Origin of the sequence: Coprococcus sp. LG101-27, assembly GCF_027695515.1 — a bacterium.
In the GTDB taxonomy this organism is placed as follows: domain Bacteria; phylum Bacillota; class Clostridia; order Lachnospirales; family Lachnospiraceae; genus Allocoprococcus; species Allocoprococcus comes.
Genome location: NZ_JAQEUJ010000003.1, coordinates 2,494 through 117,836, shown reverse-complemented (window position 1 = coordinate 117,836; position 115,343 = coordinate 2,494). Strand labels below are relative to the sequence as shown.

Sequence of the window (115,343 nt, the reverse complement as noted above, 5' to 3'; positions counted from 1 at the left end):
ACTACAACATCATCAGGTAAGTCTTTGCAACAGTCAATGATTTCAAAGTAGTTCGCACCAAAATCATTGTACTTGTCCCACCCAGTTTCTTTGATACGGTTCATGTACGGTACTGCAAGAATGTACTGGAAGTCATCAACCACCAACAGCTTCTTACCTGCTGTACACTGTTCTTTCATGTACTTCACAATTTTTCTTGCATCTGTTTCATTGTTCAGCATTTCAAAGTGATTCTTGAACGGTAACGGTTTACCTACTGGATTGATAACCGCTGTTGTTGCCGGGTCACAATTTCTAAGGCTTGTACTTTTACCTGTACCGGATTCACCCATAATTAAAACTTTCTGTGCCATGTTTATTTATCTCCTTTCTTGAATAAGCCCATTAACTTAGTGAAAAGATTGCTTTTCTCTTTCATTGCTTTCTGCTGTGATACTTTCAAAATCTGTCTGTTCTGAAAATGTTCAGCGGTTGCAACATTGTTTCTGTAACTTCTGTGACTTCTCTGTTTGTGTTTCTTTGCACTACTCATTGATTTCATCCTCACTTTCTTTGATAACAACCTGTAATCTTGTATTATTATGCAGTGGTGTAACCTCTACTGTATAACCATTTGCCAACAGGATTCCTACTAAATCCTGATATGCTGCTGTGATTCTTGTACCTTCGATTTCAATACAACCGCATAATCTTGACATTTCATTGAAAAAGTCATCATTTGCAGCATCAACAACACTATGCATATCATTCAGCATATATTTCAGTTCATCACGCTCGTCTTTCAAATGTCTATTTTCTTCTTTCAGCTTTGCAACTTCTGCTTCAAGAACTTCATAACTGTTTTTATTCTTCTTCATTATTTTCACCTTCCTCTTTTACTTCATCGGTTGTTTCTTCCGACTTCACCTGATCATTGAATCTGTCAAGTTTTCCTACCTCAAGAAACTGTGCTGACCAAAAATCTGCAAAATGAATGATCACCTGCAATGGTTCTTCATGACCTTTCAGATCATACGCAAGACTACCATAAGCACCATCATGATAGAAAATAGCGTGTTCTTCTTCCTCTGTCAGATCAATATAACGTGCTGCCAGTTCAACCGATCTTAAAGGGTGGTCAATATGGCACAAATCAGAACTGATCTTGTACGGTTTACTTTCTGATCTCTTATACTTCTGTTCAGGGTTTTTCTTTGTTGGTCTGCCATCCTGTACCATGTTTGCAACATAATATGGGCTTCCATAACGTCCGCACTTGCCAAGATCGTGTAAAGCTGATGCAATAATCACGCTGCTGTGAATCTTGTTATATGCTTCACTTCCAAGCAGTGTAAGACCAATCTTTTCAGCGTACTGCATGACGTTCACTGTATGCTCTAACAGTCCACCATCTTTACAGCAATGGTTTCCACCGGATGCCGGGGCATCATAAAAACCAAGTTCTTCGATGAAGTCAAGTAAATCTTCTATACCCTCACGACCTGTTGCCATCAGACAACCTTTGAAATACTCAATCTGTTTTTCTCTTGTCATTGTTAAATCTCCTTTTCTTCTAACTTTATTTTCCACCGCTTCTGTTCTTCAATATTGGAAAGATACCAAGCGTTAGATTTTGTTTTGTGTTCATTGAATGCTCTGAACTCTTCAAAGTCCTTTGGAAATAGTAAAATACCATATCCACCGGATTCTCTTATTTTCCTTAAGTGATAAAGCTGTATCAGTGACGGTTCACCGTTGTCTGCCTTGACTTCAATACCAAGAAAACAACCGTCTGAACTTACCAGTAAATCAGGAATACCGCTTTTTGTGTAAGCTGCACCACCCCAGTATTTGAGCCACCAACAACCATATTCCTCAAGGTATTTTTTAACCCTGTTTTCAAAATTCTTTTCTGCTGCTATAAAAAATCAACTCCATTGTCTTTATTTGCATATCCGATCAGTGACAGTACCAAAAGATTGAATGCCATAATTGCATATGGTTGCCATGATATGATGTAATCAATGTATACAATCCAGTACATAAGACTTAACATGTTAAAAAAGATAATTGTCTTAATAACAAAATTCTTAAAATGTTTTTTGATGTACTTCCATACCCGGCACATCATACAATTATGTGAACAATTCATCAGTTAGTTCCTTTCCTTCCTGCAATGCTGCAAGATTCCTTTCTTCAAAACTTCCCTTTACCAGTAGGTAATAGTAGTAACATGGTCTGTTCTGACCGATTCTGTGTATACGCTTCTTTGACTGTTCCCAAAGATCACAAGACCCTTTTCCAAGTGGCAACGTAAAGTACACAATCTTATTTGCTTTCTGATAGTTACCACCCATTGCCCCTGCTTGGTACTGAACAAATGTGACACTGTTATCTACACATTCATATGCATACATTGAACGTCCTGAACCATTTACAAAACTGACTTCCCTGTTGAGTGATTCGCATATTTTTCTAAGTCTTGTCAGTTCTTCATTGAAGTTATAAAATACAATCAACCGATCTTCTGTTGATTCCAGTAAGTCCCTGAATGCTTCCAGTTTTTCCTTATGCCATTGACCGCACAGCTGTCTGCAATATAATGTTTTGGTCAGGCTATTATCACCAATCAACTCAACCCTTGGTGTCACATCTTCACCTTCAGAATCTGAATCATCTTTGAATCTGACTAAGTTCCTTGTATCAAGTTCCAAGTAATTGTGTTTAATGAAAAACTTATATTCATTTGTGATCTTCAAGAAAATTTTCTGTTCAGTCTGTTCAGGCAGTTCAATCACTTCTTCTGTTTTCATGAATACTGCACCAAACTGTGTAAGTCTTTTCTTCAAATGCTCAACGTGCTTATATCCTGTGATTACTTCTTTCTTGTACCCATCACCGTTTTCAATCCATTCCGTCTGAACATAGGAAGCATAAAAGGCTTTCTTGTTAATGTCCCAACCTAACAACTTAAGCTGTGACCACAACCGTTCATACTTTCCTGCTGTTGGTGTACCTGACAGTAAGATCACGCTTTCCGGTTGTAACTTCAATATGAATTTTGACCGTTTAGCGTTTTCGTTGCATATAAGGCTTGATTCATCAAGTAACAATGTAAAGTCTGTTATATGGGCTATATACTTGCGTCTGAATACCAAATCATAGTTGATTACACCGACAATCTGAATGTTCTGATTATACAGGTCTTTGGTTTCAACCAGTGTACGGAAGTTCACACCTTCACTTTTCTTGGTCAAGTCCATAACCCTGTATTCAGGGTAATACGTTTTCATGTGATCAACCCAATCATCAATTTTTGATTTTTGGCATACAATCAAATTTACAGTATTGTTCAGCAAATACATTTTTTCAGCACCTACAAAAGTCTTACCAAGTCCCATATCTAAGTAATAAGCACACCTGTTTTTATCATCAGTCAGGTTCAGCACTTCTTCCTGATGGGGCATGAATTGAAGATCATTCATTATTCATCAGCGTCCTTTGGTGCTTCACCTGAAAGGTCAATCTGTAATCTTGCGACCTCAACTGCTGCTCTGTAAACTAATGCATACTTAGAATCACCATGTGTCTGTGTGACCTTTTCAAGAAATTTATCAATCTTACCAATGAAGCAACCACACTTGACAGTAATTTCATTGTCTTTATCTCTAAAGAATGTTGTGAAATCGTCCCGGCTACCAATAGCACCGATCACTAACACATGACTTGCAGAAAAGACCTCGGCATTGCCCCAAACCTCGGCATTGCCCCAAACCTTGGCATCACCGCAAACCTCGGCATTGCCCCAAACCTTGGCATCACCGCAAACCTCGGCATTGCCCCAAACCTTGGCATCACCGCAAACCCAAGCCTTTCCTTCATGGGAAAGATTTTCTTCTTTCTCAATCCAACCGCCAAGATCACCAATTTTGACAAGACCAAATTCTGCTACCGCTCTGATTCTGTGAAGTGTAGCTGTTCTAAAAAATAAACTTATTGTCTTGGTTTCTCCTGTAAATTCAAATTTTTTCATGTTATTAAACCTCACTTTCTAAAAATGCAACTGCTCTATCGTAGTTACGTTCAATCATTTTAAGTTCTTCTTTTCCACGTTTTTCTAAATCACATACCGCCTGATAAATTTCATCATCCCTGAAAGCGGTAACCTCATTTGTGATAAGATTTGTGATCACACTTGGTTCAAGTGCATCAAGTTCCCATGATTCATCACCGTATTCATCAATGTATTTCCCACATCGTGAATCAGAAAGTTTTGCCGGGTTCGGTGGTGGGTTGTATGTTTCAATCTGATTCATGGTCAGTGCTACACGCTTTACATACACATCTGCACCGAACATCTGCAAGCGTTCCTGAATATCCCTTGTCATATCAATACCGCTTGGGTCGTGATCTCCAAGATGTATAATGTAACGATTATCCCTGTAACTCTGATCTATAAATCGTTGTGCTGCTGACCACATTTCTGACTGTGATGTATAACCTCTACATGAAAAATAAGGTGTATCAAGTGGTATACAAGCCTGACCGACAATATCAACAAGTGCATCTTTTTCAACCCACACTTCAACATAGTTTGGTTGACCATCCCACTTATTCAGCAGATAACTGTATCTTGCTGATGCAATAACATCTTCCGGTTTGCCCCAATGACTGTTTCCTCTTAAGTTTCTCGTTCTATCAACAATGCTGTACCAGTCAATCAAACCTGCCAGTCTACCATCGTTGATAAGATTGCCTATATTTTTATAACTTCTTTCATTGTTCGGTATATAACCACGTGCAACCAACTGATAGTAAGTCTGTCTAAGTGTCAACTCATATCCCTGATTTTTATATTCATTGATTACCTGATTTACCAAGTTAATCAATTCAAGGCTTTTACCTCTGAAATTGATTTCTTTATACTGAATTTTCGGCATTACACTTTGACCCCCTCTATCTCTGCAAAACGTTTTGCGTTGATGAAGTACACCCACCGGTTATCAGATGTATGAATACCGTAACCCCAAGGAAAAACCCCTTGCTGTAAACCCTTGCGAACTGTGTTGTGATTCATCTGTAACAGCTTTGCAGCCTTTTCCACATCTAACCGGGGAATTACCCCATTTCTTAATTCAGCAGTTGGAAGTACAACCACCTGTTCATCAGATTTTGAAAAGTAATCTGATTCAAGTCCAAGTGCTACTGCAATAGCACTTTGAACATCTTCTGATGGTATCTGTTTACCTGAAAGGTACTGACTGACAGAACCTTTACTTTTTCCAGTCATACCGCACACCTGACGTTGATTCAGGTGTAATTCTTGCATAGCCTGTTTTAACTTTTCACTGAATGTCATCTTGTTTCACTCCTTTGTTGGTAGATAATTTATCTACTTTTTAGGCAAAAAAAATCTTGTTTGCTTCTTCATTCGTCAACTTCAAAAGTTCTTTCAACACTTTAATTTCAGACGCTTTGAACTCTGTTTCATTGTTGACTTTCTTCATCAATCCATAATAAGTCAAACCGCATTTTTCAGCTAAGAACTGTAACTTATAACCGGATTCATCAATTTTCTGTCTTAACAGTGTTGTGTTTGTCATTACTTCTCACCACCTTCTGTTGTTGGGAATGGGCTTTTATTGTATTGTCTGTGTATTCTAATCATGATTCTGTCACCCGGTAATTCTTTGCGGTCAACAATGCTGTATTCCTGTTTCTTTGCTTCAATATCAGCAATGTAACGATCAAGTTCAGATGCAGAATCAAATTCAAGCATCAGATCAATACAACCTGCAATTACTTTCTTCATTTGCACAACCTTCCTTTCCGATTAGCAGCCCTTTTATAAATGTTGCCTGTTATGTGGTGGTTTTATTTTTCAGGGAATCACACACCAAGAAACCCTTATCAGATTTCACACTAAAACCTGTAAACTTGCTGTCCTACTATAGAATTTTTATAGCGTGTTTTTCTATGAACCGCTGAACAGTTTCACATTAAAACTGAACAAAACCTGTCAACCACTACATAACAGACAACACTTATAAAAGAACTGCTATCTTATTTGACTTTGCTGATAACCTGCCATCATCAGACACAAGGCAGTCACCCCTTGCATGACGGTCATTGCTGACCGTTTCGGCTTATATTTCTGAAATTGTATCTTCTACTTCCTCTAAATTTGAATACGCTTCATCAATACTATCAATGTATTCCTGCATCTGATCACCACGCTCACCGTATTGGAAACTTTCAGGAAGATTATCAAAGGCTTCCTGTTCTTCGTCTTTGACTTCTTCTAAAATATCCTTTGCCTGACTGATCAACTCTAACGCTTCCGACAATCTTTTTCTTCTTACCTTATTCATACTTAAACCGTCCTTTCTACCTTAAACAGCCAATCAGTTTCATCTTCCGTACATACACCAAAATATTCATCTGTTCTACTGAAATGATATTCTATATTGTAAAACTGACGCATTACTGTCTGAAATACTTCAAACTGTGCCTGACACCAATCAGCAGCTTTTCTTGTTTCTCTATATTTCTGACCAACGGTATCAATGTTAAATTTTCTAAGTTCTGTCAACCAGTGATCCCAAGCGGTCACACATTCCTGTAAATTTCCGCCAAGTTCTGATTTTAAGAATTTTTCTTTATTTAATTTCATAGTCCAAGCCTTCCTTTCATCCCTTTGGTTTTACCTGCTGCAACAGGTTCTTATATTCGTTCCCGGTCATCATAGATGGGGTGAGTAACCGGGAACGGATTCAAAAACAAAGTACTGTGTCCTCTCGCTTGTTGATTCTTCCGTTTAACTGCTTCTTGGTTAAGGAGTAAAGTCACTATCGGCTAGTGCTAAACTGTTTTCTTCAATTAGTACAGCTCACTTTGCTTTCTTGTCCTACAGTTCCTACTTTCTTCAACTGATTTGCCGGGTCATGTTTATTCTTCGCACACTCTGTCTGATACATTTGTCAGCATAACTACCATGTTACTTGTGTGTAGCCCTATCGCTTCACCCGGTCTTTCCTGCTTGCTTTGTTTTTGAAGTAGATGTTTTATCTACTGACATCATAATACATGATGGTAGATAGAATGTCAACAGTTATTTTGAAAAAACTTGAAAAAAGTTGATATTTAATCTATTTCATGGTATTCTTTACTTATAAACAAGGAAAGGAAGGTAATCTTAATGAGTATAGGTCAACGTATAAAAAGTAGACGTGAAGAATTGGGAATGTCACAGGAAGATCTTGCACACCGGATTGGTTATAAAAGTAAATCATCTATAAATAAGATTGAACTTGACATACAACAATTAAGACAATCTAAGATCAAACAGATTGCAGATGCACTTGAAACTACGACAGATTATATTATGGGTTGGTCTGAAAAGAAAAACGATGAACCAAAAGAAAAGCATGATATTACTGATCTTATTAAAAATCAATATGGTTCAGATGTGTATGAACTTGTTCAGTTATATTCAAAACTGAATGAAGCAGGTAAAAACAAAATCATGGAAGAACTTCGTGATACTGCTGCATTACCAAAATACACCGAACCTGTAAAAAGGGATGCTCAAAAAATGGCATAATATACCAAATTTGGGAAAATCAGGAAAATATTATAATTGTAGACTTTAGAAAGGATGGTTGATTATGGGATTTTTAAGAAGTACAAAAGGCTCTATCATTAGTGACTATTTCCAGTTACAGGAAGATATTGCAGGTTTTTCAAAAGGTTATATGTATGACGTTGCGTTGTATGATGATCATTTAGAAATTACCTCAATGCAGAAACGCAAGCTATTACTTAATTATGATCAGATTACAGATGTGTTCTATGGTGGAAAGACTGAACTTATTCAAAAACCAAAGTCTGTGATCGGTAGGGCTGTAGTTGGTGGTGTAATATTTGGCGGTGTTGGTGCAATAGTTGGTGCTGCATCCGGTACAGGTACAAAAACCGGAAAGAAAACACACCTGTATTTTATCATCAGTTACACCAGTTCAGACGGTGAAGATAAATATATACAGTTTGAAGATACTAGAATATACAAAGGTCTTAAGCTATCCAAAAGGCTAAAAGAACTTGCACATATAGAATCAGCACCAACAAGTGACATTCAACTTTAACGGTTACGGTTGGTTACGGTTACACTTAAAATCTATATCTTATATATTTTACTTTTTATACTTTATTTTTTTTATTCATATAAGCGTTATATAAAGAACTTGTGATGAACCGTAGACAAGTGTAACCACCTTGTAAATCAAGGTAATATAACTGTAACCTCAACCGTAACTAAAGCGTAACCAAGTGTAACCAGTAAAAAAAACGACCCCAACCGTTGCAGCGGTCAGGGTCAGCAAAACCAAACCAAAGGAATGAAATGATTTGGACTATGCAAAAACCATTATAGCATTCATTCCTTATGGTTTCAATGAAAGGAAGTGCTATTTATGCAAGGTGGAGTAAGAAAAAGAGGTACAACATGGTCATATTATTTTGACCTTGGAAAAATTGACGGTAAAAGGAAGAAAAAAGAAAAGGGTGGATTCAGAACCAAGAAGGAAGCTGAACAGGCATTGACTGCTGCTATGAATGAATACAATAATGCCGGAACTGTATTTGAACCGACAGAAATAACGGTTGCTGATTACCTGAATCAGTGGTTTGATCTGTACTGTAAGACCAATCTGAAATATAACACCCAAGTAGGGTATTTAAGAATCATTCAAGGGCATCTAATTCCAAAATTTGGTATGTATAGATTAAAGGCAATCACTCCGGCAGTATTACAGGAATATGCTGTTGAACTTAAAATGAACGGTAATTCAAAAAGTCATTTAGTTGGTATTTTGTCTGTATTCAGTGCTGCACTGAATTATGCAGTTGAACCAATGCACTATTTACAGTCTAACCCCATGCAATATGTGAAATTTCCAAAGGTTGAAAGAAAACCACGTGAACGAATTGTACTGACGTTAGATGAATGGTGTAAGATTCGTGACAGATTTCAAAACACACGGTACTATATACCTTTAATGATCGGATTTTATACAGGCTTACGAATATCAGAAACCTTTGGTCTTACTTGGGATGATATTGATTTTGATAAAAGAAAAATATCTGTAAATAAGCAGATTGTAAAACGTAACTTTGGGGCAGATGTAAGAAAGGTTGTTGAAAAGAAAGGTAAGAAAGAACAGCGTTCATCTTGGTACTTCACTACACCAAAAACATTTACTTCTGTTCGTGAAGTCCCTTTTGGTGAAACATTATATCAGGCATTGAAAAAGGAAAAAGCTGAACAACTCAAGAATGAAATGAAGTATGGTGAATATTACACGATTCATGTTAAAAAGATTGAAACTGATGAAAAAGGTAATGACATGATCAGGGTTGTACCTATTCAAAAATGTGTTGAAAGTCCACTACAGCGTATCAGGTTGGTGTGTGTTGATGAAAACGGTCAGTATACTTCCACTGATTCATTTAAGTATTGCAGTAGGGTTATACACCATGAAATGCATCTTGCCTTTGATTATCACAGCTTAAGGCATACACACGCAACACTGTTGATTGAATCCGGTGCTGATGTTAAGAATGTTCAGACACGATTAGGACACACCAATATAGAAACTACATTGCAGACCTACGTGCATGATACTGAAAAGATGGCTGAACGTTCTGTTGATCTCTTTGAAAAAATCACCCAAGCAAAAACATCATAAATAGAAATAGTGGGAGTGAATCCGCTGATTGTTCAGCGTGTTCACTCCCTTTTCTTTGTTCAGTGATGATTTTAAAAATTACGGTGGCAAATGGGTGGCAAATAGACTGAACTCCACTCATAAAAGCCTGTAAAACCGCTTATTTACGTGATAATAAACAGACTGTTTCAACATGCACACTCATCGGAAACATATCAGTCGCCTTCACCTTCCTGATCTCATACCCATTCTCCCGCAGATACTTCACATCCCGAGCCAAAGTCGCTGAATCGCAACTCACATATACGATCCTCTCCGGCTCCATCTGAACCATCGTATCCAGTACGCTTCTCTCACATCCTTTTCTCGGTGGATCGACTACGATCACATCCGCTCTCGCATGCTCTCCCGGATGCTCTTTTGCATAATCCGCATAATACTCCGGCAGCACTTCTTCTGCCTTTCCTATAAAAAACTCCGCGTTTGTAATCTCATTGATCTTAGCATTATGCTTTGCATCTTCAATTGCCTGCGGCACGATTTCCACGCCGTAAACTTTCTGTGCTTTCTGCGCAAGGAAAAGGGAAATCGTTCCGATACCACAATACACATCCCAAACCGTCTCTTTTCCAGTAAGCCCGGCATATTCCAGTGCGGTTCCGTAAAGTACCTCTGTCTGTACCGGATTCACCTGATAGAAAGACAGCGGTGAAATCTGGTATTTGACATTACCGATATAATCGGTGATATACGTCTGTCCCCAGAGCGGACAAACCTTTGATCCCATGATCACATTCGTCTTTTCTTTATTGATATTATAAGTAATACTTGTCATTCCAGGAATCTTTGTCAGCTTTTCCAACAATTTTTCACTGCAGGGAAGCTTATCCCCGTTAATGATCAGACAAACCATGATCTCTTTTGTTGTAAATCCATACCGGACCAGGACATGGCGCACCAGCCCTTTGTGCCGTTCCTCATCATATGCAGAAATCTTCTCTTCCCGCATGTAGTCCAGAATCTGATCCAGGATCACTTTATTCTCCGGTACTCCAAGTACGCAGTCCCTGTTCGGAACCGGGATGATCTGATGGGTTCTTCCGGCATAGAATCCGGCAATCAGATTTCCTTCTTTATCCACTCCGATCGGGAACTGTGCTTTATTCCGGTAACGGAACGGTTCCTCCATTCCTGCGATCGGCTCCATGATCTGATCCAGCAATTCTTCTTCCACACTGCCAAGACGGATCAGGTTATTTCTTACTTTTGTATTTTTAAACTCCAGCTGTTTCCGGTAATCCATCTCCTGAATCTGGCATCCGCCACAGCGTCTTGCCTCCGGACAGCGTGCAGATACACGAAATGCGGATTCTTTTACAATCCGCATTAATCTCGCATATCCGTAGTTCTTTTTTGCTTTCATTACTTTTACTTCAACGGTATCTCCGATGACTGCATCCTTGATAAACAGAGTATATCCATCAACCTTTCCGATTCCTTCACCACCGATTCCGATATCTGTAACTTCTACCGTCACTACGTCATTTTTCTTCATTTTTATACTCATCTTTCTTTCAGAACTTCTCTTAGATACTGGTCTTTCTTAAGTTAGATTCAAACAGACGGTTATAACCTAACCAGTCCTTTGTATCTTTTGCCTTAAAAATCTCTGTCAGTGTCTGCATCTTTGCATCAGCATTATCTGCACAATTAAGTGCCATTGCCTCAGCAAGCGCCGGTTTCTTCGGCGACCCGTATTCGAGTTCTCCGTGATGCGCTACGATACAGTGCTTTAATTCGCTGGCAAGCTTCTTTGGGAAATCCGGGATCTCACGAATTGCATCATCCAGCATTTCCACACCGATCACAATATGACCGAGCAGCTGCCCATCATCGGTATAATCATTATCCGGGAACAGGGAAAGTTCCTGTGTCTTTCCGATATCATGACACATTGCCGCTGTATACAGAAGATCCTTATTCAGGATCGGATATGCCCCTGCCATATATTCACAGAATTTCACTACGCTTAATGTGTGCTCCAAAAGTCCTCCGGCAAATCCGTGATGTACACTCTTTGCTGCAGAATGTGCCTTGAAGCTCTTGATAAACTGTTCATCATTTACAAAATAATACCGGATCACCTGCTGCAGATACGGGTTCTTCACCTGCTTTCCATAACGCATCAGTTCTTCATACATTCCATCCACACTTTTCTCGCTGGTCGGCATATAATCCGCCGGATCGTATTCTCCCTCGTCTGCTACACGGAGCTGCTTGATGTTCATCTGAAGATTGCCGTTATAGCTGATGATCTCCCCGTAAACTTCAATAAAATCTTTTTCGCTGTAATCTGCAATTCCATTTGAATTCGGATCCCAGATCTTTCCATCTAAAGTTCCTGTCTTGTCCTGAAGGATCAGGTTGTCATATGGTTTTCCGTTCCTTGTCTCCGCACTTCTTTTTCCTTTGCAAAGATACGTATTTCTGATTGTCTCGCCTTCGTGTAATGTCTCAATATATCTCATGTCATTCCTCTTCCTGCTCTATATTTTAAATTTATGGTTGCTTTTTATCTGCAAATCTATTCTTTACTTCCAACTGTCACATCAAATGTTACATCGACATAACCATCTGCGCCACGCCTCTGCCCTTTGATCCTGATCTGTGTACCGGTTCCGGCTTCTGCGATCTGTTTATGGAATCCTGCTATACCGGTGATATCTGTCTTGTTAATCTCTGTGATCACATCACCATTCTGGATCCCCGCCTGCATCGCAGGCGAATCAGCCTCTACTTCCCTGACATAAATGCCTTTCGGGATTCCCTGTTCGCCGGCAAGCTTCTCCGTCACTACAACTCCGTGAACGCCAATATACGGAACTCCCTGTCCATTTGCCAGAAGTTCGATCTCTTCCTTGATATCCGAAATCGCATAGGCACTTACAAGATTTCCGTCTCTCTGCAGTTCTGACTGGTCACAGATTCCAATCACTTCACCCGCCGTGTTAAACAGAATTCCGCTCCCTTTTTCACTTCCTGCAATATCTGTATCAAGCAGCCGGTACTGCCCGTCCGCCACTGTCCGGTAATTTCTGGTGGAACTGATGATCCCATATCCGACACCACCTGCATATCCAAACTGCTCACCAAGAACGATCACGCCGTCCCCACGGTTCACTGCATTAGAATTACCAAGCATCGCCGTCTGGATCTGGTTCCTCGTACTATCCGACAGATCTGATCTCTTAATCGCAATGATCGCAAGTCCAAGATTCCGGTCCTGCTTTTTCAAAGTTGCGTTATATGTAGTATTATCTGAAAATGTGGCTTTCAGTGCTTCTGCATCTTTTACAATTCTTGCCGGTGCCGCAATCAAAAGATCTGCTCCATTATCCCAGAAAATAACTCCCGATACAGCCTGCTCCCCTGCATTCTCCCAGCCTTCATCCCGGTGCACGGCATAGATCTCAACCACACTTTTTCCTGCTGACAATGCCACCTGGTATAATGCATGGTTCATCTCCTGATAATCTTCGACAGTTAGATCCGGATACTGAATCTCTTCTTCCTGTGCTTCCTGATCCTTGGTATCCGTCTCATTCTCAACCGGAGTTTCCTCCTGATCCAGCGGAATCGTTACCTTCTCTCCGCCCAGATGTGTCATCGCCCATGGGCGAAGGGCATAAAACGCAAGACCTGCTGCAAGTCCAAAAATCAGTCCTCTTCCTGCAAGCCTGCACAGATTTCCCATGATTCCTTTTTTACTTCGCTGTTCATCTTTTACTGTTTCCTGCAAAAACGAATATTTTTCTTCCTCACTGTCGTGCGGTTCTTCGTTATGCTTATTCTCCCGATTATCAGACATTGTGCTTCTCCTTAGACCTCCGGAGTGCTTTCAGCCACACCTGGTTTTAGTATACATGATTCCCCGCAAATGTTCAACGAAATTTCACCTTTCCACTTTCATTTAGACGGTAAATAAGTTAGAATAGAACCAGACAAAATATGAGGTATAAATGTATTATGAATCAAAAATCTTTAACAAAATTGGAATTTCCAAAAATTATAGAGATGCTGACCGATCACGCTTCTTCCCCTGGCGGAGCTTCATTCTGCCGACGGATCAAGCCGATGACCGACCTTAACAAAATCATCACTGCACAGGAACAGACTGCCGCAGCATTTACCCGCATTGTAAAGAAGGGAATTCCTTCTTTCAGCGGCTGCTATGCTGTCTCCGACTCTCTTAAGCGCCTGGAGATCGGAAGTGCCTTAAGCGCACCGGAACTCCTCCGGATCGGCAAGCTTCTTCAGACAACCGCCCGGATCAAATCCTACGGCCGTCATGAAAATGCAGACGATCAGGCAGATTGTCTGGATGTATATTTTGAACAGCTTGCGCCGCTTACACCACTTTCTGCCGAAATTGACCGCTGTATTCTTGGTGAAGATGAGATCAGCGATGATGCCAGCAGCAAATTAAAGCAGATCCGCCGCAGTATTAACGGCATGAATGACAAGATCCATTCTACCATGACCGGACTTTTGAACGGTTCCATGCGCACCTATCTCCAGGATGCCATTATTACCATGCGTGGCGATCGTTACTGTCTCCCGGTAAAAGCCGAGTACCGCAGCCAGGTAAATGGTCTGATCCATGACCAGTCAGCAACCGGCTCCACACTTTTCATTGAGCCGATGGCCGTTGTCAAACTGAACAATGATCTGAAAGAATTATATGCCCAGGAGCAGGAAGAAATCCAGGTGATCCTTGCCCGCCTCAGTGTGGATGCAGCTGAATATATTGAAGAAATCCGTCTGAACTACAAAGCACTTGTAGAACTGGATTTTATTTTTGCAAAAGGCGCACTGGCACTGGATATGAACGCCAGCCGCCCAGTCTTTAACACCGAAGGCCGGATCCGGATCCGTGAGGGAAGACACCCTCTTCTGGACCGTAAAAAAGTTGTTCCGATTAGTCTGACACTTGGAGATACCTTTGATCTTCTCGTCATAACCGGTCCGAATACAGGTGGTAAGACCGTTTCCCTCAAGACTGTGGGGCTTTTTACCCTCATGGGCCAGGCAGGTCTGCACATTCCTGCACTTGACCGTTCAGAACTTGCTGTATTTAACCAGGTTTATGCTGATATTGGTGACGAACAGAGTATTGAACAGTCTTTAAGTACCTTCTCTTCTCACATGACAAATGTGGTTTCTTTCCTAAATCATGTGGATGAGAATTCATTAGTCCTTTTCGATGAACTTGGTGCGGGAACCGATCCGACTGAGGGTGCTGCACTCGCTATCGCCATTCTGTCACATCTGCATAACCGTGGAATCCGCACTATGGCAACGACACACTACAGCGAACTGAAGGTATTTGCTCTTTCTACTCCGGGAGTAGAAAATGCCTGCTGTGAATTTGACGTGGAGACATTGAGCCCGACTTACCATCTTCTGATCGGTATTCCTGGAAAAAGTAATGCTTTCGCGATTTCCGAAAAACTCGGCCTTCCGGATTATATCATCCAGGATGCCAAAACGCATCTGACCGAGGAGGATGAATCTTTTGAAGATCTCCTTACTGATCTGGAACAGAGCCGCAAGACCATCGAAAAAGAGCGGGAAGAGGTTGCTTCTTACCGCCGCGAGATGGAGCGTCTCAAGTCCGAACTCAAGAACCAACAGGAAAAGCTGGATACACAGCGCGACCGGATCATTCGTGAGGCAAATGCCAGAGCAACCGACATTGTTCAGGAAGCCAAAGATTTTGCTGATGAGACAATGAAGAACTTCCGCAAATTCGGCAAAGCCAGTATTTCCGCTTCCGAGATGGAAAAAGAAAGAGAACGGATTCGCAAGCAGCTTTCCAAAACTGAAAATAAAAACCGTCTGGAAAAGAAAAAACCTTCCAAAGCTTACAAGGCAAGCGATTTCCATCTGGGCGATTCTGTAAAAGTACTGAGCATGAATCTGACCGGAACGGTAAATTCACTACCGGATGCCAAAGGCAACCTGTTTGTCCAGATGGGTATTCTCCGGTCACAGGTCAATATTTCCGATCTCGAACTGATCGAAGAACCGCTTACGGTTACTGCAAAGCAGATGCGCAAAACCAGCAGTGGCAAGATGAAGATGGGCAAATCCATGCATGTCAGTCCGGAGATCAATCTTCTTGGCAAGACAGTCGATGAAGCAGTTGCCGAACTTGACAAATATCTGGATGATGCCTATATCGCACACTTAAGTCCGGTACGAATTGTACACGGGAAAGGAACCGGCGCACTCAGGAACGGGATCCATCAGTATCTGCGCCGCCAGAAACATATCAAATCCTTCCGGCTGGGAGCTTTCGGGGAGGGCGATGCCGGTGTAACTATCGTAGAATTCAAATAATCATTGGGGGAACTATCATGGTGACTAAACAGAAAATCTTAATTGTAGATGACGACGAGAATATTGCAGAACTGATTTCTCTCTACCTTACAAAGGAATGCTTCGATACGATGATCGTACACGACGGGGAAGAAGCTCTTACCGCATTTGAATCCTATCAGCCAAACCTGATGCTGCTCGACCTGATGCTTCCGGGCATCGATGGCTATCAGGTCTGTCGCGAGATCCGCAGTAAGCACAATACCCCAATCATTATGCTTTCCGCAAAAGGAGAAGTATTTGACAAGGTGCTCGGTCTGGAGCTTGGTGCTGATGATTACGTCTTAAAACCATTCGATTCCAAGGAGCTTGTCGCAAGAGTAAAAGCGGTACTCAGACGCTATCAGCCTGCCAAACCAGAAACTCCTGCCGCCAGCCGCGGAAAGGTTGTTGACTATCCGGGAATCGAGATCAATCTTACCAATTACGCAGTAACCGTTGATGGTAAGAATGTAGATATGCCACCAAAAGAACTGGAACTTTTGTATTTCCTCGCCTCTTCACCAAACCAGGTATTCACACGCGAGCAGCTCCTTGACCAGATCTGGGGCTATGAGTATGTCGGCGACACCCGTACCGTTGATGTTCATATTAAGCGTCTGCGCGAGAAAATCAAGGATCATCCTTCCTGGGGACTTAGTACCGTCTGGGGAATCGGTTACAAATTTGAGGTGAAGTAATGAAAAGTACCCTTTACCTTAAATTTATCCTCTTATATATTATTCTCGGATTTTTAAGTATTTTTACAGTGGCATCCCTGTCATCCACATTGACAACCCACTATCTGGAAAGCAGCATTTCCGGCAATATGTATCAGTCGGCGAATCTGCTTGCATCCAATTATCTGCCGGACTATTTTTCCAAAACCATTACTCTGGCAGATGTTTATACACAGCTCAATGGTATGAGCGATTACCTGAATTCAGATATCTGGTTTGTTGATAATGAGGGATCTTTGCTTGCATCTGCCAAATCCGGCGATGTATCGTATGCCCCTTCCCGGATTGAAAATTTTGATCCTGCCGAATCCGGCGGCTCCACTTATCTGACCGGTGATTATCACGGGTACTTCAACTCAGAAATGATCACCGTGATTGCTCCGGTCACAGAGAATTTTTCAACCCACGGATATCTGCTTGTACATAAGCCTTACTCGCAGATCACAGACGCACATTCTGTTCTGATGCGTAACACGTATATCGTGATTCTGATCATTTATGTGCTCTCATTCATTATTTTGCTGGGTGTACATTTTCTGATCTACCGCCCGCTCGTCAAGATTACGAATGCAGCAAAGCAGTATGCTTCCGGCAATCTGGATGTTGTCATCCCGGTTAATACGCAGGATGAGATAGGATATCTTTCCGCATCTCTCAACTACATGTCTTCCCAACTGAAAGATATGGAGGATTACCAGAAGAAATTTGTGGCAAATGTATCCCATGATTTCCGTTCTCCTCTGACTTCCATCAAAGGCTATGTTGAAGCCATGGCGGATGGCACGATCCCACCTGAAATGCAGGGCAAATACTTAAATATCATCTTATTTGAAACAGAACGTCTTACTGACCTTACACGCGATCTGCTGACATTGAATGAATTTGATACGAAGGATCTTCTTCTTGATAAAACAGATTTTGATATTCACGAAGTGATCCGTAACACAGCAGCTTCTTTCGAAGGTACCTGCACTGCCAAAAAAATTTCTATCGAACTTCTTCTGGCAACTCGTACCCTGTATGTACATGCTGACCGGCACAAAATCCAACAGGTTCTATACAATCTGCTGGACAACGCGATCAAATTCAGCAATCCGGAGTCTACGATCACGATTGAAACCACACCGCGCGGTGACAAAGTATATACTTCCGTCAAAGATTATGGAATTGGCATTCCGAAATCAAGTATCAACAAAATATGGGAACGTTTTTACAAAAGCGATCTCTCCCGCGGAAAAGACAAAAAAGGAACCGGACTTGGGCTTTCGATCGTAAAAGAAATTATTCAGGCACACAATGAAAATATCAATGTGATCAGTACCGAGGGAGTTGGAACAGAATTTATCTTCTCCCTTCCACTGACGAAAAAATAACAAAAAGAAACGGTTGTAGCCGGCATAAATAATATGTCACTCACAACCGTTTTTATATAAAAATGTCTGAAACCCATTTTCCACAGATTTCAGACATTTCTTCTTACTAATAAAGCATCTTCTTAATCGAATCTTTATTCATATTATCTTTTGTAACCCAGGTATATCCGGTACTTACCGTTGCTTCATTTCCCTGACCAAGCACTGCTCTTGCGCAGGCAACAACCGTTGCATAGCCAATTCCGTATGGGTTCTGAACGATCAGTCCATCAATCTTCCCATCTTCCAGAAGCTTCATCTGATCCTCCCCGCCGTCAAAGCTCACTACCTTGATTCGGTCTTCCCCTGTTGTTTTGTCCATAGAGTCCAGAACATTCACCACAAGGTCTGCTACTGTTTCATTGGTTGCAAAAATTCCTTTTACATCCGGATACTTTTCAAGAAGATACTTGATTGCATCCTGCTGTGCCGTCTGGGTATCCCGGCTATCTGCGTTCTCTTCCTCTGCCTTTTGCACATTATCAGCAGTCTCCTGGGAATTCTTTTCAGATGAATCTGCATTGATCTCTTTCGAGATCGCATCCAGATCATCCAGATGCCAGATCTCTGCAACCGTTACATTCGGATCATTCTTTTCCACTTCCTGTACAAATCCCTGCTCTCTTTCTTCAGAAGAAGTAGACTTGGAGTCATGTGCGATTACAAGGATCTGACCACTCTCACCGATACTGTTGCACAGCTTACTTGCTGCTGTTGCAGCGGCAGTTGTATTATCTGTATCAATCATGGATACAATATTCTGATAATCGGTCCCGGAATCAAATGCTACGATCGGGATCCCATTCTCTGCAGCAAGATCAAACTGAACCTCACATGCCCCTGAATCAACTGCTGCGATCCCGACCGCAACCGGATACCGTGCAAGCTCCTCATCCAGAATATTTACCTGATCATCTACATCATTCTCTGTCTCCGGCGCAGAATAAACAAGCTTTACTTTATCATTCCCTTTATATCCCAGGTTTGTATTAATATCCGCTACCGCCTGCTTTGCACCTTCCTGAACAGCTTTCCAGTATGCGGAAGAACTTCCTCTTCCTATAATAGAAATCGAGCTTCCTTTCTCCAGATTCAGTCCCTGCACATTGCCATATGCAGATGGCTGTAAAACATCCAGGTTACTCTGATGCTCATTCTCTTCCCTTGTCTCATGGCTGAATGTCTGCTCTTTTCCTGTACCTGCATCATTCTTGCTTCCAGTTCCACATCCACCAGTCAAAAGTGCCACACAAAGTACAGCCGAAAGTATACTCCACCGTTTTTTCATAAATCCACTCCACTTTCTCTATCTTAAAATCAGTTTCATTATTGGTTATAAAATGGTACAGTACCCACTATACACCAAATCGCCCGGGAAAGGTAGAAAAATTTCTTAAGATTTCATAAATTCTTTTTGTTTTCATTTGTAAGTTTTATATTACTAACCTTTTGGTTTTATATTTCTAACCAAAGAAATGCCCATTTCGCGCTATTAGTTTGACATTTCTAACTCAATTGTATCTATTTTTAAGCATAAATTCCTCTTGTATATTTTCAAGTTCTGTATTAGAATAAAGTTATGCGAAAGGCATATTGATTTTAACTTTTTCATAATAATAAGGAGGATACATATCATGGCACACGTAATTTCAGACGAATGTGTAAGCTGCGGAGCTTGCGAAAGCGAATGTCCAGTAGGAGCAATCTCTATGGGTGCAGATCATATGCAGATCGATGCTTCTGCATGTGTTGACTGTGGCGCTTGCGAATCAGCATGTCCTACAGGAGCAATCAGCGCTGAGTAATCAGAACACGTAGATTGAATAAGACAGTAAGAAAGAGACGGTTTTCATCTGAAGATCGTCTCTTTTTATGTACACGTCTGAACCAAATACAGATCCAGTAAGCATCATCCTATCTGACATTCTTCCCTCTGCAACATTTGTCGAACGATTTTTCTTTCCATCTCTTCTTCTTATGCTACAATAGACTTGTACTCAATCTATATCACATACTTATTTTAATAAGGGGGTTATCGTATGGGCGACGTTCATTACATGATCTCAGAAGCTGCCAAACACGTTGGCGTAGAATCACATGTTCTTCGCTACTGGGAGGAAGAGCTTGATCTTCCGATCGGACGCACTGAGATGGGACATCGGCACTATACGGAAGAAGATATACAGCTTTTTAGCTGTATCAAAGAACTCAAAGAACAGGGACTACTCCTGAAGGAGATCAAACAGCTCCTTCCGGACATGCTTCGCACAAAAGCACTTCTGAAGGCCAGAAAATCGGATGCACCAAAGGCTGCCGCTTCGATAAACGAAGTTGCTGACCCCCAGGATCCGGCTCTTTCTGTTTATACAGCAGACAACCTTTCTCTTTCTGTTTATCAGCCTCTGCTCGAAGAGTCTCTCCGAAAAATTCTTTTGGAAAACAACCAGATCCTGGAGGGGTCTCTCGGCAAATCCGTATCTGAAAAAGTAACAAAGGAAATGGATTTTCTTTTACAGGCAAAAGAACGCCTGGAAGAAGACCGTTACCGGAAGCTTGATCATTTACTTCGTCAGCAGCAGGCGCTCCGGAAAGAAGCTTCAAAATCTGGCGCCGGACATTACCTGCGGAAATTATTTGGCGAAACCACATAAAAGTCAAAAGACAGCGAACAGTTTTGATTCTGTTCCCTGTCTTTTTCATTTCATAATTTCTCATTCCCCATCCACAACTTTTCGTTCTGAATTGGCAAATTTCGTGTACTGCGGAAGCCATGTAAGCGTTACGGTTCCAATCGGACCGTTTCTCTGTTTGGCAATAATGATCTCTGCCTCATTGACATGCTCCGTATCCTTATTATAATAATCATCTCGATAAATGAACATAACCACGTCGGCATCCTGCTCGATTGCTCCGGACTCACGCAGATCAGAAAGCATCGGTCTGTGATCTGGTCTCTGCTCAACCGCACGGCTCAGCTGTGACAGTGCAATGACCGGCACACTTAATTCTCGGGCAAGCGCTTTTAAGGAACGGGAAATATCGGAAATTTCCTGTTGACGGGACTCATTACGTCCACCAACACTTCCGCTCATCAACTGCAGGTAGTCGATGATGATCAGCTCAAGATTATGTTCCATTTTATATTTTCTGCATTTGGAACGCATTTCCGAAATCGAAATACCCGGTGTATCATCAATGATCAGGTTCGATCTTCCAATTGTTCCGGCACCTTCGATCAGCTTTTCCCAGTCAGAATCCTTCAGATTACCGTTTCTTAAAAGCTGTGCATCTACATAGGATTCCAGCGAGAACAGACGGTTTACCAGCTGTTCCTTTGACATTTCCAGACTGAATATGGCAACTGTACGGTTCTGTTTAAACGCCACATGCTGTGCAATGTTCAGTACAAACGCCGTCTTACCCATAGAAGGACGGGCTGCAACCAGGATCAGATCGGAGGGCTGCAGACCGGATGTCTTGTAATCCAGGTCAATAAATCCTGTCGGAATTCCTGTAACAGTTCCCTTACTCTTAGATGCTTTCTCAATTTTCTCAAGGGCATTTAACACTACCTGCTTGATCGGCACGTATTCACCATTTCCTCCGCGGTTCTGCACCAGCTCAAAAACCTGCTTCTCTGTCCTTTCAAGGATCGCCTCCAGCGGCTCCTGTCCCTGATAACATTCATCCGCAATCGCTTCATTCATCTTGATCAGACGTCTCAACGTTGCTTTTTCAGAAACGATCTCAGCATAATACTTTACATTTGCCGAGGTTGGAACTGCTGTTACCAGATCCCGTACAAATTCAAGACTACTGATCTCTTCCGGAACAGCTTTTTCACGCAGACGGTTCTGCAGTGTAATCAGGTCAACGGGTTTTCCCTCATTAAAAAGTTCTACCACTGAATCGAAAATTACACCATATGCCTTTTGATAAAAGTCGTCTCCACAAATGATCTCGGCAGCTACTGTAATCGCATCCCGGTCCATCAGCATCGCCCCGACAACAGACTGCTCTGCCTCTATGCTGTGTGGCGGTACTCTCTTAATGAGTGCTTCATCCATGTCTCAGATCCTCCTAAGCTTCCCCAACGTGCACTTTTAATTCAGCAGTCACTTTCTGGTGAAGTTTGACCGGTACAAGATGCATTCCCGGTGTACGGATCGCTTCTTTGATCTGGATCTTCTTCTTGTCAAGATCATATCCAAGCTGTTCTTTTACTGCAATTGCAATTTCCTTTGAAGACACAGAACCGAATGTTCTTCCACCTTCCCCGGTCTTGATCTTGAGTTCTACTTTTGCTGCCTCTAATTTCTTTGCAAGTTCCTGCGCTGCTTCCAGATGCTCCTGTGCAACCTTTTCTTCATTCTGTTTCTGAAGCTTTAAGTCATTTAAATTCTTTCCATTTGCTTCCAGTCCAAGGTTTTTTTTGAAAATGAAGTTTCTTGCATATCCGTCACTTACATTTACAACCTCGCCTTTTTTCCCAAGGGATTTTACATCTTCCAATAAAATAACTTTCATCTTAAATATCTCCTTCTTCTATCATAATATCGATTGTCTTTTTCAGAGTTTCAATCGCTCTTTCCATATCGGAATATGGAAATTGGGCACCGGCAGTGTTGATATGACCGCCTCCGCCGAGCCGCTCCATAATGATCTGTACATTGATCTCATCAATGGAACGTGCACTGATGTAAATCTTACCATTATATTCAGTCAGTACAAAAGAAGCCTTGATCTCCTCAATATTGAGAAGCTCATTTGATGCCTGTGCTCCGATAATAGTGGGACTTTCAATTCCCAGATGTTCGCCTCGCGCGATCGCAAATACATCCCGATACACCTCAGCACTGCTGATTACTGCAGCTTTTGCCCGGTAAGATGCCATATCATCACGGAGGAGTTTTCTTACATAAGTAACATCTGCGCCACATCTTCTCAGGTACGCAGCTGCCTCAAAGGTCCGGACTCCTGTTCTGGACATGAAATTGTTGGTATCAACCAGAATACCTGCATACATACTGTTCGCTTCCATGGAATTCAAACGCAGATCATCGCCGATATACTGAAGAACCTCTGCTACCATCTCACACGCCGAGGAAGCATATGGCTCAATATACGACAGAACCGCATTCTCAATCACTTCATCACTCTGTCTGTGGTGATCCAGAACTGCAATCGTCTTCGTCAGACGAAGCAGGCGTTCACATTCTGTCATCTTTGGCTTATTGGTGTCAACAACAACTACCATTGTATTGTCATCTGCCAGTTCCTCCGCCTCATGGGAAGTCACAAACAGATCATCCGGATACTTCGGATCATCAGTAAATGCTTCATAAAGCGGTCTGAGTGTCACAGAAATATCATTCAGGACAATATTGACTTTCTTTTCCATCGCACTTGCTGCCCGGTAAATACCGATTGCAGCACCAAATGAATCCACATCTGCCATCTTATGTCCCATTACGATCACACGCTCTTTTCCGGTGATAAACTCCCGGAGTGCTTCTGCTTTTACTCTTGCTTTTACTCGGGTATTCTTAGAAGTCTGCTCACGCTTTCCGCCATAATAGCTGATTCCCTTGTTATTCTTCACAACTACCTGATCTCCGCCTCTTGCAAGTGCAAGATCGATCGCTATACGGGCATAATTATATCCTGCAGCATAGGTATCTGTACTGAGTCCAAGCCCAATACTTAGTGTAACCGGAATCTGATTGCCGATACTGACTCCTTTTACCTCATCAAGTAAAGAAAAACGGTCTTTTTCCATTCGATTGAAGCTTTCTTTTTTAATTACAACAAAATATTTGTCTTTCTCAAGCTTCTTCACAATACCGGAAAAATCCGCAATATACTGGTTGATCTTACGGTCGATCAATGCCACCAGAAGAGACTGCCTTACTTCCTCGACACTTTCCATGACCTCTTCATAGTTATCAATATAAACCAGTCCGGCCACCAGCCGCTGCTCTTCATTCGCCCGGATATACCGGTTCAGCTCTGTCACATCCTGAAGATGTATCGCAATAAAATATTCCTTTTCCTCCGGTATCTCCAGAAGCTGCTCTGTCTCACTGAAACCTTCGACCGATACGCACTGGATCTCAGCCTGATAATCTCTGTCAAGATAATTGAATTCCAGGCTTACCGATTCATTGTCTTCCTTTGGAAATACGCCCCGGTTTAGCTCCGGAATATATTTACTCAGATAGGTATCCTTCCGGATAGTCGTCCCAAGGACTTCCCGGAACTGTGTGTTCGTCCAGATGATTTTTCCATCATCCAGTAAAATCGCATACGGAATCGAAAGTTCCTTCAGAAGTGTATTCTGGACAATTCCGTACTGCGCTGCAAACTCTACCATATCTGCCAGAATCAGAGACTTGTTGTAAAAATACATAATGCCAATGACGACTGCATAAACCAGCACAAACGCACTCATAAGCAGCCCGGCCTTTCGATCCATCCTGAAGATCCAGATATTCATCAGGATAAGGAAAAGAATCATAATTCCCGGCCATTGCATATACAATTTCAGTTGTCCCTTTAACTTTATATCCTTTTTCATCTTTCAGCCCTCTTAAAACCTATAGATATTTGTATTATATCACCTTTCCGGATATTAGGGAACTAAAAAATGTGCCAGGGCAACGTTCACCCTGACACATTTTTCTTTCTTTTTTTAAGCTTCGTATCCATTCGGATTCATTGTCTGCCATCTCCATGAATCCTCACACATCTTGTCGATTCCGCGTTCTGCAACCCATCCGAGCTCGTTCTTTGCTTTTTCTGCATTACAGTAGCATGTTGCGATATCTCCGGCTCTTCTTGGCTTGATCTGGTAAGGGATCTCTTTTCCACATGCTTTTTCAAATGCATGCAATACATCCAGTACTGAATATCCTACTCCGGTTCCAAGATTGTAAATGCTTACGCCTGATTTTTCCTGGATCTTCTTCAGCGCCTTTACGTGTCCAATTGCAAGGTCAACTACATGAATGTAGTCTCTCACACCTGTTCCGTCCGGTGTATCATAATCATCACCAAATACACCCAGGCATTCCAGCTTACCGATCGCAACCTGTGCAATATATGGAAGCAGGTTGTTCGGGATACCCTTCGGATCTTCTCCCATCAGTCCGCTCTCATGTGCGCCGATCGGGTTGAAGTAACGAAGAAGAACAACATTCCACTCCGGATCAGCCTTATGCAGGTCTGTCAGGATCTGCTCAAGCATCCATTTTGTCCATCCATAAGGATTCGTACAGGTTCCCTTCGGGCATTCTTCTGTAATCGGGATAAATGCCGGATCACCATATACCGTTGCTGAAGAACTGAAGATGATGTTCTTCACATTATGGTTACGCATAACATCACAGAGTGTAAGTGTACCTGCAATATTGTTCTGATAATATTCAAGTGGCTTTGCAACAGATTCTCCGACTGCTTTAAGTCCTGCGAAATGAATGACACATTCTACACTTTCTTTGTCAAAAATCTGATCCAGTGCTTCTTTATCTCTGATATCTGCTTTATAAAATGTAACGTTCTTACCGGTGATCTTCTCTACACGTCTGATTGCTTCTTCAGAAGCATTGCAAAGATTATCTACTACAATAACTTCATATCCTGCATTCAGCATCTCTACACATGTGTGACTGCCGATAAATCCGGCTCCGCCTGTTACTAAAATTGCCATGATTTTTTCCTCCTGAAATTAGAATCATTTACTTTTCTTTACACACTATAGCACACATCCTGCCTATATGGAAGTGTTTTTACTAAATTATTTGTATTTTTTAGTAAATCAAATGAACTATTTACTAAATTTTAACAAATTTCTACTCTTCCCAGAGATTTTCCGGATAAAGACCTTCTTTTTTCAGATTGCGGATCGCTTCTACGACAACCGGTTTGTCTTCTTTATAAGTTACGCCGTACCATTTATCTGCCGACGGAAGAACCGCTGCTGTTGCGCGGTCTGCCTCCAGAAGATTGCTTACGACTGCCGGCAGGAAATATTCACACTTCATCGGATTTTCAGTAAGTCCTTTCTTCAGGAACTGTGGAAATTCTGCTTTCAGCTCGTCCAGTATGCTTCTCGTAAATCCCCACATATTCATGGAAACCAGTGTATCCTCTGGTAAATTTTCCCAAGTTTCTCCATCATTTTCAGTAAATGCAATCTTACCGTCACGCTTCTCAATGCGGGTTCTTTCGGTAATATTTACCAGTTCCCCTTCTTCATTGGTCGTACAGATTCCTCTTGCCACATGACCATTGTCTGTTACTGTATTCTTCAGAAGATATCCAACCATCGCATAACGATACTTATCATCATCCTCATGCTCAGACAGATAATTATAAATTGCTTCAAACGCATGTCTTCCATAATAATCATCTGCATTGATAACAGCAAATGGCCCGTCGATCTCATCAATGCAGCTGAGGACTGCATGTCCGGTTCCCCACGGTTTCACTCTGCCTTCCGGAACATCAAAACCTTCCGGAATGTTGTTGATATCCTGAAATACATAAGAAACCTCCATATATTTTGCCATACGGTTTCCTACTGCTTCTCTGAAACTGTCTTCATTTTCTTTCTTTATAATAAAAATAACCTTCTCAAATCCGGCTCTTTTTGCATCAAACAGGGAAAAATCCATAATGATGTGTCCCTCTTTATCAACTGGATCGATCTGTTTAAGTCCGCCATAACGGCTTCCCATTCCTGCTGCCATAATTACTAAAACTGGTTTTTTCATAATTGATTCTCCAATTCTTTTTTAGATTTCAAAACTTTCTCTTTCTTATTCTAACCCCAAATGACTCCTTTTTCAATCGTCTGTCAGACAGAAAAACAGTAAAAAAACAGGACTTCCAAAATGGAAATCCTGTTCTGATCATATTCGATTAATCCTGAACGTATGGCATTAAAGCGATATGTCTTGCTCTCTTGATTGCTACTGTAAGAGCTCTCTGATGTTTTGCACAGTTTCCTGTGATTCTTCTCGGAAGGATTTTTCCTCTCTCAGAAACATATTTCTTTAATTTTGCTGTATCTTTGTAATCGATTTCGTTGTTTTCTTTACCACAGAATACACAAACTTTTTTTCTTCTGCGTCCGCCTCTTCTCTTCATTGGAGAATCCGGTCTGTTTCCTTTTTCGAATGCCATTGTACACATCTCCTTTCAACCTTAATTAAACGGTAACTCCTCATCAATTCCGTCTGGAATGTTCATGAAACCGTCACCTGCATCAGCGCTTGGCGCCGGTGCCGGGGCTGCCTGATAAGACTGTGTATTAGCACTGCTAGCATTCTTACTTTCTGCGAATTCCTGTTCCTCAACAACAACTTCTGTTGTATAGACCTTTACACCATCCCTGTTGGTATAGCTTCCGGTCTGGATTCTTCCGCAAACCACTACGCGCATTCCCTGACGGAAATAACGTTCTGTAAATTCAGCACTCTTTCCGAACACAACACAGTTAATAAAATCTGCGGTCTGTTCTCCGTCACGCTTGAATCTGCGGTCTACAGCTAATGTATATCTTGCAATAGCGAGAGCGTTCTCACCTTGTGAATATCTCACTTCAGGATCTCTTGTCAGACGTCCCATTAAAACTACTTTATTCATACGTTGCCTCTTTCTAAGCTTCCTGTTTCACGCATAAATATCTGATTACACCATCCATGATACGAATTCTTTCTTCGATTTCGCCTGGTGTTGTTGTTTCAGATTCAAAGTGAATGAAGTAGTAGTAAGCTTCTTTCATCTTCTGGATTTCGTAAGCTAATCTCTTCTTTCCCCATTCGTCAACGTCAGTAATGTTACCACCGAAACGTGTAACAAGTGCTTTCACCTTTTCGATTACTTCTGCTCTGGCGTCGTCTTCGAGTTTTGCGCTGACAACAACTGCTAATTCATATTTGCTCATGTCCTGCACCTCCTTATGGTCTTTTGGCTCCCGGATCCGCCGGGAACAAGGATAAATAATATATCACAAGTTGATATGATATCATAATTCAGGCTTTGTTTCAAGCCTTTTTTCTTATTTCTTTTGTATTTTTTTCAACCAGTCTGCGCGGTACCATTACCTGGTGTCCGCATCCCTGGCATTTCAGGCGAAAATCCGCCCCTACTCTCAGGATCTCCCACTCTGAGCTTCCGCACGGATGCGGTTTTTTCATCCGGATCACATCTCCGACTTCAAATTTTGCTTCTGCTGCCATCTCTTTACTCCTCTTTTATTCTCCTGCCGGCTGTACATTTACCCTGACACCGTGTACGATCGTTCTGTCATCATTTCCCTCCCGTGTACAGGTGGACAACGTCACGATCTTTGAATCATTTCCCACTTCCACACCTGTATCATACAAAGAAGACGCCTTCGTTGCTTCAAGAAAGGATGCAAACGCCGCATCATCTGCGAACTGATATGTATAGCCTTCGGAAGTATCTTTTACCACTCCAACAGAATAAATCTGATAAGTAGCCACATTGCCATCCGGTGTATAAATATAGAAGGAAGGGTATTTTTCCCAGAAACTTTTTTCGTGATACTGCTCCAGCTCATTAAACATCGTTCCATTATACATATAATGTCCGTAAATGATCGTGTTTCTGTCATTAAAATCCGCATGATTATAAGCATTTACAAAAATCGTTCCTACGGTATTGTCATATCCTTTGAATGTCTTACTCAGATATTCCGAATTATCACTTCCCTGCACAACCGGATAATTGATCACCGCCGGTTCATCAAAACGGATCCATGCAACCACATCCGGATTGATCTGTCTGAGTGCATCAAAATCCACGGAAAATCTGCTTCCATCCTGATCGTCCGTCCCGTTCTCCTGTTCCCCCTTATCTTCCGTAACCGCAAGCTTTACCAGATCATCATACTCACTTTCCCCTTTGTGATATCCGTTAAAGATTTTATACAGCTGAAAGGCAGAAAATGCAAACACACAGATTGCAACGATCAAAATGACCGTACTGATGATTCCACCTTTTTTCTTGCGCCGGTCACGCCTGGAATGCTTTCCATACCGACCATATTCTTTCCGTCCCATAATTTCCTCCTCTGCTTTTTATATATGATGTTCCCAGATTGCTCCATTGCCATGCAATCTCAGAAGTCCTATTTTCTTCCATATTTTCACGATATCAGCAGTATAACATACTTTTTAGAGTTTTTTAATAGAGAGTTTATTGATTTTTGTGTGTGCAGGCGTACAATGTAAACTATCGTATAGTATCATATTCTATAAATAAAAAAGATTGGGTGAACATTATGAAAGAAAAACTGATGCGTTTTATGTATGGAAGGTACGGAGTAGATACCTTCGGCAAATTTCTCTTATGGAGCGGCGTAATTCTGATGCTGATCACAAGCATCTTCCATTTTCGTATTTTTTATGTAATTGGGTGGGCATTCGTGATATACTCTTACTATCGCATGTTTTCACGTCAGACCTACAAGCGTGCACTGGAAAACCAGAAATTTCTCCAGCACACTTCAAAGATCCGTGGATTTTTTGCAAAACAGAAGTATATGGCAGCGCAGCACAAGACGCACCACATTTACAAGTGTCCAAACTGCAAACAGAAGATCCGTGTTCCAAAGGGAAAAGGTAAAATTGAGATCCGCTGTCCAAAATGCCAGACTACTTTTATCAAAAAAAGCTAACGATCAGGAGAATAATCAATTATGCAGGATCCTTACTCAATACTCGGCGTTTCACGGGATGCTTCCGACGAGGAGATCAAGAAAGCCTACCGCAAATTAAGCCGTATTTATCATCCGGATGCCAATATCAACAATCCAAATAAAGATCAGGCAGAAGCCAAATTCAAAGAAATCCAGCAGGCTTACCAGCAGATCATGAAAGAAAAAGAAATGGGTGCTTCCGGATATACCGGAACAGGCTCCGGAGGTTATGGTGATGCCGGAAGCGGATACGGAGGTTTTGGCGGTTTTGGTCCATTTGGCGGTTTCTACGGTCAGTATACCAATCAGAATCAGCAGACAACTGAGACAGAAGAAGATATTCATCTGCGTGCCGCCGCCAATTATCTGAACAGTGGCCATTATAAAGAAGCTTTAAATGTCCTTTCAGGGATCAAAGACCGTTCTGCCAGATGGTACTATTACAGCTCTATCGCCAATTCCGGCATGGGCAATAATGTCCTCGCCCTGGAGCACGCCAAAGAAGCACTTCGTCTGGAGCCGTCCAACTATCAATATCAGTCTCTTGTCAGCCGTCTTGAAAATGGTGGAAGCTGGTATCGTACACAACAGACAATGTATGGCGGTACACCAACGATCAACAATGATTTCTGCGTGAAGCTCTGCATTGCCAACATCATGTGCAATCTCTGCTGTGGCGGCGGTGGATTCTTCTGCGGTTCTCCTTATACATACCACTAAATAACAGGAGGAAATATTATATGTTAGATTATCTTGTTGTCTATGAGAGTGAGACAGGAAATACAAAAAAAATAGCAACAGAAATTTTTGCATCTCTTCCGGGGATGTCCAAAGATCTGATAAATCTTCATGAACGTACCGATTTCCCAGAGGCCAAAATTTATTTTGTCGGTTTCTGTGTTCACCGCGGAACCTGCAGCCTCGAGATCGGCAACTTCCTTTCCGGTCTGTCGTACAAATCCGTCGCTCTCTTTGGAACCTGCGGTGCCGGGAACAGCCTGGAATACTACAAAAAGATCGCATCCAGTGTCCGGATCTGGCTTGAAGACGACAATCGTTATCTTGGTTCTTTTATCTGCCAGGGGAAAATGCCACTTGCTGTCCGTCAAAAATATGAATCCTTGCTGAACACACCAAAAGATTGCGATTGCCAGCAAATCCGACGGCAATTACAGAATTTTGACGAAGCAATGATTCATCCGACACGCACAGATCTTGAAAATGCGGCTCTTTTTGCTACCGAATGTATAGAAAAAGTTAAGTCTATGTAAAAAAAGTGTAAAAAAATATCGTTTCAGTCTACCTATGGAAACTTTCTTGTTATATAATAAGGGTGTCGTATAGCGTCACTTTGTGTGATCTGCATGCAGACTTTTCATATTTAAAGTAGCTGTACGATATTTTTTTTGCGACAAAATGTAAACTAATGCTTAAAGAAAAGGAAAACAAAATTATGGGAATTACAATGGTTTTGTCATTACTCAGTGGGGTAGCCCTGTTTTTATACGGTATGTCACTGATGGGCGACAGTCTGAAAAAAGTTGCCGGCAATAAGCTTGAACTGATTTTATACAGGCTGACCAACACTCCTCTGAAAGGACTTCTGCTGGGTACTGTCGTAACCGCTATCATTCAGTCATCCTCTGCAACGACAGTTATGGTAGTCGGATTTGTAAACTCTGGTATGATGAAGGTCGCACAGGCAATTGGTATCATCATGGGTGCCAACATCGGAACCAGTATCACCGGATGGATCTTATGTCTCTCCTACATTGATGGTTCCAGCGGAATCGCGCAGCTTTTATCAACCGCTACAATTTCTGCAATCGTAGCAATCATCGGAATTATTTTCCGTACATTCATCAAGAAAAAACCGTATTCTGATATTGGTGACATCATGCTTGGCTTTGCGATCCTGATGATCGGGATGCAGACCATGAGCGGTGCCGTCTCTCCTCTGAAAGAGAATCCGCATTTCGTCAGACTTCTGACCATGTTCACGAATCCATTTATGGGAATCCTTGTCGGGATCGTATTTACAGCAGTTTTACAGAGCGCTTCTGCTTCTGTAGGTATCCTCCAGGCACTGTCCATTACCGGATCGATCACCTTTGCAGCTGCACTTCCGATCACAATGGGTATCGGCGTTGGTGCCGCATGTCCGGTTCTTCTTTCCTCAATCGGAACGAACAAGAACGGAAAGCGTACTGCTCTGATCTATCTGCTGAACGATTTATTTGGTATGATTTTCTGGTCCATCGTATTCTATTCTGCAAATGCCATCGTGCATTTCCCATTTATGGGTGAAATTATGTCGCCTTTCCGTGTGGCACTTTTGAATACGGTATTCCGGCTTCTGACAATCCTTGTTCTTGCTCCATTTATCGGCAAGATTGAAAAGCTTGTCTTCTTCCTTATTAAAGATACCGATGAAGACAACGAAGAGCAGGCAGATTTCGATCTTCTTGAGGAACGTTTCCTCAATTATCCGCCACTGGCAATCACACAGAGCCAGCTTGCAGTCAACGGAATGGCAAAGAAAGCATACAAAAATATCCGTCGCGCCCTTGCACTGCTGAAAGATTTTTCAGATAATAAGTTCAACAAAATTCAGGAAAAGGAAAATCTGATCGACAAATACGAAGATAAACTGGGAACCTATCTGATGCAGCTCAATATGCATGACCTGACACCGGAGCAGTCCAAACAGACCGCCAAGTTCCTTCATACGATCAGTGATTTTGAACGTCTGGGTGACCATGCAGTCAATATTTCCCGTGTTGCACAGGAACTTCATGAAAAATCACGTATTTTTTCAGATGCAGCCAAATACGAGCTTCATGTTCTTGAATCCGCATTAAAAGAGCTCCTTGATCTCACGATCAATTCATTTGTAGATGAAGACCTTGTAAATGCTGCCAAAGTAGAACCGCTTCGCGAACTGATCGGTATTTTATGCAACGATTTGAAAATGCGTCATATTAGAAGGCTCCGTAACGGGCAGTGTGATCTGAACACCGGATTTGCATTTAACGATCTGCTCACCAACTATGATCGTATTGCAGCCCACTGTTCTAACATTGCCGTTGCAATCCTGGAACTGGATTCTTCCAATTTCGATATGCACGAATACACTAAGAGTGTACGGAAATTGAAAGACAACAATTATGTATCCACCTTTGATTATTATGAGCAGAAATATAATATCAACGGTTATCAGCCGGAAGCGGAACAGGATACAAAAGCAGCCGCCAAAAACCCAGTCAAAGCTGTTGAAGCCAAAAAATAATCTTACAACGAGAAAGGAATCTGCTGTAATGTCTTCTTTAAATATTTCATCACAGGCGCACATTGCCAGTCAGTCCGTCATCCTAGGCGATGTCACCATCGGTGCAGACTCAAGCGTATTCTATTACGCAGTCGTCCGTGGCGACGAGGCATCGATCACGATTGGCAGGCGCAGTAATATCCAGGATAACAGTACCGTCCATGTAGATTACGGTTTTCCGACCGTTATCGGTGATGATGTCACTGTTGGTCACAACTGTGTAATCCACGGCTGTACAATTGGTGACGCGTCTCTAATCGGGATGGGAAGTACGATTTTAAACGGTGCAAAGATTGGAAAGCATTGCCTGATCGGTGCCGGAAGTCTGGTTACTCAGAACACAGTTATTCCGGATGGAATGCTGGTTATCGGAAGCCCGGCAAAAGTAAAAAGACCTCTTACTGAGGAAGAAATCCAGTCAATTTATAAAAATGCTGCGGATTATGTTGCATTATCGGCTGCGCAGTTTGAATAGAATATCAAATCTGAAATATGTACACTATTAAAAAAAGTATCGAAAATCATTTATGTTTGATTTTCGATACCTTTTTTATCTACTACAACACTTTATTTTTCATCCACGATCTGGAACACATAGAATTTAAGATAATACGATTCTTCTGCCGACCACAGAATCGGATGATCCGGTGCCTGTGTCCGGTATTCTACCTGTCTGACCCTCTTATGCACATTCTGCGCTGCCTGATGGATCGTCTTCGTAAAAAGCTCATAATCCATAAAATGTGAGCAGGAACAGGTTGCCAGATATCCGCCTGGTTTTACCAGCTTCATTCCGCGCATATTGATCTCACGATATCCCTTTGTCGCATTCTTGATCGTCTTACGGGATTTGGTAAATGCAGGTGGATCCAGGATTACCACATCATACTGCTTTCCTTCTTCTTCCAGCTTTGGAAGCAGGTCAAATACATCTGCACAGACAAATTCAACTCTATCCTCTAATCCATTGAGTCTTGCGTTCTCTCTTGCCTGTTCTATGCCAAGTTCTGAAGCATCTACACCTGTCACATGCTTTGCCCCTGCAATCCCTGCATTCAGCGCAAAAGAGCCTGTGTGCGTGAAGCAGTCCAGCACCTCTGCATCCTTGCAAAGTCTCTGGATTGCCAGACGATTGTATTTCTGATCCAGGAAAAATCCTGTCTTCTGTCCGTCTTTGACATCAACCATATATCTGACACCATTTTCCACAATCTCAACTTTGGTATCAAATTCTTCACCGATAAAGCCTTTGACTCTCTCCATGCCTTCATTCTGACGAACCTTTGCATCGCTTCGTTCATACACGCCACGGATCGTAATTCCATCTTCTGAAAGTACCGCTTTCAGAATGTCCACGATTTCTTCTTTCATCCGGTCAATTCCGAGTGCAAGAGACTCTACAACCAACACATCCGAGAATTTATCGATCACCAGTCCGGGAAGAAAATCCGCTTCCCCGAAAATCACACGGCAGCTTGATGTATCTACTGTCTTTTTCCGGTATTCCCACGCATCTCTCACCCGCATTTCCAGAAATGCATGATCGATCTCCTGATCCTGCTTTCTTGTCATCATACGGATCCGGATCTTAGAATTCATATTGATAAATCCTCTTCCCATTCCGTACCCGTCAAAATCATGGGCGATCACAATATCACCATTCTCAAATTCTCCCATAATCGAATCAATTTCATTATCGAATATCCAGGCGCCGCCTGATTTCAGCAGACGTCCCTCACCCTTTTTCAATGTCACTATAGCCTGACGCATCTTTTCTCCTTCCACATACTCTTACGTATTCTTCTGCAAATATTATCCACGGAGTCCTGCAATGATCCGACCTGGATAGAGCAGAAGATCCAGTCCATCCTGCATAGATCTGACGCAGAGATCCGCATTTTTCAATAATTTCCCATAGACCCCTTCCCGGTCCATAACAGCGATGGAAAGCGCCGCCTCTTTCAGCATCCACTCATCATTTCTGCCATTACCGATTGCCACACAGCGTTTTGCACCGGTTGCTTTTACCAATTCCCTTTTATACTCCTTTGCATTACCTGTCGGAAATGTCTCCAGGATCACCGGAAGCCCTTCGCACTGCGCTTTCGCATTTCCATGCGTATCTGCAGTCAGTACATAAATTCGGAACTGCTCTGAAAGTGCGATAAGACGTTCCTTCACACTCGGCGGGATCACGCCGTCCACAGCGATCGTCCCGTTCATATCTAAAAATATCGTATCAAGTTCTAATGTTTTATATTCCGGAATAACCAGTTTCATAGGAACTCCTTTCCTGCCATCTGGCATGTTGCTTTTTCTATTATAATACATATTTCATACAGACTCCACATATTTTGTAACAACTGATTTATCTGATAAAGAGGAGGATTGTAAATATGAAACCAGTTGTTGGAATCTTATGCTGTGGCTTCGACGGCAAAAACCAGTTTGTAACCGATACCTATGTGCGGGCAGTCCGCATTTCCGGAGGAATCCCCCTACTGATACCGATTCTTCCTCAGGACTTCCCGATCAATTCTTATCTTGACATATGCGATGGATTTCTGCTCCCCGGAGGAGGTGATTTTACACCGTTTCTCTTCAATGAAGATCCACTTCCAGGTGTAGGACAGACCAATCTTTCTGTGGATCTTTTCCAGATTCATTTTGCAGAGGAAATCTTAAAACGTCATCTGCCGGTAATCGGCATCTGCCGGGGTATGCAGGTGCTCAACGCCGCCTGTGGCGGAAGTATCTACCAGGATCTTTCCTGTCAGCCCGGAGATCCTTTTCTGCATATGCAGACCTCACAGAACCGCAGCGATATGTGGCACCAGATTTTCATCGCCAAAGACAGTCATCTTCATGAACTGACCGGAGACACTCTGTATACCAATAGTTTTCACCATCAGTCCGTTCATCTGCTCGGAAAAAATGTCCATGCATGTGCACACACTTCTGATGGCACAGTTGAGGCAATTGAAATCGAAGGACAGCCTTTTGCACTTGGCGTTCAGTGGCATCCGGAATCCATGTTTTTTACTTCTCCATGTATGCGGGAATTGTTTTCGCTTTTCGTCCGGTCGATGCTTCCCGGAACAGACTAAATCCCTTTTGTCGGGCTGCAGACTCTGCTGTCTGCGATCCCTTCAGAATATATGCATAATATGTTCACAAACGTTCATAATTCTTTCAAATTATAAACACACTTTTTTCACAAGATACGAGTATACTAATAATTGTCAAAAGGAAATAAACCTTTTCACATAACAAAATTTTTCTTTTTCATAAACGCCGATATTCGGGAAACCGGATATCGGCTCTCCTCATTTTCAGGGGTTATTTCAGATATTCCAGAAGTCCTCGCAGGTCTGGAACGACATGATCTGCCATCTTTTTGACCTCTTCGTCTGCAGGTGTCAGATCCGGAACCATCGTCACATGGCAACCCGCCTGGTAAGCCGCATTTACCCCGTTCGGTGAATCTTCGACCGCCATGCACTCTTCAGGCTTCCGCCCGATCTTCTCACAGGCATAGAGATACACATCCGGTCTCGGTTTTCCCAATTTCACCATAGATGCACTGATGATCTCATCAAACAGCTCTTTAAATCCGACCATTTCCAGATAACGCACAGCCCTGTCTTCCGCTGTAGCCGTCACGACTGCCGTCTGATAACCACGTCTTTTCAGCTCCTTGATCGTCTCTTCCACATACGGTTTCTTCTCAATTCCGAAACGCGCAATATGATCACTCATCAGCTCCTGTCTGCGCCGTCTGAGCTCATCGTATGGGAAATTCTCTCCAAAAATTCCCTTCATCTGCTCTCTTGCAAATACGGATGCACAGCTGCGGAATTTGTATGCCGTTTCCAGATCCAACCGGTATCCCGCCTCCCGCATTGCCTTTTGTTTGTATACTGTCAGATATTTCTCTGTATCGATCAGGATGCCATCCATATCAAAAAGTACTGCTTTCATCTTGTCCTCCTGTAGTATATTTCATTTTGTAAAAACAATTACTTTCTATATCATACCATTCCCTTCAGGAAGAAAAAAGACGGAGATTTTATTCTCCGCCTTTTGAATGTTTGCTTATATCTATTTTGTACTTTCTGTGCTGCCGGTACTTCCTGTACTGTTTGAACCGCTTTCACTACTGTCAGATGAAGTACTTTTCACCTGCTTGCAGTTGTCTGCTACCCAGTCTTCTACGATATCCAGTCTTGCTGTCTTCTCCAGATTCTCTAGGTTTCCGGCATCTTCCAGTGCTTTTTTGAGTGCATCTACATCTTCGTATCCGTAAGCCTTTGCATACTCCTTATACTTCTTCTCAAGTGTCTTATCTGACACATCGATCTTTGCTTTCTCAATGATCAGATCTGCCGCAAGGTTGGCCTTTACCTGATCCTTTGCAGCCTGGGTTGCCTTTGAATTAAAAGTTTCCTCATCCATATTCATATACTGTTTAAGGAAATCTGCAAAATCAAGATTATAATAAGATGCCATATTCTTATACTGTGTCTTGATCGAACTGATCATATTCTTCAGATCCTTCTTCGGATACTTGTTCACAGTTGTGTTCTCAAGTACTGCTTTCCATGCATTTTCCTTGATTGTATTCTGCCGGTTTTCTTTGCTGGTTTTTTTCAGAGATTTTTTGATTTCCTTTTTGTACTCTTCCACCGTCTTGGAAGTATCAGAAACACTCTGTACAAATTCATCGGTAAGTTCCGGTACATCGGTCTGGCTAATTCCCTTCAGTGTAACGGTAAATACAACTGCCTGACCTGCAAGATCTTCATTTCCATAGTTCTCCGGGAAAGTCAGATCCAGATCAAAAGTATCGCCAATATTGTGTCCGACAACGCCATCCTCAAATCCATCAATAAACTGACCACTTCCTAATGTAAGCTGTGCATCTGTCGCTGTTCCGCCTTTAAATGCCTCACCATCTTTCTTTCCTTCGTAGTCGATCGTTACTGTATCTCCAGTTTGTGCTGCACGGTCTGTAACTTCTGTTGTAGTTGACTTAGACTGAAGCACACTGTTGATCTGTGTTTCTACATCATTATCCGATACCGCATCCGCATCTACTTTATCAATCTCCACACCTTTATATTTTGTAATCGTAACATAATCATTGGAAATCTCACTGGAGCATCCGGTAAGAAGTAATGACAATGCACAGATACCTGCTGCCAGTACTGTTAATTTCTTTATCATTTTCTTTTACACCTCTTATATCTTCATTCTCTCTGACTGTCTGAATCACCCACATCAGAGCGCTACATATGATTATAACACATAATCTGTCATTGAAAAGGGATTTCCCAAAATTCACATTTATTTCAGATTTTCCATTACTTTCAAAAAGCCGCCAAAAACTTCAAATTACTTGCACTTGTCTACAAACAATGCTACAATAAGCTATGTGTAAATATGATTTGAGGAGGAAAACCCGTGAGTAAGATAACGATCGTATTACTGGTAATTCTTGCCGTACTGCTTATCGCCCTGGTTGTTCTGTATTTCCTCGGTAAGAAAGCGCAGAAAAAGCAGGCAGAACAGGAAGAGATGATTGCAGCTGCTGCACAGCAGGTCAACATCCTGATTATCGACAAAGGCAAGATGAAGCTTAAAGATGCCGGTTTCCCATCAGTTGTTCTTGAGAATACACCTAAGTATCTTCGTCGTTCAAAGGTACCGGTTGTCAAGGCAAAAGTCGGACCAAAGATTATGACTCTGATGTGTGATGCAAGCATCTATGATCTTATTCCAGTCAAAAAAGAAGTAAAAGCAACCGTAAGCGGTATTTACATCACTGCAGTAAAAGGAGTCAGAGGTTCTCTTGAGGCTCCACCTAAGAAAAAAGGATTCTGGGCAAGACTGCGGAACAAGTAACAATAAAAAGGGTAAATGATTCTGAGCCGATTGAATCATTTACCCTTTTTGTTTATTTTCCTGAAATTGCTTCCTCTGCCTGTGCTTTCGGTCTTATGCTCATTGCGATCCGGCAGTCTGCCGTCGCTTCATGATTCACATCAAGCCCGTACTCCACAGCAATATCAATTCGCTCATCATCCACATTCACATCCAGCTTCCGTGTATGAATTCCAACATGAAGCTGCCCATACGGTGTATCATAATATGTGACATTCATCTGATTCTTCTCAAATACCATATGTGCATTCGTAATTCCGCTCTTCATGATCTCCATCGAATCTTCACCGGTGATCTTGATCTTATTCTTAACCACCCCCGGAATCCCTTCCATTACTTCATCATAAAGAATATAATGCTTTCCGTTCTTCCAGTAATAGCTCGCCGGAGTGATCACCTCAATCGGCTCATTCTCTTCATTTTCTTCCGGATCTGCCAATGCCATATCATGTAGTCCGGAAATCGTCAATAATACATCCTGTGTCATACACGTCATCCAATCTGTCTGTTATTAGATGGCAAGCTGTTTTGCGATATCGTACTGGTACTCCGGAATTCCTTTCTGCATTGCCAGTGCTTCGTTGATATCAAAGTCAATATACTCGCCATGTTTGTATCCTACTACACGGTTTGTCTTTCCTTCAAGAAGAAGATCTACAGCAAGAGATCCCATAATAGATGCATAAACTCTGTCTTTTGCTGTCGGGCTTCCTCCACGCTGCATATGACCAAGAATAGTAGCACGTGTCTCCATACCCGTCTCTTTTTCGATTCTCTTTGCCATATTCATAGAATCACCGATACCTTCGGCATTGATGATAATGTAATGCTTTTTACCGCGTTTTCTGCTTTCTTTGATGTCTGCAATGATCTTTGCTTCATCGTAGTCATGTTCCTCAGGAAGAAGAATCTTCTCTGCTCCATTGGCAATACCGCACCACAGTGCAAGGTATCCCGCATCACGTCCCATAACTTCGATAACACTACATCTTTCATGTGATGTAGATGTATCACGTACTTTGTCAATTGCTTCCATCGCTGTATTAACCGCTGTATCGAATCCGATTGTGTATTCTGTACATGCGATATCAAGATCGATCGTTCCCGGAAGTCCGATTGTATTTACTCCAAAATCAGATAATTTCTGTGCTCCCTTGAAGGAACCGTCTCCTCCGATAACTACCAGACCGTCAATTCCATATTTCTTACAGATTGCTGCTGCTTTCTGCTGTCCTTCTGGTGTACGCATTTCCTCGCAACGGGCTGTCAAAAGAATCGTTCCACCTCTCTGGATCGTGTCTGATACATCTCTGGCACTTAAATCAATAATTTCCTCGTTAAGAAGTCCTGAATAACCTCTTCTGATTCCTCTTACCTTCAGTCCTTTTCCCAATGCGGTTCTTACAACTGCACGGATTGCAGCGTTCATTCCCGGTGCGTCTCCACCACTGGTCAATACGCCGATAGTTCTGATTACTTTTTCTGCCATGATATGTCTCCTCCGTCTCTTCTACTTTGTAACTTTACTATCCTTTTGCTTAATTTATCTCAATCCACACGTTATTGTATAATATTCACCCCTTCATTTCAATGGGTTTTTCTATTACTTTTACACAATCTTCTCCAAAATAATTCGTCAATCTGCTCAAAATTCCAGGTTCTACCTGGATATTTGCGTTTTTAGGAAGTCTTTTTACCGCTCTCTCCGCTTTGCAGAAGATTACAACCTGGTCCTCACCCTCACTTTCCGCGAGCATCCGGAACAGATTCTGCTCATCTTGAAGGTAACTCTGTTTGTCGGTATACTGGATCCACAGTTCTTTTTTCATCATCTCAAACGGAATCACCTCTTCACAGATCAGCTTACTTGCATTATCATCTTCTTCCGATACACATCCCCGCACAAATACTTTGCTGTCCTCCTGCAGATACTGCTGGCTTTTCTCATAGCTCTGCGGGAAAATGACAACCTCTACCGTTCCAAGAAGATCCTCTACGGTAATAAATGCCATCGTTTGATTCTTCTTTGTATATTTGATCGTCTTCGATGTGATCATACCACCAATGATCTCCCTTGACCCGTCACGCACTTTTGTCCGTCCGGTCTCTTCATCAAGCTGAAAATCCAATGTCGTTGCGGAAATACTCTTGCGCCATTTCTCTTCATATTCTTCCAATGGATGTCCGCTGATATACACGCCGAGTACTTCTTTTTCAAATGCAAGCATCGTTTCCTTCTGGTATTCTCCCACATCCGGAAGCGTGACCTCAAATTCTTTTTTCTGTTCGTCATCTACAATATCAAAGAGCGACATCTGTCCGGCAAGCGAATTTTTCTTGTTCTGTGCTACCTGATCCATGATCTGTACATAAATGATCATAAACTGCTTTCTGGTCCCTTTCAGACTGTCAAATGCGCCGGATTTGATAAAGTTTTCTACCGCACGTTTATTGACTTCCTTACCGGAAAGCCGTTCCAGAAAATCCTTCAGATCACGAAACGTGCCATGCTCTTCTCTGTCCCGGATGATCTGCTCGATCACCGGTCTTCCAACCCCCTTGATCGCCGCAAGTCCGTAACGGATATTACCGTTATCTACAGAAAAATCACCAACCCCACGATTGATATCCGGCGGCAGGATAGAAATTCCCATCTGTCGGCAAGTGTAAATGTATTCGGCAACCTTTCCCGGATTGTCGATGACAGAAGTCATAAGTGCTGCCATATATTCTACCGGATAATAATATTTCAGATACGCTGTCTGGTATGAGACAACCGCATACGCTGCCGCATGTGATTTGTTGAACGCATACTTTGCAAAATCGATCATTTCATCATAGATCTTATTCGCAACCTTTTCATCGATTCCATTTTTGACACAGCCCGGAATGCCTTCTTCTTCATTACCATATACAAAATTCTGACGCTCTCTCTGCATCACGTCGCCCTTTTTCTTACTCATGGCACGGCGTACAAGGTCGCTTCGCCCAAGTGAATATCCGGCAAGGTCACGCACGATCTGCATAACCTGTTCCTGGTATACAATGCAGCCATAGGTCGGTGCCAGGATTGGCTTTAACTGCGGGCATTCGTAAGTAATCAGCTCCGGATGGTTCTTTCCTTTGATATACTGTGGAATGAAATCCATCGGACCTGGCCGGTAAAGAGAAATTCCGGCGATAATATCTTCCAGACTCTGTGGACGAAGTTCCTTCATGAAGCTCTTCATCCCTGCACTTTCTATCTGGAAAATACCGTCCGTCTTTCCGGTTCCGATATAGTCAAGCACTGCTTTATCATTATAATTTAATTCTTCTGTTACCAGCTTCACACCGGTACTTTTTTCAACCAGTCTGATCGCATCCTGGATGACGGTCAGGGTACGAAGCCCAAGGAAATCCATTTTCAGAAGTCCCAGTTCTTCCAGTGTGGTCATGGTAAACTGTGTGACTACATTGTTGTCCGCTCCAAGTGCCAGCGGAACATATTCATCCACATCCTTCTGGCTGATCACGACTCCCGCGGCATGCATGGATGTATGCCGTGGCAGACCTTCCAGTCTCTTTGACATATCGATCAGCTCTTTTACCTGTGGGTCTTCATCATAGAGCTTCTTCAGCTCATGGTTCATCTTCAGGGATTTATCCAATGTAATATTCAGTTCTTTCGGAATCATCTTTGCAATTGAATCCACAAAAGCATACGGAAGATCCATAACTCTTCCCACATCCCGCAGCACCCCGCGCGCCTGCAGTGTACCAAAGGTTACGATCTGCACTACCCGGTCTTTGCCGTATTTACGCACAACATAATCAATGACTTCCTGCCTTCTTTCAAAGCAGAAGTCCACGTCGATATCGGGCATGGACACACGTTCCGGATTCAGAAAACGCTCGAACAGCAGCTGATACCGGATTGGATCGATATTGGTGATCGCAAGTGTGTACGCCACAATGCTTCCCGCCGCAGATCCACGCCCAGGTCCAACCATGATTCCATTGCTTTTTGCAAAATGAATAAAATCCCATACAATAAGGAAGTAATCCACGTAACCCATGCTTTTGATAACGCCCAATTCATAATTCAGGCGCTCCACAAGGGCTGGATCCGGGTCTTCTCCATATCGTCTTTTCAGTCCGTCAAAACAGAGCTTATTCAAATATTCCCATGAGGTAAATCCTTCCGGCACATCGAATTTCGGGAGCTTTGTTACACCAAATTCAATCTCTACATGGCATCTGTCTGCAATCTTCTGTGTATTTTCCAGCGCCTCCGGTGCATATGGGAAAAGTGCTGCCATCTCTTCTTTGGACTTCACGTAGTACTGTCCGCCTTCATAGCGCATCCGTTCCTCGTCTGCGAGCTTTTTCCCTGTCTGAAGACAAAGCAGGATATCATGTGGCTTTTCATCTTCTGCGTAAGTATAATGCACGTCATTTGTCGCCACAAGGTCGATTCCGATCTCCTGCGACAGACGCATCAACTGCTGGTTAACGGTGCGCTGTTCCGGGATCCCATGATCCTGCAGTTCCAGGAAAAAGTTGCCTTTTCCAAAAATCTGTTCATAATGAAGCGCAGCTTTTTTTCCTTCTTCATACATCCCTCTCGCCAGGTTTCTCTGTACCTCTCCGGCAAGACATGCACTGAGGGCAATGATTCCTTCGTGATAGGTCTCCAGAAGCTCATAATCTACTCTTGGCTTATAATAGTAACCTTCCGTAAATGCACGTGACACGATCTTCATCAGATTGGCGTAGCCTGTATTATTCTCGGCAAGAAGTACCAGGTGATAATATCGGTCCTCATCGCGTCCTACGGCTGTTTTATCGAATCTGGATCCCGGTGCCACATAGACTTCACATCCCAGTACAGGATTGATTCCTGCCGCTCTTGCGGCTCTGTAGAAGTCAATGACGCCATACATGACACCATGGTCTGTGATCGCAGCCGCTGTCATCCCCAGTTCTTTGACTCTGGCAACATATTCTTTAATTTTATTCGAACCGTCCAGAAGGCTGTATTCCGTGTGGACGTGCAAATGCGCAAAATTCATATTGTGTTCGCTCCTTTTCTCTGTGTTCCATTTTAGCAGAAATGAGGGGGATTTCCAACTGGTGTGGGGAAAATTTTATAGGTTGGTGGGCGGCGGATTTCCAAATATATATACTCCGGTTCCCCTCGGCAAAACATTCCGATGAACCCCTGAAAGCGGGAATCGTGTTAACTTTCTTTTTGGGGTGTTGGTGTCACAACCTTATTTATCCTCTAACGCAAAAATACCGCCGCATCAGATCTCATTTCCAATGCGACGGTATTCATCTTTTATTATAGCCAGTAACCAGTACGCCCTTCTCTTATCTGGATGACTTTTCTAACTGCTCCATCAGTTCCCGAATCTTTTCTTCTCTTTTTTTAAGAAGTTGATTCATTTCTTCCATACGCTTTGCATCTTCATGGATGATCCTGCTTTGATCTTCAAGCTTTTTTTGCTGTCCTTTAATCTCTTTCTTTTGCCCTTCAAGCTCTTCCTGCATCTCATCGATCATATACCGTACTGTATTTTTATCCAATATCTCCAGCTCTTTTGAGAACATTTCCATCATCCTCTCTACATTCTGACACATGGTATATACTTCTTCATAAAGAGCCTTAAACTCCGGTACTTTTTCGACTAGCTGCATGATTCTCTCCGGATTATCTTCACTTAGAAATAATAACCATTTTTCCAGATTATTCTCAATCTCTCCATCTTTATTTTGAATGACATCCCGGAAGATGTCAAGGCATATAAACGTGTATTTCTGAAGCAGATCTGCCTGGATTCCGGTATCACTTTTCTGCTCCATATGATGGATATAAATCTGCTCTGAAAAATCATGATATTTCTTCTCACTTTTTTCAAATAACACGATTGTATATACGTTCTTGACATCTTTATATGTAAAACTCTTTCCTTTTTCTTCCCGCAGTCGCTTATACTGCCGTAAAAGCAAATCAGCTGAATAACATGCACTTCTCTGTCCTGAAAAGCGGTATCCTAGCTTCTGGATTTCCACATTTGCCAGACTTCCGTCCGTCAACTGTATCACCATGTCCATAATTAAAAGTGAATCCTCTGCTGCAATTCTCGCAGATTCATTTGGCAACACATGCAGGATTTTCACTTTCTCCCCTATTGCTGCTGAAATAAACTCTTCCAGCCGCCTCGGTGCTGTCTCCGGATTCATAATCTGCTTAAAAAATGAATCATACAGTAATTTTACCCCTTTTACACCTGTACAAAAATCTAAAAATTCTTCCTTCTGTTTCTTTTCCCAGCTGTAAAAAACACTATGCATTTTTACATTCCCATCAATCTCGTCCAGAATCGCCTGCCTGGTCTTTATCATTGGGAAATACTTCTGTAATTTCGTTCTCATATATTTCCTCCCGCTACAATTTTTATCAGGAGCATTTTCAGATATGAGTTTCTATAAGCTGCTGGTTATATGACTATAATTTGATTTTTAGATTTTCTACTGTTCTTTTCTCCACATCTTGTTGCCTGATTATAACATGGTCCCAGTCCGTCTTCAATTAGCAAATGTTCTGAAAATAAAGCAGTATGTTAATATCAAAACCTCAAATAACAAAGGACCCAGAAATTTGAATCGCTCTTCCAAATTTCTGAGTCCTCTAATTGTTTCAGCATTTAGTAATTATTACAGTAATCAAACACAGGTCTTCCCTGTTCATTCCATTTTATGCGCATGCGGTAAGCATGTCTGTTGGGATCATACAGTGGATCTCCGATTATTTCATCGTATGGTCTTGCATGATAGATCATAATATCTTCTTTTCCATCCTCCGACTTTACAAAAGAATTATGTCCCGGCCCGTAGATTCCTCTTTCTGCATCTGTTTTTAAGACCGGATATCGTTCTTTTTTCCAAGCCCTTGGATTCAGCAGGTCTTCTGTCTCTTCTATGCTGAGCATTCCCATACAATAGCATTCTCCTGTAGCACTTGCCGAATAAGTCAGATATATTTTCCCATCATGATGTACAACTGCCGGTCCTTCATTTACCCAGAAATCCACTCTTTCCCAGTCATAATCCGGTGAAGTCAGAAGAACCTGTTCTGTCGCAAGACTTGTTGGTGAATCCATTCTGGCAATGTATAAATTGGAAATCTTCTTTCCAACACTAACTTTTTCTGCCCATACGCAGTACCATTGTCCCATATTTTCAAACACGGTCATATCCAAAGAAAAGTCCTGGAATGAAAACGCGTCTTTTCGCTTTAACATTCCCATCTCTTTCCACGGATCCTTCAATGGATCGTCACCTTCACACATCAACACATACGGTCTGATTGCCCAAATATCCTCAATATCTCCACCTGCAAAATAAATAAACCATTTATTATCCACATAATGAATTTCCGGTGCCCAAATGTGCACACTCGTAATTCCGTTTTCGTGCTTTCTCCATATGGTTACTTCTTCTGCCTGTGCCAATCCGTCGACCGTATTGCTTTTGCGAAGTACAATACGGTCATATTCCGGTACAGATGCAGTAAACCAATAGGTTCCATCAGAATGTCTGTAAACATAAGGATCTGCCCGCTGTATAATAAATGGTTTATTGTATTCTGTTTGTCTGTAATTTGTTTTATCCATAATCGTATCCTCTTATCTTTTCACTGCAAGTGTCAAAAATTTTTTTGCAATTCACCGTTGTTTCTGATTGCTCTATTGCCTTGCAATTTTCGCGATCTTACTTCACATTATTTCAAAATACAGAAGATATAGAAGAAACCTTACAATGTGTCCCGGTCGAGAATATGATAATTCAGATAAATAGATTTTGGCGAGTATTCTTTTGAATCAATCTGCTGGATCAATTCCACAACCGCCGTTGATGCAACACCTTCCAAATTTGTTGAAACAGTTGTCAGTTTCGGCGTGATATACTGCAAAAGACTGATATCGTCAAACCCCATTAATCCGAAATCCTTTGGTATCATCAGACCTTTTTTTGTGCCCCATTGCATAATAGACAAAGCATAGCTGTCACCCGAACACAAAAAAGCAGTCTTTTCATGCAATCCTCTTGCACAGATTCGTTCAACCTCCGGGAGAAACTCTGTTTTCCCAATCATTTTCATTTTCAGTTCCGGGTGAATCGCCATTGCAGCTTTAAATCCTTTTTCTCTCTGCTTATGTACATAAATATTCTGTGTTTCTTCCATCTCCAGCGGCGGACAGACAAATACAATTTTCTTATATCCTTTTGATACAATAAGTTCTACCGCATCCATTGCTGCTGCCATCTCATTCACCTGTACCGTAGTGATCTTCCCGGACACCTGGTTTCCAATACATACGATCGGGATGTGTAATGATAAAAGAAATTCTTCAAATTCTTTTCCTTTATTGATCGGATTGATCAGTATACCTTCCATCTGCCTCTCTGCAAGTCCCTGTATCAGTTTTCTTTCCCATTCCAGGCTCTCGTCACAGACAACAATATTCGTAAAATAACCTCTTTTGTCTGCCTCTTTGTTAATCGTATTCAACGACTGTACAAAGTACATATTCTCAATATTGATTGTTACAACACCAAGGGACATTGTTCTGCCATGATTCAAACTCCGTGCCAGAAGATTGGGACGATAATTATTTTCTTTTGCGACCTGCAGGATTTTTTCTTTTGTTTCTTTTGAGACACTGCCACCATTTAGTGCACGTAACACCGTCGTTCTTGAAACCCCACATTGTTCTGCAATTTGATTTACTGTAATCGCCATAATTACACCCCCGATCCTGATTCTACTCCGAGTATATCATAATCTCCCTGTATCGGCAATGAAGGTTCGCTTCTTATCTCTTCTGTCTCTCCTGTTCTTCTCAGACAGCTAACCGTACCATATTAAATGACAATGGTTGTAACGCAATCTGGCATCTGCCTGTTTCTATCTCAACATTTTTTTCTTTCTTCGGGATTACTGCATCATGCTGTTCCATGTTGGTCATTTTTTTATTTTCAGCTGTCATACAAATGCTTTCTATCACGTGTTGTATTTCAAAATCCTGCAGATCTACTTCTGCTTTCTGCAGTTCTTCTTCACTTCGGTTTACTGCAAAGATGACAAGCTCCTGATCTTCCTCATTCCACACAACAAGACTGTCCACATATGGAACCCCATCAAATTCTGCACAACTATAACACGGTCCTATACTTGCTGTTTTCAAAACAGTCCCTTTCGCATAGGTTGCAAAATAATGAAACGGATAGTATATTGTCTGAAGCCAGTATTCCCCATTTTTTTCAGTCATGATACATGCACTGATATTTGTAAGCAATGACTGGCATGCAATCTTGATCACATCTGCATTTCTCAGAATCACCATCTGCATCCCCGCAAATAGGAGTGCATCCTCCAGCGTATAAATCTGTTCACTGATCGCAGGTGCGATTCCCCATGGTTTCTGGTCAATTTCTGCATTTACGGTATTACTTGGGACTGCCCATACTCCCCATTCATCCACGCTGAACTTCATCTCTTTTTTAGACCGCTTTTTCTGCTTGATAACCTGTGCTGCCGAACGGATCGTACGGATATATTCTTCCATATCCAGCGTCTGCGCAAGAAATCCTTTGGTTCCCTTATCCTGCCCGGCATAATACTGATGAAGCGCAAGGTAGTCCGCAACATCATATGTTTTTTCAAGGACTTCCATATCCCATTCCGGATAAGTTTTCATATTTGACAAAGAACTTCCACACACAATCAGTTCGATTGTCGGATCCATCAGCTTCATTACTTTTCCGGTTTCTGCTGCCAGCTTTCCATAGTCTTCCGCTGATTTATGTCCGATCTGCCAGCTACCATCCATTTCATTTCCAAGGCACCACATTTTAATTCCATAAGGTTCGGCAACACCATGCTCTTTTCTCAGATTACTGTACTGTGTTCCCTCCGGGAAATTGCAATATTCCAGATAATGTATTGCATCTTCAACGCCTCTTGTACCCAGATTTACTGTAAAAATCGGCTGTACATCCGCTTTTTTTGCCCATTTCATAAATTCGTTTGTCCCAAATTCATTCGTTTCAATCGCTTTCCACGCAAGATCCAGTTTACGAGGTCTTTTCTCTTTTGGTCCTACCCCGTCTTCCCAATGATACGCAGAAACAAAATTTCCACCTGGATAACGTACTGCTGTTACATGCATCTTCTTCACCTGTTCCAACACGTCTTTACGAAATCCATCCTCATCTGCGCTTTTATGATTTGGTTCATATATCCCTGTATAAATAACTCTTCCCATGTGTTCCAGAAACGAACCATAAAGTCTGGGATCTATTTTGCCTATCGCAAATTCTTTATTACATATTATTTTTGTGTTTTCCATATGAAATAATTCTCCTATCCTTTCAGTCCACCACTACTCATGCCTTCAATGAAGTACTTCTGACCAAACATATAAAGAACAAACATTGGTAATAACGAAATCAGTGCTCCGGCAAATGCCGCTCCATATTCAATCGTATTTTGTCCAATAAACAAAGCCAGTCCATTTGCTAATGTACGCATTTCTGTACTACTTGTTACTATCATAGGCCATAATAAATCATTCCATGAGCCATTTACACTCAGAATAATCAAAGTAATAACCGCCGGTTTTACCTGTGGCATCATAATTTTCCAGAAAATCCCATATTCTGAAAGCCCGTCAATTCTCGCCGCTTCTGCCATTTCCTTGGGAATTCCGGTAAATGCAGCTCTCATCATAAAAATAGATCCTGCCACTGCAACTCTCGGTATAATCAGTCCCCAATAAGAATCGTACATTCCCATCTTATATACAACAAGGAAAAGCGGAACCATAATAACCTGAAACGGAACCATCATGGTTGCAAGAGTCATCAAAAACATTCCCGTTTTTCCTTTAAAGTCATAAAATGCATACGCATATCCAGCCATACAGTTTACAACAACCGCAAGTGCTGTCGTTCCTCCCGCATAAATAACAGAGTTCAAAATATATCGAAGAATATCAATACGGTCCTGTACATCTGTAAAGTTTTCCAAAGTAAATGAATTCGGTATAAATGTAGGCGGCCACGAAATAATTTCTTTTTCAGGTTTAAATGCACTGAATACCATCCAGATTACCGGAACAAGAACCAGAAGTGTCAGAATGATCAACATCACGGCAACCGGTATTTCCAAAACGACATTCTTGATCTTTATTGTCTTTTTCTTTTTCATTCCGCTAATCCTCCTTGTTCATTCTTCTGTACATCAAAGTCGTTATAAACATAATAACAACAAACAACACGACTGACATCGCTGATGCATATCCCATACTTGAATTAGATGAGAATGCTCTTGAATAAATGTAACTTACTGTTGATTCTGTTGTATAATTTGGACCACCGTTTGTTGTAACATAAATAATATCAAAAATCTGTAATGCCCCTGCAAATCTTGTCATCAGAATATACCAGAATGTTGGTCTGATAGAAGGCACTGTTATATGGATAAACTGTCTGATCTTCCCTGCCCCATCCATCTCAGCAGCTTCAAAAAGCGAAGGCGATACCTGTTGGATTGCAGTCACATAAATAATCGCTGATATTCCAAAACTTCTCCAGATAGAAATAAAAGACACAACAAATATAGTAAGTCCCGGTGTATTCATGAAATTTATTTTCCCAAATCCCATAGACTGCAATGCTGCTGTAATAAAACCAATATTAGAATGAAGGATCATTCTCCACATAATTCCGATTACAGTGGCAGAACAGATGACCGGTAAAAAGTATACAGCACGTAAAAATTTGTTTTTCAGATTATTCTTGCTGATCACAGCTGCAACAATTAAAGCTCCAAGCACCTGAATCGGAACTTCAAGTCCTGTAAATATTGCCGTGATTTTCAAACTGTTAAGAAAACGCGCATCATGAAAAGCCTCAATAAAATTATCAAAACCGATAAAGCTTGCTGTATTCAGCGTAATCGGGACATCAAAAAAGCTCAATCCAAACGCCATAACAAGCGGAATAACGTTAAACAATAACAGTAAAATAACGGATGGTGCTATAAAAACATACGCACTTCTGGAGGGTGTATTCCAGTATCGTCTTATTTTCTCCATTTTTTCCTCCAATCTCATTTGAAAAGGCGACTTATCTAAGCCGCCTCATTTCCCCGTTTAACAGCATTCTATTTATTGTACTTTTCTACAATCTTATCTGCTGAATTCTGTGCCTTTTCCAAAGCCTCATCCACAGAAGACTTTCCAAATGCCACTGAATTGATCATTTCCGGAATAACATCTGTTAATACAGAACTGATTCCTGGAAAATTAGAATCTACAATAAAATCTGTAGGTGCTTCCGGATTTGCTGCTGACATAGCACTTAATTTTTTATTTGCCTTGTATTCTTCATTGTCCTGTACAGAGTATGTATATGCCGGGAAACCATTTTCAAGTGACCATTCTAATGCCGGGCTTTTTCCATCTTTATCTGCTGTATTCCACCATTCGATGAATTTATATGCTGCTTCTTTTTCTTCTTCACTGGCTGCTGTCGTAATACCAAATCCAATGACTTCTACAGAATTCATATCTCCGGCATCTCCCTGTGGGATCAGGCTGATTCCATAATTTACACCGGCTGTATCAAGTCCGGTTGTTACCCATGGTCCGCCTATTGTTATTCCAATCTGACCGGCGCTTGCCATTGAATCTGTATCTGCTTCTAACGGATTATCACCATTATCAACCATATCTTTATACATATTCAGGAATTTTTCATATCCTGCATTGCCTTCAAAATTAGCTTTCCAGTTTCCGTTGTCATCTGTAACCGCAAGTCCTCCAAATCGCTGCATGATATGTGCAATCTGATAAGCATAATCATAAGAAATTCCCGAACCGTAAACATTCTTGTTTGCATCAGTAATCTTAGCTGCATCTTTCTGCCATTCATCCCATGTTGCCGGCGGTGTATCCGGATCCAATCCTGCATCTTTAAACAGATCTTTATTCCAGTACATATAATATCCAACTACCTGGAACGGAACAAAATACATCGATTCGTCATCGGAGCAGTAGTCCAGATAAGACTGAATAAAATCATCTTTGTCCAGATTCGTTTTATCAAATACATCACTTACATCCTGAAGATAATCTCCATAAGTAAAGCGGTATGCACTTGAACTAAGAATCATTGTCGGTCCCTCATTTGCAGCAAAGGCTGTTGATAACTGACTGTCAAGATCCGAAGAAATATCCATTTTTACTGTGATACCATCTTTATTCTCTTTGTTATACTTGTCAACCATTTTCACCAGCATATCTCCATCTGCACCGGTAAAACTATTCCAAAAAGTAATAGTTGTTCCTTTAGAATCTCCAGATTTCTTTGACTCTTTTTTGTCCCCTGAACCTCCGCATGCTGTAAGTGATGCAATCATCATCGCAGATAAACCTAATGCCGTAATTCTTTTCCACTTTTTCATATTGATTCCCTTTCTGAAACGTAGTAAATACTTTCCCTTCGTCAAGTTCAAGCACTATATTTTCTTTGCTTTTTCGCAATGTACACGTGTACGTTTTTTGTTCTAAGTAAAGGATATTCCTTCTCTTGTTAAAAGTCAAATGCTTTTTATATCTTTGTTAATATTACACATTTTAGAATTATATTTTTGTGCATTTATTCCTTGTTTCTGTGTCTTTTCTTTATGTTCTCGTGTACTCACATTATTTATTCTGACTATTCAGATAATTACCCGCTTTTCAAACGTGGTCTCATACCATCCGCATTTCACCACACCACTACATTTTTGAATTGAAATCGCCCGGATTTTTTCATTATCATCAATAATCTTGAGCACCGAATCAGCAAAAAGAAAGCACTCTGATTCGGTGTCACAACCTCATTCTAACGCAAAAATACCACCACATTGAAATTTTTCTCTCAATGCGGTGGTTTCTTTTCTTACTTCACTGCTTTTACCGCAGCAGACATTTTTTCTTCATTTCGTTTTGAAAAATACAGTTTTGTTTCCCCAATGATCACTTTTCTAAGTGCAATGATTGCGATCAGGTTTGGAATAATCATCAGCGCATTCGTGATATCTGCAAGAAGCCAGATTGGTTCCAGCGATAAAAACGGTGCCAGTGCAATCGCTGCAATGTAGATGATCTTATATGGTTTGATCCATTTTGTTGTGCCGGTCAGATAAACCAGGCAGCGTTCTCCGTAATAATTCCATCCCAGAATGGTGGTAAATGCAAAGAACATAATTCCTACTGCGATCAGATACATGCCTATATTGTGTGGCAGACACATGTTATAAGCAGCTGTAACAAGTGTGCTTCCGTTCATATCCGAACTGTCCATCAGCCCGCTGCTGATGATAACTAGTCCTGTCATGGAACAGGTCAGAATCGTAGTAACAAACACACTTGTCATGGAAAGAAGGCCCTGTCTTACACCGGAATTCGTCTTCGCCGCTGCTGCCACGATCGGTGAACTTCCAAGTCCTGCCTCATTTGTATAGACACCTCTGGCAATCCCGGTTCTCATAACCGTCATAAACGTAATGACACCTGTTCCTGCAGTTCCTCCGATTACCGATTCTTTTGCAAATGCACAGGTAAAAATGGTCTTAAAAGCATCCGGTACTGCCGCCCGGTTGATCACCAGCGCCACTACCGAGCCTCCGAGAAAAGTAAGCGCCATAATCGGCACCACAATTTCAGCAACCTTTGAAATACTTTTAATTCCTCCGATCGTTACAACCGCAGTAAGCACTGTTATGATGACTCCTGCTACAATGATCGGTATATGGAATGTCACATTGACAGATTCTGTGATCGCATTTACCTGCGGAAACGTTCCGCAGCCAAATAATGCTGTACATATGCCAAACACAGAAAAGATTTTTGCAAGCCAAATAAACCTCTCTCCCATACCATTTTGGATATAAAACATCGGTCCGCCGGCCATCTGGTTATTCTCGTCCGTCACTCGGTATTTTACCGCTAAAAGACTTTCTGAATATTTCGTCACCATACCAAGTATGGCTGAAATCCACATCCAGAATAACGATCCCGGTCCACCAATTCGAAGCGCCGTTGCAACTCCAACAATACTTCCCGTTCCTATGTCTGCTGCCATCGTTGTACATAGAGTCGCAAATGCCGATACATCTCCTTCTCCACTTCCGGTCCCACTTTCTTTTTCAAAAATGGCCCTTACTGCACGTGGAAATTTTGTGATCTGCAGTCCTCTCAATTTGATCGTAAAGTAAAGCCCTGTACCAATCAGCAGCAACAATGTCGGAGGTCCCCATACATAACTTTGGATAGTCGTCAGCATCCCCATTAAACTACTCATTTCACTTCTCCTTCGCCTCTGTTATTGTTTTCCATCCATATTCTATTTTTACGATAATCTTTTCCCCACTAGATTTTTTTCTTCACCTTCTTAATCAACTTGTTTTTTGAAAAAAGCTCTCTCCGTTCATAAAATTGTTCATTTTTCTTATTTCCGCTTCGACTTTCTTTATGCATATTATACATAACATTCCTGCCCGTGACAAATCAATTCTTTTTCTTTATAATAGAATTTCTTAAGATATAATGAACGTCCATTTTCATTAAGCAACATGAAATTATATTTTCAATAGAATTTTTACAAAAAAACCGCCGCATCAGCTTCATTCTGACACAGCGGTACTTTTTTCTTTCATAAAACTAGTGAGTAGTTCCCATAGCCTCTTTTACATCTTCTGTATTATTCACTACAGCTTCAACACAATATTCCAGAGACTTTGCGATTGTCTCAAGCGGCATACTTGCCATTCCGTTCGCCTTATCTACAACCTGATCGCAAGCATATGGTACATGGATAAATCCGGCACGGATGTTAGTGTATTTGGTTGCACACATATGCAGTACATTGTACATTACACAGTTGCATACGTAGGTTCCTGCCGTGAAAGATACATGGCATGGAAGTCCGTGAGCACGTACATTCTGAACCATTGCATTTACCGGAATTGTTGCAAAGTATCCGGTTGGACCGTCTGCCTGAAGTGGCTCATCAAGTGGCTGGTCACCTGCATTGTCCGGAATCCGGGCATCTGCAAGGTTGATTCCTACTTTTTCTACAGTGACGCAGGAACGTCCGCCTGCCTGACCTACATTGATCACTATATCCGGGTTATGTTCTTTGATTGCCGCTTCAACTGCCGGTGCACTTTTCTTGAATTCTGTAGGGATCTCTACATATACGATCTCTGCCCCCGCAATTGTTGACGGAAGAAGCTTGATTGCCTCGAATGCCGGGTTTACGCTTTCTCCTCCAAATGGATCAAATCCTGTTAATAAAACCTTCATGTTAATTTCCTCCTTTATATCTCTTAGTATAACACAGGCTCCGGGATAATAACCTTCCCCTGCTGCATAATCTGTCGGTTGTCCGTGTAGATATCCGGTTCCATACATACCAGATCAAAATGCCCTTTGGCGTTCTGAATACCTCCAAGAGCAATATTACGCCCAAGTCCTACATGGAATGTCCCATAAGCAGATTCATCTTCAATATAGCAGTTTCCAAGGCATTGTGAGCATGAATTAAGCCCGATTCCGAGTTCCCCCGCAATATAGATCCGGGAATCCTGATAATCTTCCATGTATTTTTTCAACCGAATACCGGTCGGAGTCTCTTCAATCTCCGTAATCCGTCCGCCTTTAAATAAAATCCTTGTCGGTTCCTCTGCGCGACCAATATATCCCAGAGAACCGTCAAGCACCATCACACCTTCTGTCTTTGTCTCCTCGATCGGGACATAGACCTCAATACTGGAAGAAGAATATCCCTTTCCATCCTTTAGAACTCCGTTAAAAAATCCCGGATCTCTGCCCACTTTGTAGAACATCATATCCGTTCCTGCCGGAGTTGTCACACGGACTTTTTCTGAATACTTGAGATATTTGATAAATGCCTTTGCCATCAGCCGGCTCTTCTTCGTATCCATCGTCAGGAAATCGTATTCCAGAAAAGATCTTCCGTCATTGGTTGCCAGTGGCAAGGACAGAAATTTCTTGTGTCTTTGTATCGCACGCTTTGCGGCTTTCGTTGTCACCAGCGAATACTCTGTCGCCGCGATAATTGCCGTATAAGGATCAAAAACTGCTTCATTATCATCAAAAAAGATTCCCACATGGCGCCCCTTGTTCTCGACAAGCAGTGTATTCACTGACCGTGCTTTTCCGGAAGCCTCTTTTTCCATTGCTTTTGCTTCTGCAAGATATTCCTTCGATGTCACGATCAGTACTTTGTCCCACGCCCTTACTTTTACCCATTCGTGAATAATGATCCGGGCACCCCGTTCCATATTCGGTGTCATATGTCCCTCTTCTTTCTCCATACCAAAAACTAGAATAAGCTTACGAATTCTAAGGCCATTATTTTCTGCTTTTCCAGTGAAATAATGACCTTAGCTACTTATGTCTTATTTACTTTAATACTATCATATAACAGATCTGGAACACAAGCATAAAAATTGCAACCAGAACCTGATTTTTGATAGCGCCCCAGCGGTCCTTCATGTTCAGGATCGCAACCGGCAGGATGTTGAAGTTCGCTGCCATCGGTGTAAGCAGAGTTCCGCAGTATCCACATGTAAGTGCGAGCATACCGATCACCACCGGATTAGCACCGTAAGCAAGAACGAACGGTGCACCGATACCAACTGTCATAACGGTGATAGCTGCGAATGCATTTCCCATGATCATGGTAAAGAGTACCATACCGATTGCATAAACGATGATCCCGATATTTACATTTCCCTTTGGAACAATCTTTTCAACAAGCTGTGCGATTACATCGCCAACTCCTGCAGCGGTAAATACACCTCCAAGACATCCAAGCAGCTGTGGCAGCATACTGAGAGGTCCTGTGATTCCAAGGAATCTTTCAGAATCATTCAAAAAGACTGCCGGTTTATTCTGTTTTGCATCGAATGCCATCAGTAAGATCATAGCTACAATCACACCAACGGTAATTGCGACCATAGAACTCATATTACTGAATAATGCAAAGAACAGAGAGCATACCGCTACGGAGAATGCCGGGACAAATATCTTCATTCCGATCTTCTTAAACTGCTGTTCTGTGTGTTCCTTTGTCGGATTATCTGTTTTTCCGATTTTTACTTTCTTGAAGATTGGCGGCAGGCACATGATCAGAACAAGCGCACCAGAAACCTTTGCCGGGAGCCATGAACCAAATCCACAAACGATACCGAAAGAGCACCAGAAAACAGCGGTTCCGACTCTTGACGGATTCTCTTTATCCAGCAGGTTCTTGATTCCTGCGTAAATCGTGATCAATCCGATAATTACCCATACTACATTCAGTCCGATTGCATTAAACGAATCGCCGACCTGTATAAATTTTAAATTACTCATCTGTCTTCCTCCCTCTATTTCTTAGTATCTGTTGATTTTCCATAGTATTTCTTCATCAGTTTGTTATCTTTCACAATAACAAATGCGCAGGAAACAACAAGTGCAACTAATGCTACCGGGATTTCAGCTGCTGCAAGGTCGATCAGTTCTACTTCGTATCCAAGACCTGCAAGTGTTGTCTGTACAAGGATTCCGCCGGCACCACCTACGAACAGTACCTGGAAGAAGAACCATGTAAAGTTCTGCATAGCAACAGCAAGTCCTTTTGCTTCTTCTACGTGATCTTCATTTGCTTTTCCTTCTTTATTGCTGATCGCACCTTCGATCATCGGAAGCAGTACCGGACGGATAAATCCGGCAACTCCACCGAAGCTGACATTGAATGCTCCAAACAGAGCATTCAGCATACCATATACAGCAACAAGCTTACCTGCTGTCGCACTTTTTACTTTACGGATCAGGTTTGCCGCTGCTTCACGCAGACCGTTTCTTTCCAGTGTACCTGTAACCAGCAGGATCATGATAAAGATTGCCATACTTCTGTTCGCTACAAAGTTTGTACCGATTGTTTCCAGAAGTCCGCCCACTCCAAGTCCTCCAACAATCCCTGTCGCGATAAGGGCCAGGAAAATAATGAGGATTGAATCCAGTTTCAGCGCGAATCCAACGATTACGATTAACACGCCAAGTAATTTGATGAGTTCCATACCTAACTCCTCCTTTAGAAAAGTATTAAAAAGTTATTTATTTTTTCCAGTCACTTTGACAATCATCGGACGCTGTCTTATGTAACTGGTCAAAATCTGTCCATCCTGCTCTTCCAGATGACATTCCATCACATGCACTGCTTCCATCAACATCTGGATAGTCGCCTCGTCATGTGCCACATGAGCCCTTGCACACAAATTCAGGTATTCACCCTGTGCGGTCTCATCTGCAACCTCGCTGGTATAAGCAACCGTTGTGATCCACGGAAAACGGATCGACGGATAACGATGGTTTGGATCTGCCGCGAACGGGATCCAGTAGTTGATCATTTCTTTATAATAGTTTGCCGGGAACAATTTCGGCATCCATGCATGTGCATATTTTTCAAACTGAGCACTCCATTCACGGTTCAATTCTCTCATCTCCGGATACTCGGCAATCTTGTCTGCAATCACATCTTCCATTACCTTATTGACCGGGTAATTGTCCTTGTACTCTGGATTGGTCACATACCAGAAATAACCATAAAGCAGAGATCTCGGAAGCCAGAAGCCTTTGTAAGACGGGGAGGTATAACCTGAAAACTGCTGCTCCCATTCATGGCTCGGTACTCCGTGATTGTCCACGATCATATCCGGGACATACCGGTCATAAATACGGGTTAATCCCATCGCCTCGCTGTGGATCGTATCCTGCTGGAAATGTTCATAGTAGAACTCTTTTCCAAGCGAATTAAATCTTGCCACATGGAATTTCCAGTTTGGATGCTCTTTTTGCAATTCATAATGGATTGCCGCACCATCCACATTTTCCATCGGAACGATCACCAGATTCAGTTTATCCGGTAAATCTTTGTAAACATCTTCTGTCAGCAGCTTCTTGATCAGGATAAATGCTGCATTTGTCGAAGATACTTCATTTGCATGATGTCTTGCATTGATCATCTCGCCAGGAATTCTTGATATACGCTTCGTCATGGACAGATAGCCTTCGTATTCCGGTTTGATCCATACTGCATAGAGTTCACGTCCTGTATAAGATACCGTAGTCCGGAACACTTCGATTCCAGGAACCTGCTTCAATTCTTCGATGATCTCACGGTAAGTATCATATCCGATCAGTTCATGCTCATGCAAGTCAATCTCTTCAATCCGTTTCGTCTTTGGTTTTTCTTCTCTTTCCGGTGTAAGTGCTGCATACTGTATCTCGCCCTGCTCACTTTCAAACAAAAGCTTCGTACCTGCAGTAACACTTTCACACTCTGCCAGTACACCCTTTGACCACAATGTTGAGTAAGTGTGTAATACATTAGATTGTACCCCATTTGTGCGGATATGGAAAGTAAAATTATCATTTTCCCATGAAATAGCACGAATCCATGCATTTGCTTCTTCCCGTTTTCTCTGTAAAAGAACCGTTTTTCCATCTTTTACAATGCATGCTTCTTCTTTTAACGGCTCGGTCAGTGTCACCTTAAATACCGGTCTGCCTTCTTTTTCATGGATCACCGGAAGGATCAGTCCCGGCGCATCCAGCATGACATCTGCTTTCTTCACACCGTAATTTTTAAAATAGTCGCTTCCGACAAAATACATATCTTCATGCAAAGCATCCAGTGAAGAGATCAGATCCTCTCTTGATCCGGTCGCATAGTCCGGTTCACTTGCGGTCACGTCCAGACGCAGTTCATGGAAAAACGGCTGCAGGTCTGCGGAAATCTTTCCGCCTGTCTTTTCCTCAATATATCGTCTGCAATCCGGAAGAACTTCTTTCTGGTAAACATCCCAGATCTCTTCCATATCGGTACGGACGGTCTGATAAAATACTTCCTGTCCGTCAATCTCTGCTTTTACATAACCGGTTGCCGGATGAACCTTTCCCATCTGCGGATATTCATCCATATATGGTCTTTCCGACCAGACTGCTTTGTAAGTATCCTCACAGCAGACCTTTTCGTCCTTGATCCCCTTGCAGAGATAAGTGATATCTTCTTCGCCTTCATAAGCTTTGAAAATGACTTTATCTCTTTCAATTCCAAGCTCTTTTACCAGAATATCTTCTACCGGATACAGTTCCTGCAGATAGCGGATCGGAAGATCATACCACTTGTCCGGAGTGTCTGCATTCAGATTGTGATAGGACGGGGTTGCACCGTTCTCATCCAGCCAGTCTGTCTGGCCTTCCGGCAGGAACGGTTTGAAATAAATCTCAACCTGATCTGCCTGCGCTTCCTTCATCACCGGAAGCATCTCTTCAACGATCCAGGAATATCCCTGTTTGTATGCACAGATAACGGAGGTATCCTCCGGCTTGGCACCTAACATCTGGATTCTGTCTTCGATTTTTTCTTTTATCTTCTGGCGTACTTTTATATTTTCACTTACCGCACCGGTAATCTTTACCTTGCTTCCTTTCCCGATCTGCGGATAAACCTTTTCTTCCAGAAGTTTTTCAAAAACTTCCACTTCCCACGGAAGCTCATACACCTTCTCGTACATCTTCTGTCCGGATTTGTAATTATATACCTTTGCATCCCCGGCTTCTTTTTTCTGTGTATCATTCCAGAGCGGAGATCCGTACACTTCGTATTCTCCTGTCTGCTCTTTCTGCATCGCTTTCAAAGCTGCAAGCTGTCCATCTGCGCTGCGCAGTACAAAGTCATCCACCATATCCATCAGCAGGTCTTTCCAGCTTCTCTGACCATTGATCTGTGGAAATTCCATACAGAGGCGGGAGGTAAATGCGATTAGTTCCTCTCCGTCACCGCGAAGAGATACTTTTACACTTTCTCCTTCTTTTTCCCGTACAAGCTCTGTCTGCTCTGCTTTTTCCAGAACGAGCCGGTTGCCTGTATAAGCTGCATCCGCTGTAATATTTCCTTTATATCCGGTTGTCTCCATACCGAAACGCCATGCCAGGTTACATGCTGCAACGAGCATCGCATCATCTGCATCCTCCGGAAGTACAATCTTCACATCCAACACATCCGGAAGAAGATCCTGATTCTCGTCTTTCAGGAAATCCCCTTTCTGAAGCATCGTCTCCAGCCCTTTTTCCTTACGGAAATCCAGATCAAAGATCGGACCTGTATGCTTTGATGCTGATTCGTACTCTTCCGGTGTCTCCCCTGTACTCTTTTTCCACAGGGCTTTCAACTCTTCCATATTCTCCGGCACCGGAATCTCACCGTCCGCTGTGATCACCGGAAATGTAGCTGTCTCTGTCTGAAATCCCAGAAGCAGTGCTGCTTCAACCGCATAACGCTTCTGTTCTCCTGTCATGCCGGCTGCAAGTTTTAATTTTTCCATCTTACACCTCCAAAAGCACTGTAGTTCGTTTTCGTACTACGGTCTAAAAAGATACTGTATTCCGAACTACGTTCTGCTTTTTATATCCTTCATTCTACTAAAGTGTTCAAATAAAGTCAACCATATTATCCTTATATGGACATTTTCAATAAAATGTATGCAGAAACAAAACATTGCACTCTCCACCTCCCTGTGTTACAATAGCTTCAATACTTTTAAGAAGGCAGGAACGATCAATTATGACAACGCACGGCAAACGACATGCAAAACAGGACATCATGGATGCAGCATGGAAGCTTTTCACAGAACAGGGCTATGACGAAACTACGATTTCCCAGATCATTGAGCTTTCCGGCAAATCCCGCAGCACCTTCTATCATCATTTTCGCGGAAAAGACGAGCTTCTCTTCAGCCTCGCCTATTCCTACGACAGTGACTATGATAGCTGGCTTCAGACCTGTGACCGGACGCTTCCAGCCGCCGATCTGCTGCTCGCCTTCAACCATTTTGTGCTGAATAACCTGGAGCATTCACCATATATGGATCTCTTTGCGTCCCTCTACGGTCTTCAGGTAGCTACTACCGGAACCAGACATATTTTAAACCCGGATCGCAATTATTATAAGATTCTGCGCAAGATCCTTTTCGACGGGATCAAATGTGGAGAACTAAAGTCAGACTACTCCTACGTCGAGCTCTCCCAGATGATCACCTCTGCCCAGATCGGTCTCACCTACTCCTGGTGTCTCACCCAGAGAAGCTTCTCCCTGCTTCAATACGGCGAATTCCTCCTGACACCATTTATTGAATCTTTACGCGTCAACTAACCTAACCCACCCTCAATATAAATACCCTCTCCCATATACCAGGAAACTATCTCTCTATAGTTTCCTGAATTTTTATGTTTAGCAGCCGCCAGGTCTGCGCCCAAAGTCTTGAGGGCGGATTTAGAAAAAGAATAGGTGTGAAGGCACTTATTGTACAATGGACTTCACACCTATTCTTTTTCTAAATCCGCCACACAACCTCCCCCTCGCAGACCGTCTCTCTCCACAATCGAGTAGGCTGACTCCTACTCGATTTGTATACTTTGTACACCATCTCGCTTAACAGCTCAATGATGTACATTCGCCAAATGCAGATCCTTGTGCAAGCACAAATCTGCACTTGGCTCATCGTATACACAAAAAAGCAGGAACCAAATCACTTTGATTCCTGCTTCTCACTATTCCTGGTATTTATATAAATTAGCCATTGATCATGAAGTTAACCAGTTTATCGATGTCTTCTTTTTCGTATGCAATGATTTCCAGTTCCGGAATCTCTCCGTTAGAGAAAATATTTGCCATAGAAACATACTGAGAAAGTTTAGATTTCAGATTCAGTCTGTCGCCTTCTCCTGTTACAAGTTCTACTTTTCCTTTGCAGCTGTCTACTACTTCAAAAAACTTATCAATGTTTGTAATATTCTGTACCTTCATGATGTACACTCCTTTTCTTTTATCTCTTCCTATCTTTTACACCCTCAATATATACAATTTTTTTTTGAAAATCAAGGGTTTTTTTTCAAATCAGCGTTTTGGGCATTGTGAACAATTTAACAGTCTGTTTTTTGTGCATAATCACAATGTCTATTTCAAAACAATACTGTCCTTACGGATCTCGATCTTACGCTCTTTATACAGATGTCCGACTGCACGCTTGAATGCATTCTTGCTCAGATCAAACTCCGCACGGATCACCTCCGCATCTGCTTTATCGTTAAACGGAAGGACTCCGCCCTTTTCTTCCAGACGCGCCAGTACCAGAAGCGCATCCTTATCCATCTGGATAAATGCTTTCTCACGGACACTTAAATTCAGCTTTCCATCCGGTTTTACTTCTGTCACTCTCGCATGGATCTTCATTCCCGGTCTTAGACTTTTCGGTGCTTCTCTCTTTGGCACAAGCGCAGAATATTTTCCGTCCACTGCAACGAAAGCCCCGAAATTATCACTCACTTCGTAAACGATTCCCTCTACCTGATCATCCTTCTGATAAGGAGAATCACTGGTCAGATACTCATATACCTTCATGGTCGCACAGAGTCTCTGGCTCTTATCAATATAAAGTCCTACCAGACATTCATCCCCCGGTTTCACCTTATAAGTCTGCTCCTTAAATGGCAGGAACAGATCCTTTTCCAGTCCCCAGTCCAGGAAGGCACCGAATTTGCCTACCTGCACTACCTTCAGGATTGCACTTTCTCCCAGTGTAAGCTTCGGTTCATTTACCGTTGCGATCAGACGGTCAGAAGAATCCTTATACAAAAACACCTCAATCGGATCGCCCGGTTCGATTCCTGCCGGAACCTGCTTCTTCGGAAGAAGAACCTTTTCTCTGTCATCTCCCAGATATACTCCGAAATCAACTACCTTTACTACCGTAAGCATCTGTTTTTTTCCTAATTCCATCTCTTATTTCTCCTTGAATTCTACTACCGCATACGGATTTCCCTCCGCATCACAAAGTTCCACTATTTTTCTCTGTTCCTCTACCGCCATCTTTGGATAAATAATATCACCCATAACTGCGGATTTTTTATATTCTACCCGGATCTGTCCGGCACGCTCACATTCCGGCACCACATCAATTGCCATCTGAATATACTGGCAGTTATTGACATGCTCGTTTGTGTCGATCTGATGACGTCTTACCGGAAAACTTTCTCCATCTTCCAGTTCTTTTGGAAGCACAATCTTACGCGGCGCAAACTCTACATCCAGTGGTGCTTCCGGCCGATAAGCCTCGACCTCTTCTTTCGCCGGTCTGCATGGTCTTCCTTTTTTCATATCCATATATACCCAGACCGAATTGGCCCAGGCTGTCATCTCGCCTGCTTCATCCTCCATCTTAAAATTACGAAGTCCGAAAAGTCCGGTAAAATCCGTTGCCCAGGTGGACACCCGGATATGTTCCCCGAGCTTCGGATAACGGTTTACTACAATCTGCCATGCGGAAAGAATCCATGCCTGCCCGCTTTTTTTCAGTGATTCCACGCCATATCCGATATCCTCAGACTGAAAAGTACTACAGTCCTGAAAATAATTAACAAGCCCCGGTAATGTCAGAAGCTCCGTATGGTCTGCTTCACTGAATCGTACTCTGCTTTCAAATGTATACATCTCTTTTACCTCTGTTCTTCCACATAACTTCTGTCTAATGTGATAACACACTGATACTTTGGGTTATGATGCTGCAGTCGGTCCATCAAAGTCAGTGTCAGTTCATTCCCTTTTTCCTCAGAATACTCTCTCGGAATGACAAAATCAAAAATGAGATTGATCTGTTTTTCTCCATTCACCATGCGGAAATCATGGATACTGCATCTCGGATCCAGTGCTTCCACAGCTTTTTCTGTCTCATGTTTTGCCTGAAGTACTTCTTCATTACGAGTCTCCACCGGATCCATATGAATTGTCAGCGAGATCCCCAGTTGTTCCATTGCCTCTCTCTCAATCCGGTCAATGATCTCATGGGATACATCAATCGGGACATCATTCGGAACCTCTGCATGAATGATCGCCATACTTCTTCCCGGTCCGTAATTATGGATCACCAGATCATGGCTGCCCTCGATTCCAGCGTATTTTTCCACAAAATGCTTGATCTTCTCATAATCTTCCCATGTCGCCGGAATTCCGATCAGCGGCTCAAGCGTATCCTTCGCAATCCCAAATCCGGCCCACATAACGACCAGTGAAACACCAAGTCCGACAAAGCCATCGATATTGATCCCTGTGATCCGCCAGAATACAACCGACAGGATCGTCGCTGCTGTCGTGATCACATCTCCAAGTGCATCTGCTGCCGTCGCCATCATCACCTGGGAAGAAATCTTTTCACCAAGTTTCCGGTTAAACATCGCAAGCCACAGCTTCACACCTATGGACAACACCAGGATCAGGATCGACACCAGACTGAATTTTAACTCTTCCGGCTCCCGGATCTTCACGATCGCATTTTTGAAAAAGGTAAATCCAACTTCGATCACCAGAAAGGATACGATCAGTGCCGCTATGTATTCCAGCCTGCCATGCCCAAAAGGATGCTCCTTGTCTGCCGGTTTTTCTGCCATCTTCACTCCGATCATTCCAATGATCGAAGAACCTGCATCCGATAAGTTGTTAAATGCATCTGCAGTAACAGACACACTATGAAGAAGGATTCCTATCACCATCTTCGCAATCGTCAGCAGAACATTACAAAAGATGCCTACTCCGCTTGCCAGCACTCCATATGCTGTACGGACAGACACCTTTTCTACATCTTTATAATCTTTTACAAATAATTTTACAAGTATATCCGTCATTAAACTTTCCTTTACCTTAGGCGAAACAAATTTTCCTGCCATCTTCGTTGAAGTATATTCTACACATTTACTCCGTCAATTGCAAGAAAAACCATTTGATTTTTACCGGTGTGCCTTTTACGATCATCGCATACTCTTCATCCGTCAGCACACTCCGCAGCTCTTCCTTCCCTTCTTTGGGAACAATTGCATGGACAGAATCCATAAAACAGAGATTCGGATAAAGAACACACCACCAGTTGTGCCCCTGTGCCTTTCCGATCTTGATCCGGAGTGCATCGTACCAGCCTGCAGGGAAGGTGATGTCTCCGTAAGTTTTGTCCGGAAATTCACACCGCACGACCTCAGCTGTTATCTGATCGTTACATCCTTCTTTCTGCAAGACTTCCCTGGCCGTCCGGATCAGTTCTTCTTTGTGGCGGATCGCCCATGCTTTCGCCTCCGCTGCATTCCCTGCATTCGAAAGATTCTCACACATATAATCTACAACAGCCTCTTTCACCTTCATCTTAAGTTCCTGGTCTTCTTTGCTGTCACTGTTGGCAAGCACATGAAAGCGGAACACCTCACCGGATAACTTTTCCTGCACTGCATTCGCCTTCGCTTCCACCTGCATTCCCCTTGCAAATGCCGCACCACACAGAATCATGATCAGTACCAGCACCACTGCTTTTATTTTTTTCATTTTCGTATGTACCTCCTGTCTTTGATACCAGGAGTATTGACAACATATGGAAAACTATACATTTTTATCTGTGATATTCTACCTGATCTCTCCGGATAACATCCGATACTGTAGAGGCCTGATTGTCAATATGACATCCCATAAGCTCACATGCCTCTTCAACCTCTCCACCCGAAATCAGTGCGATCAGCTTATCATGTTCTTCCAGGAGCTGTGGATAACATTCCTTCTGCTTCAGGTATTCTACGCGGAACCGGTACATCTGTTCCCGCAGGTTATTCAGCAGCGTGATCAGTCTCTGGTTATTGGTTGCGGCAAAGATAATATCATGGAATTTTACATCTGCTTCAGCGATCTTCGTCACATCACCACTCTTTAAGACTTTACGGAAATCTTCAGCTGCCATCTTCATTTCTTCAACCTGCTCCGGCGTGATCCGTTCACACGCAAGCTGTACGGAAAGCTCTTCCAGTGCCTTTCTGACTTCCAGCACATCCTGCATATTCTTCTCTGTGATCTGTGCCACTTCTGCCCCTTTTCGTGGAATCATCAGAACCAGACCTTCCAGCTCCAGTTTACGGATTGCTTCACGGATCGGGGTGCGGCTTACTCCAAGCTTGTTGGCAAGCTGGATCTCCATCAGCCGTTCTCCCGGCTTCAGTTCTCCTCTTAAAATTGCCTTCCGGAGTGTATTGAACACAACATCTCTCAACGGCAGGTATTCATTCATATTTACTTCAAAATCCATATCCATTCTTATCTCCTCCTGACGTTATGCACATTTGCAAGATAAATCTGTTTTGCCAGATTCTGTGCTTTTACTTTTGTAAATGCTTCCTTCGCTGTCCTGCGATCCCTGAAAATTCCAAATACAGTCGGACCGCTTCCGCTCATCATCGCCCCAAGAGCACCTGCTTCCATCATACATTCTTTGATCTGTGCAATGACCGGATATGCTTCAACCGTAACCTTTTCCAGCACATTCCCCAAGGATGCTGCCACTTGCTCAAGATCCTGGTTCTTCAATCCGTCCAGGATACCATCTATATCCGGATGCTCCTTGATTTCACAGGAATCCAGCTTTTCATAAACCATCTTTGTCGATACACTGATCGGCGGCTTGGCGATCAGAATCTGACATTTCGGCATCGGAGGAAGCGGCGTCAGTTTTTCCCCGATTCCTTCTGCTAGTACCGTTCCGCGCATAATGCAGTAAGGAACATCCGCCCCAAGCTTCACGCCTCTTTCCATCAGCTCTTTTTGAGAAAGTCCCAACCGGAACATCTGGTTCATTCCGTAAAGCACTGCCGCAGCATTGGAACTTCCGCCTGCCATTCCCGCTGCAACCGGTATATGCTTGTCCAGATGGATTCTGATCCCGTCTTTGATATCAAATTCATCGATCAGAAGCTTTGCCGCTTTCCATGCAATATTGTCCCCATCATTCGGCAGATAAAAAAGATTTGAATCGATCTCGATACCTGGGGCCGACTTCTTTTGCAGCGTCACATTATCATACAGATACAGCGTCTGCATGACCATGCGCACATCGTGATAACCATTCTCCCGCCGCCCCAGCACATCAAGTCCAAGATTGATCTTCCCAAGTGCTTTTAACTCCAGTTTATCCATGCGTGTATCTCCTTATTGTATTTTTTCGACCTTTTTTTGTATCTTGTATACATCATTTCATTACTATAGTATACTCAAACTCTCCCGAAAAATCAATATTTTATCACCCGTTTTCAATTCTTTTGATAATAATTCATTATTAAGCAGAATGCTTTCTTCTGTGGTCGAATATTTCTTTGCCAGGCTCCACAGATCATCTCCGTCTTTTACGATATATCCCACAATTCCCGGCTGGTTCATCCGCTCTTCTTTTTTATAATCCACAAGTGCAGCCTCTGTCACCATCTGTATTTTTTCCGCTTTTCGCATGAAGCTTCTGAACGCCACGACCGCTTTGATCTCTACTTCATCATTTCCGGCAAGATCTACCGCAAGCTGCTCCACTGCATATGTGACGTCATATTTCATATCGCTGCTTCCTTCCCGGCATTCAAGCATTGCCGAGAACGGAACCATCCCCTTCCACACACCAAATGGTACTTCATCATTTGCCTTTACATACAGAAAGCTGACATTTAGAATCCCCTCTGCCAGAATTCCTCCATCCTGCACTTCCATTTTTTCTATCTGCAGATCTGCGCTGCTGTGGCACACCTGAAGGATCTCATCTTTCAGCTCCGGCAGACTTAATCGTTCTGTGATCTTACTTTTTGAATGATTCTGCATCAGAAGCTCCTCAACAACAACTTCTTCTGTCTCCAAAACACATTTTTTATCAAGGGAATACGCATCCTCTAAAATCTCCAGCTTTTCTTCCCCATAGACAAAAAGACGAACCTGAAGTGCCGCTTCAATGCCAAGCGCACGCATCTCACCGTCCTCATCCATCCGCACTTCCACACTGATATCATCCAGCCGGTCATAGACATGATGATACATACCTTCTTCTGCGCCGGCACACTCGATCCGCCCCTCATAAGGAACCGTCTGCTCCACCCAGTCTGTCTTGCCCTCTTGGGATTCATAGAGAACAAAGATCTGTAATTCTCCATTTATCAGCATAGCATCCTGCACAAGTCTGGTATCCATTTTCCGGGAGCTTACCTCTGTCCACAAGAGCGTTCCGATATTCTCTTTGGTCCCCGGTATCTTAATCTCCTCTTTGATCCTGTAAATGTCTCTCTTCGCGGTAAACAGCTGCAGCAGCTCCACCGGACATTTTTTCAGATAGATTCCCTCTTCCCCATCCACATCAAGTGTCACCTGTTTTTCTGTGATCTGCTCTGTATGTACCGTCATTTCCGCAAGCGCTTTTACCGCAAGCTTTCTCGAATGGATCAGTGATACCCCGCATTCCACCCGCTGAACTTGCACAATGTCTTCGCCTTCTCCGTTCTCTTCCTCCATGTAGACCATTTCCTCAAACGGAATCATTCCCTCCAAAGCTCCGGGACGCGGATCTCCCGAATCTGTCACATACAAAACTTTAAAATTCAGTTTTCCCGTCACACGGAGATAATTTTCCACTCTTCTTGTCTCTTCAATCCGCAGACTTCCCTCACCGGAAAGCACTCTTCCCACGTCACTTTTCGCATCTGGTACATTATAATCCCCACCGATCATAAACTGATCCGTCACTGTTTTGCCCATCTGATTCATGCGTACCTGTTTTCTTATCAGTTCCATAGTCAGCCTCCTACTCAAATATCACCGGTTTTTCGCTTTTTGCCATTTCCAGGACAACATATGGGTATTGGGAAAATCCATCTTCCCGCATACAGATATTTCCCATCTCCTCCCCATCTTTTTCTGTCTCGTCACTTCCCGGTCCCAGAAGTGTTGTCTGTACACAGATCACATCTTTTTCTTCCGTACAGCCATCAACCCGGATCGCATATCCCTCCATTTCCTGTCTCCCATACCCCTGTCCGACATACAGCCGGTCTCCTTGCACATACATGATCTGAAATGGGGTTTCTTCCATCCCGGCAATGCGTTCGGTCATTTCCGCCGGAACTTTTTTCTCATCCACAATGGAATATTCCAGCATTTCTCCACCCGCTTCCTCTTTTTCCATGACCTGACAGCCGCCAAGGAAAATCAGCATCCAGATCACCCCTGTCACACGGCATTTTATTCTCATAATTATTCACAAACTTTTCCATTTTTTTGTCTCTTTATTATCATATTATCTTCCTTGTATTTTCATGCCTCGAATAGTATAATCGAAGAAAAGTATGTTACTTTATACAATGAAAGAGAGGATTTTGGGGTAATGATACGATTTATCTGTATCGCAGTCTTTTTAATTCTTTACCTGATCCTGTCCATTCCGGTTTTTCTGGTGGAATGGATCATTGGTAAATTCAATCGCAGAGCCAAAGATATCAGTTCTCTGCGCATCGTTCAGTGGGGCTTTAAAGTGATTCTTAAGATAACCGGTGTCACGACAACCGTGATCGGTGAAGAAAATGTTCCGGATGAACCGGTACTCTTTATCGGCAACCACCGCAGTTATTTTGATATTCTCCTTACTTACAGCCGGTGCAGGCGTCTGACCGGTTATGTTGCCAAAAAAGAAATGGAAAAGATTCCGCTTCTTTCCACATGGATGAAGAATCTGTACTGTCTCTTCCTTGACAGAGACAATATGAGAGAAGGTCTGAAGACGATCCTTCAGGCAATTGATTATGTAAAAAATGGCATTTCCATCTGCATTTTCCCGGAAGGAACCCGCAACAATGGCGAAGAGCTTTCTATGCTTCCATTCCGTGACGGTGCACTTAAAATTGCCGAAAAGACCGGGTGTGCGATCATTCCGATCAGCATGAACAATACTGCTGACATTTTTGAAGCACATTTCCCACGTGTAAAAAAAGTACATGTCGTCATCGAATACGGCAAACCAATCTATCCAAAAGAACTGGATAAAGAGACAAGAAAACATCTTGGAATCTATTGTCATGATCTTATTCAGGACACAATTAAGAAAAACGCCAGTCTGATCTAAACCTATAACAGAAAAGAGGTACGATTATGCATTCTAAAAATTTAACATTACTTACAGACTTATACGAACTGACTATGATGCAGGGTTATTACGATAAGCAGGACAATCCCACCGTAATTTTTGATGTATTTTACCGTTCCAACCCATTTTCTTCCGGTTATGCAATCGCAGCCGGACTTGAACAGGTTATTGAGTACGTGAAAAATCTAAACTTCAGCTATGATGATGTGGATTACCTTCGCAGTCTCCACATTTTTTCTGAAGATTTTCTTCAGTATCTGAGCGGCTATCACTTTACCGGAAGCATTTACGCAATTCCGGAAGGAAGCCTGATCTTCCCAAAGGAGCCGATCCTCAAAGTCGTTGCCCCGATCATGGAAGCTCAGCTTGTGGAAACCGCAATCCTGAACATTCTGAACCACCAGTGTCTGATCGCGACCAAGTCTTCTCGTATCGTATACGCTGCCGGTGATACCGGTGTTATGGAATTCGGGCTTCGCCGTGCCCAGGGACCGGATGCCGGATTATACGGCGCACGTGCTGCCGTGATCGCCGGCTGCGTGGGAACCTCCTGCGTACTTACCGGCAAGCTTTTTGACGTTCCGGTTATGGGAACCCATGCACACAGCTGGATCATGAGTTTCCCGGATGAATATACCGCATTTAAAGCCTATGCAGATCTTTATCCTGAAGGATGTACCCTTCTTGTCGATACTTACGACACCTTAAAATCCGGTGTGCCGAATGCGATCCGTGTCTTCCAGGAGATGAAAGATGCCGGCATCAGCCCGAGAAAGCTTGGTATCCGTCTTGACAGCGGCGATCTTGCCTACCTGTCCAAAAAAGCACGTAAAATGCTGGATGAGGCCGGCTTTGAAGAAGCAACGATCTGCGCATCCAACGACCTTGATGAATATCTGATCCACGACCTCAAGATGCAGGGCGCAGCGATCGATTCATGGGGTGTCGGAACCAATCTGATCACCTCCAAAGACTGTCCTTCATTCGGTGGTGTATATAAGCTCGCTGCCATCCAGAATAAGAATGGTGAGTTCGAACCTAAAATCAAACTTTCTGAGAACACAGAAAAGATCACCAATCCGGGCAACAAGACGGTTTACCGTATTTACGAAAAAGAAACCGGCAAGATGAAAGCTGATTATATCTGCTTTGTAGACGAAGAAATCAATCCGGAGGAAGATCTTCTCCTCTTTGATCCAAGCGAGACATGGAAAAAGACAAAGATGAAAGCCGGAACCTATACGGTCCGCGAAATGATGCAGCCAATCTTTATCAACGGTGAATGTGTCTACACTTCCCCGTCTGTCAAAGAGATTGCCGCTTACTGCCGTCAGGAAAAAGATACCCTGTGGGATGAATCCAAACGACTCTTCAATCCTCACCAGATGTATATCGATCTGTCTCCAAGACTTTATGAAGTAAAGAAACAGCTTCTTGACCGCATGAGTGCTGATGACTAGGTCACAATTTGAAAAGAGGTATTACCGATGAAAAATATGACATTAAAAAATATAACCGCTGCCTGCCATGGAACCTTCCATGGTGACAGCAGTTTTCTTGAAAAAGAGATTACCGGCGTTGCAATCGACAGCCGGAAAGCAGCACCGGGATTTCTTTTTGTTCCACTCAAAGGAGCCCGCGTAGACGGCCACACCTTTATCCCACAGGTTATGGAACAGGGTGCACTTGCTACTCTTACAGAAGAAGATCCTTCTTCCCTTACCTGTCCCTGCATTCATGTAGAATCCTGTGAAAAAGCACTTCGTGATATCGCAGCGTTTTACCGCATGCAGCTTGACATCAAGGTTGTCGGCATCACCGGAAGTGTTGGCAAGACAAGCACCAAAGAAACGATTGCCTCTGTCCTTTCCCGGAAATACAATGTTCTTAAGACAGAGGGAAACTTTAACAACGGAATCGGACTTCCGCTTACCATCTTCAATCTTACCGAAGAACATGAAGTCGCTGTCCTGGAGATGGGAATTGACCATTTCGGAGAGATGCATGAACTTGCATCCATCAGCCAGCCGGATATCTGTGTAATCACCAACATCGGTCTTGCACACATGGAAAATCTCGGAAGCCGCGACGGAATCTTAAAAGCCAAAACCGAAGTTTTTGATCATCTACGTCCAAATGCTTCTGTCATCTTAAACGGAGATGACGACAAACTTTCCACAGTCGCAGAGGTACAAGGGAAAAAGCCTGTTTTCTTCGGTCTTTCAGACCAGCTGGATGCCTATGCAGATGGAATCGTAAGTCAGGGACTTCGCGGAACTGACGCTGTACTCCACCTTCCACTTGGTGAAATCAACGTACATATCCCGGTACCTGGAAATCACATGGTTTATAATGCTCTCGCCGGAGCATGTGTCGGCATGAAGCTTGGACTTACTCTGGAGGAAATCCAGACCGGGATCTCTTCCCTGAAGACGATTGCCGGACGTACCAATCTGATCGACACAGGATCTCTTTTGATCATCGATGATTGCTACAACGCTAATCCGGTTTCCATGAAATCTTCTCTGGATGTACTTTCTACCGCAACAGGAAGAACCGTAGCTGTAATGGGCGATATGTATGAGCTTGGTGATAAGGAGAATGAACTTCACTACAATACCGGCGCACATGCTGCCGAGATCGGCATTGATGTGATCTGCTGTATCGGAGAACTTTCCCACCACGCATATGAAGGTGCAAAAGCCTGTGCAAAGAGCAGTGCCGTACTTTACTTTAAAACCAAACAGGACTTCCTGGGAAAAATCCGGAATGTTGTCAAAAAAGATGATACCATTCTGGTCAAAGCTTCCCACGGTATGGAATTTCCTGAGATCATTGATGTACTCAGACAGATGAAGTTTTAAGAGAGGTAAGACATGAAATATCAGATACTTGTTCTTGACCTGGACGGAACACTTACCAACTCCAGGAAAGAAATCACTCTACCAACGTTAAAGGCTCTGATCGAGATCCAGGAAGCCGGAAAAAAAGTTGTTCTTGCAAGCGGTCGCCCTACATACGGCGTGGTTCCCCTTGCCAGGCAGCTCCATCTGGAACGTTACGGAAGCTATATCCTATCCTTCAACGGAGCACGGATCACTGACTGCCGCACCGGCCAGGTCATTTACAACAAAACACTTCCGCAGGACGTGATCCCGGATATCTACCGGATCGCTTCCAACTACCCAGTTGATATTCTGGCTTATGAGGATGGACAGCTTCTGTCCGGATTTACCCCGACAAAATATTCCGAATTAGAATCCCGGATCAACCATTTACCAATTGTACAAATTGATAATTTCTGCGAGAAAGTATCCACATTTCCAAACAATAAATTTCTCCTGACCGGAGAACCGGATAGCATCGCTGCTGCTAAAGAGGAAATGTCCGCTCATTTCCATGGTTATATCGATGTTTACTGTTCGGATCCATTTTTCCTCGAAATTGTTCCAAAGAATGTAGACAAAGCTGCCTCTCTTCTGAAGCTTCTTACCAGCATCGGTCTGACTGCTGATGAAATGATCTGCTGCGGTGACGGATACAACGACCTGACTATGATTGAAACCGCAGGTCTTGGAGTGGCAATGGAAAATGCACAGCCACTGGTCCGTGAAAAAGCAGATTTTATCACAAAATCAAATGATGATGACGGAGTTCTCTATGTGATCGATCAGTTTATGCGCGATTGACCATCGTAGAAATATCATTTCTCAAAATATAAAAATCCCGGAGAACTGGTTTTACTTCCAGTCTCCGGGATTTTTGTTTTCAGTATTTTTCTGTACTTAGATTTCTGCAGTTTCCGCGTCGTCAGTCTCTTCCAGTACTTCCGCATACTTGTCCAGAATGATCTTCTGGATTCTGTCTCTTGTACCGGAATTGATTGGATGCGCAATATCACGATATTCCCCATCCAGTGCTCTCTTACTCGGCATTGCAATGAAAAGTCCTTTTTCCCCTTCAATGACTTTAATATCGTGAACAACAAATTCTTCGTCCATTGTAATTGATACTACTGCCTTTAATTTTCCTTCTTTTGCTACTTTGCGCACGCGTACATCTGTAATCTGCATAACTTTCTAGCCCCTTTCTCCAGTAACGCACATACCGGTCCGCTCCTTTTCCTTTATTTGACCGGCATGCCTTCTGATCCGGACTCTTACAAGTCCCCCTCAGTTTTTATAATGCGTACCTTTCGTTCTTTTCTATTACTACTTTCACGCCATCTTCACCAACATGCCGTGTATTGGCACGGATCGTATCCCTGCTCTCTACAATACAGTTCTCAATGTAAGTATTGTCCCCAAGATACACATCATTTAAAATAATTGAGTTTTTGATCACACAATTATTTCCAACAAACACTTTTTTAAACAGAACCGAATTCTCAACGGTTCCGTTGATAATGCTTCCGCTTGCCACAAGGCTGTTCTTAACGACCGCACCCGGATTATATTTTGCCGGAGGCAGGTCTGTCACCTTGGAATAAATACTTGGAAGCTGCTTAAAGAAATAGTTCCGGACTTCCGGTTTGAGGAAATCCATGTTTGTCTTATAATAGGCATCGACCGTGGAAATATTGCTCCAGTAGTCTTTTATCTTATAACCGTATATCTTTTTCAGATTCTTGTATCTGATCAGGATATCCGTTACAAAATCATATCTGTCTTCCTCAGCTGAATGCTCGATCAGATCAATCAGCTGACGTCTGCGGATGATATAGATTCCTGTGGAAATCGTGTTGGAATTTGCCACCATCGGTTTTTCCTCAAAATCTTCGATCCGCATATTTTCATTCATCTTCAGGATGCCAAAACGGGTTGCATCCTCGCCCTGATCCAGATCCCGGCATACCACAGTGATATCTGCTTTCTTGGCAATGTGGTATTCCAGTACTTTGTTATAATCCATCTTGTAAACCGCATCACCGGATGTGATGATCACATAAGGTTCATGGCACCTCTTCAGGAAATCCAGGTTCTGATAGATCGCATCTGCCGTTCCACGATACCAGTAGCCATTGTCTGCGGTGATCGTCGGTGTAAATACATAAAGACCACCCTGCTTACGTCCGAAATCCCACCACTTGGAAGAATTCAGATGTTCATTCAGTGAACGTGCATTATACTGAGTAAGTACTGCTACCTTCTGGATGTGCGAATTGGACATATTGCTGAGTGCAAAATCAATTGCCCGGTAGCTTCCTGCGATCGGCATCGCTGCCACTGCACGCCTCTGTGTAAGCTCCCGCATCTTGTTGTTGTTACCGCCTGCTAAAATGATTCCAACTGCTCTCATGATCTGTCACCCGCCTTTATCAATACTCCGCCGCTTTCAAGAGCACCCTGTACATAATCCTCCTTCACGGTAATACCGCTGATCGCAGTATTCTTTCCAATCTGTACTCCTGCCGGAATCACAGAATTCTCACCGATCGTAACCAGTCCGGAATTGTAGATATCAGACCTGAGCTTGTTCGGTGCTTCATTGCCGATTCCAAGGGTTACATTATCTCCAACCTTAACATTCTCCGCAATGATCGCTTTGTCGATCACACAGTCATTTCCTATCGCAACATCCTGCATGATGATCGAATCCCGGATCACGCAGCCTTGTCCAACAACAACACCTGCGCCGATCACACAGTTATGTATCTCGCCGTATATCTCAGCTCCGTCGCCAATGATGCTTCTGTCGATCACAGCTTCTTTTGAAATATACTGTGGCGGTATAATTGAATTATTCGTATAAATTTTCCAGAATTCCTCATAAAGATTAAATTCAGGAATAATGTCGATCAGTTCCATATTAGCTTCCCAGTAAGAACTCAATGTACCGACATCCTTCCAGTAACCATTATATTCATAGGCAAACAGTCTCTGCTTCTTTTCATGACAGTACGGAATGATATGCTTTCCGAAATCACATCCCGGCTGATCTTTCATCTTGATCAGTGCCTCTTTGAGCACCGGCCAGCTGAAAATATAAATTCCCATGGACGCAAGATTGCTCCGCGGATTCGCCGGCTTCTCCTCAAACTCGGTGATTCTCTTGTCTTCATCGGTAATTACGATTCCGAAACGACTTGCTTCTTCGATCGGAACCGGCATTGCCGCGATCGTCACATCTGCATGATTCTCCTTGTGAAAATCCAACATGACCTCGTAATCCATCTTGTAAATATGATCTCCTGATAAGATCAGTACATAATCCGGATTAAATGTCTCCATATACTCCAGATTCTGATAAATTGCATTCGCCGTTCCTGTATACCATTCGCTGCTTGTACTCTTCTCATACGGCGGAAGAATTGACACCCCTCCGATATTCCGGTCCAGATCCCACGGAATACCAATTCCAATATGTGTATTAAGCCTGAGTGGTTGATACTGGGTCAGGACACCGACTGTATCGATTCCTGAGTTGATACAGTTACTCAGCGGAAAATCAATGATCCTGTATTTGCCGCCAAATGCAACAGCCGGTTTAGCAACTTTTGCAGTCAGGACGCCAAGTCTGCTGCCCTGTCCTCCTGCCAATAGCATTGCTATCATTTCCTTTTTTATCATGTCTTCACCCCTTCTCAGTAATTCTGGTTTTTTCATTATAACATATTACATACATATAGTGAACATATTTTACAAAAATATTTCTGTTTACCTATCTTTTTTATAGAAATATCACAAAAAGAAAAGGTTTGGTTTTTGACCTATCTATGTTATAATTATGCACGTAAGTCAAATACTATGAAACAAATTCACAGAACAGGAAGTGTCATTATGTATAAAATTGATTTTAATCAGCCTTGCCATATCCACTTCATCGGAATTGGCGGCATCAGTATGAGTGGACTCGCTGAGATCCTTCTTGAAGAAGGCTTCACAGTATCCGGATCCGATAACAAAGAATCGGCACTTACGGATCATCTGTCTCAGAATGGTGCAACCGTATTTTACGGTCAGAAAGCTTCCAATATTATAGACGGTATCGACCTTGTAGTTTATACCGCAGCGATCCACGAAGACAACGAAGAATTTGCAGAAGCAAAGCGTCAGAATCTTCCGATGTTATCCAGAGCAGAATTACTCGGTCAGCTTATGACTAACTATAAGACACCGGTTGCTATATCCGGTACACACGGTAAGACAACCACAACCTCTATGCTTTCTCATATTGCTCTTGCAGCAGACCTGGATCCGACAATCTCTGTCGGCGGTATCCTGAAAGCGATCGAAGGCAATATCCGTGTCGGCGGACCTGACCTTTTTATTACGGAAGCATGCGAATATACCAACAGTTTCCTGCACTTTTTCCCGAAAATCGGTATTATTCTGAATGTGGATGCAGATCACCTGGACTTTTTTAAAGACCTGGACGATATCCGTAATTCTTTCCACCTTTTTGCTAAGCTTCTTCCGGAAAACGGAACTCTCGTCATCAACGGAGATATTGATAAAATTGAAGAGATCACCTCCGATCTTTCCTGTCGTGTTATCACTTTTGGCAAAGAAGCTTCCCTGGATTACAGTGCAGCCAATATTACTTATAACGAACAGGGCAATGCCTCTTTCGATGTCGTAAAAGACGGACAGAATGTTGCACATCTCGCTCTTGCAGTTGGCGGTGAGCACAACGTATATAACGCACTTGCGGCAATCGCAGTTGCCGATATTCTTGGTGTTCCTGCGGAGACGATCCAGACAGGTCTTGCTTCCTTCCACGGAACAGACCGCCGTTTTGAATACAAAGGTGAAGTCGGCGGAGTGACTATCATTGATGATTACGCACACCATCCGACAGAGATCGCAGCAACTCTGAAAAGTGCTGCACATTATCCACATAAAAAGCTGTGGTGTATTTTCCAGCCACATACTTATACCCGTACAAAAGCATTATTCTCAGAATTTGCTGAAGCACTCGCACATGCAGACCATGTAATCCTTGCTGACATCTATGCAGCGCGTGAGACAGATACTTTAGGCATCTCTTCTGCACAGCTTGCAGATGCAGTCAAAGAACATGGATGTGACGCAACTTATCTGCCAAGCTTTGCAGCCATCGAAGAGTTCGTCACCACCCATTGCCAGCCTGGCGATCTTCTGATCACAATGGGTGCCGGAGATGTTGTAACCATTGGGGAAGACCTGTTAAAAGCCTGATTTTCTCCAATATTTGCGAAATTTTATTTGTAATAACAAAAATTTCCGTCAGAAAATTCTTTTTTACAATCTGGGATGATGTTATAATGAACAAAGTCAGAAAAGAAAGGAAGCGGAAATTATGAGTGCACTTATTTTGCGCAATCATTCCCACAATAACATAACGATCGTGGAGAATGACTTTATCGATCATTATATGGTATCTGCGAACGGAGAATATGTAAAAGTCTATCTTCTTCTTCTCCGTTATCAGAATATCCCGGAGCAGCTTCCGGATATCCCGCAGATGGCAGACCTTCTGGAGAATACCGAAGGCGATATCCTGCGCGCACTCAAATACTGGGAAAAAGAAGGAATTCTTTCTCTCGAATATGACGAAACAAATGAACTCGCCGGAATCTGCATCGGAAAAGCACCAACTCATCAGACACCTGTCAAAGCGGCTTTCCATACACCTTCCGCACAGTCTGCTTCCGTTCATGAAAAATCTCCGGTCGCGCAGTCTGATGGAAATACCACTGTTTCAGACAAAACTGCCGGTCAGAATCTTCCTGCATCAAGACGTTCCCTTGCTGCAAGAAGAGAATTAAAGCAGATTCTTTTTATTGCTGAACAATATCTTGGCAAAACCTTATCCCGTACCGATGTTGATGCGATTACCTACTTTTATGATTCCCTTGGTTTTTCCGCAGACCTGATCGAGTATCTGATCGAATACTGTGTGGAGAACGGACATAAGAGCATGCATTACATTCAGAAAGTAGCACTTTCATGGGCAGATGAACATATTACAACCGTCGATCAGGCACGTAATTCCTCTGCATTTTACAACAAAACCTGCTATTCTATCCTGAATGCATTTGGCATCAAAGGGCGGGGACCTGCATCTGCCGAACTGGATTATATCCGCAAATGGCTGGAGGATGGGAATTTCGAACTGGATCTCATTCTGGAAGCATGCAACCGCACCATCAGTGCGATTCACCAGCCAAGTTTTGAATATACTGACAAGATTCTCGAAAACTGGAAGACGGGCAACGTTCGTACACTGGCAGATGTTGAGCGTCTTGATTCTGCCTTTGAGCAGGAAAAAGACCGGAGAAAAACTCCTTCGGGGCAAAACCGTACACCTTCTGCCCAGCAGCCTTCCAAATTCCGTAATTTTGAAGAACGTTCTTACAATATGGACGAGCTTACCAAAAAATTATTACGCAGTAACTAAGAAAGGGGAACACTGTGCCGTTAACTAATTCACAATACAATGCGCTGATGCGCGTATATGAAGAAAAAAGAGCGAAGAGCCGCGACCTCGCGAATCTTCACTACGAACGTGCCTGCCAGAAGATTCCGGAGCTTGCATCGATTGATGCCTCTATTTCTTCTGCCAGTCTTGATCAGGCGAAAAAGCTGCTCGCAGGCGATGACACTGCCCTCGCTTCTTTGAAGGAAGATATCCGGTCTCTTTCTGACAGACGCCGCCGACTCCTTTCCGACGCCGGATTCCCGGAAGACTATCTGGAACAGCATTTTGAATGTCCGGACTGTCAGGATACCGGCTATGTCGGCACGAAAAAGTGCCATTGCTTTTTAAAAGCGATCATTGATCTGTTCTACACCCAGTCCAACTTAAAAGGGCTTCTCGAACAGGAAAATTTTGAACATTTTAATTTTGATTATTATTCATCCAATTATAGAGACCGGCTTTCCGGTCAGAATTCCCGCGAGCTTGCAACGCGGGCTTATCAGGAATGTATGAATTTCATCCACAATTTTGATACCGAACATGGTAATCTGCTCCTTTTTGGGAATACTGGTATTGGGAAGACATTTCTCAGTCACTGCATTGCAAAAGAAGTAATGGATTCTCTGCATTCCGTTCTTTACCTGACTGCCTCTGAATTTTTCGATGCGCTCCTTGAAAAAGCACTGACCCGGAATGATGAGAGCTGTCTTTTATATGAGCAGATCCACCAGTGTGATCTGCTGATCATTGATGACCTGGGAACCGAACGAAATACAGACTTTGTCGTTTCTCAGCTTTTTGTGTGTTTAAATGATCGGATCCTGAATAGGAAATCCACGATCATTTCTACTAATCTTACTCTGGAGGAAATCAAGACGAACTATACAGAACGTACATTTTCCCGGATAAGCAACCATTATAAGATACTTCGCCTTGCCGGTGATGATATCCGCATTCAAAAGAAACTTATGTACAGGGAGGAACACTGATGTTACATCGAAGTGAACGAATTCTGGATAATATTCCAGTTGGCTCTCTCGGCATTATTGCTGTAGACGGCTGTGAAGAGATGGGAAATAAAGTCAATGACTATCTCGTAAAATGGAGAAAGGAAGAGACTCGTTTCCAGAAAGACAATCTTGTTTTCAACGGCTACGAAAAGCCGAACTATCTGATCAACGCAAAGGTACCGCGTTTTGGATCTGGTGAAGCCAAAGGTATTATCAATGAGTCTGTACGTGGAAAAGACCTTTATCTGATGGTCGATGTCTGCAACTACAGCCTGACTTATTCGCTCAGCGGCAATACCAACCATATGTCACCGGACGACCATTTCCAGAACCTGAAGCGTGTCATCGCCGCTGTAGGAGGAAAAGCACGTCGTCTGAACGTCATTATGCCTTTCCTGTATGAAAGCCGCCAGCACAAGAGAAGCGGCCGTGAATCACTGGACTGCGCACTTGGTCTGCAGGAGCTTGTCCGCATGGGTGTTGACAATATCATCACTTTCGATGCACACGACCCACGTGTCCAGAATGCGATCCCGCTGAACGGATTTGAGACGATCCGTCCGACTTACCAGTTCGTAAAAGGACTTTTAAAGCATGTACCGGATCTTCAGATCGATGCTGACCATATGATGGCGATCAGCCCGGATGAAGGTGCAACCGGACGTGCAATCTACTTTGCCAACGTACTCGGTCTTGATATGGGTATGTTCTACAAACGTCGTGACTACACAACCATCGTAGACGGACGTAACCCGATCGTAGCACACGAATTCCTTGGTTCTTCTGTAGAAGGCAAAGATGTGATCATCCTTGATGATATGATTTCTTCAGGTGACAGTATCCTTGATGTTGCCCGTCAGCTCAAGATGCGTAAAGCAAAACGTATCTACGCTGCTGCAACCTTTGGACTTTTCACAAATGGTATGGAAAAATTCGACCAGGCTTATGAAGAAGGACTGATCAACGGAATCCTCACAACAAACCTGATCTATCAGACACCGGAACTGCTCAGCCGTCCTTACTACATCAACTGCGACATGAGCAAGTACATCGCACTGGTAATCGATACACTGAACCATGATGCTTCTATCAGCAGCATCCTTGATCCAAGCGAACGTATCCAGCATGTAGTTGAGAAATATAAAAAAGGGGAAGCGATCGATTAATTTATACGAGCGAAATTTTTCCGCTATATGACAAAAAATACTGCTTGAATATCATTTTGATATCTAAGCAGTATTTTTTTACTCTTAAACGTTAATTTGTGAATACTCGGTAATTTTCTTTCTTATCGTAATCCTTGCAGATTCCATCATCCTCATACATGGTATAACTGCTGTTCTCATATCCGATAAGCTGCAGATGTCCGGTATCAATATCTTTCACACACTCTGCCGCTTCTGCAACCGGGATACATTTACCATTTCGAATGAAAAGCGGTACTTCATTTGATGCCACATCTACATAATGGATACCTTTCGCGAGAATCTCTTCCGAAATGCTTCCATCCGGCAGGAACTTGATAAATTTCATTTCCTCCGGCAGATAAACATAACGTCCTCTTGCGTTCTGCTCGTAAACCGGAGCGATCATGATCTCGTTTCCGAGCATCAGCTGATCCTCTACGCGGATTGCTCTCTTGTCATCCGGATAAACAAACCCTAAAGGCTTAAAATACATATCATCACTCAGCGCAGCTTTCATATACTCGCTGTACAGATACGGCACAAGACGATATCTGGTGTTAATGACAGCACGGAAATCCTCGATATTTTCGAATTGATAACACTCCTGCTCTCTTGTCCCCGTCGCCGAATGATTACGCATCAGTGGTGTAAATACACCAAGTGCGAGAAAACGTAGCAGCAATTCTCTTGTTGTATCAGCACCAAAACCTCCAAGGTCAGCACCTGTATACAGGAAACCACACATGTTCAGAGACGGCAGCATCTTCAGGTTAAGAAGGATATGTGACCACCAGGATTTATTATCTCCGGTCCAAATTCCGCCATAACGATGCATTCCGATGTAAGAAGATCTGGAAAACATCAGAAAACGTTTTTCCGGGTCAATGCGTTCAAACGCTTCTCCGGCCGCTCTTGTCATATTATAGCCAAAAAGATTATGTACTTTGTCATGGCGGATCTTTTTGCCATCCACATTGTGATAAAATCTTTTATAGTCTTCCGGATTATTTGCAATACTGAGCATCTTGTCCTGCATTTCCCAGGAATGGATCTTGCCTTCGGTATCCTTTGCAAACTCTCCGGCAAGTTCTTTTGCCTCTGCAAGGCCTTCGGAAGAATAAAAGATCGCAGGCTCGTTCATATCATTCCAGAAACCTTCTATTCCCTGTTCGATCAGAAAACGATATTTGTCCCCGAACCATTTTCTGGCTTCCGGATTCAGCATATCCGGAAAATGGGTATCTCCCGGCCATACAGCTGCAACAAAATCACTTCCGTCTTCTCTCTTGCAGAAATAGTTGTTTTTGACACCTTCCTCGTAAATCTCATATCCCGGCTCAACCTTGACACCGGCATCAATGATCGGAATCAGGCGAATACTCTGGTCATTCATTTCCTGTACGAATTCCGGAAAATCCGGGAAATTTTCTTCACTCACTGTGAAATCTTTAAATGACTGCATATAGTCAATATCCATGTAAATCATGTCGATCGGAATATGATTCTCCCGATATCCTTTTGCGACAGTACGGAAATCTTCTTTCGTCGTATAACCCCAGCGGCTCTGTCCGAAACCAAAGGCAAACTTCGGTGGGATATAGCTGCGTCCGATTACATGGCGGAACTGTTTTACGATATCATAAGCATTCTCACCTTCAAGCACGTAGATATCCAAGTCAGCATTTTCGCAAGATACCTTAATGGTATCCTCTCTGTCATATCCAATATCAAAGGTCAGTTTTGAGGGATAGTCGAAAAACAATCCAAACGTCCTCTTTCCGCTCACAACAATGAAGTTATGGGCTCCGTACAGAGAACGCTTGTCCTCTGTGTGTACCGGATCATCTGTACAATTACTGATATAACAGTACCCTCTCTTGTTGATTCCACGATTGGCTTCACCCAGACCATAGACAATATCATCTTCATCCATGATATAAGTAAAAACAAATCCTTCCTCCTGACTGACCTCTCCATACGGGAGAACGCCCTTAGTTGTTTCAATCTTTTCAGTCAGTGCCTCCGTATCAAACGGAGTTCCATATCTATATTTTCTAATCATTTCTTTATCACCTAGTGTTTATAATATAGTACAAATGCTTCATATGGATTCAGAACAATTTTTCCTTCAAATTCTTTTCTTCCAAGGTTTGTGATCAGACACTCTGCGCCTTTGAATTCTTCCGGCACTTCTACTTCTGCATTCTTATCGCTGAAGTTGCAGACGGTCAGAAGTTTTTCCTGATCCTGTTTTCTTGTGTAAGCAAAAATCTGTTCATCATCACGGTAAAGTGGTTCAAATTCGCCATAAACAATAATATCTTTTTCTTTACGTAATCTGATCAGTTTCTGATAGTAATGGAAAACAGAATCCGGATCTTCAAGCTGCTGTGCTGCATTGATCTTTTTGTAGTTCGGGTTTACTTTGATCCAAGGCTCGCCCTCTGTGAATCCGGCCTGTTTACTGTCGTCCCACTGCATCGGAGTTCTCGCATTGTCACGGCTTCTCAGCATCAGACATTTCATCATGTGTTCCGGAGTCATAAGGCCTGATTCCGTAAACTCTTCAAAGTAATTAATACTTTCAATATCACGGTAATCTTCCAGTTTGTCAAAATAGACATTTGTCATGCCAAGCTCTTCACCCTGATATACATATGGCGTTCCCTGCATCATATGAATACAGGTAGCCAGCATTTTTGCGGATGTTTCTCTGTATACCGGATTGTCATTTCCAAAACGGCTGACGCTTCTCGGTTGATCATGATTACCTAAAAACAAACTGTTCCATGCTTTACCCTGAAGTTCTTCCTGCCATTTGATCATAATATTTTTGAACTCTTTGAAGTCATATTTTGCAGTCGTCCACTTTCCATAATCTCCGCATCCACTCTCCACATGCTCGAATTGGAATACCATGTTCAATTCATTTCGGTCATCACTCGCATATTTCTGTGCTTCTTCTATTGTGACTCCTGCGGTCTCACCGACTGTCATGATATCATATTTTGAAAGAACTTTTTGATTCATTTCCTGAAGGAATTCGTGGATCCTTGGACCATGTACACAATATGGTCCAAAGTCCCCATAAAGACCGTTATTCATTTCTCCGTCCGGAAATCTCTGATCTTTGGAAATCATACTGATAACATCCATTCGGAAGCCATCGATTCCTTTTTCACACCAGAATTTCATCATGTCATAAACTTCCTGGCGTACTTTTTCATTTTCCCAATTGAGATCCGGCTGTTTTTTTGAAAACAGATGCAGATAATACATCTGAGTTTGCGGATCATATTCCCATGCAGAACTGCCAAATACTCCGCCCCAGTTATTAGGTTCTTTTCCGTTTACCGGATCTTTCCAGATATAATAATCACGATATGGATTATCTTTTGATTTTCTGCTTTCAATAAACCAGTTATGTTCATCTGAAGTATGGTTGACTACGAGATCCATCAGAATCCTGATGGATCTTTTGTGTGCTTCACACAACAACTCCTCGTAATCCTCCATCGTTCCATATTCTTCATAAATTCTGCGGTAATCAGAAATATCGTAACCATTATCGTCCTGAGGTGATTCCAGCATCGGAGAAATCCACAACACATTTACCCCAAGTTCTTTAAGGTAATCCAGTTTCTGTATGATTCCTCTGATATCTCCCACACCATCACCGTTACTGTCTTTAAAACTCTTTGGATATATCTGATATACTACACTTTCTTTCCACCATTTTTTCTCCATGCCAAATCTCCTCGTTTATAATTGTTTAGTATTATTTAACCGCTCCTGTAACAACACTATTCATGATACCCCATACATCTTAGCAAAATCAAGAGGTTTCTCGCGAAACTATAAAAGACAACAAAGTTTATTTCCTGTTTTTATACAGTCTGCACAAAAACAACCAGACCATTCCACCGGCTTACCTGTATACATGCAAAGTTGAAAAAAGGATCCTGTCATTCCCTGACAGAATCCCTCTTTACCAGATAGACTGGATTTTTTATATTTAATTCGTCCAGTGTCTCTCCCTGAATTAATTTCAGCAGACGTTTCAGCGCCACATGCGCCTTTTGCGGAACATCCTGATGAACCGTTGTCAGTTTCGGTCGAACCATACTTGCGTAGACACTGTCATCATATCCTGTAACAGAAATCTGATCTGGAACCATGATGCCTTCATCAAAAAAGAAATTTATCGCTTCCATCGCATTATAATCTGAGGAAAACGCAAGTGCTTTTGCTTCTAAAAAACGTGGGAGAAGCTCTCTGTATTTTCTGAGACGCAATCTTTTTTCACTCGGAATAATTATATATCGGGAGCGACTGCAGAATCCCCCCGATTTTTCCATCGCCTGTTTGAATCCCATCCACCGATAGTAATCACTGTCTCTCTCCGTTTCCGCAACAAACAATGCTTTCTTATATCCACAGGAATACAGGTATTCTCCAATCTGATACCCTCCCGAATAATCATCTATACCGACATTCTGGAAGGTATAAGCACCTTCCGGATAAGCATCGATCAGAATCATTTTCTTGTTTAATCTGCGCGAAAGCCTGCGATACTGTTCTTCATTGTAGCCAAGGATAAGCAATCCCTCTACATTCCATTTTGAGGCAATATCCACTACATTCTGAATACTTTCACCGCCAATAAGCATAACATAATATCCATTTTCTTCCGTTTCCATCTGAATCGTTCCGATCAGTTCTCCCACAAATGGATCCTGAAGTGACTGCATACCATGGGCATAAGAAAATCCGAGTACTACACCTATAATTCTGGAACCATGGCCGGAAAGCATCACGGAACCCATATGCGGAACATAGTTCTGTTCTTTAAGAATAGTCGTGATTTTATCAATCGTTTTCTGGGAAACTCTTTTGGTATTGCCATTTATAACATTAGATACCGTAGTACGGCTGACACCTGCCATTTCTGCAATATCCTGAAGCCGAATCATAAAACTTTCCTCCTCATTTTACAACATCACCTTATGATATACGCATCTCATCTTTTCCAGCATTTCCATCTCCCGCTTCTGGCAGCTGAATATGATCACCTGCCGCTTACTGTCTTTCAACCAGCGAAGGGTCTGCGCAAGTCTCCTGTCATCATAATAGCCGAATGCATCATCCAGGATTACCGGACATTCTTCCTCGTGGAGAATTTTTGTTGCGGCCATCCGGATTGCAAAATAAATCTGTTCCAGCGTTCCCCGGCTTACCTGATCCATGGATATCTTTTTCCCATTACTCATAAGCTGCACATGCAGATTTTCGTCTACCCAGAGTCTGTTATATTTTCCATCTGTGATGGCATCCATGACTGCAGATACTTCTGTATTCATAAGATCGCTTGTCCGGCTCTGCATCTGTGCGGCAAGTCTGGTCAACTGTTCCATAGCAAGTTCAACACCCTGCTTGTTTTTTAATCGCTCTATCTCTTCACTGTTCATCTCATCGAACTCGCCGACTCGTTCCTGCAGATTTTCATACAACACTTCTTTTTCATGATAGGTTTCCTGTACTTTTGCAAGCTTTCCTTTCTGCCTCTCATAATCTGCCTTGAGAGAAATGCCCTGTTCTTTTATCTCCTGTAATCTGGCTTTCTTTTTCTTCTTTCCATCTTTCAGACAATTCCAGACATACAGCCCTTCAGCCAGTGCCACCACGATTGCCACAAGAAAATTCCACGGCTTATGAAAAAGCAGAAAAGTCACAAAAAATGCCCCCAGCATACTCACTGCCTCCAGTGGATGAATCCTCCACCCGGCAAAATATCCTGCTGCCTCTTCCCGTTTCTTCCGCTTTTTATCTTCATTTACCCAGCTTTCCCATTCTCTGCGTTTCTCTTCACAGCTTCTTTTCAGCTGTTCCGCTTCATTTTCTAACTGATGCAGATCCCGCCAGACATAGGATGCCTCCATCTCTGCCCGCTCTTTCTTTTCGCTGATCAGCTGCCTCTTTTCACGTTCTTCTTTTTCCAGCTCTTTCTTCCGCTCTTTTAAAAGGGCAAGCGCCCCTTCGAGGTCAATCTCGCTGTTCCCGGTTGCATAATAATTTGCCGCATAATTCTTCAGCTCCGCCGCCAGTATTTCTCCAGTCTGTACCCGGAGCTGTCCTATCGAAACTGTATTTTCATAATCACTTTCTGTCATACCACCTAACAGAATTTCCAGATCCCCATGCTCAAGTGACAATTCTTCTCCATCATCTTCACAGATCAGAGAGCCGCCTTTCGCATACCGATCGAAATTTCGCTCCAGCAGGAATTTTCGACCGCCACAGGTAAACCGCAGGATTCCCGCATAAAAGTTTGGATTCTCCCAAGGCTCATAGGTACGGAATGTATCTGTTGCGGCGGCACGCCCGCGCTTTCTTTCCATTCCAAAAAGCATTCCCTTCAGAAAGGTATGCAGCGTTGTTTTTCCCGATTCGTTTTCTCCGTAAATAATATTGATCCCATCCGCAAGCAGGATCTGCTTATTCGTGAACTTACCGAAATTCTTCAGGATCAGTTCTGTTATCTTCATAATTTGCTCCCCTTTGCCTCCAGCATGGCCTGTACTCCCTCAGCCAATGCAATTGCCTCCACACTGTCATCCTTTGCTTCTGCAAAACTTTCTATATACCAGCCCAGAAGATTTCCTGCATTTTGTTTTTTCAACTTTTCATAATCATATGCCGGCTTTGTTTCATCCAGGATTTCGACAATATTTCCATAGGAATCCATCCGGTCGGTATCATAGATCATATCCGGATCCCGAAATCCCCGCAGAATGATTTTATAAATGTTCTGTATACCTCTTTCCCGTATGGCAAGGGAAATTTTTTCTTTCATTTCCCGTCCGGTCATCTCTCTTCCTGCTTCTACTTCCATATGCACATATTCTCTGGATGCAAAAGGAATAAAATCCGTCCGGGTTCTTCCATTTTTAATCTCCCCTTTGATATAACCATGCTTCCCGGTGTCATTTTTATCTGTAGGCTCCAGGGATCCTGCGTAATACATCCGGTCCTTTGCAAGCTCTGCCGGAAGATGAATGTGCCCAAGAGCAATATAATCATATCCCAGCTTCAGTAATTCGTTCTTTCGGAACGGGATATGCTTTTCATCGCCGCCATGGGCCAGAAGGATGGAGGCTATTCCTCTTTTTTCCGGAAGGATTTTCTCATAAAGCGGTTCTGTGATCTCCCGTTCCTCATAGCTGAGTCCGTATATGCGGACTCCAAGCTCTTTAAATTCCATACAGGCAGGTTTCTGAGACAAAAACATGTGCACCGGTCCCTGCCATTTATAATTCCGGTAATAGGACGTACTTTTCAGGTAATCATGGTTGCCCGCCATCAGCACGACCTGTGTATGTGTCAGTCTGGAAAATAAATAATCCAGTTCCTTCAGCTCTCTTAAAAGCGGCTGTCTGTGAAACAGATCCCCTGCGATCAGAAGAAGATCTGTCTGTTCTTCTTCACAGATATTTAAAAGACGCTCAAAGCTATTCCACAGTTCTTCCGGTCGCTTTGCGGTGTAAGAACTTCCTGCGTCCGGCTCTGCCCCCAGATGAATGTCCGCTGTGTGTATGAATTTCATTACTTTCTACTCCTCCTTTAAGGGGAAGTGTCACGATAAAACGTGTCTTTCCCCCACTGCTCTCGGCAATGATCTGTCCCTTATGCAGCTCTACAATCTCTTTTGCAATGGCAAGCCCCAGTCCTGCTCCTCCGGTACTGCTGGATCTCGACGCATCCGCGCGATAAAATTTATCAAAGATCCTCTTCAGGCTCTCTTCCGGTATCGTATCTCCTTCATTTTCAAAACAGATTCTTACCTGGTTCTCCTCTTTGGCAGCCTGGATCAGAAGCACACTTTTCTCCCGGCAGTATGCTATGGCATTTCGCAGAATATTATCAAAAACCCTGGCAAGCTTATCCGGATCTCCCTCGATCAGGATCTCTTCCTCTGCTTCCACCTTGCAGGTCAGCATCTTCTCCTGAAGTACCCCATAGAGTTCGTCTGCAATCTGTTCCAGCATCATGGTCAGATCAATATCCACCTTATCCAGTTCAATATCCTGCAGATTCAACTTTATACTTTCAAAAAACTCTTTCAAAAGATCCCCCAGTCGATTCGCCTTCTCCAGAGATATCTGCGTATATTTGGCGCGCTCCTCTGCCGGCATCTCCGGATGAGAATCCAGCATACTCAGATACGCCACCACAGAAGTAAGCGGTGTTTTTAAATCATGTGCCAGAAAAAGCAGGACATCATTTTTCCTCTGCTCAAGCTTTTCTGCCTCTTCCTCCTGGCTCCTTAATGTCTCTTTAATCTCATTGAGACGATCCTCGATTGGTTTTAACTCCGTAATCAACCGGATTGGCTGGTCAGACGCTGAAATAATATTTTCAATCCCATCTTCTACCTGTTCCAGATAACGCGTCATTTTTGAAAGTGCCACATAAAAAAACAACGAAAATAAAAGTAAAAAACCGAGGATCATAAAGAACACTTTATTATTGCCGATCCACTGCCAATACAAAGATGTTGCGGTCTCTTCACTCACATGAAAAGCTTCCAATATTCGCAAAAAGCCATTGGCAAAGCTGTCATTATAAATACCATCGATAAAATACTCCAGAATAAATCTGCCAACCAGCACCGTCAGGGCCGTAATAAAAACCGTCTGAAGCAATATGCTCAGTTTTAATTTTCTGTAATTATTCTTCAATTTTGTATCCCACTCCCCAGACAGTCTTGATAAGATCTGATTTTCCAGTCGGTTTACTCAATTTCTCACGCAGATGCCGGATATGTACCATCACCGTATTGTTGCTGTTCTTCAGATACTCTTCATGCCAGACCTCTTCAAATAATCTTTGTGAGCTGATCACCTTTCCGCGATTCTCACAAAGAATCCACAGAATCTCAAATTCCGTCGGTGTCAGCGGAAGAGACTGCTCATTATAGATGCATTCATGGGATTCTTTATTTAACAAGAGTCCTGCAAAATCAATGATATTCTCAGAATCACTTTTCTTACCATCGTTGTACTGCGTGTATCTGCGCATCTGTGCTTTCACTCTCGCTACCAGCTCCAGCGGGTTGAATGGTTTCGGAATATAGTCGTCAGCCCCCATCGTAAGCCCAGTGATCTTGTCCCGGTACTCCGTCTTCGCGGTCAACATAATCACCGGAAATGTGTATTTCTCACGGATCTTTCTCAGAATCGTGAAACCGTCAATATCCGGCAGCATCACATCCAGGATCGCCAGATCCACATTTGTCTTCTCAATACATTCCAATGCTTCCTGCCCTGTGTAAAATTTCAAAACATGGTATTCATTTTGCAGATATAATTCTACGACATCCGCAATTTCTTTTTCATCATCTACAACTAAAATATTCATATTTCACTTTTCCTTTCCGTATATAGAAAGATTTGCGTATAAAACAGCAGACCGGAAAACACACCCTTTTGATGCAGTTCCCGGTCCCCTTTTTCTTCATTCTTCTTTTTTACAGTTCGCAGTTATTCACAGTTCTTGGGAACGGAATTACGTCACGAATGTTGGACATTCCTGTAAGATACATTATGCATCTCTCAAATCCAAGTCCGAATCCTGCATGTCTTGTAGATCCGTACTTTCTCAGATCCAGATAGAATCCGTAATCTTCTTCCTTAAGTCCAAGCTCTTTCATTCTTGCAACAAGCTTATCGTAGTCGTCCTCTCTCTGGCTTCCTCCGATGATCTCACCGATTCCAGGAACCAGACAGTCAACTGCTGCTACGGTCTTGTTATCATCATTCATCTTCATGTAAAAAGCTTTGATCTCCTTCGGATAATCGGTAACGAATACCGGACGTTTGTAGATCTCTTCTGTCAGATAACGTTCATGCTCTGTCTGCAGATCTGCTCCCCATGATACTTTGTATTCAAATTTGTCATTGTGCTTTTCAAGGATTTCGATTGCTTCTGTGTAAGTAACTCTTGCGAAATCAGAATTTACAACGTTGTTCAGACGGTCGATCAGTCCTTTGTCTACGAAAGAATTGAAGAAATTCATCTCTTCCGGAGCGTTTTCCATCACGTAGCGGATAACATATTTCAGCATGTTTTCTGCAAGGATCATGTCATCTTCCAGATCTGCAAATGCGATTTCCGGCTCGATCATCCAGAACTCGGCGGCATGACGTGTGGTGTTGGAATTCTCCGCACGGAATGTCGGTCCGAATGTGTAAATGTTGCGGAATGCCTGTGCATAAGTTTCACCGTTCAGCTGTCCGCTTACGGTAAGGTTTGTCTCTTTTCCAAAGAAATCTTTGGAATAATCAACAGTTCCGTCTGCATTTTTCGGCACATTGTTCATATCCAGTGTTGTTACCTGGAACATTTCTCCTGCACCCTCGCAGTCACTTCCTGTGATCAGCGGTGTATGTACATATACGAATCCTCTTTCCTGGAAGAATTTGTGGATTGCGTAAGCAGTCAGTGAGCGTACTCTGAACACTGCCTGGAAAGTATTGGTTCTTGGACGAAGATGTGCAATACTTCTTAAATATTCAAAGCTGTGACGTTTTTTCTGAAGCGGATAATCCGGTGCAGAGGTACCTTCTACAACAACTTCTGTTGCCTGGATCTCAAATGGCTGCTTTGCCTGTGGTGTTGCGACAAGTGTTCCTTTTACAATGATTGCCGCACCAACATTCAGCTTGGAAATTTCGCCAAAGTTCTCCATATTATCATGATATACTACCTGAAGATTTTCAAAGAAAGATCCATCATTTACAACGATAAATCCAAATGTCTTAGAATCACGGATACTGCGCACCCATCCCCCGATGGTCACTTCTTTATCCAGATATTCCTCTCTGTTTCTGTATAATTCTCTTACTGTTACCAAATCCATCTGTTCTGTTCCTCCGTATTACTCTCTTATATATTTCACATAACCCCAATGAGCCTTGTAAACATTGCCGACAGCTTCTGCTGCCATTTTCTACTTTTGCAATATGTCCAGTATACCATTAAACTACCGCAGTTGCAACGATGTAAAAAGAATCTGATTACATTTGAAAATACTTTCGCAATGATTTTTTTATTGTACTCTAATCAATATTCCTTAATCGATAGTTCATTTTTCCTTAAGAAATTTTCTTTTTCTTTTATGATATAGACATATTTTGAACACAATTTATCTGTATACTAAGAGTCAGATAGTTGATAAACAACTATCTCCCCCCTCATAAAGTAAGCGCAATCGGGTTACCCCGATTGCCGCACTTTACTCTCATTCCTTTAGAAATTAAATAAAAGCACAAGAAAACCCGCTGGTCGAAAGATCAGTGGGTTTTCTCGTTACTGTTTATGAAACACAAAATATCAGGGAGCTGCAAAGCAGCTCCCTGAATCACATACGATTATTCTTCTACATCCTGCACATCATAATACTTGATCAGCGCCTGTGTCCCAAGCTCTCCAAGCCCTTCCTGTGCCAACTCTTCATAATTTGACAGTACCAGACTCAGCACCTCAAGACTCAGTCCGCTCATATTCGCCTCAGTCAGCGCAAGCTTCATATCCTTGATGAAATGCTTCATAAAGAATCCCGGTGCATAATCTCCGGCAATGATCTTTGGTCCAAAAACATCCAACTGTTTGCTTCCTGCTGCCCCGGTAGAGACCGAATCAAAAAGGACATTCAGATCCAGTCCTTTGGCCTGCGCATAGGAAAAGGCCTCACATACACCACTTAAGGCACCGGCGATCATAATCTGATTAGCAAGCTTTGCATGCTGTCCACATCCGGCTTTTCCCTGATAATTGATGTTTGTTCCCATTGCTTTGAAAAGCTCCATACAAGCTTCATAATCTTCTTTCTCGCCGCCGACAAGGATGGATAATGTAGCGTTTTTTGCTCCGGTATCCCCACCTGTTACAGGCGCATCCAGCACATGGAATCCTTTTTCTGTGCCCTCTTTTGAAATCTTTTCTGCAAGCATCGGGCTTGTAGTTGTCATATCAATCAGATAGGTTCCCGGATCTGCATTTTCCAGAATACCGCCTTCATCGAAGTAAACCTCTTCCACATCTCTCGGAAAACCAACGATGGTGATCACTGCATCACATCCAGGTACACATTCTTTGATAGATTCATGGAAAATTGCACCCTCGCTGATCACATCATCAACCTTTGATCTGGTTCTTGCATAGATATGCAGCTCATACCCTGCTTTCATAAGGTTGCGCACCATAGATTTCCCCATGATGCCAACACCGATAAATCCTATTTTCTTCATACCATACTCCATTCTGCCGTACCCACTCACGACACAATTTTCTTTCCAGTGATATCTTCCAGATAATCTGTCTCACGCCGCACAGACCGTTTCTCTGTCTGCGCGTTCCAGGCATCACGCAAAATCTACTCAGGACTTACAATCTTTCCAGCCATCGCACAGCTTGCCGCTGTTCTCGGAGATGCCAGATAAATCTCAACCTTAGAAGTTCCCATACGTCCAAGGAAGTTACGGTTGTTGGTTGCAACCACACGTTCTCCGTCTGACAGAATTCCTCCGGTACGTCCACAGCAAAGTCCGCAACCTGGATGGGTAATGATCGCACCTGCCTCAGATAAAGTCGTAAGGATTCCCATATCTGCTGCCTGTTTGTAGATCTTACGGCTCGCCGGAGTCACGATCAGTTTTACAAAATCCGCAACTTTTTTGCCCTTTAACACTTCTGCTGCTGCCTGAAGATCCTCCAGACGTCCGTTTGTGCAAGAGCCGATAAATACCTGATCGATCTCGGTTCCTTCTACCTCGGATACATTTCTGATTTTGTCAACCTGTGACGGAAGGGCCATAACCGGTACAAAGTCCTCTGCTTTATAAGTGATCGTTCTCATATAAGTTGCATCCGGATCACCAACCAGACTCTTCTGATAATCATTTAATTCAATATTGCAATACTCGGCAGTTTTCTCATCCGGTGTGAAAAGTGCGCATTTTGCTCCTGCTTCGATTGCCATGTTTGCCATTGTCATACGGCTTGCAACTGTCATATTTTCAATGGTGCTTCCGGCAAATTCAAGTGCTCTGTAAGTAGCACCGTCTGCTCTTAAATCACCGATCAGTCGTAAGATGATATCCTTTGACATAACATTTTCCGAAAGTTCACCATCGATCACAACTTTGATCGTCTCCGGTACCTTGATCCACATCGTTCCGGTTCCAAGGATACTTGCCATCTCGGTATAACCGATACCAGATGAAAATGCTCCAACACAACCATAAGTTGTGGTATGGCTGTCGGTTCCGAATGCGATATCACCCGGTTTAACATAGCCAGCCTCTGTCATCAGCTGATGGCAGATTCCGTCACTTCTGTGTACATGTGTAAGTCCGTATTTATCTGCAAATGCATCTCCGGTACGAAAATGTCTGGTATCATCCTGCTGACTTGCCGGAACCAGATGATCATAGATCAGAACAACCTTGTCCGGATCATGCAGTTTCGTAAATCCCATTTCTTCAAATTTTTCTGCCACAAAGGGGATGAAAATATCATGGATCATCACGCGGTCAACGTTAACCGTCACAATGTCTCCCGGCTTTACGGCTTTTCCTGTATTGTGTCTGATAATTTTTTCAATAATCGTCTCGCCCATTTTCTTCTCCTTTCCGGTTAATCCAGTCCATTCAGCTTGCGCATGGCTTTTACCAGACCGCCAGCCTGAATAATGCTCATCAGATTCTCCGGCAGAGAAGCAATCGGATATTCCTTGCCATTATAATCCACATGCTCATTCATCACTACCGTGATCTCGTCGCCCTCTTTCATATCATCATAAAGATCCGGCTGTTCAATCAGAAGGAGTCCGTTGTTGATCGAATTACGGAAAAAGATCCTTGCAAATGATTTGGCGATCACACACTGCACACCCATTGCCTTGATGATCTCCGGTGCCTGTTCTCTTGACGAACCGCAACCAAAGTTCTTTCCTGCTACAATGATATCCCCCTTCTGGATCTGTCCGGCAAGTTCCGGACGAAGAGGAGAAAAGCCATACTGCTTCATATCATCGATTGTCTTGAGTGCAAGGTATTCAGTTGGAATGATGATATCGGTATCAATGTCATCTCCAAGAACCCATACACGCCCTGTAAATTTATCCATCTTATGTCACCTCGTCAAACGTAATTTCGTCTCTTACACATCACTTGCCAGTGCAATTTCTCCGGCAATGGCAGATGCTGTAACGGTTGCAGCCGATCCAAGATATACCTTGGAACTCGGATGTCCTGCACGTCCCTTAAAGTTGCGGGTTCCTGTACTGATCAGGACTTCATTTTCACCGATTACGCCCTGGCAGCTTCCCCAGCATACACTACAGTTCGGGTTCATCACGATCGCACCTGCATCCATGAAGATGTCGATCAGTCCTTCTTCCAGAGCCTGTCTGTAAATAGTCTGACTTGCCGGAACAACAAGGAATCTTACTTTTTCAGATACTTTCTTTCCTTTGATAACCTGTGCGCCTACACGGAGATCTTCGATACGTCCGTTGTTGCAGGATCCAAGGAATGCCTCATCAATCTTGATACCGCGCACGTCTTTTGCCGGCGCAAGATTGTCTACAAAATCCGGTTTTGCAACAACCGGCTCTACCTTGGATAAGTCAAATGTATATTCTCTTACATAATGCGCATCCGGATCGCTGTGATATACAGCCTTTGGCTCGCGTCCATGCTCTTTTAAATATTCCATTGCCACATCATCAACTTCAAAAATACCGGTCTTAGCTCCGGCTTCTACTGCCATATTGCAAAGTGCGATACGGTCACTGATTGTCAGTGTCTTCGCGCCCTCTCCGGTAAATTCCATCACCTGATAGTTACATCCGTTGGCTCCGACTTCACCGATGATGGTGAGGATCAGATCTCTCGCATATACACCTTCCGGCAGCTTTCCAACCAGGTTGAATTTCACAGTCTCCGGTACCATTACCCAGGAAGTTCCTGTTACCATACCGTAAAGGAAGTCTGTACATCCAACACCGGTTCCGAATGCACCAAGTGCACCGTAAGAACAGGTATGGCTGTCTGCACCAAAGATCAGTTCTCCCGGACGAACATAATTTTCCATCATAATCTGGTGGCATACACCTTTCCCTTCCCAGAAATCAATGTGGTTTGCCTTTGCAAAATCACGCATCTTCTTCTGGGATGCGGCTGTCTTCGGACAGTCAGACGGTACGTTATGATCTACGATAAATACCAGCTTGCCTGTATCTGCAATATGTGGATTTTTTAATTTATTATTATACATATCAACGGTAAGATGTGTAGTTCCGTCATTACTCATCAGACGATCCAGTTCTACTGTATGGATGTCACCCGGCTTTACGCTTTCCACACCGGCTGCCGCTGCAATGATCTTTTCAGCAATTGTCATTCCCATCGTCTATTCCTCCTCACGGTTCAGAGACGCAATAAGTCCGCCCTGATTCAAAATATTCTGCATATATTCCGGCAGTTTTGTGCAGGAATAAACCTTTCCATTTGCCTCAGCGGTTCCTTCCAACATATGAAGCTCCATCTGATCTCCGGTCTTTACTTCATCCGGAAGGTCTTTACAGACAATAGCAGGAAGTCCGATATTGATAGCATTTCTATAAAAAATTCTTGCAAATGATTTTGCGATAACAGCTTTTACACCTAACGCTTTTAACACACCCGGAGCCTGCTCTCTGGAAGATCCACATCCAAAGTTCTCTCCTCCGACCACGAAATCTCCCGGTTTTACCTTCTGTGCAAAATCCGGATCCAGAGATTCAAATGCGTGGCTCTTCATCTCCTCAAGATTCGGCAGCAACAGATACTGGGATGCGATGATCTGGTCTGTATCCAGATCGTTATGAAATTTAAAAATAGTCCCTTTTTCCATAAAGCATATTCCTTTCTGTATACACATGATTCCTTTATTTTAAGGCTTTTCCGGCATTTCCGCAAGGGAATATTTTAACAGGCTAACGTTGTACTTTATTCAATTCCTATTTTTCATAGGTCCCCTTGCAAATGATTTTTTCTTTTTGCATAAAGATTTTTCCACCTGCAATATAACTGTCAAGCTTCAGGTCATTGTCCCACAAAAGCAGATCTGCATCGGCTCCTTTTTGTATTGTCCCTTTCTTACCCTGCAATCCCAGTGCCTCCGCTACATGTGATGTCATATATGGAAGTGCATCTTCCAGCTTCATATCAAGCTCATGTACCATATACAGAAGTTCTTCCCGCAGCGCATCTACTGAGGAAACACCGATTTCCAACAGGCCTCCGTCTTCTCTGTATTTTGACCAGCTTCCGTGTCCGTCGGAGCTGATAGTAATATGCTCTGTCGGGATTCCCTTTTCTTTTGCTTCTAAAATGCATCCGCCCGGACAAAAGTCTTCACTGATGCCACAGGTGAGATCGATGTATCCACCCTTTTCAAGCAACTGATAGCCCTCTTCCAGAAGACCTTTTCTGCGGTTCACATGAGTCGGACGGAAAATCTTGATCGGAATCATACTCTTTTCCAAAGCTTCAAACACCGGCGACAATCCAGCATCTGCATCTCCCATATGCAGCACCACGATTCCAGGTTTTCCACTTAACATACCTGCCGTTCTGGTCTTGCTCGCAAGTTGGATCAGTTCACTTTCCGTCACATTCGGTGCCCGATGATCTGAAATGGCAAGTTTCACGCCAAGTACTTTTTCAACAAACATAATATCCCGATCTACCTCTCCGGTAATAGTCGGACTTGGATATCCATATGCACCGGTAAGCATATACGCACTTACCCCTTCTTCGCATAAAGCCTGTACTTTTGCGTAAAGATTTTCAACACTCCTTGTAAGTCCGTCCGTTCCAAGAAGTCCTACAACCGTTGTAATTCCGCCTTTTACCAGTTCTGACAGCTGAAGTTCCGGTGTACGGGTATGAAAGCTTCCTTCCCCACCGCCTCCGGTAACATGAACATGCTGATCAATAAACCCCGGTGTAAGAATTCTTTCCTCTGCATCAATAACTTCACATGCGATCGGAAAATCCTCGATCTTATCTTCCATACATTCAATTTTTCCCCCACATACTAAAAGATCCTTTTTTCCAACATACTCCGGTGCATAAACTTTTGCATTTTTAATAAGTAACATTTCTTTCCTCCTCTTTATGACATTCTTTTATTTTCATACATTAATTTGTCTGCCTGATGAATTACCTCCGCAATCGGATGTCCCCATGTGTATCTACTATCTCCCTTCCCTCTTAATTTTATCTTTCTATATTATCCTGCTTCTTCAGCAATTCCAAAAGCTCTTTTTCAGGAAGCGGCTTGGAAAAATAATAGCCCTGAATCATATCGACTCCCCAGCTACTGATCTGTTCCATTTCTTCCTGTGTTTCCACTCCTTCGGAAACGATATGATAATTCATTTTATGAAATGTTTCTACAACGCTTTCATAAAAAATTGCCCGTTTCTCATCCCTACAGATATCAAAAAGCAGAGATCTGTCAACCTTGATCACAGAAAACGGAAGCCTCATTACCGTATTCAGATTCGCATATCCGGAACCAAAATCATCCAGACAAAAACCGATGCCAGCGGCCGTAAATTCCTCCGCAACTCTTCTCAGACCTGCATTGTATTCAGTCGCAACCGTTTCCGTGATCTCAAACTGTATCCAGTTATGTGGAATCTTATAAGCATCCATAATCCGGATAAAATGTCTGCTACAGTCATTTCTCATCAGATCCAGAGAAGACAGGTTCACTTTTACATTCAGAAGATGCCTCATCAGGTATCGGTTTTCTCCTAAAAATCTGCAGACACGACTAAACTGTAGATCTGTGATCTGTTCGATCATGTGATTCTTTTCTGCAATCTGAATAAATACATCTGGTGCGATCCAGCCAAGCTCCGGATGCTGAAGGCGACTTAGCGCTTCCAGTGTGATAAAGCATTTTTTCCGTGTAGAGTAAACCGGCTGATAGTATATCTCGAACAGATCCTCTGTAATCGCCTTATGCAAATACTGTTCTACCCGTTTATTATAAAGGAAACCATTCATCGTCTGATAATCATCCTGTATCACCTCTGTCAGACCATTTTTCGCAGATAAGGCTTCCAGATATTCAGCATATTCTAGAATAAGCCCGCTGTCTCCGAGTTTCTGCGCATTCATGATCCCGCTTATGATCACAGGCACCGTAATAATTTTATTGTTGACATTCTGCTTACTGTTTCCATCAAACATTCTCTTCAGCTGCGTAAGATAATATTCATATTCTTCAAGTGAACCGGTGAGTATCATAAAACTCTTTCCCGTTGTACGAAATGCTTTTTTCCCGCACATCTCACCAAGTTTTCTTGCTGTCAGCTTTAAGATTGAATTACCGCCCTGTACCCCCGCGATTTTATTAATGTGCTTCAATTGATAAAGATACACCGTAATAATGTGAAATGATTTTCCCGCACTGATCAGCTCATTGCTTTTTCTGACCAGATACAGATGATTGTATAATCCGGTAAGTGTATCGATATTTGCATGAGGATTGTTGATCGTAATAAATAGTACCAGAATTCCCAGACTCATACCAAATCCTGTTGTAAGAAGCGGATGATATAAAAGCTGGATCACCACTCCCGCACCGGATATCAACAGGATTTCCAGCAGGCTCTTCACTTTTTGATAGCCCAGTTTTTTCCGCCATATGACAATAAGGATCAAGGCTGCTGCCATATGACAAAGTGCACTGTAATACATCAGCATATACCATGGACCTTTCATATAGCCTGCCGGTATATCAAAATAAAACAGCTTTTCTGTGAACGGGTTTGTCAGAATCATCCCCATCAGAATGAATGTCGGCACACCTGATAAAAACATCTTTTTTGCCGAAATGATCTTATTATCATGTAATGTCTGAATATAACAGATCACCGTAAACGGCAGCAATGCCTGAAGCAGATAAAAGATTGTTGTTGCAAGCATTGCAGCAATTTCACAATTACTATTTGGAAAAGAAATATAATAATTACTGGCAAGTTCCGCAACCACATCTAAAATACCGATGATGGCAAAGAAAAGGAATACCTGATTATTCAGATCCTCTGCTCTTTTCTGTCCCAGAAAATACCATAAAACCAGCAACAATATAACCATTGCCGCAATAAGAAAATCTATATTATAAGTCATATTTATCCTCCGCCGGTTTTTATTTATTTGAACAAAGCATATCGTCTGCCTGCTGTTTCCAGTCACTGAATGAAAGAAGACTACCATTCTTTTCTCTCAGATAACTATACCCGAACTTCAGCCGCACAGGCTGTCTGTTTCCACATTCTTCTTCCATCTCTTCTTTTATAAAATGCTCCCATTCTTCCGGTGTCTTTTGCGGATTTTTTACGATAATCGCAAACTCATCACCTTCAACACGAAAACTTACCGCCTGCTGTTCCAGAACACTCCTTTCTGCACTCTGGATGCTTCTTGCCGTTCGGATAACCGTTTCATCACCCATCTGTCTTCCAGACATATCATTAATCTTCTTCAGTTCTGCAATTTTCACAAACAACAATAATACATTTTCAAGTAAAATCGCACCCTCCTGGATCTCTTCAAGATACATCTCAAATGATTTCCGGTTTTTCATATCTGTCATCCGGTCTTCCAAGGACATTCTCCTATAAACCTCCTGTTCCAGGCAAAACTGAATGTTGTTGGATACTTTACAAAGCAATCCCCAAAACAAAACAGCAATATAAAGAAGAATGCCAAACTGGAAAATAGATTCATACCAGTAAATGGATAATACCCAGTACAGTACCAGTGCGATTACACCGCTTATCCCTAATACACCAAATGCCTTTAGACAGAGATTTACTTCCTTCTCCTGCGTTTTCCGATACTCTTTCCACAAAAGAAGGATCATAGACACAACCCCCGTAAACAATAAGAGATGTGTGATATATAACATATGTATAAAAGGAATCTTAAACAGAAGATGCAGGATCCCCTGTAAAACAGCATTTGCATAAAGAAGAAAAATCCAAACCTGCGGTATCCATCTTACACTTTCACTTACTGTATTTTGTATAAATAGCAGCATGGGAACAGGAATCGTCATAAACGCATAAAAGGATATCAGTGTTCCTGCTGCGTTCTGACTTCCATACATCTGATAAATCCCTGAATCAAAAATACACCACAAACTGCATAGAATCAAAAACAGTGCTACATTTAAAAATCTCTTTTCTACAATTTGTCTGTGTCTGGTATATAAAAAGACAATTACCGAGACGATACCGAGACCAGTCATTCCCAAAATCATCAGTATCGAAAAAATTGATTCTAGCAGATGCTGCCTAAAAAGAAAACAAAACTCTCCGATCATCGGGGCATACACATATAGTCTGGCATTCTTTTTAGTTTCATAGCTGATTGATAACACTTCCTGCCCGATTTTCTCCGGCAAAGAAATATCTGCCCATATTTTCCCTTTCATCTGCCTGTTTTTTTCAAATCTGTTATCCTTATATTGGTAGAGAAGCCGGTCTCCTATGCAGACTTCCAGCTGATCCTGTATTCCTCGGATTGACAAGATTTTTCCCTTATCAGCCTCTGATAACATATCATTGTAAAGAATGATCTGCCCATCTTTATCCGCTGTAACAAAACACGGCAATTTGAGCTCCGTCTTTTTCCCATCCTTCAGCTGATACCATCCATTGCTGAAGGTGTACAACTCGCCCCTTTCCGACTCCGTACTCGGCTGATACAGTATTCTGACAAAAATAAGCAACAATGTCACAATGAGCAAAATGCAGAATGCTTCAATTTTTTTCCATTTCTTTCCTTTTTTCATTTCCCTCATCTCCTATGCATTCTGCCGGAAGCTTTTCTACATAGAAAATGTAATTTCCTATGAAACAAAAAAGTCACCTGCGTTATACAGGTGACTAAAATTTAAGCCGAATAACTTTTTTCACTTACTCTATTAACCTATTCGCATCTTCTTATTGCAACCGGCTGACATAGCGTACTGCCTTAGTCCCTTTGGCTTTGCGTCACAGTTTTTCAACAGCTTTGCCCCTATAAACATAATTCAAGTATAGCATATTCAAGATGACGAAACAATATTTTAATTATTATAATAATCTATAGTTTTACACATAATCCATAACAAGAAACATCGGTTTAATTGCTACGATTTCATCATATTCTTCTTTCTCGACCACTACATCCGAATTCAATGCTTTCAAATCGCTTTTCAAAACCTGTAATGCTTCAGGAATTGTTTTTGCCCGTTCTTCTCTCATGATCTCCTGCATTCTCTGTAGCACAATTGGATGAGCATAATGAGCAGGTATTGGAAATTCCGGATACTTTCTGATATATTCTTCCATCTGCTCAATGACTCCCGAAAGCTGATTTTCAATATATTTTCTGTTATTTTTTGATGTAGGAAGCACATTCGCACCGGCAAAAAGAAAGATTGCCGCAAGACCAAACAATAAAAAATACATTCCAAATCCTGCATGTGTCGTTAATGCATAAATGCCATAAACAAATGCTGCCGCACCCATGATCACAATTGCAAGTGCCACCCACTTATAAGTGGGATTACTTCTGTCATAGGTTCTTTTTTTCTTTGCTGCCAGACTCAGATTCATATATAAATCCGACTGGTTCTTCAAATATTTCTTACAGATTCCTTGCTTCGTCCAGCAGATTCATTTTCATTTCATAATATGCCGGACTCATATCCAGATAATGCTTGTGAGGATTTTCAAACCGTTGTTCCTCCGGCCAAATTTCCGTATCAAGCTGCCTTTTCACATATGCCCTGATTTCTTCCAGAGATTGTACTGGGGCTATACGTCTGCCGTTTTTGACTATCAGCTTTTGCAGTTTCTTTGCAGTACAATTTTCAAAATGTCGGTTCTTCCACGGCTTTTCTGGATCGACATAGCGGTACGGATTTGTTAAATCCACTTCTTCCTCCGCACCTGTAATCAGATCAGCAACCGCCTGCCCACAATCGCCAAATATTCGATATACCTGCTTTAACCCGGGATTGGTGATTTTCTCTACGGTTTCCGATACTTTAATCCTCGGAACAAAGGAGCCGTTTTCTTTCACCGCCGAAATCTTATAAACTGCTCCAAACACAGGATCGCTCTTTGCCGTAATCAACCGTTCCCCAACGCCAAAGCTGTCAATCTTCCCGCCCTGATACAAAATAGAAGTAATCGTATATTCATCAAGACTGTTTGACACTACGATTTTACAATCTTCAAGCCCTGCATCGTCCAGCATTTTCCGGACTTTTTTAGAGAGGTACGCCAAGTCTCCTGAATCCAGGCGCACTCCTTTCAAACGCCGGTTCATCGGCTCCAGCACCTCTTTTGCAACACGGATCGCATTAGGTACGCCGGAATGAAGCACATCATAGGTATCTACCAGGAGCACTACATTGTCCGGGTAAATCTCCGCATATCGCCGAAACGCCTCATATTCATCTTTAAAATACATGACCCAGCTATGCGCCATTGTCCCGTTCACCGGGATTCTAAATTTCTGACCTGCCATTACAGTGGCCGTACCGGAAGCCCCACCGATATATGCTGCCCTTGCGCCGTAGACTGCCGCATCAATATTATGCGCCCGCCTTGCTCCAAAATCTGAGACAATGCGTCCCTGCGCTGCCCGGACAATCCGGCTGGTCTTGGTGGCAATCAGGGATTGGTGATTGACCTGAGTGAGAATCGCCGTCTCGATCAGCTGTGCATCAATCAGAGATGCAACGACCGTAATGACCGGCTCGTTGGGGTACATAACCGTTCCTTCTGGAAAAGCATAAATATCTCCTGTAAATCGGAACTCTTTCAAATATTGCAGAAATTCTTCTGAAAACAGATTCAGAGAGCGGAAATAATCTATGTCCGCGCTGTCGAAATGCAGATTTTCTGCATATTCAACTACCTGCTCCAGACCGGCAAATACCGCATAGCCGCCCTGGTCGGGATTCTTCCGGTAAAACACATCAAAAACGACCTTCTGCGTTTTCTGCTGGTTAGCGAAGTAGCCATTTGCCATTGTCATCTCATACAGATCCATCATCATGCTGATGTTTCTTTTATCAAACTGCGTCACTATCCTTCCTCCCATCTTTCAAAGTAAACAAAATTTCTCCTTAAAACTGCTTTAAGTTTTCAGAACTTCCAGCAGAATCAGTGCAAGATCTCTGTCCATGCCCATCGCCTTATTCTGAATCTGATGTGGAATGTAAATCTCGCCCTTATTAAAGGTAATATAAAAGGCATTCGGTTCCGTATCTGCCCATGTTCCCGCATGGAAAGCACAGCTTTTCCGGTTTGTTTTTACCGTCACTGACAAAAACCTGTCCTGGTTTATGAAACGGGCAGGCTTCAAAATGGGGAATGCATATTACCTTGCCGGTTCATGGGCAACTTCTGACTTTAATATTGTGATTTTTACATTCTTTTTCATTACATATTCTCCTTAAGCTCATGTAGAAAGAGGGATAAATCTTCACATACCGCTAGACTCTTTCCTTTTAGATGTTCTGGCGAACTCTCTTTCGCAAGATTCACTGTCACCAGAAATGTTTCTGGAAATTTGTCGGCCATCTTCCAAAAGGGAAGTTTAATCACGCTGGGCGTCATATCGCCTACTCCTAATTCCAGCAGGAGCAGCTTTTTATCCTGATTTTTACGGACAAAATTCTCATATCTTCGATATGCGATTTTCCATGCTTCGCCCTGTAAAAATGTACTGTCCTGCACCCACGGAACCATTTTCCAGCCGCAGACAGGACAGCGGGGAATCAGTTCTGACGGAACTTCCAGGCCGTTCATGCTCTTTAACATATCCTCGACCAGTCCGTGATTTTCATACAGTTTGTCATGGCATGGCTGGCTGCACTGAAAATAGCGGAAGTCCCCCTGGAACTGGCAAGTTCTTTCCTCCGGGAAAACCTTTGGAACCTGAATATCACAATTTGTCGTCAAAATAAAATATTCCTTTTCTCTCAAAATCTCCAGAAGGTCAATGTACGGCTGACCCACAGGTGCTTCTTCCATAAATCTTATATAGCGTGAGTAAAAACCCCACTGCTGTTCCGGCTTTGAGTAAACGTAATAGAACCCCTGAAAAAGACTTTGAATTCCATAGGCTTTCTCAAAATCATGGAAGTTTTCTTCAAATACGGTATTATGATGATAATGATTATAGCCAGCCGCGCTGGACAGCCCGGAGCCTGCTCCTACAAGCACTGCATCCGCCTGCCGGAGCAATTCTGTCGTGGTTCTGATGCTCTCTGCTCTCATTTCATTTCCCCACTCAAAATCTTTCTGGTGTCAGTCAATACCTTTGCAATATCTTCCCGGATTGCCATCCCCTTATTTTTTAGTTCATCCGGCACAATGGCATCCCGCGGATTGATGGTGATATAGAAGGCGCCCGGCCATGTGTAAGTGAGGTTCCAAAATGGCTCTTGAATGAACATCGGCGTCATACGACCCACACCGAGCTCCAGAAACAAAACCTTTTTATGCATATTCTTTTTCAGGAACGTATTGAGTTTGTTGTGTTCTTCATGGTACTTTTTGCCCTCCAGAAACACCCATGAACGTACCCATGGTTCCATTTCCGCGCCGCACTTCGGGCAGCGAGGAATCATATCCGTAGGAACCCGCAGGTCAGGACCAATGGCGTCATTCAGCTTATGTAGTGTTTCCACAGAATCATAAAGCTCGTCATGACACCGACGACTGCACTGGAAATACCGCCAGTCTCCCTGAATCGCGCTGATTTTTTCCTCCGAGAATATACGGCTAAACTGTGTATCCTGATTGGTCGTCAGGATATAATAGTTTTTATCTTTCAAAATTTCAGACAGATCATAATAGGGCTGTCCGGTCCTGGCGTCCAGGATCATGCACAGGTTCCGGGCAATGAATGCCCACCGTTCCTCGCTGGTACGGTAGTGATAATAGAACCCATCAAAGGAATTGTGGTAGCCATGTTTTTTTTCAAAATCACCTAAATTCTCTACAAAGTCCTTATCCCGTTCATAGTAGTGCCGGTAGCCTGCGGCAGCTGACATTCCCGAGGCTGCTCCCACAACAATGGCACCAGCCTCTTTGATGTGTTCGGCAAACAGTTTTACCTGTTCTTCATAGCTTTTACTTTTTGTCGTTATCATCTTTAAAATGCTCCTTTTTCTGTATTTTCAGTTTTGATTTATGGCGGACAAAAGATTGCAATTGCCTTTTACATGCACATCACCATTCGCATTAAGTTGCAAGTTCACACTGCACTAACAAAAGACTCTGCCTCTTTTTTCAAAGCAGCAAGCGTTTCGTCCAGATATCCGTTCACTCCAAAAGATTTCTCCTTAATATCTTCCGTAATGTACACTTCTCCGAGATTGATCGTTATATAGGCTGCGTTCGGCTCTTGAGCCGTCAACCGCATAAGGGGAGCTTTGATCAGCTGGTTTCTCCATCCGATCCCCAGTTCCAGGATCACAAGGTTTTTCCCTTGATATTTCTTCAGGAAAGTATCCAGACGTTCCTTTTCCGCTGTCGGCTGGATAAAATTGGGCCCGATCATATGAATCTTCATGGGACCTCCGCACTCCGGGCAGCGAGGAACCAGCTCTAATGGGATTTTCCCGTCCTGCTCCTCTGACGCCATCTTCTCCGCAAGATCCAGCACAGGATACAGCTTCTGATGACATCCGGACGCACACTGCATAGTCAACCAGTTCCCTTCTATCTCATAGATTTTCTCTGGATCAAAACCACACATCTCAAAATGGCACTCTCCGTTGGATGTAACCACAAAATAATCTTTCTCTCCTATGATCGCTTTCAGGTCTGACATCACTTTACTCTCTTTATATTCACCGCAGTAATGATTGATCAGCCTGCTCCAAAATCCCCATTTTTCTTCTTCTGCAGGCCACTGTGCGCTCATGCCGTGCAGGATACATGTCAACCCATATTTCTTTTTCAGATCGCCGAATAATTCCCGGAACGCCTGATCATCCGCAAAAAGATGCAGTCCTTCCGTAATGGAAAGTCCATTGCTCGCTCCGATCAGGATGGCATCCGCTCTTTTTATTTTTTCCGCAATTTTTTTCAGATCACTCATACTGTCTACTCCTTCTTTTCACTTCTCATATCGAAATTTTTTGTTCATCTGTATTGCTTCACTGCTTCTTTCAAACTTACAAGCATTTCCTTCAGGTCATCTTCCAGCTAATTTCACAGCATCCCTTAAGACTTTTGCAATATCCCCCACAATCGTCATCCCCTTGTCCTCAATCTGCTGAGGCAGGAAATCATATTTATTATTCACAGCAATATACCGTGCATGAGGAAGGGAAAGTGTCAGGTTCCAGAAAGGTTCCTGAATAAACATCGGTGTCATCCTTCCCACCCCAAGCTCTAAGAACACTATCTTCCTGTCCTTGTTTTTCAAAATATAATCGGATATTTTCTGATATTCTCCCTCATATTTCTTACCCTGAAGAAAATTGCCATATCCCCGCACCCACGGGAACGCCTCACCGCCGCAGTGAGGACATCGTGGAATCATCTCAGATGGCACATAGGTGTCATTTCCCATTGCACGAATCATCTCTTTCACCGGTTCCACGGCATCCCATGTATCATCCGTGCAACACTTCGCGCACTGTAAAAACCGATGGTCTCCCTGGATCTCGCTGACTTTTTCCTTCGGATAAAGTTTTATGAACTGGGTATCCTGATTGGTCGTCAAAATGAAGAAATCTTTTTCCGCAAGTAGCCTGTCCAAATCCAGATAAGGCTCCCGTACCGGTGCGTTCTGCGTTGTGTTTAAGAAGGTCGCCACATATCCCCAGTGTTCCTCTCGGGTCGGGAATGGGTATTGCATTCCAGCAAACGCGCCATGAAATCCGTACTTTTCTGCAAACCTTCCAAAATACTTCCGATAGGAAGCATTATCTTCATAGTAAAAATCTCCGCCGCCTGCCGCTGACAGCCCGGACGCACCGCCAACGACGATACAGTCAGCCTCATTTAGCTCCTGCACCAGGCGGCTGATCTGTTCCGAGTACGGCAGCGGCTTTTTCTTCGTGAGTATATATGGCGTCTTTCCGGACGCATACATTCCATAATATTTTGAAAAATTCGTCTGTGTCTGCATTACAAGTTCTTCATAAAACGTCATTTCCTGTCTTCCTTTCGTATTTACTGTAAATTTTATTTTAACACCAATTCTTACTCTATCATGGGGTTGCCTTTCTGTCAATATGTTGTTATAATTAAATTAACATCTAGGAGGGATTATTTATGAAATATTCAACAAAACTCAGTGATGCGGTTCACATCCTTGCATTTATCGTACTGAACCCCAATGGTTCCCTGACCAGTGACAGTATTGCGGAAAGCGTACACACCAATCCCGGCTGTGTGCGCCAGCTTATGTCCAGTCTGCGCCGAGCCGGTCTCATCTCCAGTGTCAAAGGTCATCCAAAACCATCTCTTACCAAAGAGCTTTCGACGATTACATTGTTGGATATCTACAGAGCGGTAGAAGGAGAAAAGCCTCTGCTTCATCTGGATACTCATACTAATCCGGAATGCGGTGTTGGCATCTATATTCAGTTGTCTCTTCAGGATTTTTTTGACCAAATCCAGGAAAAAGCAGAAGAAGAAATGAAGTCTATCACTCTACAGGACATCCTTGACCGATATCAGAAAAAAACCGTCCATCTGAGCAAAATTTCTTTCTGATCGGGGATTGAATATATGATGTGCCAGAACTGCATACAGCATATAAGCTGACAAAATACCGAAGTGCCAAATCCCAAACTGGAAGAAGTGCTCCAATTACTGGAAAAATTGATTATTTAAGAAGATTAGGGTGCCAAAAGGTTTAATACTTACGCAGATAATCAGTTTATGAAAGATTATCTCAATAGGAACAAACAATTTTCTGACGGTTCCTTTATTGTTGCTGATGGGACATACAGTGGAGAAAAGAACTCACATTTAGCATCTGAGCATAACCTAAGGCTTGTTACAACTAATTTTACAGGACGTAAGCCACATGCGAATGTGAAAACTGTCCATACAAAAAACGCTGTAATCCACGATTTTTGAAAACACGGGTACGAAAAGAATTATCCTGGAAATCTGTTGGAAGAGCAGAACAATTGCAATACATGAAAACAGAAAATTTCTCTGAGTATGCAGGGTTTAGAAATGGAGTTGAGGCAATTCCCGCTCTTCTTCGTCAAAGATATCATGTGGACAAGATACCTGTGAACGGAAAAAAACGCACTCGATTATTCTTCGGATTTAAAATAGCAGCATTAGATTTTCAAAAGCTATTAGATTATACCAATAGCTTAGATTTGTATGCTCCCCATAAACGATAGGTTCAAAATCATATTTTTTACCAGTTCGTGTTAAATTTTTAAGGTACAAACAAAATCAAATATTAAAATGGTGCTTTTGACATTCTAATCCTATAAAGCAAAAAAGCACGAAAAACTAACGTTTTTCGTGCTCTTTGAGAGGCGCCAACCAGATTTGAACTGGTGATAGAGGTGTTGCAGACCTTTGCCTTACCACTTGGCTATGGCGCCAGATGACTCCGACGGGAATCGAACCCGTGTTACCGCCGTGAAAGGGCGATGTCTTAACCGCTTGACCACGGAGCCAGATATTGATTTTTTTCAAAATTAAAATCTGCAAGTAATTGGCTGACAGATTTTAGAACTCCCCGAGTTGGGTTCGAACCAACGACCCTTCGGTTAACAGCCGAATGCTCTACCGCTGAGCTATCGAGGACTACTTTCATTATTATAAACACTTTACATATATTTTGCAAGTGCTTTTTTCATTTTTTATGTACTCTGAAAACCACATACAAATTTAAATCTTCACTCCATCCATTCTTCCTTACCCTGTCCTACCTTCTTGGTTATGCCCTCGACCGATTAGTAACAGTCAGCTCCATGCATTACTGCACTTCCACCTCTGCCCTATCTACCTTGTCGTCTTCAAGGGGTCTTACAACTTTCGTTGGGATATCTCATCTTGAGGGGGGCTTCACGCTTAGATGCCTTCAGCGTTTATCCCTTCCTGACTTGGCTACTCTGCCATGCTCCTGGCGGAACAACAGATACACCAGCGGTCAGTCCAGCCCGGTCCTCTCGTACTAAGGCCAGCTCCTCTCAAATATCCTACGCCCACGCCGGATAGGGACCGAACTGTCTCACGACGTTCTGAACCCAGCTCGCGTACCGCTTTAATGGGCGAACAGCCCAACCCTTGGGACCTACTTCAGCCCCAGGATGCGATGAGCCGACATCGAGGTGCCAAACCACTCCGTCGATGTGAACTCTTGGGAGTGATAAGCCTGTTATCCCCAGGGTAGCTTTTATCCGTTGAGCGATGGCAATCCCACTTTATACCACCGGATCACTAAGTCCTACTTTCGTACCTGCTCCACCCGTCGGTGTCGCAGTCAAGCTCCCTTCTGCCTTTGCACTCTTCGAATGGTTTCCAACCATTCTGAGGGAACCTTTGAGCGCCTCCGATACCCTTTCGGAGGCGACCGCCCCAGTCAAACTCCCCACCTGACATTGTCCCCCAGCCGGGTCACGGCTGCTGGTTAGAAATCCAATACTGCAAGGGTGGTATCCCAACAGCGGCTCCGCATCAACTGGCGTCAATGCTTCTTCGCCTCCCACCTATCCTGTACATACAATATCGAATCCCAGTATCAAGCTGGAGTAAAGCTCCATGGGGTCTTTCCGTCCTGGCGCAGGTAACCAGCATCTTCACTGGTATTTCAATTTCACCGGGTGCATTGTTGAGACAGTGCCCAAATCATTACGCCTTTCGTGCGGGTCGGAACTTACCCGACAAGGAATTTCGCTACCTTAGGACCGTTATAGTTACGGCCGCCGTTTACTGGGGCTTAAGTTCAAAGCTTCGCTTGCGCTAACCTCTCCCCTTAACCTTCCAGCACCGGGCAGGCGTCAGCCCATATACTTCACCTTACGGTTTTGCATAGACCTGTGTTTTTGCTAAACAGTTGCTTGGGCCAATTCTCTGCGGCCAGCTCTCACTGGCACTCCTTCTCCCGAAGTTACGGAGTCATTTTGCCGAGTTCCTTAACAATGCTTCTCCCGTCGGCCTTAGGATTCTCTCCTCACCTACCTGTGTCGGTTTACGGTACGGGTACAGTACAAACAATAGCGGCTTTTCTTGGCAGCTGGCTCACACATTTCCCTACTTTTGTTCGGTATGCATCACGTCTTCGGATTATAGTGCGGATTTGCCAACTCTACTCCTACCTCGCTTGCCACGGGATTCCATTCCCGCTAGTGCTCTCCCTCTGCGTCCCCACAGTTCTGTTATACTGCAGTACAGGAATTTCAACCTGTTGTCCATCGGCTACGTCTTTCGACCTCACCTTAGGCCCCGACTTACCCAGAGCAGATCAGCTTTACTCTGGAAACCTTGGGTATTCGGCCGGAAGGATTCTCACCTTCCTCTCGCTACTCATTCCGGCATTCTCTCTTCTTAAAAGTCCACAGCTCCTTCCGGTACTGCTTCTTCCCTTTAAGAATGCTCCTCTACCAATTAACTACGTTAATTCCTGAGCTTCGGTAGTGTGTTTCAGCCCCGGACATTTTCGGCGCAGGACCTCTCGACCAGTGAGCTATTACGCACTCTTTTAATGTATGGCTGCTTCTAAGCCAACATCCTGGTTGTCTTTGAAATCCCACATCCTTTTCCACTTAACACACATTTTGGGACCTTAGCTGCAGGTCTGGGCTCTTTCCCTTTTGACTACCCAACTTATCTCGTGTAGTCTGACTCCCATGAATCATCTTACTGGCATTCGGAGTTTGATATCCTTTGGTAAGCTTTGACGCCCCCGCGGGAATTCAGTGCTCTACCTCCAAAAGACTCTCATGAGGCTAGCCCTAAAGCTATTTCGAGGAGAACCAGCTATCTCCGGGTTCGATTGGAATTTCTCCCCTATCCACACCTCATCCCCACCCTTTTCAACGGATGTGGGTTCGGACCTCCATTGCCTTTTACGGCAACTTCATCCTGGACATGGATAGATCACCCGGTTTCGGGTCTACTCCATCTGACTTCACGCCCTATTAAGACTTGTTTTCACTTCGGCTCCATTCCTTAAGAACTTAACCTCGCCAGATGGCGTAACTCGCCGGACCGTTCTACAAAAAGTACGCGGTTCATCATTTAAAGATGTTCCACAGCTTGTAAACACAGGGTTTCAGGTTCTCTTTCACTCCCCTCCCGGGGTCCTTTTCACCTTTCCTTCACAGTACTATGCGCTATCGGTCACTAAGGAGTATTTAGCCTTACGGGGTGGTCCCCGCTCATTCCCACAAGGTTTCTCGTGTCTCGTGGTACTCTGGATCCCGCCTTGCTGACTCGTCTTTCGCTTACGGGGCTTTCACCCTCTCTGGCTGGCTTTCCCAAAACCATTCTGCTAAACTTATCAGATCAATTACGCGGTCCGAACCCCGGAATGCACGCATTCCGGTTTGGGCTCTTCCGTTTTCGCTCGCCGCTACTCACAGAATCACTTGTTGTTTTCTCTTCCTCCGGCTACTTAGATGTTTCAGTTCACCGGGTTCCCTTCCATACGTTATGGATTGGCGTATGGATGACTGGAGTCTGTCCAGCCGGGTTTCCCCATTCAGATATCTCCGGATCATCGGATATTTGCTCCTCCCCGAAGCTTTTCGCAGCTTATCACGTCTTTCATCGGCTCTTAGTGCCAAGGCATCCACCCTGCGCTCTTTCTAGCATAACCAACTCCCTTCTCCCACGGGAATGGGATCCGGTTACACATGCATAGCGTTGCATGCGTTGGTATTTCAGGTCGTTTTTTTACTTCGTTTTCTCGAAGATGTAAGTTAATCATTACCTTGCGGTGATGATCACCTCGGATGTCTTTCTCTATTTGAGAATTGATTTATTTTTGTATGCAGTTTTCAAAGTACATGCGGTTCTTTCGAACCTAGTGGAGAATACGAGATTCGAACTCGTGACCTCCTGCTTGCAAGGCAGGCGCTCTCCCAACTGAGCTAATCCCCCATATTCAATTATCTTTTAAAGAAGTGGGCTTAAGTGGACTCGAACCACCGACCTCACGCTTATCAGGCGTGCGCTCTAACCGGCTGAGCTATAAGCCCTTCC

The 115,343-nt window shown here is 42.9% G+C and carries 107 protein-coding genes, 5 tRNA genes, 1 rRNA gene, 1 other RNA gene, 1 pseudogene and 1 riboswitch (1 of these 116 running past the window's edge); of the genes and pseudogenes, 26 read left to right on the top strand and 89 right to left on the bottom strand.

Features of this window, described 5'->3' with window-relative positions:
- The 14 genes from PG766_RS04385 to PG766_RS04320 form a co-directional block, all read right to left on the bottom strand.
- On the bottom strand, positions 1-353 hold the start of the coding sequence (locus PG766_RS04385) for a hypothetical protein (RefSeq protein WP_270590476.1). It extends 937 nt beyond the left edge of the window; the window shows 353 of its 1,290 coding nt (coding positions 1-353); its start codon is at positions 351-353; its stop codon lies off the left edge, out of view.
- A 2-nt stretch (positions 354-355) separates the two neighbouring features.
- The gene (locus tag PG766_RS04380; RefSeq protein ID WP_182438747.1) at positions 356-532 is read right to left on the bottom strand and encodes a hypothetical protein; all 177 of its coding nucleotides are present in this window, start codon (positions 530-532) and stop codon (positions 356-358) included.
- Positions 525-857: a hypothetical protein gene (locus PG766_RS04375; protein ID WP_270590473.1), complete on the bottom strand. Its 333-nt coding sequence runs from the start codon at positions 855-857 to the stop codon at positions 525-527. The genes PG766_RS04380 and PG766_RS04375 overlap by 8 nt, the downstream gene beginning before the upstream one ends.
- The gene (locus tag PG766_RS04370; RefSeq protein WP_270590471.1) at positions 844-1,533 is read right to left on the bottom strand and encodes a hypothetical protein; all 690 of its coding nucleotides are present in this window, start codon (positions 1,531-1,533) and stop codon (positions 844-846) included. The genes PG766_RS04375 and PG766_RS04370 overlap by 14 nt, the downstream gene beginning before the upstream one ends.
- 364 nt (positions 1,534-1,897) lie before the next feature.
- Entirely contained in the window at positions 1,898-2,023 is a 126-nt protein-coding gene (locus PG766_RS04365; protein WP_270590470.1) for a hypothetical protein, read from the bottom strand.
- 91 nt (positions 2,024-2,114) lie between these two features.
- Positions 2,115-3,464, bottom strand: a complete 1,350-nt coding sequence (locus PG766_RS04360) for an SNF2-related protein (RefSeq protein ID WP_270590469.1) — start codon at positions 3,462-3,464, stop codon at positions 2,115-2,117.
- Positions 3,464-4,012: a hypothetical protein gene (locus tag PG766_RS04355; RefSeq protein ID WP_270590467.1), complete on the bottom strand. Its 549-nt coding sequence runs from the start codon at positions 4,010-4,012 to the stop codon at positions 3,464-3,466. Before PG766_RS04355 ends, PG766_RS04360 begins: the two co-directional genes overlap by 1 nt.
- Positions 4,013-4,016: 4 nt before the next feature.
- Entirely contained in the window at positions 4,017-4,919 is a 903-nt protein-coding gene (locus PG766_RS04350; RefSeq protein ID WP_118427082.1) for a hypothetical protein, read from the bottom strand.
- Entirely contained in the window at positions 4,919-5,338 is a 420-nt protein-coding gene (locus tag PG766_RS04345; RefSeq protein ID WP_118427080.1) for a helix-turn-helix domain-containing protein, read from the bottom strand. Before PG766_RS04345 ends, PG766_RS04350 begins: the two co-directional genes overlap by 1 nt.
- A gap of 40 nt (positions 5,339-5,378) precedes the next feature.
- On the bottom strand, positions 5,379-5,582 hold the full coding sequence (locus tag PG766_RS04340; protein ID WP_055163231.1) for a hypothetical protein: 204 nt from the start codon (positions 5,580-5,582) through the stop codon (positions 5,379-5,381).
- Positions 5,582-5,791 (bottom strand): hypothetical protein, encoded by a 210-nt coding sequence (locus tag PG766_RS04335; RefSeq protein WP_055163232.1) that lies wholly within the window; start codon positions 5,789-5,791, stop codon positions 5,582-5,584. The genes PG766_RS04340 and PG766_RS04335 overlap by 1 nt, the downstream gene beginning before the upstream one ends.
- Before the next feature lie 266 nt (positions 5,792-6,057).
- Positions 6,058-6,126: hammerhead ribozyme type II (locus PG766_RS04330), an RNA gene on the bottom strand.
- Complete coding sequence (locus tag PG766_RS04325) at positions 6,126-6,350, bottom strand: hypothetical protein (protein ID WP_055163233.1); 225 nt, start codon at positions 6,348-6,350, stop codon at positions 6,126-6,128. The genes PG766_RS04330 and PG766_RS04325 overlap by 1 nt, the downstream gene beginning before the upstream one ends.
- Before the next feature lie 2 nt (positions 6,351-6,352).
- Positions 6,353-6,652 carry a hypothetical protein gene (locus PG766_RS04320; RefSeq protein ID WP_195196458.1) on the bottom strand — a complete coding sequence of 100 codons (300 nt, stop codon included), beginning with the start codon at positions 6,650-6,652 and terminating at the stop codon, positions 6,353-6,355.
- 525 nt (positions 6,653-7,177) lie between these two features.
- On the opposite strand from PG766_RS04320, the gene PG766_RS04315 reads away from it, so the two are divergent.
- From PG766_RS04315 to PG766_RS04305, 3 genes are all read left to right on the top strand, one after another.
- Positions 7,178-7,582: a helix-turn-helix domain-containing protein gene (locus PG766_RS04315; RefSeq protein WP_118575273.1), complete on the top strand. Its 405-nt coding sequence runs from the start codon at positions 7,178-7,180 to the stop codon at positions 7,580-7,582.
- A gap of 64 nt (positions 7,583-7,646) precedes the next feature.
- Positions 7,647-8,123, top strand: a complete 477-nt coding sequence (locus PG766_RS04310) for a hypothetical protein (RefSeq protein ID WP_270590464.1) — start codon at positions 7,647-7,649, stop codon at positions 8,121-8,123.
- A 327-nt stretch (positions 8,124-8,450) separates the two neighbouring features.
- Positions 8,451-9,725, top strand: coding sequence for a tyrosine-type recombinase/integrase (locus PG766_RS04305; RefSeq protein WP_138344235.1), 1,275 nt, complete (start codon positions 8,451-8,453; stop codon positions 9,723-9,725).
- A 139-nt stretch (positions 9,726-9,864) separates the two neighbouring features.
- Here the strand turns inward: PG766_RS04305 and rlmD are convergent, their stop codons facing one another.
- The 3 genes from rlmD to PG766_RS04290 are packed head-to-tail and all read right to left on the bottom strand — an operon-like array spanning position 9,865 to position 13,572.
- Positions 9,865-11,259, bottom strand: a complete 1,395-nt coding sequence (gene rlmD / locus PG766_RS04300; RefSeq protein WP_270590463.1) for a 23S rRNA (uracil(1939)-C(5))-methyltransferase RlmD — start codon at positions 11,257-11,259, stop codon at positions 9,865-9,867.
- 31 nt (positions 11,260-11,290) lie between these two features.
- A complete protein-coding gene (locus PG766_RS04295; protein ID WP_008368874.1) occupies positions 11,291-12,232 on the bottom strand; it encodes a 3'-5' exoribonuclease YhaM family protein in 942 nt (313 codons plus the stop codon).
- A 56-nt stretch (positions 12,233-12,288) separates the two neighbouring features.
- Positions 12,289-13,572 (bottom strand): S1C family serine protease, encoded by a 1,284-nt coding sequence (locus PG766_RS04290; protein WP_118199539.1) that lies wholly within the window; start codon positions 13,570-13,572, stop codon positions 12,289-12,291.
- Positions 13,573-13,730: 158 nt separating this feature from the next.
- Between PG766_RS04290 and PG766_RS04285 the strand changes: the two genes are divergently transcribed.
- Genes PG766_RS04285 through PG766_RS04275 form a run of 3 tightly spaced genes read left to right on the top strand, consistent with a single transcriptional unit; the run spans position 13,731 to position 18,237 of the window.
- A complete protein-coding gene (locus tag PG766_RS04285) occupies positions 13,731-16,106 on the top strand; it encodes an endonuclease MutS2 (protein WP_270590462.1) in 2,376 nt (791 codons plus the stop codon).
- 17 nt (positions 16,107-16,123) lie between these two features.
- On the top strand, positions 16,124-16,825 hold the full coding sequence (locus PG766_RS04280; RefSeq protein ID WP_008368880.1) for a response regulator transcription factor: 702 nt from the start codon (positions 16,124-16,126) through the stop codon (positions 16,823-16,825).
- Entirely contained in the window at positions 16,825-18,237 is a 1,413-nt protein-coding gene (locus tag PG766_RS04275; protein WP_195251402.1) for a sensor histidine kinase, read from the top strand. The genes PG766_RS04280 and PG766_RS04275 overlap by 1 nt, the downstream gene beginning before the upstream one ends.
- Before the next feature lie 106 nt (positions 18,238-18,343).
- On the opposite strand, the gene PG766_RS04270 is transcribed toward PG766_RS04275, so the two are convergent.
- Positions 18,344-19,564, bottom strand: a complete 1,221-nt coding sequence (locus PG766_RS04270) for a substrate-binding domain-containing protein (RefSeq protein WP_055247939.1) — start codon at positions 19,562-19,564, stop codon at positions 18,344-18,346.
- Between the two features lie 346 nt (positions 19,565-19,910).
- Between PG766_RS04270 and PG766_RS04265 the strand changes: the two genes are divergently transcribed.
- Positions 19,911-20,081 (top strand): DUF362 domain-containing protein, encoded by a 171-nt coding sequence (locus tag PG766_RS04265; RefSeq protein WP_008368888.1) that lies wholly within the window; start codon positions 19,911-19,913, stop codon positions 20,079-20,081.
- 234 nt (positions 20,082-20,315) lie between these two features.
- Positions 20,316-20,927, top strand: coding sequence for a helix-turn-helix domain-containing protein (locus PG766_RS04260; RefSeq protein WP_117557964.1), 612 nt, complete (start codon positions 20,316-20,318; stop codon positions 20,925-20,927).
- A gap of 60 nt (positions 20,928-20,987) precedes the next feature.
- Here the strand turns inward: PG766_RS04260 and dnaB are convergent, their stop codons facing one another.
- The 10 genes from dnaB to srtB form a co-directional block, all read right to left on the bottom strand.
- Positions 20,988-22,343, bottom strand: coding sequence for a replicative DNA helicase (gene dnaB, locus PG766_RS04255; RefSeq protein WP_195230958.1), 1,356 nt, complete (start codon positions 22,341-22,343; stop codon positions 20,988-20,990).
- Positions 22,344-22,356: 13 nt separating this feature from the next.
- The gene (rplI, locus tag PG766_RS04250) at positions 22,357-22,803 is read right to left on the bottom strand and encodes a 50S ribosomal protein L9 (protein ID WP_008368899.1); all 447 of its coding nucleotides are present in this window, start codon (positions 22,801-22,803) and stop codon (positions 22,357-22,359) included.
- Position 22,804: 1 nt separating this feature from the next.
- On the bottom strand, positions 22,805-24,853 hold the full coding sequence (locus PG766_RS04245) for a DHH family phosphoesterase (protein WP_118219462.1): 2,049 nt from the start codon (positions 24,851-24,853) through the stop codon (positions 22,805-22,807).
- A gap of 114 nt (positions 24,854-24,967) precedes the next feature.
- Positions 24,968-25,984, bottom strand: a complete 1,017-nt coding sequence (gene galE / locus PG766_RS04240; protein WP_022221100.1) for a UDP-glucose 4-epimerase GalE — start codon at positions 25,982-25,984, stop codon at positions 24,968-24,970.
- A gap of 142 nt (positions 25,985-26,126) precedes the next feature.
- The gene (locus PG766_RS04235; protein ID WP_118199542.1) at positions 26,127-27,050 is read right to left on the bottom strand and encodes a nucleotidyltransferase family protein; all 924 of its coding nucleotides are present in this window, start codon (positions 27,048-27,050) and stop codon (positions 26,127-26,129) included.
- A gap of 148 nt (positions 27,051-27,198) precedes the next feature.
- On the bottom strand, positions 27,199-27,462 hold the full coding sequence (gene rpsR / locus PG766_RS04230) for a 30S ribosomal protein S18 (RefSeq protein WP_008368909.1): 264 nt from the start codon (positions 27,460-27,462) through the stop codon (positions 27,199-27,201).
- 21 nt (positions 27,463-27,483) lie between these two features.
- Positions 27,484-27,924: a single-stranded DNA-binding protein gene (locus tag PG766_RS04225; protein WP_055155542.1), complete on the bottom strand. Its 441-nt coding sequence runs from the start codon at positions 27,922-27,924 to the stop codon at positions 27,484-27,486.
- Between the two features lie 13 nt (positions 27,925-27,937).
- Positions 27,938-28,225, bottom strand: coding sequence for a 30S ribosomal protein S6 (gene rpsF / locus PG766_RS04220; protein ID WP_008368913.1), 288 nt, complete (start codon positions 28,223-28,225; stop codon positions 27,938-27,940).
- Between the two features lie 100 nt (positions 28,226-28,325).
- Positions 28,326-28,520, bottom strand: a complete 195-nt coding sequence (locus PG766_RS04215; protein ID WP_022221102.1) for a DUF951 domain-containing protein — start codon at positions 28,518-28,520, stop codon at positions 28,326-28,328.
- A gap of 15 nt (positions 28,521-28,535) precedes the next feature.
- Positions 28,536-29,366, bottom strand: coding sequence for a class B sortase (gene srtB / locus PG766_RS04210; protein ID WP_270590459.1), 831 nt, complete (start codon positions 29,364-29,366; stop codon positions 28,536-28,538).
- A 221-nt stretch (positions 29,367-29,587) separates the two neighbouring features.
- Here srtB and PG766_RS04205 point away from each other — a divergent pair, with 221 nt between their 5' ends.
- From PG766_RS04205 to PG766_RS04185, 5 genes are all read left to right on the top strand, one after another.
- Positions 29,588-29,983, top strand: coding sequence for a hypothetical protein (locus PG766_RS04205; RefSeq protein ID WP_117557970.1), 396 nt, complete (start codon positions 29,588-29,590; stop codon positions 29,981-29,983).
- Between the two features lie 21 nt (positions 29,984-30,004).
- Positions 30,005-30,724 (top strand): J domain-containing protein, encoded by a 720-nt coding sequence (locus tag PG766_RS04200; RefSeq protein ID WP_270590457.1) that lies wholly within the window; start codon positions 30,005-30,007, stop codon positions 30,722-30,724.
- Between the two features lie 20 nt (positions 30,725-30,744).
- Positions 30,745-31,275 carry a flavodoxin family protein BilS gene (gene bilS / locus PG766_RS04195; protein ID WP_270590456.1) on the top strand — a complete coding sequence of 177 codons (531 nt, stop codon included), beginning with the start codon at positions 30,745-30,747 and terminating at the stop codon, positions 31,273-31,275.
- A gap of 182 nt (positions 31,276-31,457) precedes the next feature.
- Positions 31,458-33,293 carry a Na/Pi cotransporter family protein gene (locus tag PG766_RS04190; RefSeq protein ID WP_270590455.1) on the top strand — a complete coding sequence of 612 codons (1,836 nt, stop codon included), beginning with the start codon at positions 31,458-31,460 and terminating at the stop codon, positions 33,291-33,293.
- Between the two features lie 28 nt (positions 33,294-33,321).
- A complete protein-coding gene (locus PG766_RS04185) occupies positions 33,322-33,807 on the top strand; it encodes a gamma carbonic anhydrase family protein (RefSeq protein ID WP_195502473.1) in 486 nt (161 codons plus the stop codon).
- A gap of 92 nt (positions 33,808-33,899) precedes the next feature.
- Here PG766_RS04185 and PG766_RS04180 read toward each other — a convergent pair whose 3' ends face one another.
- Both PG766_RS04180 and PG766_RS04175 read right to left on the bottom strand, forming a co-directional pair.
- Positions 33,900-35,102, bottom strand: a complete 1,203-nt coding sequence (locus PG766_RS04180; protein ID WP_270590454.1) for a class I SAM-dependent rRNA methyltransferase — start codon at positions 35,100-35,102, stop codon at positions 33,900-33,902.
- A gap of 42 nt (positions 35,103-35,144) precedes the next feature.
- Entirely contained in the window at positions 35,145-35,612 is a 468-nt protein-coding gene (locus PG766_RS04175) for an HAD family hydrolase (RefSeq protein ID WP_022221108.1), read from the bottom strand.
- Between the two features lie 116 nt (positions 35,613-35,728).
- On the opposite strand from PG766_RS04175, the gene PG766_RS04170 reads away from it, so the two are divergent.
- Positions 35,729-36,439 (top strand): gamma-glutamyl-gamma-aminobutyrate hydrolase family protein, encoded by a 711-nt coding sequence (locus PG766_RS04170; RefSeq protein WP_008368933.1) that lies wholly within the window; start codon positions 35,729-35,731, stop codon positions 36,437-36,439.
- A gap of 232 nt (positions 36,440-36,671) precedes the next feature.
- Here PG766_RS04170 and PG766_RS04165 read toward each other — a convergent pair whose 3' ends face one another.
- Both PG766_RS04165 and tig read right to left on the bottom strand, forming a co-directional pair.
- On the bottom strand, positions 36,672-37,313 hold the full coding sequence (locus PG766_RS04165; RefSeq protein WP_118219474.1) for an HAD family hydrolase: 642 nt from the start codon (positions 37,311-37,313) through the stop codon (positions 36,672-36,674).
- A 120-nt stretch (positions 37,314-37,433) separates the two neighbouring features.
- Positions 37,434-38,558, bottom strand: coding sequence for a trigger factor (tig, locus tag PG766_RS04160; protein WP_270590453.1), 1,125 nt, complete (start codon positions 38,556-38,558; stop codon positions 37,434-37,436).
- A gap of 237 nt (positions 38,559-38,795) precedes the next feature.
- Here tig and PG766_RS04155 point away from each other — a divergent pair, with 237 nt between their 5' ends.
- Complete coding sequence (locus tag PG766_RS04155; RefSeq protein ID WP_117557988.1) at positions 38,796-39,236, top strand: hypothetical protein; 441 nt, start codon at positions 38,796-38,798, stop codon at positions 39,234-39,236.
- Positions 39,237-39,288: 52 nt separating this feature from the next.
- On the opposite strand, the gene PG766_RS04150 is transcribed toward PG766_RS04155, so the two are convergent.
- The 16 genes from PG766_RS04150 to PG766_RS04075 all read right to left on the bottom strand — a co-directional run bounded on the left by PG766_RS04150 (position 39,289) and on the right by PG766_RS04075 (position 61,773).
- Entirely contained in the window at positions 39,289-39,762 is a 474-nt protein-coding gene (locus PG766_RS04150; RefSeq protein ID WP_270590548.1) for a DUF1934 domain-containing protein, read from the bottom strand.
- 24 nt (positions 39,763-39,786) lie between these two features.
- Positions 39,787-40,764 (bottom strand): 6-phosphofructokinase, encoded by a 978-nt coding sequence (gene pfkA / locus PG766_RS04145; RefSeq protein WP_055247911.1) that lies wholly within the window; start codon positions 40,762-40,764, stop codon positions 39,787-39,789.
- Between the two features lie 85 nt (positions 40,765-40,849).
- Positions 40,850-44,329 (bottom strand): DNA polymerase III subunit alpha, encoded by a 3,480-nt coding sequence (locus PG766_RS04140; RefSeq protein ID WP_270590452.1) that lies wholly within the window; start codon positions 44,327-44,329, stop codon positions 40,850-40,852.
- A 301-nt stretch (positions 44,330-44,630) separates the two neighbouring features.
- Positions 44,631-45,695, bottom strand: a complete 1,065-nt coding sequence (locus tag PG766_RS04135) for a PD-(D/E)XK nuclease family transposase (protein WP_118219836.1) — start codon at positions 45,693-45,695, stop codon at positions 44,631-44,633.
- A 272-nt stretch (positions 45,696-45,967) separates the two neighbouring features.
- Positions 45,968-46,936 (bottom strand): glycoside hydrolase family 43 protein, encoded by a 969-nt coding sequence (locus PG766_RS04130; RefSeq protein ID WP_270590451.1) that lies wholly within the window; start codon positions 46,934-46,936, stop codon positions 45,968-45,970.
- 140 nt (positions 46,937-47,076) lie between these two features.
- A complete protein-coding gene (locus PG766_RS04125) occupies positions 47,077-48,066 on the bottom strand; it encodes a LacI family DNA-binding transcriptional regulator (RefSeq protein ID WP_117557997.1) in 990 nt (329 codons plus the stop codon).
- Positions 48,067-48,166: 100 nt separating this feature from the next.
- Complete coding sequence (arfA, locus tag PG766_RS04120; protein ID WP_118219834.1) at positions 48,167-49,675, bottom strand: arabinosylfuranosidase ArfA; 1,509 nt, start codon at positions 49,673-49,675, stop codon at positions 48,167-48,169.
- Between the two features lie 14 nt (positions 49,676-49,689).
- Positions 49,690-50,535 (bottom strand): carbohydrate ABC transporter permease, encoded by an 846-nt coding sequence (locus PG766_RS04115; RefSeq protein WP_117558001.1) that lies wholly within the window; start codon positions 50,533-50,535, stop codon positions 49,690-49,692.
- 4 nt (positions 50,536-50,539) lie between these two features.
- A complete protein-coding gene (locus PG766_RS04110) occupies positions 50,540-51,424 on the bottom strand; it encodes a carbohydrate ABC transporter permease (protein WP_118199554.1) in 885 nt (294 codons plus the stop codon).
- 68 nt (positions 51,425-51,492) lie between these two features.
- The gene (locus PG766_RS04105) at positions 51,493-52,794 is read right to left on the bottom strand and encodes an extracellular solute-binding protein (protein ID WP_118199742.1); all 1,302 of its coding nucleotides are present in this window, start codon (positions 52,792-52,794) and stop codon (positions 51,493-51,495) included.
- 479 nt (positions 52,795-53,273) lie between these two features.
- On the bottom strand, positions 53,274-54,677 hold the full coding sequence (locus PG766_RS04100) for an alanine/glycine:cation symporter family protein (protein ID WP_270590449.1): 1,404 nt from the start codon (positions 54,675-54,677) through the stop codon (positions 53,274-53,276).
- A gap of 359 nt (positions 54,678-55,036) precedes the next feature.
- A complete protein-coding gene (gene pcp, locus PG766_RS04095) occupies positions 55,037-55,681 on the bottom strand; it encodes a pyroglutamyl-peptidase I (RefSeq protein WP_117559045.1) in 645 nt (214 codons plus the stop codon).
- A 23-nt stretch (positions 55,682-55,704) separates the two neighbouring features.
- Entirely contained in the window at positions 55,705-56,694 is a 990-nt protein-coding gene (locus PG766_RS04090; RefSeq protein WP_243002857.1) for a peptidase, read from the bottom strand.
- 109 nt (positions 56,695-56,803) lie between these two features.
- Positions 56,804-57,757, bottom strand: coding sequence for a DUF979 domain-containing protein (locus tag PG766_RS04085; protein WP_008368959.1), 954 nt, complete (start codon positions 57,755-57,757; stop codon positions 56,804-56,806).
- 14 nt (positions 57,758-57,771) lie between these two features.
- On the bottom strand, positions 57,772-58,464 hold the full coding sequence (locus PG766_RS04080; RefSeq protein ID WP_008368960.1) for a 5-oxoproline transporter, DUF969 family subunit: 693 nt from the start codon (positions 58,462-58,464) through the stop codon (positions 57,772-57,774).
- A gap of 33 nt (positions 58,465-58,497) precedes the next feature.
- Entirely contained in the window at positions 58,498-61,773 is a 3,276-nt protein-coding gene (locus tag PG766_RS04075; protein ID WP_270590448.1) for a M14 family metallopeptidase, read from the bottom strand.
- A 239-nt stretch (positions 61,774-62,012) separates the two neighbouring features.
- Here PG766_RS04075 and PG766_RS04070 point away from each other — a divergent pair, with 239 nt between their 5' ends.
- Positions 62,013-62,600 carry a TetR/AcrR family transcriptional regulator gene (locus PG766_RS04070; protein ID WP_270203545.1) on the top strand — a complete coding sequence of 196 codons (588 nt, stop codon included), beginning with the start codon at positions 62,013-62,015 and terminating at the stop codon, positions 62,598-62,600.
- Between the two features lie 420 nt (positions 62,601-63,020).
- Here the strand turns inward: PG766_RS04070 and PG766_RS04065 are convergent, their stop codons facing one another.
- The 9 genes from PG766_RS04065 to PG766_RS04025 form a co-directional block, all read right to left on the bottom strand.
- On the bottom strand, positions 63,021-63,254 hold the full coding sequence (locus tag PG766_RS04065; RefSeq protein WP_008368971.1) for a hypothetical protein: 234 nt from the start codon (positions 63,252-63,254) through the stop codon (positions 63,021-63,023).
- 150 nt (positions 63,255-63,404) lie between these two features.
- Positions 63,405-64,226, bottom strand: a complete 822-nt coding sequence (locus tag PG766_RS04060; RefSeq protein ID WP_117835151.1) for a CvfB family protein — start codon at positions 64,224-64,226, stop codon at positions 63,405-63,407.
- Positions 64,227-64,229: 3 nt separating this feature from the next.
- Positions 64,230-64,937 carry an acyl-[acyl-carrier-protein] thioesterase gene (locus PG766_RS04055; RefSeq protein WP_055157924.1) on the bottom strand — a complete coding sequence of 236 codons (708 nt, stop codon included), beginning with the start codon at positions 64,935-64,937 and terminating at the stop codon, positions 64,230-64,232.
- 5 nt (positions 64,938-64,942) lie between these two features.
- Positions 64,943-66,124 carry a cation diffusion facilitator family transporter gene (locus tag PG766_RS04050; protein ID WP_022221113.1) on the bottom strand — a complete coding sequence of 394 codons (1,182 nt, stop codon included), beginning with the start codon at positions 66,122-66,124 and terminating at the stop codon, positions 64,943-64,945.
- 67 nt (positions 66,125-66,191) lie between these two features.
- Entirely contained in the window at positions 66,192-66,809 is a 618-nt protein-coding gene (spoIIR, locus tag PG766_RS04045) for a stage II sporulation protein R (protein WP_173685834.1), read from the bottom strand.
- Between the two features lie 64 nt (positions 66,810-66,873).
- Complete coding sequence (locus PG766_RS04040; protein ID WP_008368980.1) at positions 66,874-67,563, bottom strand: GntR family transcriptional regulator; 690 nt, start codon at positions 67,561-67,563, stop codon at positions 66,874-66,876.
- A gap of 2 nt (positions 67,564-67,565) precedes the next feature.
- Complete coding sequence (gene ispE / locus PG766_RS04035) at positions 67,566-68,441, bottom strand: 4-(cytidine 5'-diphospho)-2-C-methyl-D-erythritol kinase (RefSeq protein WP_118199739.1); 876 nt, start codon at positions 68,439-68,441, stop codon at positions 67,566-67,568.
- A 63-nt stretch (positions 68,442-68,504) separates the two neighbouring features.
- Positions 68,505-70,067: a DUF3794 and LysM peptidoglycan-binding domain-containing protein gene (locus PG766_RS04030; protein ID WP_270590444.1), complete on the bottom strand. Its 1,563-nt coding sequence runs from the start codon at positions 70,065-70,067 to the stop codon at positions 68,505-68,507.
- Between the two features lie 10 nt (positions 70,068-70,077).
- Positions 70,078-70,524 (bottom strand): protease complex subunit PrcB family protein, encoded by a 447-nt coding sequence (locus PG766_RS04025; protein ID WP_008368986.1) that lies wholly within the window; start codon positions 70,522-70,524, stop codon positions 70,078-70,080.
- A 132-nt stretch (positions 70,525-70,656) separates the two neighbouring features.
- Between PG766_RS04025 and PG766_RS04020 the strand changes: the two genes are divergently transcribed.
- From PG766_RS04020 to PG766_RS04005, 4 genes are read left to right on the top strand one after another with little or no spacing between them, the layout of a single operon-like run.
- A complete protein-coding gene (locus PG766_RS04020) occupies positions 70,657-71,391 on the top strand; it encodes a lysophospholipid acyltransferase family protein (protein WP_117559029.1) in 735 nt (244 codons plus the stop codon).
- Between the two features lie 26 nt (positions 71,392-71,417).
- Positions 71,418-72,872, top strand: a complete 1,455-nt coding sequence (locus PG766_RS04015) for a nicotinate phosphoribosyltransferase (protein ID WP_055157914.1) — start codon at positions 71,418-71,420, stop codon at positions 72,870-72,872.
- Between the two features lie 27 nt (positions 72,873-72,899).
- Positions 72,900-74,276 (top strand): UDP-N-acetylmuramoyl-tripeptide--D-alanyl-D-alanine ligase, encoded by a 1,377-nt coding sequence (locus PG766_RS04010; protein WP_022221116.1) that lies wholly within the window; start codon positions 72,900-72,902, stop codon positions 74,274-74,276.
- A gap of 12 nt (positions 74,277-74,288) precedes the next feature.
- Positions 74,289-75,101 (top strand): Cof-type HAD-IIB family hydrolase, encoded by an 813-nt coding sequence (locus PG766_RS04005; RefSeq protein WP_117559027.1) that lies wholly within the window; start codon positions 74,289-74,291, stop codon positions 75,099-75,101.
- A gap of 96 nt (positions 75,102-75,197) precedes the next feature.
- Here the strand turns inward: PG766_RS04005 and spoVG are convergent, their stop codons facing one another.
- From spoVG to PG766_RS03990, 3 genes are all read right to left on the bottom strand, one after another.
- Complete coding sequence (gene spoVG / locus PG766_RS04000) at positions 75,198-75,485, bottom strand: septation regulator SpoVG (protein WP_008368997.1); 288 nt, start codon at positions 75,483-75,485, stop codon at positions 75,198-75,200.
- A gap of 106 nt (positions 75,486-75,591) precedes the next feature.
- Positions 75,592-76,710, bottom strand: coding sequence for a glucose-1-phosphate adenylyltransferase subunit GlgD (glgD, locus tag PG766_RS03995; RefSeq protein ID WP_117559025.1), 1,119 nt, complete (start codon positions 76,708-76,710; stop codon positions 75,592-75,594).
- Entirely contained in the window at positions 76,707-77,981 is a 1,275-nt protein-coding gene (locus PG766_RS03990) for a glucose-1-phosphate adenylyltransferase (RefSeq protein ID WP_055157904.1), read from the bottom strand. Before PG766_RS03990 ends, glgD begins: the two co-directional genes overlap by 4 nt.
- A 210-nt stretch (positions 77,982-78,191) precedes the next feature.
- On the opposite strand from PG766_RS03990, the gene murC reads away from it, so the two are divergent.
- From murC to PG766_RS03970, 4 genes are all read left to right on the top strand, one after another.
- Positions 78,192-79,571, top strand: a complete 1,380-nt coding sequence (gene murC, locus PG766_RS03985; protein ID WP_117824497.1) for a UDP-N-acetylmuramate--L-alanine ligase — start codon at positions 78,192-78,194, stop codon at positions 79,569-79,571.
- Positions 79,572-79,692: 121 nt separating this feature from the next.
- A complete protein-coding gene (locus PG766_RS03980; RefSeq protein WP_270590442.1) occupies positions 79,693-80,793 on the top strand; it encodes a DnaD domain protein in 1,101 nt (366 codons plus the stop codon).
- 14 nt (positions 80,794-80,807) lie between these two features.
- Complete coding sequence (locus tag PG766_RS03975; RefSeq protein WP_117824499.1) at positions 80,808-81,803, top strand: ATP-binding protein; 996 nt, start codon at positions 80,808-80,810, stop codon at positions 81,801-81,803.
- A complete protein-coding gene (locus tag PG766_RS03970) occupies positions 81,803-82,990 on the top strand; it encodes a ribose-phosphate pyrophosphokinase (RefSeq protein ID WP_055297435.1) in 1,188 nt (395 codons plus the stop codon). Before PG766_RS03975 ends, PG766_RS03970 begins: the two co-directional genes overlap by 1 nt.
- 91 nt (positions 82,991-83,081) lie before the next feature.
- Here PG766_RS03970 and PG766_RS03965 read toward each other — a convergent pair whose 3' ends face one another.
- The 23 genes from PG766_RS03965 to PG766_RS03855 all read right to left on the bottom strand — a co-directional run bounded on the left by PG766_RS03965 (position 83,082) and on the right by PG766_RS03855 (position 110,313).
- Positions 83,082-85,073, bottom strand: a complete 1,992-nt coding sequence (locus PG766_RS03965) for a glycoside hydrolase family 31 protein (protein ID WP_270590440.1) — start codon at positions 85,071-85,073, stop codon at positions 83,082-83,084.
- Positions 85,074-85,084: 11 nt separating this feature from the next.
- Complete coding sequence (locus PG766_RS03960) at positions 85,085-86,758, bottom strand: glycoside hydrolase family 13 protein (protein WP_270590439.1); 1,674 nt, start codon at positions 86,756-86,758, stop codon at positions 85,085-85,087.
- Between the two features lie 218 nt (positions 86,759-86,976).
- Positions 86,977-87,984 (bottom strand): LacI family DNA-binding transcriptional regulator, encoded by a 1,008-nt coding sequence (locus PG766_RS03955; RefSeq protein WP_117559018.1) that lies wholly within the window; start codon positions 87,982-87,984, stop codon positions 86,977-86,979.
- Positions 87,985-88,002: 18 nt separating this feature from the next.
- Positions 88,003-89,556 (bottom strand): ATP-binding protein, encoded by a 1,554-nt coding sequence (locus PG766_RS03950; RefSeq protein ID WP_270590436.1) that lies wholly within the window; start codon positions 89,554-89,556, stop codon positions 88,003-88,005.
- A complete protein-coding gene (locus PG766_RS03945; RefSeq protein ID WP_270590435.1) occupies positions 89,553-90,614 on the bottom strand; it encodes a metallophosphoesterase family protein in 1,062 nt (353 codons plus the stop codon). The genes PG766_RS03950 and PG766_RS03945 overlap by 4 nt, the downstream gene beginning before the upstream one ends.
- Positions 90,520-91,749 carry a sensor histidine kinase gene (locus tag PG766_RS03940; protein WP_117836170.1) on the bottom strand — a complete coding sequence of 410 codons (1,230 nt, stop codon included), beginning with the start codon at positions 91,747-91,749 and terminating at the stop codon, positions 90,520-90,522. The genes PG766_RS03945 and PG766_RS03940 overlap by 95 nt, the downstream gene beginning before the upstream one ends.
- Positions 91,739-92,428 carry a VanR-ABDEGLN family response regulator transcription factor gene (vanR, locus tag PG766_RS03935; RefSeq protein WP_008371692.1) on the bottom strand — a complete coding sequence of 230 codons (690 nt, stop codon included), beginning with the start codon at positions 92,426-92,428 and terminating at the stop codon, positions 91,739-91,741. Before vanR ends, PG766_RS03940 begins: the two co-directional genes overlap by 11 nt.
- Positions 92,429-92,537: 109 nt before the next feature.
- Positions 92,538-93,929 (bottom strand): asparagine--tRNA ligase, encoded by a 1,392-nt coding sequence (gene asnS, locus PG766_RS03930; RefSeq protein ID WP_008371696.1) that lies wholly within the window; start codon positions 93,927-93,929, stop codon positions 92,538-92,540.
- A 511-nt stretch (positions 93,930-94,440) separates the two neighbouring features.
- Entirely contained in the window at positions 94,441-95,319 is an 879-nt protein-coding gene (locus PG766_RS03925; protein ID WP_270590433.1) for an NAD(P)-dependent oxidoreductase, read from the bottom strand.
- A gap of 125 nt (positions 95,320-95,444) precedes the next feature.
- Positions 95,445-96,689: a 3-isopropylmalate dehydratase large subunit gene (locus PG766_RS03920; RefSeq protein ID WP_270590432.1), complete on the bottom strand. Its 1,245-nt coding sequence runs from the start codon at positions 96,687-96,689 to the stop codon at positions 95,445-95,447.
- A 17-nt stretch (positions 96,690-96,706) separates the two neighbouring features.
- Entirely contained in the window at positions 96,707-97,198 is a 492-nt protein-coding gene (locus PG766_RS03915) for a LeuD/DmdB family oxidoreductase small subunit (RefSeq protein ID WP_008371705.1), read from the bottom strand.
- Positions 97,199-97,231: 33 nt separating this feature from the next.
- A complete protein-coding gene (locus tag PG766_RS03910; protein WP_055157885.1) occupies positions 97,232-98,482 on the bottom strand; it encodes a 3-isopropylmalate dehydratase large subunit in 1,251 nt (416 codons plus the stop codon).
- A 3-nt stretch (positions 98,483-98,485) separates the two neighbouring features.
- On the bottom strand, positions 98,486-98,968 hold the full coding sequence (locus tag PG766_RS03905) for a LeuD/DmdB family oxidoreductase small subunit (RefSeq protein ID WP_044998914.1): 483 nt from the start codon (positions 98,966-98,968) through the stop codon (positions 98,486-98,488).
- A gap of 106 nt (positions 98,969-99,074) precedes the next feature.
- Positions 99,075-100,220, bottom strand: a complete 1,146-nt coding sequence (gene iadA / locus PG766_RS03900) for a beta-aspartyl-peptidase (RefSeq protein WP_270590430.1) — start codon at positions 100,218-100,220, stop codon at positions 99,075-99,077.
- 118 nt (positions 100,221-100,338) lie between these two features.
- Entirely contained in the window at positions 100,339-102,264 is a 1,926-nt protein-coding gene (locus PG766_RS03895) for a GGDEF domain-containing protein (protein ID WP_270590429.1), read from the bottom strand.
- Positions 102,265-102,283: 19 nt separating this feature from the next.
- Positions 102,284-103,933, bottom strand: a complete 1,650-nt coding sequence (locus tag PG766_RS03890; protein ID WP_270590428.1) for a sensor domain-containing diguanylate cyclase — start codon at positions 103,931-103,933, stop codon at positions 102,284-102,286.
- 152 nt (positions 103,934-104,085) lie between these two features.
- Positions 104,086-104,169, bottom strand: a riboswitch (cyclic di-GMP riboswitch).
- A gap of 65 nt (positions 104,170-104,234) precedes the next feature.
- Positions 104,235-104,741, bottom strand: coding sequence for a hypothetical protein (locus PG766_RS03885; protein WP_243014541.1), 507 nt, complete (start codon positions 104,739-104,741; stop codon positions 104,235-104,237).
- A 31-nt stretch (positions 104,742-104,772) separates the two neighbouring features.
- On the bottom strand, positions 104,773-106,239 hold the full coding sequence (locus tag PG766_RS03880; RefSeq protein WP_182438654.1) for a nicotinate phosphoribosyltransferase: 1,467 nt from the start codon (positions 106,237-106,239) through the stop codon (positions 104,773-104,775).
- Between the two features lie 36 nt (positions 106,240-106,275).
- Positions 106,276-106,461 carry a hypothetical protein gene (locus PG766_RS03875; protein ID WP_118199558.1) on the bottom strand — a complete coding sequence of 62 codons (186 nt, stop codon included), beginning with the start codon at positions 106,459-106,461 and terminating at the stop codon, positions 106,276-106,278.
- A 119-nt stretch (positions 106,462-106,580) separates the two neighbouring features.
- Positions 106,581-107,420 (bottom strand): NAD-dependent protein deacetylase, SIR2 family, encoded by an 840-nt coding sequence (locus PG766_RS03870; RefSeq protein ID WP_117558994.1) that lies wholly within the window; start codon positions 107,418-107,420, stop codon positions 106,581-106,583.
- Positions 107,417-108,298 (bottom strand): NAD-dependent protein deacetylase, encoded by an 882-nt coding sequence (locus PG766_RS03865; protein ID WP_118199557.1) that lies wholly within the window; start codon positions 108,296-108,298, stop codon positions 107,417-107,419. The genes PG766_RS03870 and PG766_RS03865 overlap by 4 nt, the downstream gene beginning before the upstream one ends.
- Before the next feature lie 104 nt (positions 108,299-108,402).
- Positions 108,403-109,251, bottom strand: coding sequence for an NAD-dependent protein deacetylase, SIR2 family (locus PG766_RS03860; RefSeq protein ID WP_117824775.1), 849 nt, complete (start codon positions 109,249-109,251; stop codon positions 108,403-108,405).
- 96 nt (positions 109,252-109,347) lie between these two features.
- Positions 109,348-110,313, bottom strand: a complete 966-nt coding sequence (locus tag PG766_RS03855) for an NAD-dependent protein deacetylase (protein ID WP_118199556.1) — start codon at positions 110,311-110,313, stop codon at positions 109,348-109,350.
- A 122-nt stretch (positions 110,314-110,435) separates the two neighbouring features.
- Here PG766_RS03855 and PG766_RS03850 point away from each other — a divergent pair, with 122 nt between their 5' ends.
- Complete coding sequence (locus PG766_RS03850) at positions 110,436-110,879, top strand: Rrf2 family transcriptional regulator (RefSeq protein WP_117824777.1); 444 nt, start codon at positions 110,436-110,438, stop codon at positions 110,877-110,879.
- Positions 110,880-111,211: 332 nt separating this feature from the next.
- Positions 111,212-111,526, top strand: a pseudogene (locus PG766_RS03845) (transposase); the annotation flags it as partial.
- Positions 111,527-111,665: 139 nt separating this feature from the next.
- Here PG766_RS03845 and PG766_RS03840 read toward each other — a convergent pair.
- The 6 genes from PG766_RS03840 to PG766_RS03815 all read right to left on the bottom strand — a co-directional run bounded on the left by PG766_RS03840 (position 111,666) and on the right by PG766_RS03815 (position 115,339).
- Positions 111,666-111,736 (bottom strand) — tRNA-Cys (locus tag PG766_RS03840).
- Between the two features lie 3 nt (positions 111,737-111,739).
- Positions 111,740-111,811 (bottom strand) — tRNA-Glu (locus PG766_RS03835).
- A 58-nt stretch (positions 111,812-111,869) separates the two neighbouring features.
- Positions 111,870-111,941, bottom strand: a tRNA-Asn gene (locus PG766_RS03830).
- A gap of 129 nt (positions 111,942-112,070) precedes the next feature.
- Positions 112,071-114,957 (bottom strand): 23S ribosomal RNA (locus tag PG766_RS03825).
- 211 nt (positions 114,958-115,168) lie between these two features.
- Positions 115,169-115,241: transfer RNA gene (locus tag PG766_RS03820), tRNA-Ala, on the bottom strand.
- A gap of 24 nt (positions 115,242-115,265) precedes the next feature.
- Positions 115,266-115,339, bottom strand: a tRNA-Ile gene (locus tag PG766_RS03815).
- Positions 115,340-115,343 lie beyond the last annotated feature (4 nt).

Coding starts and splice junctions, on each gene's coding strand:
- PG766_RS04380 (WP_182438747.1), bottom strand. CDS start 532: ATGAGTAGTGCAAAGAAACACAAACAGAGAAGTCACAGAAGTTACAGA.
- PG766_RS04375 (WP_270590473.1), bottom strand. CDS start 857: ATGAAGAAGAATAAAAACAGTTATGAAGTTCTTGAAGCAGAAGTTGCA.
- PG766_RS04370 (WP_270590471.1), bottom strand. CDS start 1,533: ATGACAAGAGAAAAACAGATTGAGTATTTCAAAGGTTGTCTGATGGCA.
- PG766_RS04365 (WP_270590470.1), bottom strand. CDS start 2,023: ATGTACTGGATTGTATACATTGATTACATCATATCATGGCAACCATAT.
- PG766_RS04360 (WP_270590469.1), bottom strand. CDS start 3,464: ATGAATGATCTTCAATTCATGCCCCATCAGGAAGAAGTGCTGAACCTG.
- PG766_RS04355 (WP_270590467.1), bottom strand. CDS start 4,012: ATGAAAAAATTTGAATTTACAGGAGAAACCAAGACAATAAGTTTATTT.
- PG766_RS04350 (WP_118427082.1), bottom strand. CDS start 4,919: ATGCCGAAAATTCAGTATAAAGAAATCAATTTCAGAGGTAAAAGCCTT.
- PG766_RS04345 (WP_118427080.1), bottom strand. CDS start 5,338: ATGACATTCAGTGAAAAGTTAAAACAGGCTATGCAAGAATTACACCTG.
- PG766_RS04340 (WP_055163231.1), bottom strand. CDS start 5,582: ATGACAAACACAACACTGTTAAGACAGAAAATTGATGAATCCGGTTAT.
- PG766_RS04335 (WP_055163232.1), bottom strand. CDS start 5,791: ATGAAGAAAGTAATTGCAGGTTGTATTGATCTGATGCTTGAATTTGAT.
- PG766_RS04325 (WP_055163233.1), bottom strand. CDS start 6,350: ATGAATAAGGTAAGAAGAAAAAGATTGTCGGAAGCGTTAGAGTTGATC.
- PG766_RS04320 (WP_195196458.1), bottom strand. CDS start 6,652: ATGAAATTAAATAAAGAAAAATTCTTAAAATCAGAACTTGGCGGAAAT.
- PG766_RS04315 (WP_118575273.1), top strand. CDS start 7,178: ATGAGTATAGGTCAACGTATAAAAAGTAGACGTGAAGAATTGGGAATG.
- PG766_RS04310 (WP_270590464.1), top strand. CDS start 7,647: ATGGGATTTTTAAGAAGTACAAAAGGCTCTATCATTAGTGACTATTTC.
- PG766_RS04305 (WP_138344235.1), top strand. CDS start 8,451: ATGCAAGGTGGAGTAAGAAAAAGAGGTACAACATGGTCATATTATTTT.
- rlmD (WP_270590463.1), bottom strand. CDS start 11,259: ATGAAGAAAAATGACGTAGTGACGGTAGAAGTTACAGATATCGGAATC.
- PG766_RS04295 (WP_008368874.1), bottom strand. CDS start 12,232: ATGAGATATATTGAGACATTACACGAAGGCGAGACAATCAGAAATACG.
- PG766_RS04290 (WP_118199539.1), bottom strand. CDS start 13,572: ATGTCTGATAATCGGGAGAATAAGCATAACGAAGAACCGCACGACAGT.
- PG766_RS04285 (WP_270590462.1), top strand. CDS start 13,731: ATGAATCAAAAATCTTTAACAAAATTGGAATTTCCAAAAATTATAGAG.
- PG766_RS04280 (WP_008368880.1), top strand. CDS start 16,124: ATGGTGACTAAACAGAAAATCTTAATTGTAGATGACGACGAGAATATT.
- PG766_RS04275 (WP_195251402.1), top strand. CDS start 16,825: ATGAAAAGTACCCTTTACCTTAAATTTATCCTCTTATATATTATTCTC.
- PG766_RS04270 (WP_055247939.1), bottom strand. CDS start 19,564: ATGAAAAAACGGTGGAGTATACTTTCGGCTGTACTTTGTGTGGCACTT.
- PG766_RS04265 (WP_008368888.1), top strand. CDS start 19,911: ATGGCACACGTAATTTCAGACGAATGTGTAAGCTGCGGAGCTTGCGAA.
- PG766_RS04260 (WP_117557964.1), top strand. CDS start 20,316: ATGGGCGACGTTCATTACATGATCTCAGAAGCTGCCAAACACGTTGGC.
- dnaB (WP_195230958.1), bottom strand. CDS start 22,343: ATGGATGAAGCACTCATTAAGAGAGTACCGCCACACAGCATAGAGGCA.
- rplI (WP_008368899.1), bottom strand. CDS start 22,803: ATGAAAGTTATTTTATTGGAAGATGTAAAATCCCTTGGGAAAAAAGGC.
- PG766_RS04245 (WP_118219462.1), bottom strand. CDS start 24,853: ATGAAAAAGGATATAAAGTTAAAGGGACAACTGAAATTGTATATGCAA.
- galE (WP_022221100.1), bottom strand. CDS start 25,984: ATGGCAATTTTAGTAACAGGCGGAGCCGGATTTATCGGCAGTCACACA.
- PG766_RS04235 (WP_118199542.1), bottom strand. CDS start 27,050: ATGAAAAAACCAGTTTTAGTAATTATGGCAGCAGGAATGGGAAGCCGT.
- rpsR (WP_008368909.1), bottom strand. CDS start 27,462: ATGGCATTCGAAAAAGGAAACAGACCGGATTCTCCAATGAAGAGAAGA.
- PG766_RS04225 (WP_055155542.1), bottom strand. CDS start 27,924: ATGAATAAAGTAGTTTTAATGGGACGTCTGACAAGAGATCCTGAAGTG.
- rpsF (WP_008368913.1), bottom strand. CDS start 28,225: ATGAGCAAATATGAATTAGCAGTTGTTGTCAGCGCAAAACTCGAAGAC.
- PG766_RS04215 (WP_022221102.1), bottom strand. CDS start 28,520: ATGGCAGCAGAAGCAAAATTTGAAGTCGGAGATGTGATCCGGATGAAA.
- srtB (WP_270590459.1), bottom strand. CDS start 29,366: ATGGGACGGAAAGAATATGGTCGGTATGGAAAGCATTCCAGGCGTGAC.
- PG766_RS04205 (WP_117557970.1), top strand. CDS start 29,588: ATGAAAGAAAAACTGATGCGTTTTATGTATGGAAGGTACGGAGTAGAT.
- PG766_RS04200 (WP_270590457.1), top strand. CDS start 30,005: ATGCAGGATCCTTACTCAATACTCGGCGTTTCACGGGATGCTTCCGAC.
- bilS (WP_270590456.1), top strand. CDS start 30,745: ATGTTAGATTATCTTGTTGTCTATGAGAGTGAGACAGGAAATACAAAA.
- PG766_RS04190 (WP_270590455.1), top strand. CDS start 31,458: ATGGGAATTACAATGGTTTTGTCATTACTCAGTGGGGTAGCCCTGTTT.
- PG766_RS04185 (WP_195502473.1), top strand. CDS start 33,322: ATGTCTTCTTTAAATATTTCATCACAGGCGCACATTGCCAGTCAGTCC.
- PG766_RS04180 (WP_270590454.1), bottom strand. CDS start 35,102: ATGCGTCAGGCTATAGTGACATTGAAAAAGGGTGAGGGACGTCTGCTG.
- PG766_RS04175 (WP_022221108.1), bottom strand. CDS start 35,612: ATGAAACTGGTTATTCCGGAATATAAAACATTAGAACTTGATACGATA.
- PG766_RS04170 (WP_008368933.1), top strand. CDS start 35,729: ATGAAACCAGTTGTTGGAATCTTATGCTGTGGCTTCGACGGCAAAAAC.
- PG766_RS04165 (WP_118219474.1), bottom strand. CDS start 37,313: ATGAAAGCAGTACTTTTTGATATGGATGGCATCCTGATCGATACAGAG.
- tig (WP_270590453.1), bottom strand. CDS start 38,558: ATGATAAAGAAATTAACAGTACTGGCAGCAGGTATCTGTGCATTGTCA.
- PG766_RS04150 (WP_270590548.1), bottom strand. CDS start 39,762: ATGACACAGGATGTATTATTGACGATTTCCGGACTACATGATATGGCA.
- pfkA (WP_055247911.1), bottom strand. CDS start 40,764: ATGGCAGAAAAAGTAATCAGAACTATCGGCGTATTGACCAGTGGTGGA.
- PG766_RS04140 (WP_270590452.1), bottom strand. CDS start 44,329: ATGAATTTTGCGCATTTGCACGTCCACACGGAATACAGCCTTCTGGAC.
- PG766_RS04135 (WP_118219836.1), bottom strand. CDS start 45,695: ATGAGAACGAAATTACAGAAGTATTTCCCAATGATAAAGACCAGGCAG.
- PG766_RS04130 (WP_270590451.1), bottom strand. CDS start 46,936: ATGGATAAAACAAATTACAGACAAACAGAATACAATAAACCATTTATT.
- PG766_RS04125 (WP_117557997.1), bottom strand. CDS start 48,066: ATGGCGATTACAGTAAATCAAATTGCAGAACAATGTGGGGTTTCAAGA.
- arfA (WP_118219834.1), bottom strand. CDS start 49,675: ATGGAAAACACAAAAATAATATGTAATAAAGAATTTGCGATAGGCAAA.
- PG766_RS04115 (WP_117558001.1), bottom strand. CDS start 50,535: ATGAAAAAGAAAAAGACAATAAAGATCAAGAATGTCGTTTTGGAAATA.
- PG766_RS04110 (WP_118199554.1), bottom strand. CDS start 51,424: ATGGAGAAAATAAGACGATACTGGAATACACCCTCCAGAAGTGCGTAT.
- PG766_RS04105 (WP_118199742.1), bottom strand. CDS start 52,794: ATGAAAAAGTGGAAAAGAATTACGGCATTAGGTTTATCTGCGATGATG.
- PG766_RS04100 (WP_270590449.1), bottom strand. CDS start 54,677: ATGAGTAGTTTAATGGGGATGCTGACGACTATCCAAAGTTATGTATGG.
- pcp (WP_117559045.1), bottom strand. CDS start 55,681: ATGAAGGTTTTATTAACAGGATTTGATCCATTTGGAGGAGAAAGCGTA.
- PG766_RS04090 (WP_243002857.1), bottom strand. CDS start 56,694: ATGACACCGAATATGGAACGGGGTGCCCGGATCATTATTCACGAATGG.
- PG766_RS04085 (WP_008368959.1), bottom strand. CDS start 57,757: ATGAGTAATTTAAAATTTATACAGGTCGGCGATTCGTTTAATGCAATC.
- PG766_RS04080 (WP_008368960.1), bottom strand. CDS start 58,464: ATGGAACTCATCAAATTACTTGGCGTGTTAATCGTAATCGTTGGATTC.
- PG766_RS04075 (WP_270590448.1), bottom strand. CDS start 61,773: ATGGAAAAATTAAAACTTGCAGCCGGCATGACAGGAGAACAGAAGCGT.
- PG766_RS04070 (WP_270203545.1), top strand. CDS start 62,013: ATGACAACGCACGGCAAACGACATGCAAAACAGGACATCATGGATGCA.
- PG766_RS04065 (WP_008368971.1), bottom strand. CDS start 63,254: ATGAAGGTACAGAATATTACAAACATTGATAAGTTTTTTGAAGTAGTA.
- PG766_RS04060 (WP_117835151.1), bottom strand. CDS start 64,226: ATGGAATTAGGAAAAAAACAGATGCTTACGGTAGTAAAGGTAGTTGAT.
- PG766_RS04055 (WP_055157924.1), bottom strand. CDS start 64,937: ATGTATACATTTGAAAGCAGAGTACGATTCAGTGAAGCAGACCATACG.
- PG766_RS04050 (WP_022221113.1), bottom strand. CDS start 66,124: ATGACGGATATACTTGTAAAATTATTTGTAAAAGATTATAAAGATGTA.
- spoIIR (WP_173685834.1), bottom strand. CDS start 66,809: ATGAAAAAAATAAAAGCAGTGGTGCTGGTACTGATCATGATTCTGTGT.
- PG766_RS04040 (WP_008368980.1), bottom strand. CDS start 67,563: ATGGATATGGATTTTGAAGTAAATATGAATGAATACCTGCCGTTGAGA.
- ispE (WP_118199739.1), bottom strand. CDS start 68,441: ATGGATAAACTGGAGTTAAAAGCACTTGGGAAGATCAATCTTGGACTT.
- PG766_RS04030 (WP_270590444.1), bottom strand. CDS start 70,067: ATGGAACTGATAAGAAAACAGGTACGCATGAATCAGATGGGCAAAACA.
- PG766_RS04025 (WP_008368986.1), bottom strand. CDS start 70,524: ATGAGAATAAAATGCCGTGTGACAGGGGTGATCTGGATGCTGATTTTC.
- PG766_RS04020 (WP_117559029.1), top strand. CDS start 70,657: ATGATACGATTTATCTGTATCGCAGTCTTTTTAATTCTTTACCTGATC.
- PG766_RS04015 (WP_055157914.1), top strand. CDS start 71,418: ATGCATTCTAAAAATTTAACATTACTTACAGACTTATACGAACTGACT.
- PG766_RS04010 (WP_022221116.1), top strand. CDS start 72,900: ATGAAAAATATGACATTAAAAAATATAACCGCTGCCTGCCATGGAACC.
- PG766_RS04005 (WP_117559027.1), top strand. CDS start 74,289: ATGAAATATCAGATACTTGTTCTTGACCTGGACGGAACACTTACCAAC.
- spoVG (WP_008368997.1), bottom strand. CDS start 75,485: ATGCAGATTACAGATGTACGCGTGCGCAAAGTAGCAAAAGAAGGAAAA.
- glgD (WP_117559025.1), bottom strand. CDS start 76,710: ATGAGAGCAGTTGGAATCATTTTAGCAGGCGGTAACAACAACAAGATG.
- PG766_RS03990 (WP_055157904.1), bottom strand. CDS start 77,981: ATGATAAAAAAGGAAATGATAGCAATGCTATTGGCAGGAGGACAGGGC.
- murC (WP_117824497.1), top strand. CDS start 78,192: ATGTATAAAATTGATTTTAATCAGCCTTGCCATATCCACTTCATCGGA.
- PG766_RS03980 (WP_270590442.1), top strand. CDS start 79,693: ATGAGTGCACTTATTTTGCGCAATCATTCCCACAATAACATAACGATC.
- PG766_RS03970 (WP_055297435.1), top strand. CDS start 81,803: ATGTTACATCGAAGTGAACGAATTCTGGATAATATTCCAGTTGGCTCT.
- PG766_RS03965 (WP_270590440.1), bottom strand. CDS start 85,073: ATGATTAGAAAATATAGATATGGAACTCCGTTTGATACGGAGGCACTG.
- PG766_RS03960 (WP_270590439.1), bottom strand. CDS start 86,758: ATGGAGAAAAAATGGTGGAAAGAAAGTGTAGTATATCAGATATATCCA.
- PG766_RS03955 (WP_117559018.1), bottom strand. CDS start 87,984: ATGATTCGGCTTCAGGATATTGCAGAAATGGCAGGTGTCAGCCGTACT.
- PG766_RS03950 (WP_270590436.1), bottom strand. CDS start 89,556: ATGAAGATAACAGAACTGATCCTGAAGAATTTCGGTAAGTTCACGAAT.
- PG766_RS03945 (WP_270590435.1), bottom strand. CDS start 90,614: ATGAAATTCATACACACAGCGGACATTCATCTGGGGGCAGAGCCGGAC.
- vanR (WP_008371692.1), bottom strand. CDS start 92,428: ATGAATATTTTAGTTGTAGATGATGAAAAAGAAATTGCGGATGTCGTA.
- asnS (WP_008371696.1), bottom strand. CDS start 93,929: ATGGATTTGGTAACAGTAAGAGAATTATACAGAAACAGAGAGGAATAT.
- PG766_RS03925 (WP_270590433.1), bottom strand. CDS start 95,319: ATGAAGAAAATAGGATTTATCGGTGTTGGCATCATGGGGAAATCTATG.
- PG766_RS03920 (WP_270590432.1), bottom strand. CDS start 96,689: ATGGGCGAGACGATTATTGAAAAAATTATCAGACACAATACAGGAAAA.
- PG766_RS03915 (WP_008371705.1), bottom strand. CDS start 97,198: ATGGATAAATTTACAGGGCGTGTATGGGTTCTTGGAGATGACATTGAT.
- PG766_RS03910 (WP_055157885.1), bottom strand. CDS start 98,482: ATGGGAATGACAATTGCTGAAAAGATCATTGCAGCGGCAGCCGGTGTG.
- PG766_RS03905 (WP_044998914.1), bottom strand. CDS start 98,968: ATGGAAAAAGGGACTATTTTTAAATTTCATAACGATCTGGATACAGAC.
- iadA (WP_270590430.1), bottom strand. CDS start 100,220: ATGTTACTTATTAAAAATGCAAAAGTTTATGCACCGGAGTATGTTGGA.
- PG766_RS03895 (WP_270590429.1), bottom strand. CDS start 102,264: ATGACTTATAATATAGATTTTCTTATTGCGGCAATGGTTATATTGTTG.
- PG766_RS03890 (WP_270590428.1), bottom strand. CDS start 103,933: ATGAAAAAAGGAAAGAAATGGAAAAAAATTGAAGCATTCTGCATTTTG.
- PG766_RS03885 (WP_243014541.1), bottom strand. CDS start 104,741: ATGAATCTGAGTCTGGCAGCAAAGAAAAAAAGAACCTATGACAGAAGT.
- PG766_RS03880 (WP_182438654.1), bottom strand. CDS start 106,239: ATGGGAGGAAGGATAGTGACGCAGTTTGATAAAAGAAACATCAGCATG.
- PG766_RS03870 (WP_117558994.1), bottom strand. CDS start 107,420: ATGAGAGCAGAGAGCATCAGAACCACGACAGAATTGCTCCGGCAGGCG.
- PG766_RS03865 (WP_118199557.1), bottom strand. CDS start 108,298: ATGATAACGACAAAAAGTAAAAGCTATGAAGAACAGGTAAAACTGTTT.
- PG766_RS03860 (WP_117824775.1), bottom strand. CDS start 109,251: ATGAGTGATCTGAAAAAAATTGCGGAAAAAATAAAAAGAGCGGATGCC.
- PG766_RS03855 (WP_118199556.1), bottom strand. CDS start 110,313: ATGACGTTTTATGAAGAACTTGTAATGCAGACACAGACGAATTTTTCA.
- PG766_RS03850 (WP_117824777.1), top strand. CDS start 110,436: ATGAAATATTCAACAAAACTCAGTGATGCGGTTCACATCCTTGCATTT.